At 72.3% G+C, this 114,412-nt stretch carries 100 protein-coding genes (2 of these 100 cut by a window edge); 50 read left to right on the forward strand and 50 right to left on the reverse strand.

Annotation, left to right across the window (positions count from 1 at the left end):
- From OG730_RS29245 to OG730_RS29255, 3 genes are all read right to left on the reverse strand, one after another.
- Nucleotides 1-568: the 5' portion of a hypothetical protein gene (locus OG730_RS29245; protein ID WP_327307030.1), read on the reverse strand. It extends 398 nt beyond the left edge of the window; 568 of the gene's 966 nt are visible here — the first part of the coding sequence; the start codon lies at nt 566-568; its stop codon lies off the left edge, out of view.
- Nucleotides 565-1,089, reverse strand: coding sequence for a SigE family RNA polymerase sigma factor (locus OG730_RS29250; protein ID WP_327307031.1), 525 nt, complete (start codon nt 1,087-1,089; stop codon nt 565-567). The genes OG730_RS29245 and OG730_RS29250 overlap by 4 nt, the downstream gene beginning before the upstream one ends.
- Nucleotides 1,090-1,228: 139 nt before the next feature.
- Nucleotides 1,229-2,047 (reverse strand): siderophore-interacting protein, encoded by an 819-nt coding sequence (locus OG730_RS29255; RefSeq protein WP_327307032.1) that lies wholly within the window; start codon nt 2,045-2,047, stop codon nt 1,229-1,231.
- A gap of 221 nt (nt 2,048-2,268) precedes the next feature.
- On the opposite strand from OG730_RS29255, the gene OG730_RS29260 reads away from it, so the two are divergent.
- Complete coding sequence (locus tag OG730_RS29260; protein WP_327307033.1) at nt 2,269-3,384, forward strand: DUF418 domain-containing protein; 1,116 nt, start codon at nt 2,269-2,271, stop codon at nt 3,382-3,384.
- Here OG730_RS29260 and OG730_RS29265 read toward each other — a convergent pair.
- The 3 genes from OG730_RS29265 to OG730_RS29275 all read right to left on the reverse strand — a co-directional run bounded on the left by OG730_RS29265 (nt 3,371) and on the right by OG730_RS29275 (nt 6,474).
- Nucleotides 3,371-4,015, reverse strand: coding sequence for a response regulator (locus OG730_RS29265; RefSeq protein WP_442815219.1), 645 nt, complete (start codon nt 4,013-4,015; stop codon nt 3,371-3,373). The two genes, OG730_RS29260 and OG730_RS29265, sit on opposite strands and share 14 nt — an antisense overlap.
- A gap of 126 nt (nt 4,016-4,141) precedes the next feature.
- Nucleotides 4,142-5,380, reverse strand: a complete 1,239-nt coding sequence (locus OG730_RS29270) for a sensor histidine kinase (RefSeq protein ID WP_327307035.1) — start codon at nt 5,378-5,380, stop codon at nt 4,142-4,144.
- Between the two features lie 218 nt (nt 5,381-5,598).
- Complete coding sequence (locus OG730_RS29275) at nt 5,599-6,474, reverse strand: SDR family oxidoreductase (protein ID WP_327307036.1); 876 nt, start codon at nt 6,472-6,474, stop codon at nt 5,599-5,601.
- Nucleotides 6,475-6,583: 109 nt separating this feature from the next.
- On the opposite strand from OG730_RS29275, the gene OG730_RS29280 reads away from it, so the two are divergent.
- A complete protein-coding gene (locus OG730_RS29280; protein ID WP_327307037.1) occupies nt 6,584-6,994 on the forward strand; it encodes a winged helix-turn-helix transcriptional regulator in 411 nt (136 codons plus the stop codon).
- A gap of 60 nt (nt 6,995-7,054) precedes the next feature.
- Here OG730_RS29280 and OG730_RS29285 read toward each other — a convergent pair whose 3' ends face one another.
- The 3 genes from OG730_RS29285 to OG730_RS29295 form a co-directional block, all read right to left on the reverse strand.
- Nucleotides 7,055-7,795 carry a PP2C family protein-serine/threonine phosphatase gene (locus tag OG730_RS29285; protein WP_327309470.1) on the reverse strand — a complete coding sequence of 247 codons (741 nt, stop codon included), beginning with the start codon at nt 7,793-7,795 and terminating at the stop codon, nt 7,055-7,057.
- A 95-nt stretch (nt 7,796-7,890) separates the two neighbouring features.
- Nucleotides 7,891-8,556: a hypothetical protein gene (locus OG730_RS29290; RefSeq protein WP_327307038.1), complete on the reverse strand. Its 666-nt coding sequence runs from the start codon at nt 8,554-8,556 to the stop codon at nt 7,891-7,893.
- A 70-nt stretch (nt 8,557-8,626) separates the two neighbouring features.
- A complete protein-coding gene (locus OG730_RS29295; protein WP_327307039.1) occupies nt 8,627-9,331 on the reverse strand; it encodes a TetR/AcrR family transcriptional regulator C-terminal domain-containing protein in 705 nt (234 codons plus the stop codon).
- Nucleotides 9,332-9,452: 121 nt separating this feature from the next.
- On the opposite strand from OG730_RS29295, the gene OG730_RS29300 reads away from it, so the two are divergent.
- From OG730_RS29300 to OG730_RS29310, 3 genes are all read left to right on the forward strand, one after another.
- On the forward strand, nt 9,453-10,955 hold the full coding sequence (locus OG730_RS29300; RefSeq protein WP_327307040.1) for an APC family permease: 1,503 nt from the start codon (nt 9,453-9,455) through the stop codon (nt 10,953-10,955).
- 86 nt (nt 10,956-11,041) lie between these two features.
- Nucleotides 11,042-12,649 carry an amidohydrolase gene (locus tag OG730_RS29305; protein ID WP_327307041.1) on the forward strand — a complete coding sequence of 536 codons (1,608 nt, stop codon included), beginning with the start codon at nt 11,042-11,044 and terminating at the stop codon, nt 12,647-12,649.
- Nucleotides 12,650-12,771: 122 nt separating this feature from the next.
- A complete protein-coding gene (locus OG730_RS29310; RefSeq protein ID WP_327307042.1) occupies nt 12,772-13,971 on the forward strand; it encodes a hypothetical protein in 1,200 nt (399 codons plus the stop codon).
- A 28-nt stretch (nt 13,972-13,999) separates the two neighbouring features.
- Here OG730_RS29310 and OG730_RS29315 read toward each other — a convergent pair whose 3' ends face one another.
- The 3 genes from OG730_RS29315 to OG730_RS29325 all read right to left on the reverse strand — a co-directional run bounded on the left by OG730_RS29315 (nt 14,000) and on the right by OG730_RS29325 (nt 17,727).
- The gene (locus OG730_RS29315) at nt 14,000-14,905 is read right to left on the reverse strand and encodes a phosphatase PAP2 family protein (RefSeq protein ID WP_327307043.1); all 906 of its coding nucleotides are present in this window, start codon (nt 14,903-14,905) and stop codon (nt 14,000-14,002) included.
- 126 nt (nt 14,906-15,031) lie between these two features.
- The gene (locus OG730_RS29320) at nt 15,032-16,072 is read right to left on the reverse strand and encodes a LacI family DNA-binding transcriptional regulator (protein ID WP_327307044.1); all 1,041 of its coding nucleotides are present in this window, start codon (nt 16,070-16,072) and stop codon (nt 15,032-15,034) included.
- Nucleotides 16,073-16,098: 26 nt separating this feature from the next.
- The gene (locus OG730_RS29325; RefSeq protein ID WP_327307045.1) at nt 16,099-17,727 is read right to left on the reverse strand and encodes a glycoside hydrolase family 13 protein; all 1,629 of its coding nucleotides are present in this window, start codon (nt 17,725-17,727) and stop codon (nt 16,099-16,101) included.
- A gap of 219 nt (nt 17,728-17,946) precedes the next feature.
- On the opposite strand from OG730_RS29325, the gene OG730_RS29330 reads away from it, so the two are divergent.
- The 6 genes from OG730_RS29330 (at nt 17,947) to alc (ending at nt 25,118) form a co-directional block, all read left to right on the forward strand.
- Entirely contained in the window at nt 17,947-19,224 is a 1,278-nt protein-coding gene (locus tag OG730_RS29330; protein ID WP_327307046.1) for an extracellular solute-binding protein, read from the forward strand.
- A gap of 8 nt (nt 19,225-19,232) precedes the next feature.
- The gene (locus tag OG730_RS29335) at nt 19,233-20,303 is read left to right on the forward strand and encodes a carbohydrate ABC transporter permease (protein ID WP_327307047.1); all 1,071 of its coding nucleotides are present in this window, start codon (nt 19,233-19,235) and stop codon (nt 20,301-20,303) included.
- A 2-nt stretch (nt 20,304-20,305) separates the two neighbouring features.
- On the forward strand, nt 20,306-21,178 hold the full coding sequence (locus tag OG730_RS29340) for a sugar ABC transporter permease (protein WP_327307048.1): 873 nt from the start codon (nt 20,306-20,308) through the stop codon (nt 21,176-21,178).
- 51 nt (nt 21,179-21,229) lie between these two features.
- The gene (locus OG730_RS29345; protein WP_327307049.1) at nt 21,230-22,846 is read left to right on the forward strand and encodes a glycoside hydrolase family 13 protein; all 1,617 of its coding nucleotides are present in this window, start codon (nt 21,230-21,232) and stop codon (nt 22,844-22,846) included.
- Entirely contained in the window at nt 22,843-23,847 is a 1,005-nt protein-coding gene (locus OG730_RS29350) for a LacI family DNA-binding transcriptional regulator (protein WP_327307050.1), read from the forward strand. Before OG730_RS29345 ends, OG730_RS29350 begins: the two co-directional genes overlap by 4 nt.
- 131 nt (nt 23,848-23,978) lie before the next feature.
- Nucleotides 23,979-25,118, forward strand: coding sequence for an allantoicase (gene alc / locus OG730_RS29355; protein WP_327307051.1), 1,140 nt, complete (start codon nt 23,979-23,981; stop codon nt 25,116-25,118).
- Nucleotides 25,119-25,733: 615 nt separating this feature from the next.
- On the opposite strand, the gene OG730_RS29360 is transcribed toward alc, so the two are convergent.
- The gene (locus tag OG730_RS29360) at nt 25,734-26,204 is read right to left on the reverse strand and encodes a DUF6415 family natural product biosynthesis protein (protein WP_327307052.1); all 471 of its coding nucleotides are present in this window, start codon (nt 26,202-26,204) and stop codon (nt 25,734-25,736) included.
- 148 nt (nt 26,205-26,352) lie between these two features.
- Between OG730_RS29360 and OG730_RS29365 the strand changes: the two genes are divergently transcribed.
- Both OG730_RS29365 and OG730_RS29370 read left to right on the forward strand, forming a co-directional pair.
- The gene (locus OG730_RS29365; protein WP_327307053.1) at nt 26,353-27,597 is read left to right on the forward strand and encodes an NsdA family TPR-like regulatory protein; all 1,245 of its coding nucleotides are present in this window, start codon (nt 26,353-26,355) and stop codon (nt 27,595-27,597) included.
- Nucleotide 27,598: 1 nt separating this feature from the next.
- The gene (locus OG730_RS29370) at nt 27,599-27,913 is read left to right on the forward strand and encodes a 4a-hydroxytetrahydrobiopterin dehydratase (protein WP_327307054.1); all 315 of its coding nucleotides are present in this window, start codon (nt 27,599-27,601) and stop codon (nt 27,911-27,913) included.
- A 28-nt stretch (nt 27,914-27,941) separates the two neighbouring features.
- Here OG730_RS29370 and OG730_RS29375 read toward each other — a convergent pair whose 3' ends face one another.
- Complete coding sequence (locus tag OG730_RS29375) at nt 27,942-28,607, reverse strand: HAD family hydrolase (RefSeq protein WP_327307055.1); 666 nt, start codon at nt 28,605-28,607, stop codon at nt 27,942-27,944.
- A gap of 454 nt (nt 28,608-29,061) precedes the next feature.
- On the opposite strand from OG730_RS29375, the gene OG730_RS29380 reads away from it, so the two are divergent.
- Both OG730_RS29380 and pulA read left to right on the forward strand, forming a co-directional pair.
- Nucleotides 29,062-30,846, forward strand: a complete 1,785-nt coding sequence (locus tag OG730_RS29380; RefSeq protein WP_327307056.1) for a carbohydrate-binding module family 20 domain-containing protein — start codon at nt 29,062-29,064, stop codon at nt 30,844-30,846.
- Nucleotides 30,847-30,887: 41 nt separating this feature from the next.
- Entirely contained in the window at nt 30,888-36,269 is a 5,382-nt protein-coding gene (pulA, locus tag OG730_RS29385) for a pullulanase-type alpha-1,6-glucosidase (RefSeq protein ID WP_442815046.1), read from the forward strand.
- A gap of 15 nt (nt 36,270-36,284) precedes the next feature.
- On the opposite strand, the gene OG730_RS29390 is transcribed toward pulA, so the two are convergent.
- The 6 genes from OG730_RS29390 to OG730_RS29415 all read right to left on the reverse strand — a co-directional run bounded on the left by OG730_RS29390 (nt 36,285) and on the right by OG730_RS29415 (nt 42,615).
- Nucleotides 36,285-36,830: a GNAT family N-acetyltransferase gene (locus tag OG730_RS29390; protein ID WP_327307057.1), complete on the reverse strand. Its 546-nt coding sequence runs from the start codon at nt 36,828-36,830 to the stop codon at nt 36,285-36,287.
- Between the two features lie 37 nt (nt 36,831-36,867).
- A complete protein-coding gene (locus tag OG730_RS29395; RefSeq protein WP_327307058.1) occupies nt 36,868-37,611 on the reverse strand; it encodes a TetR/AcrR family transcriptional regulator in 744 nt (247 codons plus the stop codon).
- A 35-nt stretch (nt 37,612-37,646) separates the two neighbouring features.
- A complete protein-coding gene (locus OG730_RS29400; RefSeq protein ID WP_327307059.1) occupies nt 37,647-38,699 on the reverse strand; it encodes a PDR/VanB family oxidoreductase in 1,053 nt (350 codons plus the stop codon).
- Nucleotides 38,696-39,646 (reverse strand): metal-dependent hydrolase, encoded by a 951-nt coding sequence (locus tag OG730_RS29405; RefSeq protein ID WP_327307060.1) that lies wholly within the window; start codon nt 39,644-39,646, stop codon nt 38,696-38,698. Before OG730_RS29405 ends, OG730_RS29400 begins: the two co-directional genes overlap by 4 nt.
- A 102-nt stretch (nt 39,647-39,748) precedes the next feature.
- Entirely contained in the window at nt 39,749-41,677 is a 1,929-nt protein-coding gene (locus tag OG730_RS29410) for a hypothetical protein (protein WP_442815047.1), read from the reverse strand.
- Nucleotides 41,678-41,799: 122 nt separating this feature from the next.
- Nucleotides 41,800-42,615 (reverse strand): tyrosine-protein phosphatase, encoded by an 816-nt coding sequence (locus OG730_RS29415; protein ID WP_327307061.1) that lies wholly within the window; start codon nt 42,613-42,615, stop codon nt 41,800-41,802.
- Nucleotides 42,616-42,989: 374 nt separating this feature from the next.
- On the opposite strand from OG730_RS29415, the gene OG730_RS29420 reads away from it, so the two are divergent.
- Together OG730_RS29420 and OG730_RS29425 are read left to right on the forward strand one after the other, a co-directional pair.
- The gene (locus OG730_RS29420) at nt 42,990-43,739 is read left to right on the forward strand and encodes a hypothetical protein (RefSeq protein ID WP_327307062.1); all 750 of its coding nucleotides are present in this window, start codon (nt 42,990-42,992) and stop codon (nt 43,737-43,739) included.
- 143 nt (nt 43,740-43,882) lie between these two features.
- Nucleotides 43,883-45,373, forward strand: coding sequence for a PepSY-associated TM helix domain-containing protein (locus OG730_RS29425; protein ID WP_327307063.1), 1,491 nt, complete (start codon nt 43,883-43,885; stop codon nt 45,371-45,373).
- Between the two features lie 55 nt (nt 45,374-45,428).
- On the opposite strand, the gene OG730_RS29430 is transcribed toward OG730_RS29425, so the two are convergent.
- The 4 genes from OG730_RS29430 to glnII form a co-directional block, all read right to left on the reverse strand.
- Nucleotides 45,429-47,222 carry a protein kinase domain-containing protein gene (locus OG730_RS29430; protein WP_327307064.1) on the reverse strand — a complete coding sequence of 598 codons (1,794 nt, stop codon included), beginning with the start codon at nt 47,220-47,222 and terminating at the stop codon, nt 45,429-45,431.
- A gap of 166 nt (nt 47,223-47,388) precedes the next feature.
- Nucleotides 47,389-47,982, reverse strand: a complete 594-nt coding sequence (locus OG730_RS29435) for a winged helix-turn-helix domain-containing protein (RefSeq protein WP_327307065.1) — start codon at nt 47,980-47,982, stop codon at nt 47,389-47,391.
- A 453-nt stretch (nt 47,983-48,435) separates the two neighbouring features.
- Nucleotides 48,436-48,720: a hypothetical protein gene (locus OG730_RS29440; RefSeq protein WP_327307066.1), complete on the reverse strand. Its 285-nt coding sequence runs from the start codon at nt 48,718-48,720 to the stop codon at nt 48,436-48,438.
- 155 nt (nt 48,721-48,875) lie between these two features.
- Complete coding sequence (glnII, locus tag OG730_RS29445) at nt 48,876-49,895, reverse strand: glutamine synthetase (protein ID WP_250743581.1); 1,020 nt, start codon at nt 49,893-49,895, stop codon at nt 48,876-48,878.
- A gap of 279 nt (nt 49,896-50,174) precedes the next feature.
- Here glnII and OG730_RS29450 point away from each other — a divergent pair, with 279 nt between their 5' ends.
- The gene (locus OG730_RS29450) at nt 50,175-51,104 is read left to right on the forward strand and encodes a Gfo/Idh/MocA family protein (protein WP_442815220.1); all 930 of its coding nucleotides are present in this window, start codon (nt 50,175-50,177) and stop codon (nt 51,102-51,104) included.
- A gap of 36 nt (nt 51,105-51,140) precedes the next feature.
- Here the strand turns inward: OG730_RS29450 and OG730_RS29455 are convergent, their stop codons facing one another.
- Nucleotides 51,141-51,722 carry a hypothetical protein gene (locus OG730_RS29455; protein WP_327307067.1) on the reverse strand — a complete coding sequence of 194 codons (582 nt, stop codon included), beginning with the start codon at nt 51,720-51,722 and terminating at the stop codon, nt 51,141-51,143.
- A 208-nt stretch (nt 51,723-51,930) separates the two neighbouring features.
- Between OG730_RS29455 and OG730_RS29460 the strand changes: the two genes are divergently transcribed.
- From OG730_RS29460 to OG730_RS29470, 3 genes are all read left to right on the forward strand, one after another.
- The gene (locus OG730_RS29460) at nt 51,931-52,638 is read left to right on the forward strand and encodes an NADPH-dependent F420 reductase (RefSeq protein ID WP_327307068.1); all 708 of its coding nucleotides are present in this window, start codon (nt 51,931-51,933) and stop codon (nt 52,636-52,638) included.
- A complete protein-coding gene (locus tag OG730_RS29465; protein ID WP_327307069.1) occupies nt 52,635-53,597 on the forward strand; it encodes a 2-dehydropantoate 2-reductase in 963 nt (320 codons plus the stop codon). The genes OG730_RS29460 and OG730_RS29465 overlap by 4 nt, the downstream gene beginning before the upstream one ends.
- Nucleotides 53,598-53,763: 166 nt before the next feature.
- Entirely contained in the window at nt 53,764-54,873 is a 1,110-nt protein-coding gene (locus OG730_RS29470; protein ID WP_327307070.1) for a serine hydrolase domain-containing protein, read from the forward strand.
- On the opposite strand, the gene OG730_RS29475 is transcribed toward OG730_RS29470, so the two are convergent.
- Nucleotides 54,870-55,253, reverse strand: a complete 384-nt coding sequence (locus OG730_RS29475) for an ArsC/Spx/MgsR family protein (RefSeq protein ID WP_327307071.1) — start codon at nt 55,251-55,253, stop codon at nt 54,870-54,872. The genes OG730_RS29470 and OG730_RS29475 overlap by 4 nt on opposite strands.
- 106 nt (nt 55,254-55,359) lie before the next feature.
- On the opposite strand from OG730_RS29475, the gene OG730_RS29480 reads away from it, so the two are divergent.
- Entirely contained in the window at nt 55,360-55,623 is a 264-nt protein-coding gene (locus OG730_RS29480; RefSeq protein ID WP_327307072.1) for a hypothetical protein, read from the forward strand.
- A gap of 3 nt (nt 55,624-55,626) precedes the next feature.
- Here the strand turns inward: OG730_RS29480 and OG730_RS29485 are convergent, their stop codons facing one another.
- Together OG730_RS29485 and OG730_RS29490 are read right to left on the reverse strand one after the other, a co-directional pair.
- A complete protein-coding gene (locus OG730_RS29485; RefSeq protein WP_327307073.1) occupies nt 55,627-56,412 on the reverse strand; it encodes a polysaccharide deacetylase family protein in 786 nt (261 codons plus the stop codon).
- A gap of 157 nt (nt 56,413-56,569) precedes the next feature.
- Nucleotides 56,570-57,685 (reverse strand): PP2C family protein-serine/threonine phosphatase, encoded by a 1,116-nt coding sequence (locus OG730_RS29490; RefSeq protein ID WP_327307074.1) that lies wholly within the window; start codon nt 57,683-57,685, stop codon nt 56,570-56,572.
- A gap of 115 nt (nt 57,686-57,800) precedes the next feature.
- Here OG730_RS29490 and OG730_RS29495 point away from each other — a divergent pair, with 115 nt between their 5' ends.
- The 3 genes from OG730_RS29495 (at nt 57,801) to OG730_RS29505 (ending at nt 60,895) form a co-directional block, all read left to right on the forward strand.
- Complete coding sequence (locus OG730_RS29495; RefSeq protein WP_327309474.1) at nt 57,801-58,469, forward strand: VIT1/CCC1 transporter family protein; 669 nt, start codon at nt 57,801-57,803, stop codon at nt 58,467-58,469.
- Between the two features lie 65 nt (nt 58,470-58,534).
- Nucleotides 58,535-59,428: a TIGR01777 family oxidoreductase gene (locus tag OG730_RS29500; RefSeq protein WP_327307075.1), complete on the forward strand. Its 894-nt coding sequence runs from the start codon at nt 58,535-58,537 to the stop codon at nt 59,426-59,428.
- A gap of 216 nt (nt 59,429-59,644) precedes the next feature.
- Nucleotides 59,645-60,895, forward strand: coding sequence for an FAD-dependent oxidoreductase (locus OG730_RS29505; RefSeq protein ID WP_327307076.1), 1,251 nt, complete (start codon nt 59,645-59,647; stop codon nt 60,893-60,895).
- 225 nt (nt 60,896-61,120) lie between these two features.
- Here the strand turns inward: OG730_RS29505 and OG730_RS29510 are convergent, their stop codons facing one another.
- Nucleotides 61,121-62,635, reverse strand: a complete 1,515-nt coding sequence (locus OG730_RS29510; protein ID WP_327307077.1) for an NsdA family TPR-like regulatory protein — start codon at nt 62,633-62,635, stop codon at nt 61,121-61,123.
- 173 nt (nt 62,636-62,808) lie between these two features.
- Between OG730_RS29510 and OG730_RS29515 the strand changes: the two genes are divergently transcribed.
- The 5 genes from OG730_RS29515 to OG730_RS29535 all read left to right on the forward strand — a co-directional run bounded on the left by OG730_RS29515 (nt 62,809) and on the right by OG730_RS29535 (nt 66,359).
- Complete coding sequence (locus tag OG730_RS29515; RefSeq protein ID WP_327307078.1) at nt 62,809-63,159, forward strand: hypothetical protein; 351 nt, start codon at nt 62,809-62,811, stop codon at nt 63,157-63,159.
- Between the two features lie 88 nt (nt 63,160-63,247).
- Nucleotides 63,248-64,045 carry a lipoyl(octanoyl) transferase LipB gene (gene lipB, locus OG730_RS29520; RefSeq protein WP_327307079.1) on the forward strand — a complete coding sequence of 266 codons (798 nt, stop codon included), beginning with the start codon at nt 63,248-63,250 and terminating at the stop codon, nt 64,043-64,045.
- A 110-nt stretch (nt 64,046-64,155) separates the two neighbouring features.
- Entirely contained in the window at nt 64,156-65,109 is a 954-nt protein-coding gene (gene lipA / locus OG730_RS29525; protein ID WP_327307080.1) for a lipoyl synthase, read from the forward strand.
- A 343-nt stretch (nt 65,110-65,452) separates the two neighbouring features.
- Nucleotides 65,453-65,650, forward strand: coding sequence for an SCO2195 family GlnR-regulated protein (locus OG730_RS29530; RefSeq protein ID WP_266909348.1), 198 nt, complete (start codon nt 65,453-65,455; stop codon nt 65,648-65,650).
- 10 nt (nt 65,651-65,660) lie between these two features.
- Nucleotides 65,661-66,359 (forward strand): DUF4191 domain-containing protein, encoded by a 699-nt coding sequence (locus OG730_RS29535; RefSeq protein WP_327307081.1) that lies wholly within the window; start codon nt 65,661-65,663, stop codon nt 66,357-66,359.
- Between the two features lie 111 nt (nt 66,360-66,470).
- Here OG730_RS29535 and OG730_RS29540 read toward each other — a convergent pair whose 3' ends face one another.
- A complete protein-coding gene (locus tag OG730_RS29540; protein ID WP_327307082.1) occupies nt 66,471-66,938 on the reverse strand; it encodes an RDD family protein in 468 nt (155 codons plus the stop codon).
- Between the two features lie 184 nt (nt 66,939-67,122).
- Between OG730_RS29540 and glnA the strand changes: the two genes are divergently transcribed.
- Together glnA and OG730_RS29550 are read left to right on the forward strand one after the other, a co-directional pair.
- Nucleotides 67,123-68,532, forward strand: a complete 1,410-nt coding sequence (gene glnA, locus OG730_RS29545; RefSeq protein ID WP_327307083.1) for a type I glutamate--ammonia ligase — start codon at nt 67,123-67,125, stop codon at nt 68,530-68,532.
- Between the two features lie 107 nt (nt 68,533-68,639).
- Nucleotides 68,640-68,957: a MazG-like family protein gene (locus OG730_RS29550; protein ID WP_327307084.1), complete on the forward strand. Its 318-nt coding sequence runs from the start codon at nt 68,640-68,642 to the stop codon at nt 68,955-68,957.
- Between the two features lie 26 nt (nt 68,958-68,983).
- Here the strand turns inward: OG730_RS29550 and OG730_RS29555 are convergent, their stop codons facing one another.
- The gene (locus tag OG730_RS29555) at nt 68,984-69,637 is read right to left on the reverse strand and encodes a TetR/AcrR family transcriptional regulator (RefSeq protein ID WP_327307085.1); all 654 of its coding nucleotides are present in this window, start codon (nt 69,635-69,637) and stop codon (nt 68,984-68,986) included.
- Between the two features lie 87 nt (nt 69,638-69,724).
- On the opposite strand from OG730_RS29555, the gene OG730_RS29560 reads away from it, so the two are divergent.
- Nucleotides 69,725-70,495: an SDR family NAD(P)-dependent oxidoreductase gene (locus OG730_RS29560; protein ID WP_327307086.1), complete on the forward strand. Its 771-nt coding sequence runs from the start codon at nt 69,725-69,727 to the stop codon at nt 70,493-70,495.
- A gap of 35 nt (nt 70,496-70,530) precedes the next feature.
- Here the strand turns inward: OG730_RS29560 and OG730_RS29565 are convergent, their stop codons facing one another.
- The 6 genes from OG730_RS29565 to OG730_RS29590 all read right to left on the reverse strand — a co-directional run bounded on the left by OG730_RS29565 (nt 70,531) and on the right by OG730_RS29590 (nt 80,041).
- A complete protein-coding gene (locus OG730_RS29565) occupies nt 70,531-71,049 on the reverse strand; it encodes a DUF4240 domain-containing protein (RefSeq protein WP_243330439.1) in 519 nt (172 codons plus the stop codon).
- 167 nt (nt 71,050-71,216) lie between these two features.
- Nucleotides 71,217-73,901 carry a pyruvate dehydrogenase (acetyl-transferring), homodimeric type gene (gene aceE, locus OG730_RS29570; RefSeq protein ID WP_327307087.1) on the reverse strand — a complete coding sequence of 895 codons (2,685 nt, stop codon included), beginning with the start codon at nt 73,899-73,901 and terminating at the stop codon, nt 71,217-71,219.
- Nucleotides 73,902-74,146: 245 nt separating this feature from the next.
- Nucleotides 74,147-74,770: a GntR family transcriptional regulator gene (locus OG730_RS29575; protein ID WP_243330441.1), complete on the reverse strand. Its 624-nt coding sequence runs from the start codon at nt 74,768-74,770 to the stop codon at nt 74,147-74,149.
- Nucleotides 74,771-74,981: 211 nt separating this feature from the next.
- Nucleotides 74,982-76,769 (reverse strand): 2-oxoglutarate dehydrogenase, E2 component, dihydrolipoamide succinyltransferase, encoded by a 1,788-nt coding sequence (sucB, locus tag OG730_RS29580; protein ID WP_327307088.1) that lies wholly within the window; start codon nt 76,767-76,769, stop codon nt 74,982-74,984.
- A 54-nt stretch (nt 76,770-76,823) separates the two neighbouring features.
- The gene (lpdA, locus tag OG730_RS29585; RefSeq protein ID WP_250742547.1) at nt 76,824-78,212 is read right to left on the reverse strand and encodes a dihydrolipoyl dehydrogenase; all 1,389 of its coding nucleotides are present in this window, start codon (nt 78,210-78,212) and stop codon (nt 76,824-76,826) included.
- Between the two features lie 296 nt (nt 78,213-78,508).
- Complete coding sequence (locus OG730_RS29590; RefSeq protein WP_327307089.1) at nt 78,509-80,041, reverse strand: leucyl aminopeptidase; 1,533 nt, start codon at nt 80,039-80,041, stop codon at nt 78,509-78,511.
- A 345-nt stretch (nt 80,042-80,386) separates the two neighbouring features.
- On the opposite strand from OG730_RS29590, the gene OG730_RS29595 reads away from it, so the two are divergent.
- The 5 genes from OG730_RS29595 (at nt 80,387) to OG730_RS29615 (ending at nt 87,336) form a co-directional block, all read left to right on the forward strand.
- Complete coding sequence (locus tag OG730_RS29595) at nt 80,387-82,411, forward strand: hypothetical protein (protein ID WP_327307090.1); 2,025 nt, start codon at nt 80,387-80,389, stop codon at nt 82,409-82,411.
- A gap of 183 nt (nt 82,412-82,594) precedes the next feature.
- Nucleotides 82,595-84,109, forward strand: coding sequence for a GT4 family glycosyltransferase PelF (gene pelF, locus OG730_RS29600; protein WP_327307091.1), 1,515 nt, complete (start codon nt 82,595-82,597; stop codon nt 84,107-84,109).
- A complete protein-coding gene (locus tag OG730_RS29605) occupies nt 84,106-85,749 on the forward strand; it encodes a hypothetical protein (RefSeq protein WP_327307092.1) in 1,644 nt (547 codons plus the stop codon). Before pelF ends, OG730_RS29605 begins: the two co-directional genes overlap by 4 nt.
- Nucleotides 85,750-85,810: 61 nt before the next feature.
- Nucleotides 85,811-86,470 (forward strand): spherulation-specific family 4 protein, encoded by a 660-nt coding sequence (locus OG730_RS29610; RefSeq protein ID WP_327309475.1) that lies wholly within the window; start codon nt 85,811-85,813, stop codon nt 86,468-86,470.
- Complete coding sequence (locus OG730_RS29615) at nt 86,467-87,336, forward strand: endo alpha-1,4 polygalactosaminidase (RefSeq protein ID WP_327307093.1); 870 nt, start codon at nt 86,467-86,469, stop codon at nt 87,334-87,336. Before OG730_RS29610 ends, OG730_RS29615 begins: the two co-directional genes overlap by 4 nt.
- A gap of 31 nt (nt 87,337-87,367) precedes the next feature.
- Here the strand turns inward: OG730_RS29615 and OG730_RS29620 are convergent, their stop codons facing one another.
- From OG730_RS29620 to OG730_RS29640, 5 genes are all read right to left on the reverse strand, one after another.
- Nucleotides 87,368-88,549 (reverse strand): sensor histidine kinase, encoded by a 1,182-nt coding sequence (locus tag OG730_RS29620; RefSeq protein WP_327309476.1) that lies wholly within the window; start codon nt 88,547-88,549, stop codon nt 87,368-87,370.
- Nucleotides 88,550-88,620: 71 nt separating this feature from the next.
- Nucleotides 88,621-89,376 (reverse strand): hypothetical protein, encoded by a 756-nt coding sequence (locus OG730_RS29625; RefSeq protein ID WP_327307094.1) that lies wholly within the window; start codon nt 89,374-89,376, stop codon nt 88,621-88,623.
- Complete coding sequence (locus OG730_RS29630) at nt 89,373-91,346, reverse strand: phosphatidylglycerol lysyltransferase domain-containing protein (protein WP_327307095.1); 1,974 nt, start codon at nt 91,344-91,346, stop codon at nt 89,373-89,375. Before OG730_RS29630 ends, OG730_RS29625 begins: the two co-directional genes overlap by 4 nt.
- A gap of 83 nt (nt 91,347-91,429) precedes the next feature.
- A complete protein-coding gene (cobT, locus tag OG730_RS29635; RefSeq protein ID WP_327307096.1) occupies nt 91,430-92,491 on the reverse strand; it encodes a nicotinate-nucleotide--dimethylbenzimidazole phosphoribosyltransferase in 1,062 nt (353 codons plus the stop codon).
- Between the two features lie 74 nt (nt 92,492-92,565).
- Nucleotides 92,566-93,771: a bifunctional adenosylcobinamide kinase/adenosylcobinamide-phosphate guanylyltransferase gene (locus tag OG730_RS29640; RefSeq protein ID WP_327307097.1), complete on the reverse strand. Its 1,206-nt coding sequence runs from the start codon at nt 93,769-93,771 to the stop codon at nt 92,566-92,568.
- A gap of 104 nt (nt 93,772-93,875) precedes the next feature.
- Here OG730_RS29640 and OG730_RS29645 point away from each other — a divergent pair, with 104 nt between their 5' ends.
- Nucleotides 93,876-94,088 carry a hypothetical protein gene (locus OG730_RS29645; protein ID WP_243330004.1) on the forward strand — a complete coding sequence of 71 codons (213 nt, stop codon included), beginning with the start codon at nt 93,876-93,878 and terminating at the stop codon, nt 94,086-94,088.
- Between the two features lie 131 nt (nt 94,089-94,219).
- Here the strand turns inward: OG730_RS29645 and OG730_RS29650 are convergent, their stop codons facing one another.
- Nucleotides 94,220-94,942, reverse strand: a complete 723-nt coding sequence (locus OG730_RS29650) for a class I SAM-dependent methyltransferase (protein ID WP_327307098.1) — start codon at nt 94,940-94,942, stop codon at nt 94,220-94,222.
- An 89-nt stretch (nt 94,943-95,031) separates the two neighbouring features.
- A complete protein-coding gene (locus tag OG730_RS29655; RefSeq protein WP_327307099.1) occupies nt 95,032-95,631 on the reverse strand; it encodes a DUF3043 domain-containing protein in 600 nt (199 codons plus the stop codon).
- A gap of 241 nt (nt 95,632-95,872) precedes the next feature.
- On the opposite strand from OG730_RS29655, the gene OG730_RS29660 reads away from it, so the two are divergent.
- Together OG730_RS29660 and pspAA are read left to right on the forward strand one after the other, a co-directional pair.
- Nucleotides 95,873-96,664, forward strand: coding sequence for a PspA/IM30 family protein (locus OG730_RS29660; protein ID WP_327307100.1), 792 nt, complete (start codon nt 95,873-95,875; stop codon nt 96,662-96,664).
- 13 nt (nt 96,665-96,677) lie between these two features.
- On the forward strand, nt 96,678-96,956 hold the full coding sequence (gene pspAA, locus OG730_RS29665) for a PspA-associated protein PspAA (protein ID WP_327307101.1): 279 nt from the start codon (nt 96,678-96,680) through the stop codon (nt 96,954-96,956).
- 58 nt (nt 96,957-97,014) lie between these two features.
- Here the strand turns inward: pspAA and OG730_RS29670 are convergent, their stop codons facing one another.
- Nucleotides 97,015-97,752, reverse strand: coding sequence for a hypothetical protein (locus tag OG730_RS29670; RefSeq protein ID WP_327307102.1), 738 nt, complete (start codon nt 97,750-97,752; stop codon nt 97,015-97,017).
- A gap of 70 nt (nt 97,753-97,822) precedes the next feature.
- Between OG730_RS29670 and OG730_RS29675 the strand changes: the two genes are divergently transcribed.
- Complete coding sequence (locus tag OG730_RS29675; protein WP_327307103.1) at nt 97,823-98,644, forward strand: adenosylcobinamide-GDP ribazoletransferase; 822 nt, start codon at nt 97,823-97,825, stop codon at nt 98,642-98,644.
- Nucleotides 98,645-98,741: 97 nt separating this feature from the next.
- Nucleotides 98,742-99,452 carry a response regulator gene (locus OG730_RS29680; RefSeq protein ID WP_327307104.1) on the forward strand — a complete coding sequence of 237 codons (711 nt, stop codon included), beginning with the start codon at nt 98,742-98,744 and terminating at the stop codon, nt 99,450-99,452.
- A 15-nt stretch (nt 99,453-99,467) separates the two neighbouring features.
- Here the strand turns inward: OG730_RS29680 and OG730_RS29685 are convergent.
- A protein-coding gene (locus tag OG730_RS29685) for an IS5 family transposase (protein ID WP_442815035.1) occupies nt 99,468-100,312 on the reverse strand; the annotation gives its coding sequence in 2 pieces (ribosomal slippage) (nt 99,468-99,956 and nt 99,959-100,312; 843 coding nt in all).
- Between the two features lie 241 nt (nt 100,313-100,553).
- On the opposite strand from OG730_RS29685, the gene OG730_RS29690 reads away from it, so the two are divergent.
- Nucleotides 100,554-103,685 (forward strand): efflux RND transporter permease subunit, encoded by a 3,132-nt coding sequence (locus OG730_RS29690; RefSeq protein WP_327307105.1) that lies wholly within the window; start codon nt 100,554-100,556, stop codon nt 103,683-103,685.
- A gap of 87 nt (nt 103,686-103,772) precedes the next feature.
- On the opposite strand, the gene nadA is transcribed toward OG730_RS29690, so the two are convergent.
- Nucleotides 103,773-104,975 (reverse strand): quinolinate synthase NadA, encoded by a 1,203-nt coding sequence (gene nadA / locus OG730_RS29695; protein ID WP_327307106.1) that lies wholly within the window; start codon nt 104,973-104,975, stop codon nt 103,773-103,775.
- Nucleotides 104,976-105,293: 318 nt separating this feature from the next.
- Between nadA and erpA the strand changes: the two genes are divergently transcribed.
- Nucleotides 105,294-105,650, forward strand: a complete 357-nt coding sequence (gene erpA, locus OG730_RS29700; RefSeq protein WP_243330017.1) for an iron-sulfur cluster insertion protein ErpA — start codon at nt 105,294-105,296, stop codon at nt 105,648-105,650.
- A gap of 123 nt (nt 105,651-105,773) precedes the next feature.
- Here erpA and OG730_RS29705 read toward each other — a convergent pair whose 3' ends face one another.
- Both OG730_RS29705 and OG730_RS29710 read right to left on the reverse strand, forming a co-directional pair.
- Nucleotides 105,774-107,303: a hypothetical protein gene (locus OG730_RS29705; protein WP_327307107.1), complete on the reverse strand. Its 1,530-nt coding sequence runs from the start codon at nt 107,301-107,303 to the stop codon at nt 105,774-105,776.
- A gap of 96 nt (nt 107,304-107,399) precedes the next feature.
- A complete protein-coding gene (locus OG730_RS29710; RefSeq protein WP_327307108.1) occupies nt 107,400-107,618 on the reverse strand; it encodes a hypothetical protein in 219 nt (72 codons plus the stop codon).
- Between the two features lie 132 nt (nt 107,619-107,750).
- On the opposite strand from OG730_RS29710, the gene OG730_RS29715 reads away from it, so the two are divergent.
- Nucleotides 107,751-108,728: a carbohydrate kinase family protein gene (locus OG730_RS29715; RefSeq protein WP_327307109.1), complete on the forward strand. Its 978-nt coding sequence runs from the start codon at nt 107,751-107,753 to the stop codon at nt 108,726-108,728.
- 277 nt (nt 108,729-109,005) lie between these two features.
- Here OG730_RS29715 and OG730_RS29720 read toward each other — a convergent pair whose 3' ends face one another.
- Nucleotides 109,006-110,388, reverse strand: coding sequence for a cysteine desulfurase/sulfurtransferase TusA family protein (locus OG730_RS29720; RefSeq protein WP_327307110.1), 1,383 nt, complete (start codon nt 110,386-110,388; stop codon nt 109,006-109,008).
- A gap of 294 nt (nt 110,389-110,682) precedes the next feature.
- Between OG730_RS29720 and ctaC the strand changes: the two genes are divergently transcribed.
- The 4 genes from ctaC to OG730_RS29740 all read left to right on the forward strand — a co-directional run.
- A complete protein-coding gene (gene ctaC, locus OG730_RS29725; protein WP_327307111.1) occupies nt 110,683-111,657 on the forward strand; it encodes an aa3-type cytochrome oxidase subunit II in 975 nt (324 codons plus the stop codon).
- Nucleotides 111,654-113,384, forward strand: a complete 1,731-nt coding sequence (gene ctaD, locus OG730_RS29730; RefSeq protein ID WP_327307112.1) for an aa3-type cytochrome oxidase subunit I — start codon at nt 111,654-111,656, stop codon at nt 113,382-113,384. Before ctaC ends, ctaD begins: the two co-directional genes overlap by 4 nt.
- Complete coding sequence (locus OG730_RS29735; protein ID WP_327307113.1) at nt 113,381-113,779, forward strand: cytochrome c oxidase subunit 4; 399 nt, start codon at nt 113,381-113,383, stop codon at nt 113,777-113,779. Before ctaD ends, OG730_RS29735 begins: the two co-directional genes overlap by 4 nt.
- A gap of 138 nt (nt 113,780-113,917) precedes the next feature.
- Nucleotides 113,918-114,412 carry the 5' portion of a L,D-transpeptidase gene (locus tag OG730_RS29740; protein ID WP_327307114.1) on the forward strand. The gene runs 753 nt beyond the window's last position, so only the first 495 of its 1,248 coding nucleotides appear in the window; it begins with the start codon at nt 113,918-113,920; the stop codon falls past the right edge of the window.

Below are 114,412 nucleotides of genomic sequence, written 5' to 3' on the forward strand. Positions count from 1 at the left end.
CCTTGACGGCGACGATGTACCGCCCGTCCCCGGGGGAGTTGTCGTTGCCGGTGCTGCGGTGCGCGAGCAGGATCCGGTACTCGGAGGCCTTGCCCAGGTCCGTCCGCCGGAACCCGGACGGATCAGTGTGCTGCCGGTCGTAGGCGAGGCACAGACCGAGCCCGTCGGCCGCCTCCTGGAGGGTGATCCCGTCGGCGAGCTGCCCGGGCGTCGCGGGTGCGGCCGGTCCCGGGGGCGCCTGGGGGGTGGGCGGCGCCGCGCTCGGCTTCGGGCCGCCGTCCGCCACCGGCCCGACCGCCGGACCGCCGCCGGCGCCGTTGCCGGCGAGGACCAGGGCCGTGACCGGGACGACGGCCAGCGCGACCAGGGCCGCTCCCGCCGCCGCGAGCCTGCGGCCCCGCCGCTCCGCGAGGCCCTGCCGGACGATCTCCGGATACGGAACGGCGGCGGGCCGCACCGCCTCGGCGCCGCGGGCCATCCAGTCCCGCAGGTCCCTCTCGAACTCGTCGCCCTGCCCGCCGTCGCCCTGCCCGCCGTCGCTCTGCGCGCCGTTGTCCTGCCCGTTCACAGGACCGCCCCCTCGTTCCTCGTCGCGATCCGGCCCAGTGCGGGCCGGGCGCGCAGTTTCGCCAGCGCCTTGGAGGCCTGGCTCTTGACGGTGCCCTGGGAGCACCCGAGGACATCCGCGGTCTCGGCCTCGGAGAGGTCCTCCCAGTACCGCATCACCACCACCGCCCGCTGACGGACGGGAAGTTCGGCCAGCGCCTCCATCAGCACACCGCGCTCCTCGACCCACGCACCCGCGTGGTCGCGCACCGACGTGTCCGGCACGCTGCCCGTCAGCCGCTCGGCGACCCGCCGCTTGCGGAACCGGTCGCTGTTGCACGTCACGAGCATCCGGCGGACGTACGCCTCCGGGCTGTCCATGCGCGACACGCGCCGCCACGAGCGGTACGCCTTCGCCAGCGCGGCCTGGGTCACGTCCTCCGCGTCGTGCGGATCACCCGTCAACAGGTAGGCGGTTCGGACCAGATGGACCCAGCGCGCGGCAACGAACGACTCGAACTGAGCTTCTTCCTCGGCCTGCATCGGCACCTCCTTCGCCCCCTTGACCACCACCCGCCCCGATTCGGTTGCCCGGCGGGGCGAACGAATTTTCGCGGGTGCGGTGGCGCCGTCGGCGGGGGTGTCCGGGAGGGCCGGCCGGCCTCGGCGGCCCGGTCCCGGCTCAGTCTTCCTCGGGCCGAGCGAGGAGCTGCTCCTCGCTGAGGCCGCGCCGCCAGTAGCCGCAGAACGTGACGGCCCGCCGGTCGAGCCCCCGTTCCCCGACGAGGTGGCGGCGCAGCGCGCGGACGGCGGTGGATTCGCCGTCGATCCACGCGTACGGGCCCTGCGGGTACGGGGGTTCGTACGCGCGGAGCTCCTCGAGGATCCGGTCCGGGTCGCGGACGACCCAGGTGATCTCGGCGTCCGCCGCGGTCGCCAGCGCGATGCGGTCCCCGGCGGTCGGGGCCTCGATCCAGGCCCTGGCCTTCGTACCCTCCGGCAGCCGCTCCAGGATCGCCGCCAGCGCGGGCAGGGCCGTCCCGTCCGCGAAGAGGAGGACTCCGCCCGCATCCGGCGGGAGGCGGAACATGACGCCCGCGTTGTCCGCGGCCGCCGGGCCCTGCACGGTGATCCGGTCCCCGGGCGCGGCGCCGAGCGCCCAGCGGGTGGCCGGGCCGACGGCGCCCTCGTGGAGGGCGAAGTCGATGTCGATCTCGTCCGGGCTCCGGCGCTGCTCACGGACGGTGTAGGAGCGCCGGACCGCGCGCTCGGCCTCGGGCAGGGCCCGCCAGGCGGCGAACCAGTTCTCGCCCTCCTCCACCGGGACCACGGGCACGCTCTGGTGGGGGTGCGGCAGGAAGAGGGAGAGGCTCTGGTCGTAGCCGCCCGACTCGAATCCCCGCAGGCTCTCGCCGCCGAAGGTGATCCGGAGCATGGACGGGCTGATCCGGCGCGTGCGCAGGACCCGCAGGTCGAAGAACGGGAAGGGGTCGCTGGCCATGGCGGCCGCCTCTCGGTCCGGGCGGTCCACGGGTGCGCCGACCTCCCCGCATCCTCCCCGAACCCTTTGCCCGCGCGACTCAGGCGCCCCGCACCCGATCGCGGGGCCGCGCCCGCGGAGCCGTACTTTGGTACGGCCGGGATACGCCGCCGGGGCGACGACCGGGCGCGCGCGGGCTTCGTAGCGTGAGGAAGACCCCGTCCCCCGCTCCAGGAGCACCCTTGCACTCCCCGATCCCCCCGGCCCCCGGCGTACCCGGCGCCCCCGCACCCCTCACCCGGCGACGCATCGACGCGCTCGACGCCCTCCGGGGCTTCGCGCTCTGCGGGATCCTGCTGGTCAACATCCCGCAGATCACCGGCATGATCGGCTACCGGGTGCCGGGGGAGCTGCTGCCCGCCCGCGAGGTGCTGGACCTGAGCGTGCAGCACCGGTTCTTCCCGCTCTTCTCCTTCCTCTTCGGACTGAGCTTCGTCCTCTTCTTCGAGAGCGCCGCCGCGAAGACCGCGAGCCCCCGCCTGGTGCTGCTGCGCCGGCTGCTCGCCCTCGGGGTGCTCGGCGCAGGGCACCAACTGCTGCATCCCGGGGAGGCGCTGACCCCGTACGCGGTCTTCGGGCTGCTCGTGCTGCTGCCCTCCACCTGGCTGCCCCGCCCGGCCGTCCTCGCGGCCGGCCTGCTCGCCACGGTCGCCGGCGTCACCCTGGCGGGCGGCGGGATGGCCGTCATCCCCGGGCTCTTCCTGCTCGGGTCCGCGACCGCCCGCTACGGCGTCGCCGACACCCTGGAGGGCCGGGGCCGGCAGATCGCGGTGCTCTTCGCGGTGTCGGCGCCCGCCGCCGTCGCCGCGACGCTCTGGCAGCACCACACCTGGCTCGATGCCGTGGCCACCCGCTCCGCCGCGATCGCCGGCCTGCTGGCCGCGACCGCCTACGTCTGCGGGTTCCTGCTCCTGCTGCGCGGCCCGCTGGGCCGGGCCCTGGAGTCCGTGTTCGCACCGCTCGGACGGCTCGCGCTGACGAACTACGTCGGCGCCACCCTGATCGTCGTCTCCCTCGCGCCCGTGCTCGGCCTGGACGGGTCCCGGCGCTGGACCGCGGCCCTGCTCCTGGCCGCCGCGATCCTCGTCCTCCAGGTCATCGTCGGCCGGGTGTGGCTGAAGAGCTTCCGCTACGGGCCGCTGGAGTGGGCCTGGCGCTGCGTGACCTGGTGGGAGTTCGTCCCGATCCGCCGCTCCGGCCGGGGCCGGGGCGCGGGCGCGGGCGGCGGTGCGCACCGGGCCACCGCGGGTCGGGTCGGCGGGGGGCGGTTCAGCGGGGGTCGGGTCAGCGGGGTGTGACCAGCCCGTTGGCCCAGGCCCAGGAGGCGGTCTCGACACGGTTGCGCAGGCCGAGCTTGGACTGCACCCCCGTCATATGGGTCTTCACGGTCGACAGGGTGATCCACAGCTCGTCCGCGATCTCCTGATTGGTGTGCCCGCGCGCGACCAGCCGGACCACCTCCAGCTCCCGTTCCGAAAGCCTCTCCCGGCCCGGTCCCGATGCGGGGCCGGGCCGTCCGGCCAGCGGGCTGCCGTCCTGGGCCCCCAGGTGCTCCAGCAGCCGCAGCGTCACCGAGGGCGAGACCAGCGCGTCGCCCCGGGCCGCCGAACGGACGGCTTCGAGGAGCAGCTCGGGCCCGGCGTTCTTCAGCAGGAAGCCCACGGCTCCGGCGCGCAGGGCCCCGTAGAGGTAGTCGTCCTGGTCGAAGGTGGTGACGATGACGACCTTGAGGGGGTCGGCGACGCGGGGTCCGGCGAGGGCGCGGGTCACGTCGAGGCCGTCGAGCCGGGGCATCCGGACGTCGACCAGGCAGACGTCGGGCCGCAGCCGCCGGGCCAGCTCCACGCAGGCGGCGCCGTCCGCAGCCTCACCGACGACCTCCAGGTCGGGCTGGGCGTCGAGCATCAGCCGGAAGCCGAGCCGCACCATGTCCTGGTCGTCCGCGATCAGGACGCGGATGGGCCGGGCGGTGGGGAGGGCGGTGGGGACGGGGGTGCGGAGGGGCGGTTCGGCCGGGGGCGGAGCACTGCTCATGCGGCCATTCTCGCGCAGGGCTCAGCTCCGGCCCCGGACCGGCAGGGTGGCCGTGAGCCGCCAGCCGCCCGTGGGCAGCGGTCCGGCGCGGAAGGTGCCGCCGACGGCTTCGACCCGCTCGCGCAGGCCGATCAGGCCGAAGCCGCCCCGGCGGCCGAGGAGCGGCGGACGGGCGGGGGCGCCGCGGCCGGGACCGTTGGAAACGGTCACGCGCAGCACCCCGGCGGTCGTGTTCTTCGGTTCCTCCACCTCCACCTCCACCTCGACTTCGACTTCGACGGATGCGGCGTCCGGCGCGTGCCGTGCGACGTTGGTCAGTGCCTCCTGCACCACCCGGTGCACCGTCGTCTCCACCTCGGGGTCCAGGACGGCGCCGCGGGCCCCGGCCGAGACGGTCAGCCGGGCCGCCGGGCCGCGGCCGTCCCGGCCGGAACGGGCGACCAGCAGGCCCAGTTCCGCGAGCAGATCGCCCGGTAGGACGGTCGCGGCCCCGTCCTCGCGCAGGACCCGTACCAGGCGGTGCATCGAATCGAGGGTCTCGTTCCCGGCGGTCTCGATGGAGCGCAGCAGCGGGTCGAGCCGCTCCGGGGAGCTGTCCCGGATCATCCGTGCGGCCTGGGCCTGGACGACCATGCCGGTGACGTGGTGGGCGACGAAGTCGTGCAGGTCGCGGGCGAGCCGCAGCCGTTCCCGTTCGCGGACCTCGACCACGGCCCAGGTGCGCCGTTCGTCGAGGGTGCGCAGGTACCAGCCGAGTCCGGCGGCTCCGCCGGCCGCGAGGGTGAGGAGGAAGGCGAGCGAGGTCCGGTCGGAGGCATGGCCCATGCGCAGCGGAGCGGTCGCGACCGCCGCGGCCAGCAGCAGACAGAGCCCGAGGGCCAGCGGTCCGGCCCGGCCGCGGCGGGCCGTCCGGGTCAGCAGGGTCAGGAGGACGAAGACCTCGCCCATCCCGAAGCCCACGGTCCCGCCGCGCAGCGCGAGGAAGAGGGTGGTGGCCCCGGAGAGCGATACGGCCGCGGCGGCCCGCCTTTCGACGGGTACGCGCCCGCCGCGCGGGGCGGGCAGCAGGGCCACGAGGGCCACGGCCGCGCCGGTGGCCAGCAGCAGCGGTACGCCGTAGGGGCGGGCGGTGAGGTAGTCGAGGAGCCAGAGCGGGAGGAACACGGCGGCCGTGAGCAGCGCCGCACCGCGGCGTCCGAGCCGCCCGGCCGGCGGGGGCCCGCCGGGTCCGCTTCCTCCCCGTTCGCGTGGTGCGTCCATGGGCCGAACGTACCGCCAGGGCCCGGTGCCCTTCGCTTTGGCATCGCACCAGGAGGCACCCTCAGCCACGATCACGGGTTCCTCTACGCTGCGCGTGCGTGCGCCGTGCATCGCCCCCGTACGCGCACCTCGTACACCTCACGTGTCTGATGCCCGAGGGGCTCCTGCCTCATGACTTCGCATGCGCGCACGATGCTCGGCGTCGTGCTCACTCCCGTTCAGCCGGCGCTCGGGGCGGTGGCCACCGCCCGGGCCACCGTGTCCGCCATCGGCGTCGTCGGGCGGCCGATCAGGCGGGACAGGTCGCCGGAGGTGCCGGCCAGGCGGCCGCGCTCGATGGCGAGGTCCACGTCGACCAGGATCGCGGCGAACGGCGCCGGGACTCCCGCGCCGGTGAGCACCGCGTGGTGGGCCTCCGGGGTCACGGCGTTGTACGTGATCTCCCGGCCCGCGGCCTGCGCCACCGCCGCCGCGTACTCCGCGAAGGACCAGGCCACGTCGCCGCTCAGCTCGTACGCCCGGTCGAGGTGGCCCTCCCCGGTCAGCACGGCCGCGGCGGCCACCGCGTAGTCGGCCCGCGCCGCCGAGGCCACCCGGCCCTCGCCCGCGTTGGAGAGGACGGCCCCGTGTGCGAGCACCGGAGCCAGGTTGCCGGTGTGGTTCTCGGTGTACCAGCCGTTGCGCAGGAAGGTGTACGGCAGGCCGGAGGCGAGGATCAGCTCCTCGGTCGCCCGGTGCTCTGCGGCCAGGTCGAAGTCCGCTTCGGGGCCGCCCAGGATGCCGGTGTACGCGAACTGCGCCACCCCGGCCGCCTTCGCCGCGTCGATCACGGCGGAGTGCTGGGGCACGCGCCGGCCGACCTCGCTGCCGGAGATCATCAGGACGCGGTCACCGGAACGGAAGGCCCCGGCGAGGGTCTCGGGCGCGCTGTAGTCGGCGATGCGCAGTTCGACGCCCAGCGCGGCGAGCGGGGCGGCCTTCTCCTTGTCGCGGACGACCGCGGCGATCTCCCCGGCGGGGACGTCCCGGGCGAGCAGCTCGTCGATGACGAGACGGCCGAGGGCTCCGGTGGCTCCGGTGACGACGATGCTCATGGCGGTTCACTCCTGGATCTGGATCTTGCTCCCCGTTCCCGGGCTGTGCACTCACCGTACGGTGGGCACTAACCAAACGACAGTACCCACTTTGAAGTAAGGTACTGGCATGGGAGTAAGTGAGATGCGAGAGAAGCTGGTCCGGGCCGAGGCCATGTGCCCGCACCGGCTCGTCCTGGAGCACGTCACCAGCCGCTGGGGCGTCCTCGTCCTGGACGCTCTGCTCGACCGCTCGTACCGGTTCAGCGAACTGCGCCGGGGGATCGGAACGCTCGCCAAGGTCAGCGAGAAGATGCTGACCCAGACCCTCCAGACGCTGGAGCGCGACGGGTTCGTGCACCGCGACGCCAAGCCCGTCATCCCGCCCCGCGTCGACTACTCGCTCACCCCGATGGGCCGCGAGGCCGCCGAGCGGGTCCGCGCCCTCGCTCACTGGACCGGTGTGCGCATGGCGGACGTGCAGCGGGCGCGCGAGGCGTACGACGAGTCGAAGCGCGAGGCCGCGGCCACCCTGAACTAGATCGTCTCTTTCGGATCTTGCCGGGCCCGCAAAATCCGAAAGAGACGACCTAGCCGCCGTTCAGGCGCCGATGCGCACCAGCGCCAGCGTGATGTTGTCGGGGCCGCCGGCCTCGATGGCGGCCCGCCACAGCTCGAACGCGGCCTTGCCGTCTTCGTGCGTCCGCAACACCTCGTCGATGGCCTCGTCGGGCACCGGGTCGGTCAGCCCGTCGGTGCACACCAGGTAGCGGTCGCCCGTGGCCAGCGGGAACGTGGCCACGTGCGGGGTGAGGACATGCTCGGCGCGGCTCCCGCCGAGGGTCTGCGTGACGGCGGACGTCGTGCGGTGCCCGGGCAGCGGCGGTGGGCTGTCGTCCACGCTGACCTGGCGCAATCCGTCCGCGGAGACGTGGAACACCTTGCTGTCGCCCACGTTGAACGACAGCAGCGACTCCGGCATGACCAGGGTCCCGGCGACCGTGGTCCCCATCGAGGTCAGCTCCGGACGGCCCGCGGCGGCGGAGTGCACCGCGCGATTGCAGAGGTTGAGCGCGTCCTCGACCGCCTCGGCGCCGTCCAGCGTGGGGCCGAGCAGGGCGAGTTCCCGGACGACCAGCTCGCTGGCGACCTCGCCGGCCGGCTGCCCGCCGAGCCCGTCGGCGACCGCGACCACCAGCGGTCTGCCGAGGGGGAAGAGGAGCGTCTGCGGACTCCGGGTCGTGGTCCCGCACAGCGTCCACGGTCCGATGACCAGGCTGTCCTCGTTGTGCTCGCGGACCAGCCCGACATGGCTCAGGGCGGTCACGGCTATGTACTCCACCACGGGGTCCCGCCTCTCCGCGAGGGCAGACGCGCTGCTTTCCCGCCCCCATTGTCCCGCCGCCGGGCGAGCGGCGCGTTCCGTGGCTCCGCAGGTCAGTTCTGCGTGCCCCTGGCCGTGAACGGGCCGGTCGCGGGGGCCGCGCACTTGTCCGTGACGGGCTCCTCGCCGCCGCCCACCACACCCTCCACGCAGAGCCGCCCGCCGTTCTCGCGGAGGTCGAGGAAGAAGTGCGTGGTCGCACCGGACCGCTCGAGGTCGTGGATGCGGTCGTCGGGGTAGCCGGCGGCGTTCAGGGCCGCCCTGACCTTGGCCGGGGTGGGCTCCGCGATCTTCTCGACGGCCAGGTAGACCTGCTGCTCGTGGCTGACGCCGGCGCACCAGTCGCGGGTGTCCAGCTCCACCATGGCCGGGGGCGTGATCGGCGTGACGCCCGGGTTCTGCGCCTCCGCGCCGGGCGGCGCAGGCCGCGGGCTCGGCGGCCCCTCCTGGGGGATGCCCGGAGCCGGGCACGACTGCGCGATGTGCGCCTGTATCTCCGCGAGGGCCGGAGAGGTCAGGCTTCCCATGGGCTTCGCGGCGGCGGCAGCGGCAGCGGCTGCGGGCGCTGCCGGGGCGGCGGGCTCGCCGCCACCGGTCGCCTTCGCGGTGCCGCACGCGCCGAGCGCCAGCACGGCGAGGGCCGTCAGGGCGACGGGGAGCAGCGGCCGGCGGCGCGAGGAGCGGGCGAAGGCGCTGGTGGAGCCATGGGTTCGGGTCATGCGGACAGTCTCTGATCATGCCGGGACCGGCGCGTGAGTACGCGTACTCACCCGGGGCGGGGGTACTTGCTCAAGTCCTGTCCGCCTCCGTGACCGACTCCACGACCACCTCCGCCGCCATGGTCACCTCCGCCCCAACCTCCGCCCCCACGGCCGCCCCCACGGCCGCCCCCGCCCCCTCGCGCAGCCCCCGCGCGTAGGCCAGGAAAGCCGCCAGACCCACCTCGAAGGCCGCCTCCGCGCGCCCCGGGCCCTGGGCGGCCAGGGCCCGGGCGAGCAGCGGGGTGCCCGGGGTCGGCTCCCACATGGCGTCCGGGGCCGCGAGGTCCAGGGCCGAGCCCAGGACGAGGTTCTCCAGGCCCGTGAGCAGCGGCATCACCTGTTCCGCGGCGAACCCGGCCCGTAGGAGCAGGGCGACCGCCCGTTCGTACTGCGCGAGCACCGCGGGTGCCCGTACCGGGGTGGTCATCAGCAGCGGGATGGCCCGCGGGTAGGCGGCGAAGGCGGCCCGGTACGAGCGGGCCCAGGCCTCCAGGGACCGGTCCCAGGGCTCCGGCGAGGACAGCGGCCCGCCGTCGATCCCGGCGCACACCCGTTCCCGGATCAGCTCGATCACCCCGGCCCGGCCGTCCACATGGTGATACAGCGACCCGGTCTGCACCCCGAGCGCCCGGGCGATCTGGGGAACGCTGAACTCACCCTGCTCAGAGAGCAGTTGCAGGGCGGTAGCACCGATCCGCTCCCGGTCGAGCAGTGGGGTGCGCGGCCGCGCCATCGTATTTCTCCCGCCGTCAGGTCTTCCCGTACGTCAAAACCGGAGGCTACATTGCCGCAAACCGAAAGCCTTTAGGTTTTCGTCTCCCCGCAGCCTGCCGTTCGCAGAAGGGTGCTCCCGCATGCCCGAAACGCCCGAGCCGCCGAGAACGAGTACCGACCTGCGCCGCGGCGCCCTCGGTACGGCCGACATCTCCTTCTTCGTGGTCTCCGCCGCCGCCCCGCTCACCGTCATGGCCGGCGTCGCCCCCGTCGCGATCCTCCTCGGCGGCATCGGCGCCCCCGCCGGCTACCTCCTCGCCGGGCTCACCCTCGCGGTCTTCGCCGTCGGCTTCACCACCATGAGCCGCCACGTCCGCAGCGGCGGCGCCTTCTACGCCTACATAGCCCGCGGCCTCGGCAAGCGCGTCGGCATCGGCGCCGCGCTGCTCGCCCTCATCGGCTACAACGGCATGGAGATCGGCGTCTACGGGCTCCTCGGCACCACCACCGCCGACACCGGGCACGCCCTGGCCGGCCTCGACATCCCGTGGCTGCCCGTCTCCCTCGCCGGCCTCCTCCTCGTCTGGTACGGCGGCTTCCGCTCCATCGACTTCGGCGCCAAGCTGCTCGGCGTCCTGCTCGTCGCCGAGACCGGGATCCTCGTCCTGCTCGCGGGCGGCGTCCTGCTGAAGGGCGGCGCCCACGGCCTCTCGCTGGGATCCTTCGCCCCCGGCGCGGTGCTCGTCCCCGGCACCGCGGCCGTCCTGGCCTTCGCCTTCGCCGCGTTCACCGGCTTCGAGTCCACCGTCATCTACCGCCGCGAGGCCCGCGACCCGGACCGGACCGTCCCGCGCGCCACCTACATCGCCGTCGCCTTCCTCGGCCTCTTCTACGCCTTCATCGTCTGGACCGTCATCCAGGCCTTCGGCTCCGAGGAAGTGCTCGCCGCGGCCGCCGAGGACCCCGCCGGGCTCTTCTTCACCGCCATCACCACCTACGTGGGCCCCCGGGCGGCCGACCTGATGCACGTCTTCATCGTCACCAGCGTCATCGCCTCCCTCCTCGCCTTCCACAACGCCATCAACCGGTACGCCCTCGCCCTCGCCGAGGAGGGCGTCCTGCCCGCCGCCCTCGGCCGCATCCACCCGCGCCACGGCTCCCCGTACCTCGCCGGCGCGGCGCAGACCGCCCTCGGAGCCGTGATCGTCCTCGGCTTCGCCCTCGCCGGAGCCGACCCGTACCAGCAGCTGCTGCTCTGGGTGAACACACCCGGCATGATCGGCCTCATGGCCCTGATGCTGCTCGCCGCCATCGCCGTACCCGTCTACTTCCGCCGCGTCCGGCACGACGAGGGCCCCTGGCGGACCCTGATCGCGCCCGTCACCGCCGCGGTGCTGCTGGCCGTCGCGATCTGCCTGGTCGTCTCCAAGGTGGCCCTCTTCACCATGGCCTCCACCACCGTCAACACCCTCCTCGTGGCCCTCGTGCCCGCCGTGTTCCTCGCCGGGCTCGCCCTCGCCCAGCGCCTGAAGACCCGCCGGCCCGAGGTCTACGCCCGCTTCGCGGAGGAGCCGGCCGGGGAAGCCGTACCTGCGGCCCCGGCAGCGCACGGGGAGCCGGCGACACCCGTGGCGTCCGCTTAGCCCGCAGCACCCGTACGGCCCCACCAGCACCAGCCCGACCAGCCCGACCAGCCCGACCAGCCCGAACCCCCGCAAGGAGCAGAGCCGTGCCCGCTGCCGACACCGTCCTCACCGGAGCCCGCGTCCGCACCCTCGACCCCGCCCGCCCCGAGGCCCGCGCGGTGGCCGTGCTCGGCGGCGAGATCGTCGCCGTCGGCGACGAGGCCGACGTCCGCGACTGGCGCGGCCCCGGCACCGAGACCGTCGACCTCGGCGGCGCCACCCTCACCCCCGGCCTCACCGACGCCCACAGCCACCCCGTCTGGGGCATCGAGATGGCGACCGGCACCGACCTCTCCGCCGTCACCGACCTGGACCGGCTCCGCGCCGCCCTGCGCACCGCCGAGCGGGGCCCCGGCGGCTGGATCACCGGCTTCGGCCTCGACCACAACGCCTTCGGCGGCCGCCCCGTCGACAAGGCCCTGATCGAGGAGGCCCTCGCCGGGGCCCCCGCCTTCCTGCGCCTCTACGACGGCCACTCCGCGCTCGCCTCCGGCGCGGCCCTGGCCGCCGCCGGGATCACCGGCCCGCGCACCTTCGCCCAGCGCTCCGAGATCGTCTGCGACTCCGACGGGCGGCCCACCGGCCACCTCGTCGAGCACGCCGCGATGGACCTGGTCGGCTCACTCGCGCCGAAGCCCACGTACACCGAGCGCCGGGAACGCCTCACCGCGCTGCTCCGCGACATGGCGGCCACCGGCCTGACCGGCGCCCACGTCATGGACCTCGGCGACGGGGACGTACCCGCCCTGCTCGCGACCGCCGAGTACGAGGGCGACCTGCCGCTGCGGCTGAACCTCTCGCCCTGGTGCATGCCCGGCGCCACCGGCGAGGACCTGGAGGAGCTGATCGAACTCCAGCGGCTCGCGGGCCGGCACTGGAAGGTCGGCGGGGTGAAGTTCTTCATGGACGGCACCGTCGAAGGCGGCACCGCCTGGCTGGAGCACGCCGACTGCCACGGCCGGGGCACCGACGCCTTCTGGCCCGACCCGCGGGCCTACGCCGAGGCGGTACGGGTCCTCGACGCGGCCGGGGTGCGCACCGCGACCCACGCCATCGGGGACGCGGCGGTCCGGCACGTCCTGGACACCGTGGAGTCGCTGGGCGCGCGGGGCCGGATGCGGCACCGGATCGAGCACATCGAGACGGTCCCGGACGGCCAGCTGAAGCGGTTCGCGGAGCTCGGGGTGATCGCCTCCATGCAGCCGCCGCACACCGCGTACACCCGGGCCGACCACAGCGACGAGTGGTCCAAGCGGCTGGGGGAGGAGCGAGCCGGCCGCGCCTGGCGCTGCCGGGACCTGCGCGAGGCCGGTGCGGTCCTCGCGCTCGGCTCGGACTGGCCCATCGCCCACTACGACGCCCGCCAGGTGCTGGCCACCGCCCGCAGCCCGCGCGGCGCGGCCTCGGCCGGTACGGGGGCCTGGACCGGGGCGGCCCTGAGCGGGTCGATGGCCCTGGAGGGCATGACCTCGCACGCCGCGCTGGCGGCGGGGGAGGAAGCGGTGGCGGGCCGGATCGCGGCCGGCTACCGGGCGGACCTGACCGCCTTCGGCCTGGACCCGGTGGACGCACCGGCGGACGAGCTGGCCGGGGCGCCGGTCCGGCTCACCATGTCGGGCGGCCGCATCACGCACCGGGCGGTGTCGGACTGACGGACCCCCCTCCGGCCGCCGCACCGGGCGGGGTCGCGGCGCCGGAACCCCCGGACCGCCCGCGCCCGACCGGTCCGGAAACATCCACCAGGCCCTGAACCTGCCCGTGGCATGATCCGGACGTGAGGACACTGAACTCCGCCGTCCGTGCCGTGGTCCACCACCGACGCCCGGCCCCCTGGTGCTGGGAGGCCGTGGTCACGGCCGTCGGCGCCGGGGGCACGAGTTCGGACTACGACGCGGAGCACGCCCTGCGCCAGGCCGGGCACGCCGTCGCGGGGCACGCCGACCGGATCGCGGCCTGCCTCTCCGCGCAGCTCGACCGTGCGCTTCCCAGCGCCGGAGGATCCGTCGGCGCCCTCGCGCTCGCCCTCGCCGGAATGGGCGACACCCGGGCGGTGCCGGCCCTGCGGCGGCTCGCGCAGCAGGACTGGCTGCCCTACGGGCGCCCCTGGGTCGCCGCCCTGGCCCGGATGCCCGCGGCGGATCTGCTCCCCGTGCTGCTTCCGGGCCTGCGGCGGGAGCGGAAGGACGAGGACCCGAACGCCCCCGTCCTCGAACTGCTCGGGGCCTGGGGCCCGGCCGCGGCCCCCGCCGTGCCCGACGTGCTCCGCTTCCTGGGCACGCCCTTCGCCCACGAGGCCCTGCGCGCCCTGGGCCGGATCGGCCCCCCGGCCGCGGCCGCCGCGGACGCGCTGGCCGCCTTCGCCACCGGCCGCGATCCCAGGGTCCGGAGCCACCACCCGGGACCGGCCGCCTGGGCGCACTGGAAGGTCACCGGCGACGCCACCCTCGCCCTGGCCGTCTGCGGGGCGGCCGTGCGGTCCGGGGGCGCCGCCCGCGGCCTGCCCTTCCTCGCCGACCTCGGCCCGGCCGCCGCCGGGCACGCGGACGCCGTGCGCGGCCTGATGGAATCCCCCGGCACGTGGACCCGTATCGCCGCCGCGCACGCGTACGCGCGGATCACCGGAGATCCGGAACCCGCCGTACCGGTGCTGCTGGCTGCCGTGGACCCGGCCTGGACCGGCCACCCGGCGCTTCCCACGCGCGAGGCCGTCCGCCGGCTCGGGGAGATCGGGGGGCCGGCCGCGGCGGCCCTGCCCGTACTGCGCACCGCCCTGGCTTCGGAGGAACGGCTCAGCCACCCCGGGGCCAGGGGCCGCATCCTGGCCGACGAGGCCTACGTACGGACCCTTACCGGGGCCCTGGAGCGGATCGATCCGGGCGGCCCGACCGTGGGGTCCCGCCTGCCGGTGGTCGTGGAGCCCGGAACCGGACCGGCCTTCGGGAGCGGACTCCTGCGCGGGTGGCGGGCCCGCTGAACGGGGCGGGCCGGACCCGCCGCGCGGCTCAGCGCTGGAAGCGGGCCAGCGCCGGGTGGTTCAGGAGGGCCGCCGCCAGCGGGTGGCGGCCGGTCTCCTCCGGCCGGCGCGGCAGCCGGTGCGGGAGGGATCCGTACCAGGCGCGGGAGACGGCGTAGCCGAAGGCCAGGCAGAGCATGCCGCCGACGGCGTCGAGCCAGAAGTGGTTGGCGGTGGACACGATCACGACCAGGGTCGCCGTCGGGTAGAGCAGGCCCAGGATCCGGGCCCAGGGGGCGGAGGCGACCGCGAAGATCGTCAGCCCGCACCAGAGCGACCACCCTATGTGCATGGACGGCATGGCGGCGTACTGGTTCGACATGTGCTTGAGGTTGCCCGAGGCCATGGAGCCCCAGGTGTGGTGGACCAGCACGGTGTCGACGAAGTCCTGCCCGTTCATCAGCCGGGGCGGCGCGAGCGGGTAGAAGTAGTAGCCGACCAGGGCGACGCCCGTGGTGGCGAAGAGGACAAGCCGCGTGGCCGCGTAACGCCCGGGATGAAAGCGGTAGATCCAGACCAGCACGCCGATGGTCATGACGAAGTGGAGCGTGGCGTAGTAGTAGTTCATGCTCACCACGAGCCAGGTCACCGAATTGACGGCGTGGTTGACCCTCTCCTCGACGGCGATGCCGAGGCTCTGCTCCACCTTCCAGATCCAGTCGGCGTTCGCGAGCGCGGCCGCCTTCTGCTCGGGCACGGCGTTGCGGATCAGCGAGTACGTCCAGTAGCTGACCGCGATCAGCAGGACCTCGAACCAGATCCGGGGTCGCCGGGGGACGCGCAGCCTGGAGAGCACGGCACGCTCGGACGACTCCGGGCGGTCCTGGTTCTCGGTCACGGGGGATGACGAGACGTCCGTCCGGGTATCCAGTGTCTTCACGCTCGCTTCACCCATAGGAAAAGAGTCTGCCAGATACGGACTCGCCTCCGATCATCCCTTGGGACGGTCTTGGCCGCAGCCTCTCCGCCTTCGGGAGGACCGGAGGCCTTACGCCCCTAGGGGGAGCGGCAGGGGCGGCCCTCAGGGGCGCGCGGCCCCGCGGCCCTGCTGGGGGCCCGAGGCGGTCGAGCCGCGGACGACCAGCTCGGGCAGGAACACGAACTCGCTGTGCGGGGCCGGCGTACCGCCGATCTCCTCCAGCAGGGTCCGCACCGCGGCCTGGCCCATGGCCTGTACCGGCTGGCGGATGGTGGTCAGCGGCGGGTCCGTGAACGCTATGAGCGGGGAGTCGTCGAAGCCGACCACCGACACGTCCTGCGGGACCTTCAGGCCCTGCTGCCGGGCCGCCCGGATCGCGCCGAGCGCCATCATGTCGCTCGCGCACACCACCGCCGTGCAGCCGCGCGCGATCAGCGCCGCCGCGGCGGCCTGCCCGCCCTCCAGCGTGTAGAGGGAGTGCTGGATCAGCTCCTCGACCTCTTCCTCGCCGAGTCCGAGCCGCTCCTTCATGCCGAGGCGGAAGCCCTCGATCTTGCGGAGCACCGGCACGAACCGCTTGGGTCCGACGGCCAGCCCGATCCGGGTGTGCCCGAGCGCGGTCAGGTGGGTCACCGCGAGCTGCATCGCGGCCCGGTCGTCGGGGGAGACGAAGGGGGCCTGCACCTTGTCGGAGAAGCCGTTGATGAGGACGTAGGGGACGCCCTGGCCGCGGAGTTGGTCGTAGCGGCCCATGTCGGCCGTGGTGTCCGCGTGCAGTCCGGAGACGAAGATGATCCCGGAGACCCCGCGCTCGACGAGCATCTCCACGAGCTCGTCCTCGGTGGATCCGCCGGGCGTCTGCGTGGCCAGCACCGGGGTGTACCCCTGCCGGGTCAGCGCCTGGCCGATGACCTGGGCGAGCGCCGGGAAGATGGGGTTGTCCAGCTCGGGGGTTATCAGACCGACGAGTCCCGCGCTGCGCTGGCGCAGGCGTACGGGGCGTTCGTACCCGAGCACGTCGAGCGCGGCCAGCACGGATTCACGGGTGCCTGCGGCCACACCGGGCTTGCCGTTGAGCACGCGGCTGACTGTGGCTTCGCTGACCCCCGCCTGGGCTGCGATGTCGGCTAGCCGTGCGGTCACGGGATTGGACTGTACCGGTCGGACGTTCACCATGACCACCACGTGCACGAATCCGGGGGAAGCCGGACGGTACGGCCGTCCGTCTCCACCGGGGCGCTGGACAGGACGGGGCGTCCGGGCGAGGGCATTTCGAGCGGGACCGGGCGGGTGTTGAGCGTGCACGCGAAGCCGGGGCGGGTGAAGAGCAGCACCCCCTCGGGCGCGGGCAGCCACCGCATTCCGGGCTCGTCCCCGGTGACCCCGGCCTCCGCCGCCCCGAGGCCCGGCATCGCGCGGCGCAGTTCCAGGGCGGCCCGGTAGAGCTCCAGGGTGGAGTGGGGGTCGCCGGTCTGCGCGGCGACGCTGAGCCCGCCCCAGCCCGCCGGCTGCGGGAGCCAGCTCCCGGCCGGCCCGAAATCGTACGGGGGCTCCTCGCCGGACCACGGGATCGGCACCCGGCAGCCGTCGCGCAGCCCGTCCTGCCCGGCGCTCCGGGCGAAGGCCGGGTCCCGGCGGGCGGAGTCCGGGAGGTCGCTCACCTCGGGCAGGCCGAGCTCCTCGCCCTGGTAGACGTACGCCGATCCGGGCAGGGCCAGCATCAGCAGCGCGGCCGCCCGCGCCCGGGCCAGGCTGCCGTAGCGAGTGCGGTGGCGCACGACGTCGTGGTTGGACAGCACCCAGGTGGTCGGGGCGCCGACGGCGGCGGTGGCGGCCAGGGACTCGTCGATGACGGTGCGCAGCGCGCCGGTGTCCCACGGGCATTCCAGGAAGCGGAAGTTGAAGGCCTGGTGCAGTTCGTCGGGGCGGACGTACAGCGCGAGCCGCTCGGAGGTGGGCGCCCAGGCCTCGGCGACGCCGATGCGCGGGACCTCGTAGGAATCGAGCAGCCGCCGCCAGGAGCGGTGGATCTCGTGGACGCCGTCCTGGTCGAAGAAGGGGAGCGGCTCGGTGCCGATCAAGGTGGCCTGCGCTCCGCGGCCGATGTCCGGCATGCCCGGGGCCTTGACCATGCCGTGGGCCACGTCCACCCGGAACCCGTCGACGCCGAGGTCGAGCCAGAACCGCAGGACGGCGGAGAACTCCTCGGCGACCTCGGGGTTCTCCCAGTTCAGGTCGGGCTGCTCGGGGGCGAAGAGGTGCAGGTACCAGGCGCCGTCCGGGGTCCGGGTCCAGGCGGGGCCGCCGAAGACCGATTCCCAGTCGTTGGGCGGGAGCTCCCCGGCGGGTCCCCGGCCGGGGCGGAAGTGGTAGCGCTCGCGGGCCCCGGGCTCCCCGGCCAGCGCCGCCCGGAACCAGACGTGCTGTTCGGAGGTGTGGTTCGGGACCACGTCCACGATCACCCGAAGCCCCAGGGCGTGCGCGGCCCGGATGAGGTCGTCGGCGTCGGCGAGGTCCCCGAAGAGGGGGTCGACGGCCCGGTAGTCGGCGACGTCGTAGCCGCCGTCCGCCTGCGGGGAGACGTAGAAGGGGGTCAGCCACACCGCGTCGACCCCGAGCCGGGCCAGGTGGGGCAGGTGCTCGCGGACCCCGCGCAGGTCCCCGACGCCGTCGCCGTCGCTGTCGGCGAAGGAGCGCACGTACACCTGGTAGATGACGGCATCGCGCCACCAGCCGCCGCTCGCGGTGGCGTTGCTGGAAGCGCTTGCAAGCCGGGAGGCGGTCAACTCGTGGGTCATATCGGGTCAACGCGCGTACGAGCCCCCTGGTTGCGGGCCCGGACACTCGAAGAGGGTTCGAACTAACAGCAAGCTGCGGCAACCGTCCGGACACACGGATGTAACGATCACCCCTTCTTGCAGAAACTTCCCGCAAGGTCTTTCGGTCGGCTTTCAGGCTTGTTACGTTCTCGGCAACTCGGGACGCGAGGCGCGGCCGGGATCATCGAAGGAGTTCATATGCGGCGTGGCATAGCGGCCACCGCGCTGGTCGCGGCTCTGGCGCTCGCGGCGACGGCTTGCGGCGGTGACACCAAGGACGGCGGCAACAGCGGCGCCAAGGCCGACGGGGAGCTCTCCGGCACGGTCACGTGGTGGGACACCTCGAACGACGCCGAGAAGGCGTCCTTCCAGAAGCTCGCCGAGGCGTTCACCGCCAAGCACCCCAAGGTGACCGTCAAGTACGTCAACGTCCCCTACGGCGACGCGCAGAACAAGGTCAAGAACGCCTTCAGCAGCGGCTCCGAGGCCCCCGACGTGATCCGCGCCGACGTGGGCTGGGTCGCCGACTTCGCCTCCCTCGGCTACCTCGCCGAGGTCCCGGCCGACACGGCCAAGAAGGTCGACGCCGAGTTCCTGCCCCAGGCCGCCGCCAGCGGCAAGTACGAGGGCAAGACCTACGCCGTCCCGCAGGTCATCGACACCATGGGCCTCTTCTACAACAAGAAGATGCTCGCCGACGCCGGCGTCCAGCCCCCCAAGACGCTGGAAGAGGTGAAGACCGCCGCCGCGGCCATCAAGGCCAAGACCGGCAAGGCCGGCCTCTACCTGCGCGGCGACGACTCCTACTGGTTCCTCCCCCTCATCTACGGAGAGGGCGGCGACCTCGTCGACGCGAAGACCAAGACGGTCACCGTCGACAACGCGGCCGGTGTGAAGGCCTTCAAGGCCGCCCGCGACCTGGTCACCTCGGGTGCGGCGATCACCAACGCCACCGACGGCTGGACCAACATGCAGACCGCCTTCAAGTCGGGCGAGGCCGCGATGATGATCAACGGCCCCTGGGCCGTGGCCGACAGCTACGCGGGCGACCAGTTCAAGGACAAGGCCAACCTCGGCATCGCCGCGGTCCCGGCCGGCTCCGTCAAGGCGGGCGCCCCGCAGGGCGGCCACGACCTGGCCGTGTACGCGGGCTCCAAGAACATCGCCGCCGCGAACGCCTTCGTCGACTACATGACCTCGCAGGAGGTGCAGGTCCAGTCCGCCAAGGAGCTGAGCCTGCTCCCGACCCGGACGGCCGCCTACGAGCAGCCCGAGGTCAAGTCCAGCGAGATGGTGCAGTTCTTCAAGCCGGCCGTGGACAAGGCCGTCGAGCGCGCCTGGATCCCGGAGAACGGATCCCTCTTCGAGCCGCTCAAGGTCGAATACACCAAGGCGATCACCGGGGCGTCGAGCCCCGAGGACGCGGCCAAGGCGGCCGGCGCCGAATTCCGCAAGATCCTCAAGGGTTGGAAGTAGCGATAAAGATGGCTGCTCACACCAGCCAGTCGGTGGCGAAGGCCGCGGACGGCGAGACCGGTCCTGACGCCGGTTCCGCCGTCCGCGGCCGGAGCCGCAGGACTGACGGCAACGCCGGCGCCAAGGCCGGTGGCAAGTCCGGAGGAAGCAACCGCCCCGGGCTGAAGCGGGCCCTGGCCACCCACTGGTACGCCTGGGCCATGATCACCCCCGTGGTGCTCGTGCTCGGCGTGATCATCGGCTGGCCGCTCGTCCGCGGCGTCTACCTCTCGCTGACCGACGCCACCGAGCGCAACGTCGGCCGGACCATCGGCGTCAACCACATCGAGGCCACGTACCAGTTCATCGGCCTCGACAACTACGCCGAGGTCCTCGCCGACCCGGTGTTCCTGCAGCGGCTGGTGTGGACGGTGACGTGGACCGTCGCCTGCGTATCGGTCACCTTCGCGCTGGGCCTCGGCCTCGCCACCCTGCTCAACCGCGAGTTCAAGGGACGCGCCGCCTACCGGATGGCGCTCATCCTGCCCTGGGCCGTCCCCGGATTCGTCTCCGTCTTCGCCTGGCGGTTCCTCTTCAACCGCGACAACGGCATCCTCAACAAGATCCTCGAAGGCGGCGGCATCTCCGCCGTCCCGTGGCTCGACGACCCGACCTGGGCCAAGATCGCGGTCATCGCCGTCAACGTCTGGCTCGGCGTCCCCTTCATGATGGTCGCCCTGCTCGGCGGCATGCAGTCGATCCCCGGCGAGCTCTACGAGGCGGCCGAGATGGACGGGGCCAGCCCCTGGCAGCGGTTCCGCCACATCACCCTGCCGGGACTGCGCACGGTCAGCATGACCGTGATCCTGCTCTCCACCATCTGGACCTTCAACATGTTCCCGGTGATCTTCCTGCTCACCCGGGGCGGCCCCGGCGACTCCACGGAGATCCTGGTGACCCAGGCCTTCCGCGAGGCGTTCGTGACCAGTCCGCGCGACTTCGCGGTCTCGGCGACCTGGGGCGTACTGATCCTCCTGCTGCTCACGATGTTCGCGCTGGTCTACCGGCGCTCGCTGCGCAAGCAGGGAGAGGTGTGGTGACCATGACGACCGATTCCGCGCTGTCCGCGAAGGCGGCCTCCGCCCGCCCCCGCGGCAAGCGCTCCGCGCTCGCCTCCGCCGGCCTGCACGGCACCCTGGCCGTCGCCGCCGTGATCGCCGTCTTCCCGGTGCTGTGGATCCTGCTGACCTCCCTCAAGCCGGCGAAGCACGCCATCTCCACGGACTTCGTCAAGGAACCGACCCTCGACAACTACCGCTACCTGGTGGAGTCGACCTCCTTCCTCACCTGGTTCGGCAACTCCGTCCTGGTCGCCGGCATCACCACCGTCCTCGGGGTGTTCATCGCCGCCACCACCGGATACGCCGTCAGCCGCTTCAAGTTCCCCGGAATGAAGCCGCTGATGTGGACCCTGCTCATCACGCAGATGTTCCCGATGGCCATCCTCATCGTGCCGCTCTACAACCTCATGGGCGACCTGGGGCTGCTGAACCAGCCGCTCGGCCTGGTGATCACCTACCTCACCATCGCCGTGCCGTTCTGCGCCTGGATGATGAAGGGCTTCTTCGACACCATCCCGGTCGAGATCGACGAATCCGGCCGCGTCGACGGACTCAACCCCTTCGGCACCTTCTGGCGCCTGATCCTGCCGCTCGCCAAGCCCGGCCTCGCCGTCACCGGCTTCTACGCCTTCATCACCGCCTGGGGCGAGGTCGCCTACGCCTCCGCCTTCATGGTCGGCGACGAGCACCTCACGCTGGCCGGCGGCCTGCAGACCTTCGTCACCCAGTACACCTCCAACTGGGGTGCGATGAGCGCCGCTTCCATCCTCATCGCGATCCCCGCGGCGTTCTTCTTCCTCTTCGCCCAGCGTCACCTCGTCGCCGGGATGACGGCGGGCGCGACCAAGGGCTGACCACCCCGCGCCCCGCCCTCGTACCCACCGGCCCGACTCTTCAAGGACGACATGACCCAGCACCTCGCCGCCGAACCCTCCCTGGACGGCCTCCCCACCTCCACCGGCACCCAGCCCGGCTGGTGGAGAGAAGCGGTGATCTACCAGGTCTATCCGCGCAGTTTCGCCGACTCCAACGGGGACGGCATGGGGGACCTCGAAGGCATCCGCAGCCGACTGCCCTACCTCAAGGACCTCGGCGTCGACGCCGTGTGGCTCAGCCCCTTCTACGCCTCCCCGCAGGCCGACGCGGGCTACGACGTCGCCGACTACCGGGCCATCGACCCCATGTTCGGCAGCCTCCACGACGCCGACGCCGTGATCCGCGAAGCCCACGCGCTCGACCTGCGGATCATCGTGGACCTGGTCCCCAACCACTGCTCCGACCAGCACGAATGGTTCAAGCAGGCACTGCGCGAAGGGCCCGGTACGCCGCTGCGCGAACGGTTCCACTTCCGCGCGGGGCGGGGCGCCGACGGCACGCAGCCCCCCAACGACTGGGAGTCCATCTTCGGCGGACCCGCCTGGACCCGGGTCGCCGACGGGGAGTGGTACCTGCACCTCTTCGCCCCCGAGCAGCCCGACTTCAACTGGGAACACCCGGCCGTCCAGGACGAGTTCCGCTCGATCCTGCGCTTCTGGCTCGACCTCGGCGCCGACGGCTTCCGCATCGACGTGGCCCACGGCCTGGTCAAGGCCCCCGGCCTGCCCGACCTCGGCCGCGGCGAACAGCTCAAGCTGCTCGGCAACCAGGTGCTGCCCTTCTTCGACCAGGACGGCGTCCACGAGATCTACCGCTCCTGGCGCCGGGTCCTCGACGAGTACGCCGGCGACCGCATCGGCGTCGCCGAGGCCTGGACCCCCAGCGCAGACCGGACCGCCATGTACCTGCGGCCCGACGAACTGCACCAGGCCTTCAACTTCCACTACCTGAACACCGGTTGGGACGCAGCCGCGCTGCGCGCCACCATCGACGAGTCCCTGGACGCGATGCGCCCGGTGGGCGCGCCGACCACGTGGGTCCTGTCGAACCACGACGTGGTGCGCCACGTCACGCGCTACGGCGGCGGGGCCCGGGGCCTGGCCCGGGCGCGGGCGGCCGCGCTGCTCATGCTGGCGCTGCCCGGATCGGCGTACGTCTACCAGGGCGAGGAACTCGGCCTGCCGGAGGTCGTCGACCTCCCCGACGCCGTCCGCCAGGACCCGGCCTTCGCCCGCGGCGCCGGGCAGGACGGGCTGCGCGACGGCTGCCGCGTGCCGATCCCGTGGTCGGGCACCGAGGCCCCGTACGGCTTCGGCGAGGGTGGCAGCTGGCTGCCGCAGCCCGCCGAGTGGGCGGGCCTGAGCGTGGCCGCGCAGACCGGCGACCCGGCCTCCACCCTGGAGCTCTACCGCGCCGCGCTGCGCCTGCGCCGTACGCACCCGGAGCTGGGCGCGGGCGACGGCGTGGAGTGGCTGGAGGCCCCGGCGGGCGTCCTGGCCTTCCGCCGGGGGGACTTCACCTGCACGGTCAACACCACGGACGAGGCGGTACGGATGCCCGCGCCGGGCACCGTACTGCTGGCGAGCGGGCCCCTGCCCGACCCGTCGGAGCTGCCGGCCGACACGGCGGTGTGGTGGCGGGGATGACCTCCCCGCTGCGGCTGACGGACATCGCCGCGCAGGCCGCGGTCAGCGAGGCGACCGTCAGCCGCGTGCTCAACGGCAAGGCGGGCGTGGCGTCCGGCACCCGGCACAAGGTGCTGGCCGCCATGGACCTGCTGGGCTACGAACGCCCGGTCCGGCTGCGCAGGCGCAGCAACGGCCTGGTGGGTCTCCTCACCCCCGAGCTGACCAACCCCATCTTTCCCGCGTTCGCCCAGGTCATCGAGCAGACCCTCGCGGGCCACGGCTACACCCCGGTGCTGTGCACGCAGACCCCGGGCGGGGCCACCGAGGACGAGCTGGTGGAGCAGCTGGAGGAGCGCGGGGTCACCGGCATCGTGTTCCTGTCCGGCCTGCACGCGGACTCCTCGGCCGACCCGTCCCGCTACCAGCGGCTGGCGGCCCGCGGGGTCCCCTTCGTCCTCATCAACGGCTTCAACGAACAGGTCCAGGCCCCCTTCATCTCCCCGGACGACCGCGCGGCGGCGGACATGGCGGTCCGCCACCTGGAAGACCTGGGCCACCGCAGGATCGGCCTGGCCATCGGGCCGACGCGCTACGTCCCGTCGGCCCGCAAGGAGGCGGGTTTCACCGCCGCCCTCCCCTCCGCGGCGGCCGAAGGCCTCATCCAGCGCACCCTCTTCACGGTCGAGGGCGGCCACGCGGCGGGCGGAGCCCTGCTGGACCGGGGCTGCACGGGCATCGTCTGCGGCAGCGACCCGATGGCGCTGGGCGTCATACGGGCCGCCCGCGAACGGGGCCTGCGCGTGCCGGAGGACGTCTCGGTGGTCGGCTTCGACGACTCCCCGCTGATCGCCTTCACCGACCCTCCGCTGACCACGGTCCGCCAGCCGGTGCGCGCCATGGCCACGGCGGCGGTCGGAGCCCTCCTGGAGGCGGTCGCCGGAACTCCGGTCCAGCGCACGGAGTACGTGTTCCAGCCGGAGCTGGTGGTCCGGGGGTCCACGGGGCAAGGGCCCGGCTAGAGCCAAACCATTCGGAATTACTGAAAGGAAAGATCGAAAACCATCGATGGACGTGAGTGATCGCGGGCTGTGAGAGTTGTCGGTGTCACCCCAACTCCCTTGCACACACAGCTGAAAGGCGTCTCCCACCCATGCGACCTTCCCCCGCCCACCAGCCCGCTTCCGCCGAGTCCGCCTACGCCGCTCCGTACGTCTCCGGTGACCCGTACGCCGACTACCGCGGCACCGACGCCGCCTTCACCCGGCTGACCGACCTCGCCGACCGCCGGCTCGGCGCGGGAGTCGTCGCGGCCAACGACGAGTTCTTCGCGGACCGGGAGAAGCTCCTCTCCCGCACCCCCGCCGTCTTCGACGTCCACGACTACGGGAACAAGGGCAAGGTCATGGACGGCTGGGAGACCCGCCGCCGCCGCGGAGCCGACGCCGCCAACCCCTTCCCTACCGACGCCGACCACGACTGGGCCCTGGTCCGCCTCGGCGCCGCCGGCGTCATCCGCGGCGTCGTCGTGGACACCGCCCACTTCCGGGGCAACTTCCCCCAGCAAGTCAGCATCGAGGCAGCCGCGTTCGACGGCACGCCCTCCGTCGCCGAACTCCAGGAGGACGGCCGCGCCTGGCACGTCATCCTGCCCCGTACCCCCGTCCGCGGCCACGCCGCCAACGCGTTCCCCATCGACTCCGACCGCCGCTGGACCCACCTGCGGATCAACCAGCACCCCGACGGCGGCATCGCCCGCCTCCGCGTCCACGGCGAGGTCGTCCCCGACCCGGAGTGGCTGGGCCTCCTCGGAACCTTCGACGTGGCCTGCGTCGCCAACGGCGGCAGCGTGACGGACGCGTCGGACGGCTTCTACTCCTCGCCGGGCAACACGATCATGCCGGGGCTCTCGCAGAAGCAGGACGACGGCTGGGAGACCCGGCGCCGCCGCGACAAGGGCAACGACTGGATCGAGTACCGGCTCGCCGCGCAGAGCGAGATCCGTGCGGTGGAAGTCGACACGGCGTACCTGAAGGGCAACGCCGCCGGCTGGGTGTCCCTGTCGGTCAAGGACGGCGACGCCGCCGACTGGACCGAGGTGCTGCCCCGGACCGCCCTCCAGCCCGACACCCTGCACCGCCTCCCCCTGACGGTCCCCGCCACGGCCACCCACGCCCGCCTGGACGTCTACCCCGACGGCGGCCTGGCCCGCCTGCGCCTCCACGGCAACCTCACCCAGACCGGCGCGGCCGCCCTGACCGCCCGCGCGACCCGGGCGACGCGCGGGGAGTGAGCGGCGCAGCCGGTGGGCTTGTGCTGCGGGTTGGGCGGTCGCGTTGACATGGTGCGGTGGGAGCCCGGCAGTTCAGTGTCCTTTCGGTGCGGGCCGGTCCCTCAAGGGCGCTCCCTTCGGTCGCGTCGCTACGCGATGGCCTTCGGCCACCCTTGACCGACCGACCCGCCCCGAAACGCCACAAGACTTCCGGGATCCCCCCGGGGAACGGCCGGGAGGGAGGAGGGGGAGGAGCGGCCTCGTCTGAGATGCGCAGCCGTTTTCCGGCCGGAGGTCATCTGGACACGGCCCCGGCAGGACCGTGACCTCAGCCGGAACGGAGGCGCGGGGCGATCAGAGCATCCAGGGCCGGGCCCCTGGAAACCCTTCCCGAGACGTCCGAGTGCCACCCCGAGCGAGAGGTGGATGAGAAGGACCCCAGAGTCGGTGGGCGCGACAGATCGCTACGTACTCCCACTCGGCTCAGCGACTGCGGACCAGCCGTGGCTGGGAAGCTGCTGAGCACGACCGTGGGCCCCTCGGGGCCGGCACCTGCGGGTCAGTAGGTGCTGATGACAATGACCGCAAGGACTCCGAGGACGATCAGGACGTAGAGGATCTGTCGCAGGCGCTCGGTCACCGGTCATGCGCCCGGGTCGGCCGGCACTCCGGATCGGCCCGGTCGTGAGCGTGCTGGTCCGGGCGGGCGCCGGACATCGAATGCCCGGGGATCGTCTCGTAGTCCTCGCTCAGGATCGGCCGGTCGCAGAGGCAACAGAGGCGCGTTGATGGGTGCTCGGAGTCGCCGAGAACTGCCGTCAAGATTCGCGCAATTCTGGCCAGGCCGCGGGCGTGGTTCCAATTCGAGTTTGGTTCGGAAGTCCGTGGGCCGACCGCTGAGGTGTACTCCCATTCCGCGACGGCATTGGAGGCTCGCGGGTCCCACCGGTTCCGGGGAAGGTATTTCACCGCATGGTGGAGTTGATGGCCGCAGGTGATGAGGTCGTCGATGAGCCGTTCCACGCGCTCGGCCGACGGGCGGTGCGGATACGGGCCAAGGGCCTCAGTGATCAGATCCTGGATGTTGCCGCCTGCTTGCGTCGTCACCGTGTACCTCGGTTCGTCAGCGCGTCCTGTGTTCGTAGGTGGATGATTTCGTTGCACGCAGATGGGCGGATAGGCCATCGCATGGCCATCCGCGGCCATATCGCGGCCATGGCCGCGGATAGGCGAGATGACACCGCAGACTGGGGCGATGAGCCACCGAAATGACGCGCTCAGGGCGGCCCGGCTTCGGGTCGGATGGCGCAGCATGGATGCCGCTGCTGCGGCGCTCAGCATCCATGGGCAGCGGTTCCTTGATGACCGCTCGTACGCGGTGTCCGCGCGAACATGGCGGCGCTGGGAAGGCGCCAGCCCGGGGTGGCCGTCGGAAGAGACGGCGACTGTGCTGCACGACGCACTCAGCCGGTGGCCCGAGGACCTTGGCTTCCGAGCACCTGCCGGCTGGATCCGACCTGAAGCCCACCCAGAGGAAGCCGTGAACCGCAGGACGTTCGTATCCGTCACGGCGGCCGCGCTCATGCCCGGTCCCGTCGCCACGCAGTACGTAGACCCGGCCCTCATCGACTACTTCCAGCAACAGCTGGAAGGCCATTACCGCGCCGACATGTTCCTCGGTCCTCACGATCTTGTCGGCACGGTCAGCGCTCAGTTCCAGCTCATCGACAAGCTCGTCCGCAGTGCGAGGGGAGAGACTCGCCGCGGGCTTCTTCGTGTGGGCGCCGCATATGCCGCGCTCGTCGGATGGCTCTACCAGGATGCGGGAGACCTCGGCGCAGCCGCGTTCTGGCGGGGCGTAACGCAGGAGATCGCGGCGCGCGCCCGGGATCCGCACCTCGTCGGGTACTCGCTCGTGAACCTCGCGCAGGTGCGTACCGACCTTGGAGACGGGTACGGCGTTATCGACTTGTGCTCGGCCGTGCTCGATGGCGAACGCGTTGTTCCCAAAGTGCGGGTCATGGCGATGCAGCAGCAGGCCCACGGCGCCAGTCTCACGGGTGATCGGGCCGCAGTCGACCGCCTGATCGACACTGCGGGTGGGCTCATCTCCCGTGTGGACGACGACCTGCCGTGGGGTAATGCCTGCCGGCGTACGCCGGGCTACCTTGAGGTGCAGAGGGCCACCTGCTACGGCCGTCTCGGGCTGGGGCGGGAGGCGGCGTCGTTGTGGTCACAAGTGCTCGACGCGGTTCCTGCGACCGCCCGCAGGGACCGCGGTGTGTATCTCGCCCGACACGCCACGGCGGCCGCCGTGGCCCGGGAGCCGGAACAGGCACTGGAGATCGCTCGAGCGGCAGTGGAGATCGCGACGGAGACGCGGTCCGCTCGGATGTTGCGCGAACTACACAGTCTGGAGAGGGAGATGAGGCCGTGGCACGATGCCCCGGTGGGCCGGGACCTGGTGGAGGTCCTGGCGCCGGTGAACGAGGGGATCTGACATGGGCGTACCGAAGCCGTTGTCCGATGAGGAGATTGCCGAGTACCTGGGCGGGTTGCCGGGATGGGAGCGCAGGGGTGATGAGATCACCCGAACCTACGAGATCCGCTACCACGCGGCCGTCGCTGCGATCGTGACCATCGCGGACCGGTCCCGGCGCATTCAGCACCATGCCGACCTGGACCTCCGCATCGACAGCCTGCGCGCGTCGATCACCACTCATGATGCCGGCCACCGTCTGACCCGCGCTGATTTCGACCTCGCACACCGCATCGACGCCATCGTGGCCGCGCACCAGGCGCTCCCGCTGGACTGATGCGGGACGACTGCCGCGCGCGTTGTGGTCAGTTCGCTTGCCTGTTGAACTGAGTGATCAGAGGGGACAGGTCGGCGAGGCTCTCGACGCGGAACGTCGGTAGCTCGTGGGCCTCGGCGGTGTTCCACTGGATCGTGGCCCACGGGCCCCGGCGGACCAGCGCGGTGTGCATTCCTGCGTGCTTGCCCGGGCGGAGGTCGTTGTCGACGCGGTCGCCGACGTAGAGGATCTCGTCCGGCGCGAAGGGGACGGCCTTGGCCACTCGGACGAAGAACTCGGGGTCGGGTTTGCTGGCGCCCCAGTCGTCCGAAGTCCCGATCAGATCGACGTCGTCGGTGAAGAGGCCGCGGAGCAGACCACCGGCTCGGACGGTCTGGTTCCCGGCAATCCCGAGCCAGAGGCCGTCGGCACGGAGCTGCGCGAATGCGGGCCTTACGTCTGAGTACACGTCGGACTCGTCGAAGTGTTCCGGCTGGCCGGCGGCGGCGCGGGCCTCGCGCTGTTCGGTGAGGTCGAAGCCGGGGCGGAACTCCTGGAACACCTCGCGATAGTCCCGATTCTGCGCCACGACCGCGCCGAACATCGCCGCGAAGGTGTGGCGGGGTACGCCCAACCAGTCGGCCCAGGTGCCGTACTCCCGGGTCTCGTCCACAAGGCACTCGCCGACGTCGAAAACCACAGCGCGAATCGTCATGCGGAGCAGCCTAGCCACGGGTCCGGACGCGCGAGAGTGCCCCTTCCACAGACTGGAGGCCAGGGAAGGGTTGTTGAGATGTGCGGTCAGGAGAGGCTGTACCGCGGGCTCACCCAGCTGGTGCTGATCGTGCTCGCCGCTTGGCAGCGGGTGCCCTCGGGCCAGTGAACGATGTCCGGCCACGGACGGTCGGTAGTCGCTGAGCCGAGTGGGAGTGTGTAGCGATCCATCGCGCCCGACGGCCCTGTGGTTCTTCTCGTCCCCCTTGTGCCCAGCCGTCGCCCGGCCTGCAGCTCGCGCCCCCCACCCCCGACTCCGCCCGGAAACAATTCTGCAATCTCTTGCGCAAGGTCTTGCAGCGCCTCCTCCTGGGACCTACGGTCGCTCCAATCCCCAACTCGGCCGTGACCGGTCCCCACCCGGTCCTGCGCCTCTCCGCCAGGAGGAACACCGCATGCCCACCCGTACCCGCGCCGCCAGAGCCGCCGCCGCGCTGCTGTCCGTGTCCGCCGTCACCGCCGTGGCCGCCCTCGCCGTCGTCGGGGGGCCCGCCGCGCGGGCGCTCGCCGCCGCCCCTGGTGAGAAGGACGTCACCGCCGTCATGTTCGAGTGGCGGTTCGACTCCGTCGGGAAGGCCTGCGGGGAGAGCCTCGGGCCGGCCGGGTACGGCTACGTCCAGGTGTCGCCCCCGCAGGAGCACATCCAGGGGGGCCAGTGGTGGACCTCGTACCAGCCCGTCAGCTACAAGATCGCCGGCCGGCTGGGTGACCGTACGGCCTTCAAGGCCATGGTCGACGCCTGTCACGCGGCCGGTGTGAAGGTCGTCGCCGACTCCGTCATCAACCACATGGCGGCCGGGGACGGGACCGGAACGGGCGGGAGTTCGTACACGAAGTACAACTACCCGGGCGTCTACTCCGGCGGCGACATGGACGACTGCCGGTCCTCGATATCGAACTACAACGACCGCGCGAACGTCCAGAACTGCGAACTCGTCCAGCTCGCCGACCTGGACACGGGCGAGGACTACGTGCGTGGCCGCATCGCCGGCTACCTGAACGACCTGCTCTCCCTCGGTGTAGACGGCTTCCGGATCGACGCCGCCAAGCACATGCCGGCCGCCGACCTCGCCAACATCAAGTCGCGGATGACGAACCCGAACGCCTACTGGAAGCAGGAGGCGATCCACGGGGCCGGTGAGGCCGTCTCCCCCTCCGAGTACCTCGGGAGCGGCGACGTACAGGAGTTCCGCTACGCGCGGGACCTCAAGCGGATCTTCCAGAACGAGAACCTCGCCTACCTGAAGAACTTCGGGGAAGCCTGGGGGTACATGCCCTCCGGGCAGTCCGCCGTCTTCGTCGACAACCACGACACCGAGCGCGGCGGCGACACCCTCAGCTACAAGAACGGCTCCGCGTACACCCTGGCCAGCGTCTTCATGCTGGCGTGGCCCTACGGCTCGCCCGACGTGCACTCCGGCTACGACTGGACCGACCGCGACGCCGGCCCGCCCAACGGCGGCACCGTGAACGCCTGTTACACCGACGGGTGGACGTGCCAGCACGCCTGGCGGGAGATTTCCTCCATGGTCGGCTTCCGTAACTCCGCGCGCGGCCAGGCCGTCACCGACTGGTGGGACAACGGCGCCGACCAGATCGCCTTCGGCCGGGGCGCCAAGGCGTACGTGGCGATCAACCACGAGGGCTCGGCCCTGACCCGGACCTTCCAGACCTCCCTCGCGGGCGGCGACTACTGCGACGTGCAGAGCGGCCGCACGGTGAGCGTGGACTCCGCCGGGCGCTTCACCGCCACCCTCGGGGCCGGGACGGCCGTCGCCCTCCACGTGGGCGCCCGCGGCTGCGGAGCCACCTCCACCCCGACTCCCACCCCCACGGCCACCCCCACCGGCACCCCCACCCCCACGGCCACCCCGACCTCCACCCCCGCCAGCGCCGCCTCCTTCGCCGTGAACGCCACCACCGTCGTCGGCCAGAACATCTACGTCACCGGTGACCGCGCCGAGCTCGGCAGCTGGAACACCGGCGCCGCGCTCAAGCTCGACCCGGCCGCCTACCCCGTCTGGAAGCTCGACGTCGCGCTCCCGCCCGGCACGGTCTTCGCGTACAAGTACGTCCGCAAGGACGCCGCCGGGAACGTCACCTGGGAGAGCGGGGCCAACCGCTCCGCCACCGTCCCCGCCAACGGCAAGGTCACGCTGACCGACACCTGGCGCAACTGACCTCCCGTCCCGCCCCCGTCCCGCACCCGAGGAGATCCGCCTTGATACGCCCCGCCCTCGCCGGCGCCGCCGGAGCGCTCGCCGCCACCCTGGCCGTGACGCTCCTGCCCGCCCTGCCCGCCGCCGCGGCGGACGCCGCCAAGGCGCCACCGGCCCCGCCCTCGGACGCCAGGCTGGCGGCCGAGTCCGCGCGGCACGACCTGACCCGGGAGCAGTTCTACTTCGTGCTCCCGGACCGGTTCGCGAACGGCGACCCGCGCAACGACCGGGGCGGCCTGACCGGTTCCCGGCTCGAGACCGGGCTGGACCCGACGGACAAGGGCTTCTACCAGGGCGGCGACCTCAAGGGGATCGCCGACCGGCTGGACTACATCAAGGGGCTCGGCACCACGGCCATCTGGATGGCGCCGATCTTCAAGAACCAGCCGGTGCAGGGGACGGGCAAGGACGTCTCGGCCGGCTACCACGGGTACTGGATCACCGACTTCACCCAGGTAGACCCGCACTTCGGGACCAACGCCGATCTGGAGCGGCTGATCGACAAGGCGCACAAGAAGGGGATGAAGGTCTTCTTCGACGTCATCACCAACCACACCGCCGACGTCGTCGACTACCGGGAGGCGTCCTACGGATACCTGTCCAAGGGCGCCTTCCCGTACCTGACCAAGGACGGGGTGCCCTTCCAGGACGCCGACTACGCCGCGGGGGAGGGAAAGTTCCCGAAGACCGACACGGACTCGTTCCCCCGGACGCCCTTCGTCCCCGCGGCGAAGAAGAACCTGAAGTCCCCGGCCTGGCTCAACGACCCGACGATGTACCACAACCGGGGCGACTCCACCTTCGCCGGCGAATCCTCCGACCAGGGCGACTTCTTCGGCCTCGACGACCTGTGGACCGAGCGTCCCGAGGTCGTGGAGGGGATGGAGAAGATCTACGAGAAGTGGGTCGAGGAGTTCGACGTCGACGGCTTCCGCATCGACACCGTCAAGCACGTCAACACCGGCTTCTGGACGCAGTGGGCCACCGCCCTCGACGCGTACGCCGCCCGCCACGGGCGCGAGGACTTCTTCATGTTCGGCGAGGTCTACTCCGCCGACACCGCGATCACCTCCCCGTACGTGACCCGGGGCCGGCTGGACGCCACGCTCGACTTCCCGCTCCAGGAGGCGATCCGCTCGTACGCCGCCCAGGGCGCGGAGGCGGGGCGGCTGGCAGCCGTCTTCGGCGACGACTACCGCTACACCACGGACAAGGCGAACGCCTACGAGCAGGTCACCTTCCTCGGCAACCACGACATGGGCCGCTTCGGGACCTTCCTGAAGCAGGACCGGCCGGGGGCGGGGGAGCAGGAGCTCCTGGACCGCTACCGGCTGGCCAACGAGCTGATGTTCCTCTCCCGGGGCAACCCGGTGATCTACTCCGGTGACGAGCAGGGCTTCACCGGCGCGGGCGGGGACAAGGACGCCCGCCAGCCCCTCTTCGCCTCCAAGGCGGCCGACTACCTGGACGACGACCAGCTCGGAACGGTGCGCACACATGCGAGCGATGCTTACGATCCGGAGCACCCGCTCTACAAGCAGATCAGTGCTCTCGCGAAGCTGACGAAGGACCACCCGGCTCTCCGGGACGGCGTCCAGAGCGAACGGTTCGTCGGCGGCGCGGACGGTTCGGCCTACGCCTTCGCCCGCACCGACACCCGCACGCGCACCGAGTACCTGGTCGCGGCCAACAACGCCACCGCCCCCCGCACCATCGAGCTCGACGCCCCGGCCGGAGTCCAGTACGCCGCCCTCTACGGCGGCACGGCCACGCTGATCCGCTCCTCCGCGGCCGGCAAGCTCACCGTCACCCTCCCGGCCCTCGGCTCCGTGGTCCTCCGGGCCGCCACCCCCGCCGCCAAGCCCGCCGCCAAGCCCGCCCTCACCCTCAAGGCCCCGGCCCCCGGCGCCACCGGCACCGTGGAGCTCTCGGCCGAGGTCACCGGCGACCCCCTGGGCCGGGTCGTCTTCGCCGCCCAGACCGGCACGGAGAAGTGGCAGATCCTCGGCTCCGCCGACCACGCCCCGTACAAGGTCACCCAGTTCATCGCCCCGGCCACCGCCGCCGGCACCCCGCTGCGCTACAAGGCCGTGGTGGTCGACTCGACCGGCCGCACCGCGAGCGCCCTCGCCGCCTCCACCACCGGACAGACCCCGCCCGCCGAGGTCCCGACCGCCACCCAGCGCGACTACGCGATCGTCCACTACAACCGCCCCGACGGCGACTACACGAACTGGCGCCTCTTCGCCTGGGGCGACCTCGCCGAGGGCGAGGCTGCTCCCTGGCCCGCCGGCCACGACTTCACCGGCCGCGACGCCTACGGCGCCTTCGCCTACGTCAAGCTGAAGCCCGGCGCGAGCAGCGTCGGTTACCTCGTCATCGACAAGGACGGCACCAAGGACGTCGCCGCCGACCGCACCATCGACGTGACGAAGACCGGCGAGATCTGGCTGGAGCAGGGCAAGGAGCCCGCCCGCACCGACCGCCCCGCCTACCCGCCGCAGGACACGGCCAAGGCCGTCCTGCACTACCAGCGCCCCGACGGCGCCTACGAGGGCTGGGGCCTGCACGTCTGGACCGGAGCGGCGACGCCCACCGACTGGTCCAAGCCGGTCCTCCCCGTCCGCACCGACTCCTACGGAGCCGTCTACGAGGTCCCCCTCGCCGCCGGGGCCACCAGCCTCAGCTACATCCTCCACAAGGGCGACGAGAAGGACCTCCCCTCCGACCAGTCCCTCGACCTGAAGAGCAACGGGCACGAGGTGTGGATGCTCGGCGGCAAGGAGAAGTACCTCCTCCCGCAGCCCGCCGGCAGCGCCGCCGCCCTGGACCTCACCAAGGCCCAGGCCGTCTGGATCGACCGCGACACCGTCGCCTGGAACGCCCCGTCCGCCGCCGCCTCCCTACAGCTCCTCGCCTCCCGCGAAGGCGCCGTCAAGGCCGAGAACGGCACCCTGACCGGCCGGGCCCAGTGGCTCCGGCTGGCCAAGACCGAGCTGAGCGCCGCCCAGAAGCAGAAGTACCCGCACCTGGCCGCGTACGCCGCCTACACGATCGACCCGCGCGACCGCGACCGCGTCCGCGAAGCCCTGCGCGGCCAGCTCGTCGCCAGTGCCCGCGCCGCCAACGGCGCCGTCCTCGCCGCCACCGGGGTCCAGCTCGCCGGGGTCCTCGACGACCTCTACGCGACCACTGCCGGCCTCGGCCCGGTGTTCAAGGACGGCCGCCCCACTCTCTCCGTGTGGGCCCCGACCGCCCAGCAGGTCGCCCTCGAACTCGACGGCGGCCGCACCGTCCCCATGCGCCGCGACGACGCCACCGGCGTCTGGTCGGTGCGCGGCGACCGCGACTGGACCGGCAAGCGCTACCGCTACGCCGTCACCGTCTGGGCCCCGAGCACCGGACAGGTGGTCCGCAACCTCGTCACCGACCCGTACTCCACCGCCCTGACCACGGACTCCGCGTACAGCCTGGCCGTGGACCTCGCCGATCCGAAGCTCGCCCCGGCCGGCTGGCGCGAACTGAAGAAGCCCGCGCCCGTCCCCTTCACCTCCGCGCAGATCCAGGAACTGCACGTCCGCGACTTCTCGGTCGCCGACCGCACCACCACCCACCCCGGCCAGTACCTGGCCTTCACGGACACCGCCTCGGCGGGCATGCGCCACCTGCGCGACCTGGCCGCCGCCGGCACCTCGTACGTCCACCTCCTGCCCGCCTTCGACATCGGCACCATCCCCGAGAAGCCCGGGGACCGCACCGAACCCGCCTGCGACCTGAAGGTCTACGCCCCCGACTCCGAGGAGCAGCAGGCCTGCGTGGCCGCCGCGGCCGCGAAGGACGCGTACAACTGGGGCTACGACCCGCTGCACTACACCGTCCCCGAGGGCTCCTACGCGAGCGACCCGAACGGCACGGCCCGCACGGTGGAGTTCCGCCGCATGGTGCAGTCCCTGAACGGCGCGGGCCTGCGCACGGTCATGGACGTGGTCTACAACCACACGGTGGCCGCCGGCCAGTCCGACAAGTCGGTGCTCGACCGCATCGTCCCCGGCTACTACCAGCGGCTGCTGGCCGACGGCTCCGCCGCCACCTCCACCTGCTGCGCCAACACCGCCCCCGAGAACGCCATGATGGGCCGCCTCGTCGTGGACTCGGTGGTCACCTGGGCCAAGCAGTACAAGGTCGACGGCTTCCGCTTCGACCTCATGGGCCACCACCCGAAGGCCAACATCCTGGCCGTGCGCGCGGCCCTCGACGCGCTGACCCCCGCCAAGGACGGGGTCGACGGCAAGAAGGTCGTCCTCTACGGCGAGGGCTGGAACTTCGGCGAGGTCGCGAACGACGCCCGGTTCGTGCAGGCCACGCAGCAGAACATGGCCGGCACCGGCATCGCCACCTTCTCCGACCGGGCCCGCGACGCGGTCCGCGGCGGCGGCCCCTTCGACGAGGACCCGCGCGTCCAGGGCTTCGCCTCCGGCCTGTTCACCGCGCCCAACGCCTCCCCGGCGAACGGCACCGCGGAGCAGCAGCGCGCCCGGCTCCTCCACGACCAGGACCTGATCAAGGTCGGGCTGACCGGCAACCTCGCCGGGTACGCCTTCACGGACTCCGCCGGCCGTACGGTCAAGGGCTCCGAGGTGGACTACAACGGGGCCCCGGCCGGGTACGCGGCGGCCCCCGGCGACGCCCTCGCGTACGTCGACGCCCACGACAACGAGACGCTCTTCGACGCCCTGGCCTTCAAGCTCCCGGAAGGCACCTCCACCGCCGACCGCTCCCGCGCCCAGGTGCTGGCGATGTCCGTCGCCGCCCTCTCGCAGGGCCCGGCCCTCTCCCAGGCGGGCACCGACCTGCTCCGCTCCAAGTCCCTGGACCGCAACTCCTACGACAGCGGGGACTGGTTCAACGCCATCCACTGGGACTGCGCGGACGGCAACGGCTTCGGCCGCGGCCTGCCCCCGGCGGCCGACAACCGTCCGAAGTGGACCTACGCGAAGCCCCTGCTGGCAGCGCCCGCACCCGGCTGCGCGGAGATCGGCGGCGCCTCGTCCGCGTACCGGGACCTGCTGAAGATCCGTACGACGGAACCGGCCTTCGCCCTCACCACCGCCGACGCGGTCCAGGCGAAGCTGGCCTTCCCCCTCTCGGGGCCCGAGGAGACCCCGGGTGTGATCACGATGGCCCTGGGCGACCTGGTGGTGGTGTTCAACGCCGCCCCCACCGCGCTGACCCAGCGGGTCCCGGCGCTCGCGGGCACGGCGTACGCCCTGCACCCGGTCCAGGCCTCCGGCGCGGACCCGGTGGTCCGGCGGGCGGCGTACGACGAGGCGAAGGGGGAGTTCGCCGTCCCGGCCCGCACGGCGGCGGTCTTCAAGCGGGGGTGACGACCCGGGGGCGGGTCAGGCGGGGTTGACCAGAGTGAGCTGGTCCAGCCGCTTCTCCAGCAGGATCACCCCGTACACCCGCCCGTCCTTGCCCTCCTTGTGGGGGAACTCCCCGACCACCCGGTAGCCCGCGGACTGGTAGTACGCGAGCAGCCGGGGGTTGGTGGAGACGCAGTCCAGCCGCGCCCGTTCGCGGCCGGTCCTGGCGATGCGCCGCTCGAAGTGTTCGAGTAGCCGCCGGCCGGCCCCGGCGGGCGCGGCTTCGCGTTGGACCATGAGGCGGTGCACGTAGCCGGCCACGGGCGGCTGGATGCCCCAGGCCTCCTCGTCGGACCACCACAGCTCGTACGCCCCGACGGCGTGCCCGTTGCCGTCCGAGGCGAGCCACACCTCGCCCTCGCGCATGATCGCCCGGAAGTGCGCGGGGTCCTTCTCCCCGGGCTTCCACTGCTCGATCCCGTGCGCGGCCATCCAGCGTGCGGCCTGGTCGTACAGCGCCACCAGCGTGCCGGCGTCCTTCTCCTCGGCCTGCCGGAACACGATCCCGTCGTCAATGATCACGCGGGCATTATTGCGCTATTCGATCAAGAGCCGCTGATCAACGCGGACCGGGCACCGAGGGGACGGATCCCGAGGGGCCGGACCCCGTGGGGACGAGGGCCACCAGCCGCCCCACCAGCTCCCCGAACGGTCCGTCGGCCGGCTCGTCCACGAGGATCCGTACGAGGATCCCCGCCATCTCCTTGTCGTAGGCGGCGCTCACCGCGGCCAGCGCCGCGAAATCGTGCACCAGCTGCAACTCCAGCTCGGCGCGCGGGATCCGCCGGCCGTCCAGCCAGATCAGCGCCGTCGACTCGGCCAGCGACACCCACGAGCGCACCACGAGTTCCAGCCGCGCGGGCGGAGCCTGCCGGTCGACGCCCAGGTGCGAGAGGATCTGCTCGTACGCCGCCTGGCGGACCTCGTCGATCATCGCGTTGGCCCGGCTGCTGCCGACCGCCGGACCGCCCCGCATCAGCGCCGAGAATCCGGGCCCGTGCTCGTCGACGAAGGCGAAGAACCGCCCCATGACCCGGAGCAACCGCGCCCCGAGCGGCCCCTCCTGGGGCTCCACGAACCGCAGCGCGAGCTCGTCGGCCGCCCGCCGCAGCGCGGCCTCGTAGAGGCTCAGCTTGCCGGGAAAGTAGTGGTAGACCAGCGGCCGCGATATCCCCGCGGCCGCCGCGATCTCGTCGATGGACACATCGTCGGGCGACCGGTGGCTGAACAGCTCCAGCGCCACCCCGATCAGCTGCTGTCGCCGCTCCTCGACACCCATCCTGCGCCGCACCCCGGTTGTCATGCGGACACCCTACTGCGCCCCTCCGCGGGGGCCCCCTACAGGTCGAGGACCAGGCGGTCCGAGGCCGCGCGGGACACGCACAGCAGCATGGAGTCCTCGCGTTCGCCGTCCGTGAGGAGGGTGTCACGGTGGTCGATGTCCCCGGCCAGCACCCGGTGTTGGCAGGTGCCGCAGAAGCCCTGCTCGCAGGAGTACGGGGTGTTGGGGAGCTCCCGGCGCACGGCGGTCAGGGCGGATTCCGTCGCCGCCACCTCCACGACCCGGCCCGAGCGGTGCAGTTCCACGGTGAAGGGCTTCGCGTCCCCGCCCGCGGCCGCCGGAGCGAACCGCTCCAGGTGGACCGGGACGCCCGCGGGCGCGGCCGCCTCGACCGCCGCCATCAGCGGGGCCGGGCCGCAGCAGTACACCAGGGTGTCCGGGCCGAGCGAGGCGCCGAGCGCGCCCAGGTCGGGGAGGCCCGCCTCGTCCTCGGGGACGACCGTGACCCGGTCCCCGTACCGGGCGAGTTCGGCCAGGAAGGGCATCGAGGCCCGCGAGCGGCCCCCGTAGAGCAGGGTCCAGTCCGCGCCCGCCGCCGTGGCCGCCCGGAGCATCGGGAGGATGGGGGTGATGCCGATCCCGCCCGCGACGAACGCGTACGACGGGGCCGGGACCAGCGGGAAGCGGTTGCGCGGCGGGCGGACCGGGAGCTCCGCCCCCTCCACCAGCTGGGCGTGCGCCTCGCGCGAGCCGCCGCGGCCGTCCGGTACGAGCCGGACCGCGATCGTGAGGCGGCCCCGGTCGGCGGGGTCGCCGCACAGGGAGTACTGGCGCACCAGTCCGGAGGGGAGCTGCACGTCCAGGTGTGCGCCCGGGGCCCACTCCGGGAGTTCCGCCGATTCCAGCGTCAGGGACAGCACCCCCTGCGCGGGCTCGGTGCGGGAGACGATCAGCGCCGGGATCCACCGGCGCGGCGAGTACCCCGAGACCGGGGTCTCCAGCGCGGGCAGCGGCCAGAGCGGCGAGCCGGAGTCGATGCGCCGGCCGATCGCCCGCTTCGCCAGCCAGGCGGCGCCCGCGAGCGCGGTCACCGTGAGGGCGCGCCTCATCGGCGGCCACCGCCGTTCGCGGTGCCGTTCGCGCTGGCGTTCGCGCCGCCGGGGAGACCGCCGTTGGCGCCGGGGGAGGAGGCCAGGTAGGCGACGGCCTGCGCCGTGGAGCCCTCCTGCGAGGGGTGGTAGGTGCGCGAGAGGTACGTCGGTATCGACCTCAGCATCGCGCCCGTGGACGGCAGGGTCCCCTTGCGGCCCGAGCGGTAGAACTGGCCCACCGAGGCCTTGGACCCGGGCGGGAGGCCGGGATCGTGCTCCATGAAGTAGCGCGATCCGCGCTGCCACAGGAAGACCAGCGCCGTGAAGGCCGTGGCCCAGGTGCGCGCCCGGCGGCGGTAGTTGCCGTCCAGGTGCATGAACAGGTCGAAGGCCACCGACCGGTGCTCGACCTCCTCCGCCCCGTGCCAGCGCAGCAGGTCCAGCATCACCGGGTCCGCGCCGCGCCGGTCCAGCTCCTCGGCGTTGAGCACCCAGTTGCCCAGGAAGGCCGTGTAGTGCTCGATCGCGGCGATCATCGCCACGCGCTCCATCAGCCACCACTTGCGGGGCGCGCCCGGCGGCAGCGTCCGGTCGCCGAGCAGCTTCTCGAAGAGCCAGTCGATCTGCGCCGTGTAGGGCGTCGGGTCCAGGCCCAGCCGCTTGAGGTGGGGGAGGACGTCGTCGTGCGCGCTCGCGTGCATGGCCTCCTGGCCGATGAACCCGACGACGTCCTCGCGCAGCCGCTCGTCCGTGATGTACGGGAGCACCTGCTTGTAGACGTGCACGAACCAGCGCTCGCCCGCCGGGAGCAGCAGGTGCAGCACGTTGATGGTGTGGTTCGCGAAGGGGTCGCCGGGCAGCCAGTGGAGCGGGGTGTCCTCCCAGGAGAAGGACACGTTGCGGGCCTTCAGCTCTATGTGTTCCGACGCCACGGGGGCGGGCGACGCGGGCGGCGTATTAGACATGGCGTCAATGTACTGATGGGTAGAGGGGAGGGAAACCCCTCTACCGCCACTTCCTTCGGGCCCCGGCCGGACCGGGCCCGGCCGGGAGGGGCCGGGCCGGGACTACCTCAACACCCCCGCCTTCGAACCGTCCGTGAGCTTGCCCGTCAGTTCCACCTGCGCGCCCGCCGGAGCCTTCACCGCCAGCCGGTTGCCCACCGCGACCCCGCTCACCTGGCCGCCGCCCACGGTCAGCGAGGAGAACTGCGCACTGCCCGCCGCCAGGACGTACCACTGCCCGGCCTTCGACTTCCACAGCACCCCGGCCAGCACCCGCGGCTCCCGCGGCCCGCACGCCGGCGAGCCCTCCGCCTTCGCCGCCTGGGCCGCCAGCGGGGCGCCCGGGGCCAGGAACTGTGCCTGCACCCGGTCCGCCGTGCCCTGCCAGGTCTCCGCCCGGGTGCACAGCCAGGTCGCCGTGCCGTCGCCCTCCGGCAGCGGCTGCTTCGCGTACGTCCACGCGTTGACCGTGCGCACCCCGTGCGAGCGCACCGAGGGCAGCAGGCACGCGATCCGCGACCAGTCGCCCAGCTCCGCGCCCTCCGTCACGTTCCGCTCGGCGCCCGGCGCCCCCGAGGTCAGCCGGGCCGGCGTCAGTTCGCCCAGGTCGGTGAAGAGCCGGGTCGCGCCGTCACCGGTCACCGCGAGCGCGTTCCAGCTCGTACAGGTGCCCTCCGGGGCGGGGCTCGGCACCGGCGGGGTGACCCCGTCCGCCGTCAGCTCCAGTCCCGTCGGGGCGTCCCCCGGCTTCAGCAGGTCCCGCTGGGTCGCGGCCGTCACCCAGGGGGCCGTCAGGTAGCGGACGTTGCCGTCGACCCGGCTGAGCACCAGGGCCGCCGCCGTGTCCGCCGAGGCGCCGTCGGTCCGGGCGAAGTCGAGGGCGGCGATCTCGGTGCCGGAGCGCGGTTCGGCGTACCGGGCCACGCGCAGGCCGTCGTAGAGCAGGACCACGACGGCCTGGTCGACGGTCCCGGCGAACAGCAGCTGCGGGGGCCCCATCGGCGGTCCGGACGGGGTGCCGGGGGTGGCCGAGACCACGACCGTGCGGCCCGGCCGGGCCCAGACGGCCAGCGCCCGCCGCAGCAGCGCGGCATCGTCCACGCGGTCGCCGCGCGCGGGCCAGCCGGAGTAGCCGGTACGGGAGGACGTGCGCCAGACCGTGGGCGCGACCCGGACCAGCTGCCCGGGGTCCAGGGCCTGCTCCGCCGCGGCGTTCCTCGCGTAGAGCGGGGCGGCGGCCCCCTCGGCCCCCCATCCGCCGCCGGGCAGCGAGAGCAGCACCCCGCCCACGGCCAGCGCGATCCCGGCGGCGATCCCGGCCCGCACCAGCCGTCGGCGGCGCAGCAGGTCGGTGGGCCGGGCCTGGAGCACGCAGGGGTCGAACTCGGGTGAGGCGAACAGCTCGTCGGTCGACGGATCCCCGGACTCCGCGACGGCGGCGGCCGGGTTGACCACCCCCGCCTCGGCCAGCACCCGCAGCACCTCCGGCTCGGGCAGCCGCTCCAGCGCCCGCAGGACGCACGCGGCCCGGCCCGGCCCGTCGAGGGTGGCCAGCCACTGGTCGAGCGCCAGCTCCTCGGCCCCGCCCGAGCGCGGGAACAGCCGCAGCCCCCACACCTGGGGGAGCACCGGCGGCAGTTGGGCCCGCCGGGGCAGCGCGCGGAACGTCAGCGGGATCCCCGCCTCCAGCGCGGCCCGCAGCACGCGCAGCCGTACGTACGCGTACCCGGACTCGGGACCCGCCCCGCCCCGCTGTCCCGGCACCCCGCCCTGCACCGCCGCCTGCGCGGCGGCAGCCCCGTCCCGCCGCCCGCGCGGCAGGGCGCGCTGGGCCAGCGAGTGGGCGGTGAGCACCCGGCGGTTCCGGCCGAGGGCGGGCGGCAGCACCAGATAGGCCAGCCGGACCAGCCGGGGATAGTGCTCGACGATGGCGGCCTCGGCCTGCTCGACATCGGGGGAGAGGGGGCGGGTGGCGGTATCCGGCGCAGTCACGTTCAGCAGAACGAGCGAATGGTCGGATGGTCACCGGGTCCCAGCGCGCGTGTTCGGACCAGATCCGGCCGGGGGACGCGCCGGGGGCTCGCCGGGCGGTCACCGGGGGCCCGCCGGGGGACTCAGACGGTCAGGCGGGCCCGCAGCGCCTCGACCGTCTCGTCGGAGACGCCGAGGCCCTCGCGCACGTACTTCTCCATCGAGCCGTAGCGCGTGTTCACCTCGTCCAGCGCGGCCTCCAGGTAGGAGGGGAAGACGCCGATCAGCGCCAGCGCGATGTCCGGGTCGCCGCCGGCCGCCGTGAAGCCCTCGATCATCGGGGCGAAGGCGATCCGCACCGCCGGATTGACCGACAGGTACTCGCTCATCACCGTCTCGTCGTCCGCGCCGAGCAGCGACAGGATCACGGTCGCGCCCCAGCCCGTGCGGTCCTTGCCCGCCGTGCAGTGGAAGAGCAGCGGCCCCGACTGCGGGTCGGCGAGCTCGGTGAGCAGCAGCCGGTACGCGGACTGCGCGGAGGCGGAGCTGACCAGGGAGCGGTAGAGGCTGGTGAACAGGGCCTGCGCCTTGCCGCCGCCCAGGTGCTCCTCCGCGATCACCGGGTCGGACAGGAGCTCCTTGAGCTGGGCGGCGGGAATCTTCCCGGGGCCGCCGTCGCCCCCGGTGTCGGCCGCCAGCTTGTCCGCCAGGGCGTCGGCTATGAGCAGCCGGGCGCCGGCCGGCACCTGGTCGGGGTGTGCGCCGCGCTCCACGTCGGTACGGAAGTCGATGACGGTGCCGATGCCCAGCGCGGCCACCGCCGGGTCCGCGTCGAGGTCGAGCCGGTCGAGCTGGCCGGAGCGCAGCACGAGACCCGGGCGGACGGTGCGGCCCCCGGCGAGCGGGGTGCCGCCGAGGTCCCGGAGGTTGGCGACGGTCTTGGCGGGAGTGGCGGTCATCGTGGCGGCTCCAACGTGATCAGAGAGACATGAGAAGCGTGATCGGAGAATCGAATGATCGGAGAAACGGGATGGCTCGGGGCGAAGCGCGCTGGGTGACGCGTGTCATCCATATGATTTTCGGAGATTTCGCTCCGGAAAGGTAATCGGCGGCCGGCGCGACGCCGAGCCCGAGCCCGCGCCCGAGCTCCAGGGCCACCAGGTGCCCGGCATCGGTGAAGGTCCGCCCCCGCCGCTGCTCCACCAGCGAGCCGGACCGTGCCCGTGTACACCGCGCTCGGCGGGGCCGTCAAGGGCAGGGGGCTCATCGCACCATGATCGGCCACGGGGGTGCCGTCCGGCGAGGCGGGGAACCGTGCAAATATTCGCTGGTCATGTCACACAGCCCCGCGCCGATGCGCGCCACGCGGGCCGCGCTCTTCGCGGCGGTGGCCGTCGCACTGGGTGCGGCGGGGCATTCGTACATGTCCGGTACGGACCTTCCCGCCCTGGGTCTTCTGTCCGCATTCGGGCTGACCGGTGCTCTCGCCTGGCTCTCCGCCGGGCGCCGGCGCGGACCGCTCCCCATCGCCGCCGCACTGCTCGCCGTACAGGCGGTCCTGCACCTCGTCTTCTCCGCCTCGGCCCCGGCGGGCGGCGGACACCAGGCGGGCATGGACATGGGTACGGGTACGGGTACGGGCAGCGGGGCGGATGCCATGCCCGGCATGCACGGCGCGCCCTCCATGGACGGCATGCACGGCATGGACGCCATGAGCGGGATGGCCGGCATGGGGGACATGGCCGCGGGCCACGCCCACGACGGGCTCGGCATGATCGCCGCGCACGCACTCGCCGGGCTGTTCTGCGCGCTCTGGCTGGCCTGGGGCGAGGCCGCCGTCTTCCGGCTCGCCGCCGCCCTCGCGGCCGGGGCGCTGCTCGCCGCCCGGCCGCTCTCCCGGGTCCTCGCCCTGCTCCGGGCGCGCGTGCTCCCCGTACCGCCGGCGCGGTCGCCGCGGCCCACCGGGTACCCGCGGCCGCGGACCCTGCGCGGGGCCGTGCACGCGCACACCGCCGAGCGGCGCGGGCCGCCCGCGCGCGCCCGGATCCGTATCACGGCCCCCGGCCGTCCTGCCCGCGCCTGACCTGACGGCGCACCCTCCCGGGGCCTGTCGTCAAAGTGCCGTCTGCCTCCGGGCGACGACGGCACTTTGACGACAGGCCCCGGTGAGGAGCGGGCGAGACCTGGGGCCGCTCACCCATGTCTTCGCCAATACCTAGGACACCCATGTCTCTCGACGAGGTCGGGCAACTCCGCGCAGCGGACCCAGACGCACCCGAATCCGCTGCCGCCGAGTCCGCCCCCACCCGCAAGCCCGGTACCTGGGCCGCCCTGCGGCCGCTGCTGCTGCGCCTGCACTTCTACGCCGGGGTGCTCATCGCCCCGCTCCTGCTCGTCGCCGCCACCACCGGGCTGCTCTACGCCGGTTCCTGGCAGGCCGAGAAGATCCTCTACGCCGACCAGCTGACGGTCGACCGGGGCGGCGCGAGCGCGCAGCCGCTCGGTGCCCAGGTCGCCGCGGCCGAGAACGCCGCCCCCCAGGGCACGGTGACGGCCGTCTGGCCCGCGCCGGAGGCCGATGCCACCACCCGGGTGATCATGGAGAGCCCGGGACTCGCCGAGGGCGAGACCCTCACCGTGTTCGTCGATCCGTATACGGCCGAGGTCCGCGGAAAGCTCACCACCGTCGGTGACGCGCTGCCCCTGCGGGCCTGGCTGAGCGAGTTCCACGCCAGCCTCCACCTGGGGGAGTTCGGCCGGAACTACAGCGAGCTCGCCGCGAGCTGGCTGTGGGTGGTCGCGCTCGGCGGGCTCGCGCTGTGGAGCGGCCGCAAGCGGGCCCGTAAGGCCGGCCGTGCCGCGCTCGTCCTGCCCGACCGCACGGCGACCGGCCGCCGCAAGACCCTGTCCTGGCACGGCTCCGTCGGCGTCTGGATCGTGGTCGGCCTCGTCGGCCTCTCCGTCACCGGCCTGACCTGGTCGCGGTACGCCGGGGAGAACATCGAGGTGCTCAAGGACGGACTCGGCGGGACCACCCCGGCCGTGGCCGCCAAACTTCCCGGCGCCCCGGCCGCCGACGCGGGCGGCGAGCACGCCGGGCACGGCGCGGCCGGCGGCGACCAGGCGGCGGCGCCCGCCCCGTCGGCGCCGGTGGATGCCATCGGCATAGACGGAGCGGTGGCGGCGGCCCGGTCCGCCGGGGTCACCGAGTCGCTGCGGATCACCCTGCCCGCCGAGGGCAAGGGGTACGTGGTCAAGGAGCAGGACAAGCAGGTGCCGGTGCACCTGGACGCGGTCGCCGTGGACCCCGCCGACGGCCGGGTCATGGACGAACTCCGCTTCGCCGACCACCCGCTGCTCGCCCAGCTCACCCGCTTCGGCATCGACCTGCACATGGGCCTGACCTTCGGGCTCGCCAACCAGCTGGCCCTGGCCGCGCTGGCGGTCCTGGTGATGTGCATGGTCATCTGGGGCTACCGCATGTGGTGGCTGCGCCGCCCGACCAAGGAGCGCACGCTCTCGGCCGGCCGCCCCCAGCCGCGCGGGGCCTGGCGGAAGCTGCCGGTGACCGTGCTGCTCCCGCTGGCCGCGGCGACGGCCGTGGTCGGCTGGTTCGTCCCGATGCTGGGCATCAGCCTGCTGGTGTTCCTGGCGGGGGACCTGGTGCTGGGCTTCGTCGCGTCGAGGCGCGGGGCCGGGGCCGGGGCCGGCGCCTAGAGCGTGCTCCGGGGGGCGGGGTTCCCCGAGGGGAGCCCCGGCCCGCCCGGCGGCATCAGCCGATCTTCCAGAGCGTGAGCGTGGTGACGTAGTCGGGCATGGGGCCGTAGGTCCCCTTGCTCGGGTCCTGGATCACGTCGGTGATGCGGATCATCGCCAGGTTGTTCTCACTGGTGACGGTGCACAGCACGGTGCCCTTCGTGATCGTCTTGCCCTCCTTCAGCTCGACCCTGCCCACGCTGGAGGTCAGGGTGTTGGTGGCGACGGCCTCGCGGCACTCCTCCGGCGTGGTGCCCGGGCTCTTGCCCGCGGCCGTCAGGAAGCGCAGGTCGGCGTCGCCCCAGTTCTGGTAGGTGAGCTCCATTCCCTGGGTCTTCCCGATGGCTCCCTTCGGGAAGATCTGCGGAGCGTCCAGGTCGACGTGGGTTCCCGTGTTCCCGGAGGGCCCGCGCAGGGTGAAGGGCTTGTCCTGGAACACGGGGGTGTACGCGGCCTTCGGCGGGGCGGAGGCCGAGGGCGAGGTCTTCGGCGCGGAGGGGGCCTTGGCCGGGTCCGAGGGCTCGGGAGCGGCCGGGGCCTCCTGCCCGGCGGCGGGCGTCTTGGCGCCGTCCTCGGAGCCGTCCTCGTCCAGCAGCCAGACCGCGCCGGCGCCGGCGAGGACGGCCAGCACCAGGGAGGCGGCGATGAGCCCGCCCCGGAAGCCCTTCGGCGCCGGAGCGGGGGCCGGAGCCCGATTCGGGCTCGGACCCGGGGCGGGCGTCGGGCGGTTCGGCCGCGGCGGCCCCGCGGGCCGGGGCGGCGCGAACGCCGTGTCCGCGGCGTGCACCCCGCCGAAGGCACCGGCCGTCCCGGTACCCGCACCTGTACGGGCGGGGCCGAAATCACCGGCACCCGCACCCGCACCCGCGTCCGCCACCGTCGGCGTCGGCGGATTCTCCGCCGCCCGCACCCGGCGGGCGATCTCCTGCCCGACCGGCTCCGGGAGCCAGCCGTCGAAGTCGTTCAGCGGTCGCCCGGCGAACAGTTCGCACATCGCGGCCAGCTCGTCCGTACCGATCCGCTCCGCCGGGTCCGCCGTCAGGCAGCGCTCCAGCAGCGGCTTCAGTTCGGTCGGGTAGCCGCTCAGGTCCGGAGGCAGCCGGTCGGTGTTGGCGATCCGCACGCCGAGGGCCGTGGCCCCGCCCTCCCCGTACGGGTGCCGCCCGGTGGCCGCGACCGCGGCGATGAGGCCGACCGCGAACAGGTCGCTCGCGGTGGTGACTTCGGCGCCCAGCGCGTGTTCGGGGGACATGTACTGCGGAGTGCCGATGACCCCGCCGGTGCGGGTGAGCTGCGTGCTGTCGGTGGCCCGGGCGATCCCGAAGTCGATGACGTACGGCCCGGCCGCGCCGAGCAGCAGGTTGGCGGGCTTCAGGTCGCGGTGCACGACGCCCGCGGCGTGGATGGAGCCGAGGGCCCGCGCCGTGCAGCCGATCAGCTGGAAGACGGCGGGGAGCGGGAGCGGACCGTAGGCGCTCAGGGCGTCGTGCAGCGACAGCCCCGGTACGAACACCGAGGCGAGCCAGGGCGAGGCGCCCGTGGTGTCGTGGTCGAGGACCGGTACGAGGTGATAGCCCTGCACCCGGCGCGCGGCCCGCACCTCCTGCTCGAACCGGCTGCGGAAGTCGGGGTCCTGCCCGAACTCCCGGCGGATCAGCTTCAGCGCGACGGGCTGCCCGCCGCGCGTGTGCGAGAGGTAGACGGTGCCCATGCCGCCCTCGCCGATCCGGGCGATCAGCCGGTAGCCGGCGGTCTCGCGGGGGTCCTGGGGCTCAAGTGGGGCAAGTACGCTGCCGGTTCCGATGGTCACGACGGAAAAGCCTACGTCAGGGACCCCGGCTGATCAGCACGGATGTGCGAGGAAATCCCCTTTGTGGAGGCCCGAGTTGGACCGTCCGACCTCCGACCTCCGACCTCTTCTGGTCCGGCCCGGGCCCGTACTCCCCCTCGCCAGTACGGGCCCGCCGCCGTTCCGGTCAGGGGGCGTACTTGTACCCGACGCGGCGCACGGTCTGGATCGCGCCGCGGTGGGCGGCGCCCAGCTTGCGGCGCAGCCGTGCGACGTGGACGTCGACCGTACGGCCGTCGCCGACGTGGCCGTAGCCCCAGACGGTGGTCACGAGCTGGTCGCGGCTGTGGACCCGGTGCGGGTGTGCGACCAGGTGGGCCAGCAGCTCGAACTCCAGGTACGTCAGGTCCAGGACCTCGCCGTCCACCTCGGCGGTGCGCTGCGCCGGGTCGATGCGGACCAGGGCGTCCCCGGTGACGGCCGCCGCGCCCGGGGCCGGGGCGGCGGGAACGGACTGCGGGGAGAAGGCGATCGGCGGCTGCTGGTCGGCCGGTACGAGCACCAGGTAGCCGACCATCGGCGGCTGGCCGGGGAGGCTGGGCAGGGTGTGCGCGGGGGCGGGCAGCCAGGTGGCGCCGGGCGGCAGGAAGTCCACGACGCGCGCCACCTCGTCGCGGTCCACGGCCCGCAGGCGGTGGCGCGGACTGGGCGGGAAGCTCGGGTAGGTCAGGGGAGAGGTCGCAGCGGAGGCGGCAGAAGCGAAGGAACGGGTGTTAGCCATGAGTGGTCAGCTCTTTCACGCGGAGTGGTCGGCAGGAGACGTACGGAGAGCGTCGTCTTGTGTCGTACCGCGCAGACCGAAGGCCTGGGGGAGGTCGGTTTCGAGGTCCCGGAGGCTTTAGAGGGCCGGCGCGTTCTTCGCGCGGCAACACACCCGGTCGAAATCGTGGTCCTGACGGGAAGGCCAGAACGGCTCGAGGTCGCTGCGACCGGTCGAGGTGTGCGAGTAGCTGGCCATGGCCCCATTCAAGCAGATGTGACGGCCCCGGGGCAGACCCCGTCTCACCCTATGGAGCGGAATCCCATATTCCGTGATCACGGCATGAACGGACCATTGCAATCCCGACAAACCGTCACCCGCCCAGCGGTCCCCGCCACTCCATTCCGGTCGACCCGTATCGCATCGTGAGCGGATCCGTCCCACTGCCCACGGCCCACGGCCCCGGCCCCCGGACTAGGCCTGGAAGCCGTCTGACATCCAGTCCGAGGTGTCGCGGTGGCGGCTCAGTCCCACGGCGTCGAACTCGTCCTCGCCCAGGCTCCTTCGCGCTCCCAGCCGCCGCAGGGCCTGGGAGATGGGGCTGACCCTTCGCGCGAACACGGCATCGAAGACCTCATCGGTCATCGGCAGGAGCGACAGGCCCTGGCCGAGCGGTACCACTCGGGACCCGGGGACCTCCCGCGACGCGGCGCGCAGCACCTCGTCGCCCGCGATGACCGCCTGCAATGCGTAACCCACTCGGAGCCCCCCAGATGGTCGGAGCCTCATCCTGCCGGACGGGCCGCGCATGAACCCAGGTGCCTCCCGGCCCCGGGATCCCACCGACACCACGGCGCCCGCCCTCCCCGGGGGGAGGACGGGCGCCGTGGTGGTGTCAGGGGTGGCCGGCCGGGTCAGACCAGGCCGTCCTTCTCCAGGGCGGTGCAGCAGGTGTCCGTGATGAGGCGGGTCACCACGTACGGGTCCACGTTCGCGTTCGGGCGGCGGTCCTCGATGTAGCCCTTGCCGTCCTTCTCGACCTGCCACGGGATGCGGACCGAGGCGCCGCGGTCCGAGACGCCGTAGCTGTACTCGTTCCACGGGGCGGTCTCGTGCAGGCCCGTCAGACGCTCGTCGATGCCCGCGCCGTAGTTCTTGACGTGGTCCAGCGGCTTGCTGCCCTCGCCCAGCGACTCGGCGGCGCAGATGATCGCACGGTAGTCCTCGCGCATCGCCTTCGTGGAGAAGTTGGTGTGCGCGCCCGCGCCGTTCCAGTCGCCCTTGACCGGCTTCGGGTTCAGCGTCGCGGAGACGTTGAAGTCCTCGGCGGTGCGGTAGAGCAGCCAGCGCGCGATCCACAGCTGGTCGGAGACCTCCAGCGGGCCGACCGGGCCGACCTGGAACTCCCACTGGCCGGGCATGACCTCGGCGTTGATGCCGGAGATGGCCAGGCCCGCCGCGAGGCAGTGGTCCAGGTGCTTCTCGACGATGTCGCGGCCGAAGATCTCGTCCGAGCCGACGCCGCAGTAGTAGCCGCCCTGCGCGGCCGGGAAGCCGTTGACCGGGAAGCCGAGCGGGCGGGTGCCGTCGAAGAAGGTGTACTCCTGCTCGATGCCGTAGATCGGCGCCTGAGCGGCGAACTTCTCGGCGATCGGACGCAGCAGCGCGCGGGTGTTCGACTCGTGCGGGGTCATGTCGATGTTCAGGACCTCGCACAGGACGAGGACGTTGTCGCCGCCGCGGATCGGGTCCGGGCAGGTGAACACCGGCTGGAGTACGCGGTCGGAGGCGTGGCCCTCGGCCTGGTTGGTGCTCGAACCGTCGAAGCCCCAGATCGGCAGCGCGTCGCCGTCCGCCATGATCTTGGTCTTGGAGCGCAGCTTCGCCGTCGGCTCGGTTCCGTCGATCCAGATGTACTCAGCCTTGTAGCTCACGGGCCCCATCCTTCGGTGCGTCGCTCCGGCGCAGACTCTGCGGGTGCTGCGCTGCGTCCTGCGGATCGCGTACGGCGGTTCACGTCCCTGTGGCTCGCGTACTGCGAATTCGTTCTGCGGTGTTGACCGCAGAGTGCCCGCTCGCGATTTCTCTTCCGTTGCCCGTGTGTGAACCCCGTGTTACCGAGGTTTACGCCGCAGGTGGGCGTGGTCGAGAGGGTTGGCGTTCGGGCACCCGTCCGGGTGGGGCAGACTGAGCGGGTGAGCATTTCGTACGATGTGACGCCCGCCGGAGATGCCGCCGCAGAGGCCGCTTCCGGGCCCCGCCCCCGGGTCGGGCTGCTGGGCACCGGCCCATGGGCCCACCGCACGCACGCCCCCGCCCTCGCCGCGCATCCCGGCTCAGAGTTCGTCGGAGTCTGGGGCCGGCGCCCCGAAGCCGCGGCCGAGCTGGCGCGCGAGTACGGGGTGAAGGTGTACGAAGACCCCGACGCGCTGTTCGCCGACTGTGACGTCGTGGCCTTCGCCCTCCCGCCCGACGTGCAGGCCCCGCTCGCCGTGCGCGCGGCCGCCGCCGGCTGCCACCTCCTCCTCGACAAGCCCGTCGCCACGACACCGGCCGACGCCCGCGCGGTCGCCGCGGCCGTGGCCGAGCACCGGGTCGCCTCCGTCGTCTTCCTCACCCTGCGCTTCGCCGAGCCGACCGCCGGCTGGGTCGAGGAGCAGGCGGAGCGCACGGGCTGGTTCACCGCCGCCGCGCACTGGCTCGGCGCGGTCTTCCCGCCCGACGGCGAGCCCAGCGCCTACGCGGACTCGCCCTGGCGCAAGGCCAAGGGCGGGCTGTGGGACGTGGGCCCGCACGCCCTGTCCGTACTCATCCCGGTCCTCGGCGACGTCACCGGGGTCAGCGCCACCCGCGGCCCCGCCGACGTGGTGCAGCTGGCCCTGCGCCACGCCTCCGGCGCGGCCAGCACCGCCGTGCTCAGCCTCAGCGCCCCGCGCGCGGCCGCCGGGGTGGGGCTGGAACTGCGCGGGACCGCGGGCGTCTTCGGCCTGCCGGACTGGAGCAACGTCCCGGGGGCGTACGGCCGCGCCCTGGACGCGCTCCTCGCCTCGGCCCGCACCGGGGTGCCGGACGTACGGGGGGCGGAGTTCGGAGCCCGGCTGACGGAGATCCTGGCGGAGGCGGAGGCGCAGCTGCCGGAGTGAGGCCGCCTCGGAGGGGCCCGCCGTCGTCGCGCGCCGCTATTTGATGACCGCGTTGGCCGCGATGATGGCCAGCCCGATCGTGGCGTCGGCGACCCCGATGAGCAGCGCCGAGGCGAGTTTGTAGCCGACCCTGAGGGCCACGAAGGCACCCCAGGCGAACAGCATCGCGGTGTTCACGCCCAGCCCGACGGCCGTGACCGCGTGCGAGTCCCAGTCGGCGAGTCCGGCGACGAGCAGGAGCAGGACCGTGGGCAGGGTGGCCGCGATCATGGGCCACTCGTTCCACAGCGCCCGCCCGAGGATCCGCCACCGGTGACCGGCGGAGCCGGCCTGATGGGTGCTCATGTGGTGCGAGTAGCCGTGCGCGAGCCCGGCCGTGGCGGCGGTGACGAGCACCCAGCTGGCGTCGTAGAAGGGGGTGTACTCCCCGCCCTTCTGGTCGAGCGCCGCCAGCAGTCCGGACGCGAGCACGGTCCCGTACACCCCGCCGAACATCCAGTCGGCGCCGCGCCGGGGCGGGGGGAGCGGGGGGAGCGCGGACACCGGGAGGCCCGGCGCCGCCGGTGGCGCCGGAGGCTCGCCGGGCGTGGTGGGCCGCGGGTGCTGTTGCTCGTTCACTACGGATCCTTTGGTGCGGTACATCCCCTTTGTGCCGGCCTCACCCTACGAGGCGCGGGATGGGGCCGGTGTGAAGGCTGCGACGGGGCGCCGTGAAGGTCCCGACGCGGCGGGACCGCGACCCGCGGGACCGCGACGTGTCGGAGCGAGGCCCATCCCGTCGGCGTAGCGGCGGAATACCGTGGATCGCGGGCGACTTGAACCCCGCATGGCAACTCTTGGACTCATCGGAAGCGGCAACATCGGAAGCACCCTCGCGCGGCTCGCCGTGGACGCGGGGCTGGACGTGGTCCTCAGCAACTCCAGAGGGCCGCAGACGCTGGACGCCCTGGTCGCGGAGCTCGGCCCGCGGGCCCGGGCCGCCACCCCGGCCGAGGCGGCCGCGGCCGGCGACTGGGTCGTGGCCACCATCCCGCTGGGGCACTACCGCGAGCTGCCCGCCGACGCGCTGGCGGGCAAGGTCGTCCTCGACACGCTCAACTACTACCCCCAGCGGGACGGGGTCTTCCCCGCCCTGGAGGCCGAGGAGACCACCACCAGCGCGCTCGTCCAGGAACACCTGGCCGGGGCGCAGGTCGTCAAGGCGTTCAACAACATCTACTTCAAGCACCTGCTGGCCCTCGCCCGCCCGGCCGGCTCCCCGGACCGCTCGGCCCTGCCGATCGCCGGCGAGGACCCGGCCGCCCGCGCGTCCGCCACCCGCCTCCTCGACCTGCTCGGCTACGACGCGGTCGACGCGGGGGAACTCGCGGAGAGCTGGCGCCTCCAGCGCGACACGCCCGTGTACGTGCTCCCGTACGCCGAGGACCTGTCCCGTCCGGGCGGCCTCCCCGAGGACCCGGGGACCGTCGCCGACGCGGCGGCCGTCCGCGCCGCCCTGGCGAAGGCGGTCCGGCCGGCGGGCTCCGCCGGATGAGGATCCTGACGGTCGGAGCCGGCGCCGCGGGCGGCTACTTCGGCGCGCGCCTCGCCCGGGCGGGGGAGGACGTCACCTTCCTGGTCCGCCCCCGGCGGGCCGAGGTCCTGCGGGCGCGCGGACTGCGGGTGAGCGGGCCGGGGGAGGAGATCGCGTTCGCCCCGCGGCTCGTCACCGCCGACGCGCTGGAGGGGGCGGATGCGCCGGAGGGGGCGGGTCCGCGGGAGGGGGCCTACGACCTCGTCCTGCTGTCCGTGAAGTCCACCTCCCTCGAAGCGGCCGTCCGGGACCTCGCGCCGGCGGTCGGTCCCGGGACGGCGATCCTGCCCCTGCTCAACGGTATGGCCCACCTCGACCACCTCGCGGACCGGTTCGGGGACGCGGCGGTGCTCGGCGGAGTGGCCAAGGTGGTTACCACCCTGAACGAGCACGGCGACATCCTCCGGATGGCCCCGCCCACCGTGGTGCTCACCGGCGAACGCGACGGCCGTCCCTCGGAGCGGGTGGACGCCATCCGCGCGGTGCTGGCCGGTGCGGGGATCGACAGTCCCGAAGTACCCGACATCGTCGGCGCCATGTGGCACAAGTGGGTCTTCATCACCACCCTGGTGGCGGTGACCTCCCTGGCGCGCGGAGCCGTCGGCGAGATCAACGCCGTGCCCGGCGGGACCGGGTTCGGCCTCGCGGTCCTCGCCGAGGCGGCCGCGGTGTCGGCCGCCGCCGGGTACCCGGTCCCGGAGCCGGAACTCGCCTTCACCGCGCGGACGCTGGCCGCCCCGGACTCGCCGCTGACCCCGTCGCTGTACCGGGACCTGCTCGCCGGGCACCCGACCGAGGTCGAGCACGTGCTCGGCGACCTGTCCGCCCGGGCCCGCGGTCTCGGCGTCCCCACCCCGTTCCTGGACCTCGCCGCACTCCAACTCCGGGTCCATCAGACGCGGGTGACGGCGGGGGAGTAGGACGGCCGACGTGCGCCGTCCGTGCGGCCGGCCTCAGGGCCGGTCGCACGGACCCCTTCAGGGTGGCCTGGGGGTCTGGTCAGGGTGATCACCGATGGGCAACGCGCGGTGGGTGGCGGACTGTTGGTGTCAGAGCCCGTCGAGTCGCCTCCTCCAGGAGCCACCGATGAACGCACGCCCCCGCACCCTTCGCCGGATCGCCGTCACCGGCATCGCCCTGGCGGCCCTCACCGTCGGCGCGGGCGCTCCCGCCGCACTGGCCTCGCCCGGTGGGCCCGGCAGCTCCGCGTCGGCCACGGTCCACGGCCCGGGGGCGGCCGCCCATGACCCCGCCGCGCTGCGGGCCCTGCTGGCGTCCCTGCCCGACGAGGTCTCCACGGGGGCCCTGGTGCGGCTGTCCGGCGCGGGGCAGCGCACACCGTGGACGGGTACCGCCGGGCCGGTCGCCGCGGACGCGGACATCCCGATCGGCAGTGTCACCAAGCTGTTCACGAACGCCCTGGTGCTGCGCTCCGTCGCGGAGCACCGGATCGAGATCGACGCACCCGTGCGCCGCTACCTGCCCGACCTGATACCGGACGCCTATGCGGCGGTGACCGTACGGCAGCTCATGGACCACACCGCCGACCTGCCGATGCTCACCAGCGAGTCCGCCGATCCGCGCACCATGGTGCTCGACACGTTCGCGGCGGACGCGGCCGCCCGGCCGGACCGCATACCGGCCCCGGGCACGGTCCAGCAGTACAACGGGACGAACTCCTTCGTCGCCGGCCTGCTCGTGGAGCGGATATCCGGCCGGACCTACGAGGAGGAACTGCAGCGCGCCATCGTGCGCCCCCTGGGGCTGCGCCAGACCCGGATGTCGGCGGATCCGCGGATGGCCAGGTTCTGGGCGGAGGGCGGCCTGGACTCCACCGCGGCCGACCTGGACCGCTTCATGGCCGCGCTGCTGGGCGGCCGGCTGCTGCCGCCCGCGCAGCAGCGGCACCTGTACGAGGTCCCGGACGTGCCCTACGGCCAGGGGAAGAACTGCCTCTCGGGGAAGGCCTGCTTCAGCGCGGCCGGCCTGATGCGCTACGAGACGGGCGACACCGTGGTCTGGGGCAAGACGGGCTCGGGCCCCGGCTGGTCGACCGGCGTCTTCGCCACCGAACAGGCCGGCCGCCGGCTCGTCTACGCCTTCAACCCGAAGCCCGGCGCGTCCAGGGACCAGCAGATCGATCGCGTCGTGCAGTTCGTGAACGCGGGCTTCGCGGACCAGCCCGGCACGGCCTAGGCCCGGGAGCCCGACGTGCGGGAGAGGGCTTCGCGGACGGCTTCGTCCGAGCGGGCCACCAGGGCCGTGCCGTCCTCGGCGGTGATGATCGGGCGCTGGATCAGCTTCGGGTGCGCCGCGAGGTGGCTGATCCAGGCGCCGCGGGACTGCTCGGTCTCCTCGCGCGGGAGTTCCCGGACGCCCGTCTCCTTGGCCAGCGGGTCCGAGGTGCGGGTGATGTCCCAGGGCTCCAGGCCCAGCCGGCCCAGGACCTCGCGGATCTCAGCCTCGGAGGGCACGTCCTCCAGGTAGCGGCGGACGGTGTACTCGGCGCCCTCCGCGTCCAGCAGGGTCAGCGCGCTACGGCACTTCGAGCAGGCGGGATTGATCCAGATCTCCATGCCCGAAATCTTAGCCAGGCGTCGTCTGGCCAGGTCCTTTGTCAGTGGTCGCCGGTAAAATTCAAGGAGAAGGACAGGACGCCAACTTGCCTTTGGGAGGCTGTAGATGGCCACTGCCATGACCCTGCACACCATCGAGCCCGTCAAGAAGAAGCCGCTGCCGGCGGGGCTGCCCCGGGAGTGGTACGAGAGCCACAACCGGCGGCTGAAGGCGATGCGGCTCGCGATATCGCTGCTCGACTCCGGCACGTATGACGTACAGCGCGCCACCAACCGCAAGATCCGCACGATGGCCGTCCGGACGGGCATCCGCCGGCCGTCGAACGTCACCTGCAAGATGGTCCGCTCCTTCATCCGCGACGCCGGGTAGGCCTCAGCCCGCCTCGGGGACCTTCGGGAACCTGAAGCCGTAGCCCTGCTCCTTGAGCCACGGCAGCAGCTTTTCGAGGGCCTCGACGGACTGGGAGCGGTCGCCGCCCCCGTCGTGCATGAGGATCGTCGGCCCCTTGGTCTTCAGCTGCTCCTGCACGGCGCTGACGATCTTGTCCGCGCCGGGCCGGTTGAAGTCGCCGGGGTCGACGTTCCAGCCGAGGTTGGCCATCCCGCCGCGGGCGGCGATCTCGCGGCTCTCGGGGGTGAAGGCGCCGCCGGGGGCGCGGTAGTGCCAGACGCGGGCGGAGCCGCTCGCCTCGTCGATCATCCGCTTCGCGTCCATGATCTGCTTCTCCTGATACGCCACGTCCTTCTTGTCCATGGCCGTGTCGTGGCTGACCGCGTGGTCGCACAGCCGGTGGCCGGCCGACACGATCTCCTTCACCAGGTCCGGGTGCCTCTTCGCGTTCGGCCCGGTCAGGCAGAAGGTGGCCTTCGCCTTATGGGCCTTGAGGAGTTCCAGTGCCTTCGGGGTCCACCTCGGGTCCGGGCCGTCGTCGAGGGTGAGGTTGACGACCTTGCCCCCGTCCGCGGCGGCGCGCGTCAGGGCCGAGCCCACCTGGAGCGGGGCGGGGGCCGCGATCTGCTGGTTCTTCGCCGAATCCGGTTCCGCCGCCGCGTCTTCCCCGGCGAGGCCGACCACGATCGAGCCGGTGATCAGGGCGACGGCGCCGGCCGCCGCGATCACCGCCGTGATCCGTTGGTTGTGCTTGTGCGGTGCGCGCATCGAATGGGCCTCGGTTTCCGTGCTCGAAGGGCTGGAAGACCCGAGCAAAACACGGAAATTAACCCAAATGGGTGCTTGCTGGCGCTTGTCACCGTTTGGTCATGTGATCAGTACGGCGCGGTCATCCCACGCGTCATGCCACGCGTCATCCCACGCGTCATCCCACGACCGGAGCAGGCCCGTCGGTGCCCCGCTCCGCGTCCAGGGACAGCACCAGCAGGGCCACGTCATCGCGCGGCCCGCCCCGGGTGAAGGACCGCAAGTCCCGCCACACCGCCGGGGCCAGCCCCGCCGGATCGTTCGCCAGGACGGGCACGCGCGCGGCCAGCGGGTAGAAGTTCCCGGCGACGTCGCGGGCCTCCGTCACCCCGTCCGTGTACATCACGAGCCGGTCCCCGGGGGCGATCCGGAGCTCGGCCGGCGCCGCCGGGGTGGGACCGGCCAGGCCCAGGCCCAGCGGGGGCCCCGGGTCCACATCGACTTCCGAGACCGTGCGACCCCGTAGCAGCAGGGGCGGAGGATGCCCGCACGACACGATCCGTACGAGGTCCAGCCCGGGCGGGAACTCCAGCAGCACCGCCGTCGCGAAGAGCTCCGCGTGATCCACCGACTCGGCCGCCGAGTCCGCGAGCAGCCGCCGGTCCAGCCGGGCCGCCACCGTCGTGAGCTCCGCGTCGTCCAGCACCCCCTCCCGGAAGGCGCCGAGCAGCGAGGCCACGGTGCCGACGGCGGCCAGGCCGTGGCCCTGGACGTCGCCGATCAGCGCGCGCACGCCGTAGGGCCCCACCCGTACGTCGTACAGGTCGCCGCCGACCAGGGTGCCGTGCTGCGCGGCCCGGTAGAGGCCCGCGCAGCCGACCGCGCCGACCCGTTCGGGCACGGGCGGCAGGACCGCGAGCTGCGCCGCCTCCGCGACGGTGCGCACGCTCACCAGCTGGGCGTCGCGGCGTTTTCGGACCCAGGCGACCACCACGCTGAGCAGCCCGATCACCGCGACGGTTCCGAGGTCGGAGCCCTGGGCGTGGGCGATCCCGAGCGAGGGCAGGCCGATGAGGACCAGCACCACCGCGGCGAAGACGGCCGTTCCGGTGGCCCCGTAGGCGAAGGCCGCCACCGGGGGGAGCCCGGCCAGGAAGTAGCCCAGCTCGACGTCGCCGGGGGTGATGCGCTGCACGAACACGAGCACGACGAGGGCCACCGCGGGCGCGAGGCGGGCCCAGCGCGGCGGCGGCGCCCCGCGCAGCCAGCCCGGCTCCTCGCGTCGGCGTCTCACCCCTCCACCCTGATCCCGGCGCCGAACGCGCGCACGCCGGGTGGCTCCTTCCGGCGGCGCCCGCGACAGTGGGGGCGTGACGGATGCGGATGGTGCGGCGGGACAGAGCGCGGCGATGAGCACACGGCTGAACTGGCTGCGCGCGGGGGTGCTGGGCGCGAACGACGGGATCATCTCCACGGCGGGCCTGGTCGTCGGCGTCGCCGGGGCCACGACCTCGCGCACGGCGATCCTGGCGGCGGGCGTCGCCGGGCTGCTGGCGGGCGCGCTGTCGATGGCGGCGGGGGAGTACGTGTCGGTCAGCTCCCAGCGGGACTCGGAGAAGGCGGCGCTGGACCTGGAACGGCGGGAGCTGGCGGAGTCGCCGCAGGAGGAGCTGGAGGAACTGACGGGGCTGCTGGTCGGCAGGGGGCTGAGCGAGTCGGTGGCACGGGAGGCGGCGGAGCAGCTGACGGAGCGGGACGCGCTGCGGGCGCACGCGCGGGTGGAGCTGGGGATCAACCCCGACGAGCTGGCCAACCCCTGGCACGCGGCGCTGGCGAGCCTGGTGGCGTTCACGGTGGGGGCGCTGCTGCCGCTGCTGGCGATCGTCCTGCCGGGGGCCTCGCGGCGGGTCCCGGTGACGGTGATCGCGGTCCTGCTCTCCCTCACCCTGTGCGGGGTGATCAGCGCCCGCCTGGGCGGGGCGCCCGCCGCCCGGGCGATCCTGCGCAACGTCACCGGCGGCGCCCTGGCCATGGCGGTGACCTACGCGGTCGGCACCTGGCTGGGCACGGCCACCTGAGGGATCGACCTCCACGCCGTGGGGCGCACGGCACGCGGTGGCGGGAGCACTGCCAAGATGGGGGCATGCGCATCGCGGTCACCGGGGCCACCGGACTCATCGGCAGCGCCCTCGGGCGGTCACTGAAGGCCGACGGGCACGAGCTCGTCCGGTTCGTGCGGCGGGAGCCGGCCGGGCCCGGCGAGGCGCGGTGGGATCCCGCGCGGGGGTACGTGGACCCGGCCGGGCTCGCCGGGTGCGGGGCCGTCGTGCACCTCGCCGGGGCCGGCGTCGGGGACCACCGCTGGACGGCCGCCTACAAGCGGGAGATCCGCGACAGCCGGGTCAAGGGCACGGCGGCCGTCGCCGCGGCCGTCGCCGCGATGGACGAGCCCCCCGCGACGCTCGTCTGCGGCTCCGCCATCGGGTACTACGGGGACACCGGCGACCGGACGGTCGACGAGGACTCCCCGGCCGGGGAGGGCTTCCTGCCCGAGGTCTGCGTGGAGTGGGAGGCCGCCGCCGCGCCCGCCCGGGAGGCCGGGATCCGGACCGCGTTCGCCCGTACCGGACTGGTCGTCGCCGCCGAGGGCGGGGCCTGGGGGAAGCTGTTCCCGATCTTCAAGGCCGGCATCGGCGGCCGGCTCGGCAACGGCCGCCAGTACTGGTCGCACATCTCGATGCACGACGAGATCGCCGCCCTGCGCCACATCATCGACACCCCGGCCCTGGCCGGGCCGGTGAACCTGACCGCCCCCGAGCCCCTGACCAACCGCGAGGTCACCGCCGCGATGGGCCGGGTGCTGCACCGCCCGGCGGTGTTCGCCGTGCCCGCGCCGGTCATGCGCGTGGTGCTCGGGGAGTTCGCCCAGGACGTGCTGGGCAGCCAGCGGGTCCGCCCGACCCGGCTGCTGGAGTCCGGGTTCGTCTTCCGGTACCCGGGGATCGAGGAGTCGATCAGGGCAGCGCTGGAGGCCTGATGCGCCCCCGCCCCCCGGCCTGAAAGCCCCGGTGCCCCCGGGGCTCCGGGGGAGCGCCCCGGCGCACGCGTGCGACCGCATGTGAGCCGAATGCGACCGTCGTGCGACCGGAGTTGACCGCATTACCCGTAATGGCCCGCCCAACTCGGGTTCCGCTCGAGCCCGTTGGGGGAAGGAGGTTCCCCACACAGCCGGGCCGACCTCGGGGAGGGGCACGTGCTCAACAGCGCACACGCACATCACGCGGACGTGGTCATCGTAGGAGCCGGAGTCTCCGGACTCGCGGCAGCGCACCACCTGATCGCGGCCGGGGTCACGGTCATCGTCCTGGAGGGCGCGGACGACGCGGGCGGCCGGATGGCCACCGAGACCGTGGACGGCTTCCGGCTCGACCGGATCGGCCAGATCCTGAACACCGCCTACACCGAACCGGCCCGCACCCCGGGCCTGGAAGGCCTGGTCCTCAAACCCTTCGCGCCCGGCGCCCTCGTCCACAGCGAGGGCAGGACACTGCGCGCCGGGGCACTCACCCCCGCCCGCGCCCTGACCAGCGGCTCCCTCGACCAGGCCCGGATCGGAGCGGCGCTCGGCCGCCTCGCCGCCCTGCCCGAGGAACGCCTCCTGGCCCGGCCCGAGCGCACCGCGCACGCCGCCCTGAGCTCCAGGAGCCTCGGCACGACGCTGCGCCCGCTCCTCGCCGCGCTCCTGCGCGACCCCGCGCTCACCACCTCCAGCCGCGTCGCCGACCTGGCCCTGCGCACCTTCGCGCGCGGCCGCCTCGCCGTACCCGAGGGCGGCGCCGCCACCCTGCCCGGACTGCTCGCCGCCGCGCTGCCGCCCGGCACCGTACGCACCGGGGTCCGGGTCCGTTCCGTCGCCACCAACCTGGTCACCACCGAGGAACACGGCGACTTCAGCTGCCGCTCCGCCGTCCTGGCCACCGGCGCCCGGGCCGCCGCCGAACTGCTCCCGGGCCTGCGCGTGCCCGCTTTCCACCAGGTGACCGTGATGCACCACGCCACCACCACCCCGCTCGCCTCGGACGGCTCGCTGCTCCTGGACGGCGACCCGGACTGGCCCGTCGCCCACACGGCCGTCATGAGCGCGGTCGACCCGACGCGCGCCCCCGCCGGCCGCAGCCTGGTCACCACCACCGTGTTCGGCCCGCCACCGCCCACCCGGACGGTCGCCTCGCGCCTCGCCCGGCTCTACGAGACCGCGACCCGGGACTGGGAGCTGCTCACCGTCCACCACACCCCCGAGGCCGTCCCCGCGATGCCGCCGCCGCAGGACCACCGGCGCACCGTCCGGGTCCTGGCCGGGCTGTACGTGTGCGGCGACCACCGGGATACCAACACCGTCGAGGGGGCCCTGCGCTCGGCCCGCCGAGCCGCCGCCGCCGTCCTGCGCGACTTCGGCATCCCCGTCCCGTCCGCCCCGCGAGCCGCCCTCCCGGTGGCGGCCTGACCAACCACCCACCGCGCCCGCGGGGCCGACTCGCCCCGCGGGCAACCGCGGCCCAAATCCAGCCCCTCCGGCGTTTGAGGAGCGGGGTCCGGGGCGGAGCCCCGGGAGCGGACCCGCGGGGGCACCACGGCGCAGCCACCCGCCGGGCCCCGGGGGCGCACCCACCCCGCCGGGGCCGAGGGGCGCAGCCGACACCGCAGCCGACACCCCAGCCGACCCGCAGGGTCAGGACAAGGCGGCCACCCGGTCCCGATACCCCCGCACCGCGGACGCGTCCCGGTACGGCTCCAGCCGCCGCTCGAAGTCCCGTACGTACTCCACCGCCCGCACCGACCGCATCTCCATCGCCTGCTGCGCCGCCTCCGCGCCCAGCGCGCACGCCTGGTCCAGCTCGCCCAGCCCCAGCCGCGCGGTCGCCAGCACCACCCGGCAGAACAGCCGCGAGCGCGCGTACGAGGGCGCCCGCAGCTGCAGGGACCGTTCCGCGTGCTGCGCCGACGCCCGGTACTGCTGGAGGTCCTGGTGGCAGTGCCCGAACTCGTCCGCGAGCTGGGCCTCGTCGTAGTCGCGCGCCCAGTGCGGTACGTCGTCCCCCGGCCGGGCCGCCCCCAGCGCGCGCTCGGCCCGCACCAGCGAGGCCGTCGACGCCCTGACCTCCCCGAGCACCGCGTGCCCGCGCGCCTCCGCCGAGTGCAGCAGCGCCTGCACCACCGGCGGCGGCCCGGAGCCCACGCCCTGCTGGGCCACCCGGGCCAGCTGCACCGCCTCGCGGCCGTGGCCGAGGTAGACCGCCTGCCGGCTCATCGTGATCAGCACGTACGCCCCGTACGGCCGGTCCCCGGCGGCCTGGGCCAGCCGCAGCGCCTGGACGAAGTACCGCTGGGCGAGCCCGTGCGCGGCGATGTCGTACGAGGTCCAGCCCGCGAGCCGGGTCAGGTCGGCGGCGGCGGAGAACAGCCGGCGTCCGGTGGTCTCCCCGTACGTGCCGCGCAGCATCGGCTCGGCCTCGTGCTCCAGGTACCGCACCAGGGCCTGGCGGGCGTGGCCGCCCCCGTAGGCGTGGTCCAGGGTGCGGAACAGTTCGCCCACCGATCTGAGCGCCGCGATGTCACCGCCGGTCACCCGCTGCCCGGGCCCGCGGTCGATCTGCCGCTGCCGGGGCACCGAGGACCGTCCGGGCAGCGGACGGCCCAGCTCGGTACGGCCCAGCTCGGGGCGGCCCAGCTCGGTACGGCCCGCTTCGGGGCGGCCCTGTTCCGGAACGCGTGCTGCGGCCTGCTCCGCGCCCCGGCCGACCCGCTCGTCGGCGCGCCCGATCAGCCAGTCCCGGCTGGGCACCACCAGCCCGGCCGGAGTGAAGGCGATCTTGCGCAGCTCGGCGTGCGAACCGGAGTCCTTGCGCCACAGCCCGCTGGCGATGTCCACGGCCTCCTCGGGGGTGGCCGCGAACTCCAGTCCCGCGTACACCGGGGCGCAGGCGTCCAGGCCCAGGTCCTGGGCGGACAGCCGCCGGCCGAGGCGCCGGGTGAACACCTCCGCGATCAGCGCCGGGGTGGTGCCGCGCGGCTGCTGCCCGCGCAGCCAGCGGGTCACGGAGGTCTTGTCGTACCGCAGATCGAGACCGTGTTCCAGACCGAGCTGGTCGACACGGCGGGCGAGCCCGGCGTTGGAGAACCCGGCCTCGGCGATCAGCGCCGAGAGCTGCCGGTTGGGGACGCGCTGGGCAGGTCGTTCCGTCATCGGCTCCACGGTCTCCTGACGTGACGGACCGGAGTCCCGGCCCTGTGAACGGCGTGAATGTAGCGGCGAACCTTGCCCGGACCGCCCTCTCTGTCCCACATTCATCCGATCGTGTGCAGAACCGGTGGGTCTCTTTACGGACCGACCCCCTCCACCCGCGTACGCTGCGCCCCATGACCCGCCGGCCCACCGGGGAGCCTCCCCCCGGCAGCTGCGAGCGCCCCGGAGGCGACGGCAGCCACGCAGAGTCCACGGCCCCGCCGCTCGTGCCCGACCTGGTCGCGCCAGAGCTCACCGAGGCGGAGTGCCGGCGCTGCGGGACGTACATCGCGGGTCTCGACGGGCGCTACGCGTGCGGGGTCTGCGGCTGGGTGAACGACCACACCGAGGGGCACCGCCGACTGCCCCGGGCGGACGAGGACCCGGACCGGCCGCCGAAGGGCCGCAGGCGCCCGAAACAGCTCCCCGGACCGCCCGGGCCCCCGGATCCAGGGCCTTGGGCCCTGTCCGGGACGGGCGGCTGACGGGGCCCGCGGGGGCCGCCGTACCCTTGCTGGGTGCGATAGGTGCACACAGCAAGTTCGTCGGCAGGTTCAACGAGGAGGCGCCGCGGTGGCTGAGCTTGGGTTTGTCCGCATGGGCTTCGGTCCGGAGGCCGTCGAGTACACGGTGGCCTGGGAAGAACAGCGCCGGGTGCACGCGGCCCGCTTCGCGGACGAGATCGAGGACACCTGCCTGCTGCTGGAGCACCAGCCCGTCTACACGGCCGGCCGGCGCACCGCCGACAGCGAGCGCCCGCTCGACGGCACCCCCGTCGTGGACGTGGACCGCGGCGGCAAGATCACCTGGCACGGCCCGGGCCAGCTGGTCGGCTACCCGATCATGAAGCTGCCCCGCCCGGTCGACGTGGTCGCCCACGTCCGCCGCCTGGAGGACGCGCTGATCCGCACGGCCGCCGAGTTCGGCCTGGAGACCACCCGCGTCGAGGGGCGCAGCGGGGTCTGGGTGCTCGGCGACCCGGTGGAGGAGCGTCCGAAGATCGGTGGCCTCTCGCTGGACTTCGACCCGCGGCTGCACGACGAGGAGTTCGACCCCCGGCTGAACGGCCCCGAGTACGCCCCGTCCAACGCCGGCCAGCGCCGCGAGGACCGCAAGCTCGCCGCCATCGGCATCCGGGTCGCCAAGGGCGTCACGATGCACGGCTTCGCGATCAACGTGAACCCCGACAACACCTGGTTCGACCGAATCGTCCCCTGTGGGATCCGCGACGCCGGTGTGACCTCGCTCTCGTACGAACTGGGCCGCGAGATCACCATCGCCGAGGTGCTGCCGGTGATCGAACGGCACCTGAAGGACGTGCTGGAGCAGGCGGAGCCGAAGCCCAGGGAGATAGAGCCCGTCGCGGGCTAGTTCGCGCGGGAATGGGTCGGGCCGCCCGCAGGTTGGCCGAGTGAAGAACGTACGAAATTACGGGCGTACCCTGGTGGGCGCCGAAGAATCGAAGTCACAGGGAGCCGGTCGTGTCCGCAGTCGCACCCGACGGACGCAAGATGCTGCGCCTAGAGGTCCGTAACGCCCAGACGCCCATCGAGCGCAAGCCCGAGTGGATCAAGACGCGGGCCAAGATGGGTCCCGAGTACACCAAGATGCAGGCCCTGGTGAAGGGCGAAGGACTGCACACGGTGTGCCAGGAGGCCGGCTGTCCGAACATCTACGAATGCTGGGAGGACCGCGAGGCCACGTTCCTCATCGGTGGTGACCAGTGCACCCGGCGCTGTGACTTCTGCCAGATCGACACGGGCAAGCCCGAGGCGCTGGACCGCGACGAGCCCCGCCGCGTCGGCGAGTCCGTCGTCACGATGGACCTGAACTACGCCACCATCACGGGCGTCGCGCGCGACGACCTGGCGGACGGCGGCGCCTGGCTCTACGCCGAGACGGTGCGCCAGATCCACCAGCAGACGGCGGGCCGCGAGAGCGGCCAGACCAAGGTCGAGCTGCTTGCCCCGGACTTCAACGCGGTCCCGGAGCTGCTGGAAGAGGTCTTCGCCTCCCGCCCCGAGGTCTTCGCCCACAACATCGAGACGGTGCCGCGCATCTTCAAGCGCATCCGCCCCGGCTTCCGCTATGAGCGTTCGATGGACGTCATCACCCGGGCACGGGCCTACGGCCTCATCACCAAGTCCAACCTGATCCTGGGCATGGGCGAGGAGCGCGAGGAGGTCAGCCAGGCGCTGAAGGACCTCCACGAGGCGGGCTGCGAGCTCATCACCATCACCCAGTACCTGCGGCCCTCGCCGCGGCACCACCCCGTCGAGCGCTGGGTCAAGCCGGCCGAGTTCGTGGAGCTGGCGCAGGAGGCCGAGGAGATCGGCTTCTCCGGAGTCATGTCCGGCCCGCTGGTCCGTTCCTCGTACCGCGCCGGGCGTCTGTACCAGCAGGCGATGGAGAAGCGCAGCGGAGCCGTAGCGTAGGTCGTGGGTCCGTCCGAGGAACGAGGGCGGGCACGCGGCCGGAGCGGTGGCGACGCGGAGCTCGACCTTGAAACCGAGAAGCGCGCGACGGTCTGACGCGCCTCCTGAGGCGCATGGTGCGCGAGGTATGTGAACTCGCGCACAAAGTCTTACTTACGGGTAACCCCGCACCGATGCGGCCCCTAGGCTCTCTTCAGCGAGAGACCTGGTGGGCCGCATCAAGGTTTCATCACTGTTTGACCAGTCGGTCATGCCCTGGTAACACCAGTCAGTGACGATTGTTCGACGCACCGCACACACGCTTGGCAACCCCCGACGTGAGCACCGTGAAAGGGTCGACACCATGCAGGCCGCGCCCGTACGCGCCATCGCCATTCCGTCCTTCACCGACGCCGTCCGCGGCCTGGAGTCGCTGCTCATGAGCGGCGCCCGCCGGAACGCCTGGACGGCCGTCCTCGAAGACCGCCGCAGGGCCCAGGACCGGGTCGAAACCGAGCACGTACTCGAGGCCGCGGCGACCCGGACCGAGAAGGCCACGTAAACTTCGCTGCATGGCGAGGAAGTCAAACGCAGAGACTGCTGCGAACCCCGGGCGACTGAAGCAGATCGCCCTGACGTACAAGATGACGCGCAAGGCCGACCCGAAGGTCGGTCTGATCGTCGCGGGCGTGGGAATCGTCACCTTTGGTGTCTTTCTTGCGATCGGCTTCCTGATCGACCACCCGGTCTACCTGGGCATCCTGGGCTTCCTGGTGGCGTTCCTGGCGATGGCGGTCATCTTCGGGCGGCGAGCCGAGACGGCCGCCTTCGGACAGATGGAGGGACAGCCGGGCGCGGCCGCGGCCGTACTCGACAACGTGGGCAGGGGCTGGACCACCACCCCCGCCGTCGCGATGAGCAAGCAGCAGGACATCGTGCACCGTGCCGTGGGCAAGGCCGGCGTGGTCCTGATCGCCGAGGGCAACCCGAACCGGGTGAAGCCGATGCTCGCGAACGAGAAGAAGAAGCTGGCCCGGATCATGCCCGACATCCCGGTCCACGACTTCATCGTGGGCAAGGGCGAGGGCGAGGTGCCGCTCAAGAAGGTCCGTACGACCCTGATGAAGCTGCCCCGCGTGCTCTCCGGTCCCCAGATCACCCAGGTCAACGACAAGCTGCGGGCCATGGGCGACTTGCTGAGCAACATGCCGATCCCGAAGGGCCCGATGCCCAAGGGGATGCGCATGCCGCGCGGCGGAAAGATGCGCTGATCCGCTTTTCGTATACGACACGTGCGACACAGAGGGGCGCCCCGGGCCATCGGCCCGGGGCGCCCCTCTGTGTTCGTTCTCCGTGTCCGCGTTCGCTCTCGGATCCGCGTCTCAGATCCTGACCTGTACGGCGCGGCTGAGGCGGTCGTGCAGTCCACGTCCGTCGCGGTCCCAGACGAGGGCCGGGATCAGCAGGGCGAGGAGGAGGGTACGGAGCACCACGCGGCCGAATCCGAGCCGGCCTCCGTCCTGCGAGACGACCTGGAGGCCGAGGATCCGCTTCCCGGGGGTAAAGCCCACGGTGCCGACCGTCAGGATCACCAGGGCGACGAAGACGGCCAGTGTCCAGTTCCCCGAGCCGTTCCAGTCACGGCCCGTGATCAGGCCGTACGTGATCAGCTGGCAGCCCAGCCAGTCGATGGCCACGGCGCCGAGCCGGCGGCCGAAACGGGCCACCGAGCCGGGCCCCTGCTGCGGCAGGCCGAGCTGCTTGCCGGGGTAACCGAAGTCGGCACCCATCTCCTCGGCGGCCTCGCGGGGGCCGGAGAGCCACGATCCGATTGCTTGCCTCTTGTCCACGCCAACACGGTACCGGTGCCGTCGAGCGCCCTTCGGGCGGGACCCTGGTTAACTTGTGCGAAACAAATGGGTCATGCTTGAGAAACCCCGTCTGCTTATGGTCGGGTCAGCGTGCGGCACCGCACTGACGCACCACTAGCTATAAAGCCCGCCCTGCCCCGGGGTCGGGAGTAGGAGGAGTTGGATGTTCAAGAACGCCGACGAAGTGACGCAGTACATCCAGGACAACGACGTCAAGTTCGTAGACGTCCGCTTCTGCGACCTGCCTGGTGTGATGCAGCACTTCACCATCCCGGGGCGCGTCTTCGACCCGAACGAGGAGCTGGCGTTCGACGGCTCCTCGATCCGCGGCTTCCAGGCGATCCACGAGTCCGACATGGCGCTGCGTGCCGACATCACCACCGCGCGCCTGGACCCGTTCCGCAAGGACAAGACGCTCAACATCAACTTCTTCATCCACGACCCGATCACGGGCGAGGCCTACAGCCGTGACCCGCGCAACGTCGCGAAGAAGGCCGAGGCGTACCTGGCCTCGACCGGCATCGCCGACACCGCGTTCTTCGGCCCCGAGGCCGAGTTCTACGTGTTCGACAGCGTGCGCTTCGCGACCACCGCGAACGAGAGCTTCTACCACATCGACTCCGAGGCCGGCGCCTGGAACACCGGTTCCGAGGAGAACAACCGTGGTTACAAGGTCCGCTACAAGGGTGGTTACTTCCCCGTAGCCCCGGTCGACCACTTCGCCGACCTGCGCGCCGAGATCTCCCTCGAGCTGGACGCCCAGGGCCTCCAGGTCGAGCGTCAGCACCACGAGGTCGGCACCGGTGGCCAGGCCGAGATCAACTACAAGTTCAACACGCTGCTCGCCGCGGCCGACGACCTGATGCTCTTCAAGTACATCGTGAAGAACGTCGCGTGGAAGAACGGCAAGACCGCGACCTTCATGCCGAAGCCGATCTTCGGCGACAACGGCTCGGGCATGCACGTGCACCAGTCGCTGTGGGCGAACGGCGACCCGCTGTTCTACGACGAGACCGGCTACGCGGGTCTGTCGGACATGGCGCGCTACTACATCGGCGGCATCCTCAAGCACGCCCCGTCGCTGCTGGCCTTCACCAACCCGACGGTGAACTCGTACCACCGCCTGGTCCCGGGCTTCGAGGCGCCGGTCAACATGGTGTACTCGCAGCGCAACCGCTCCGCCGCGATGCGCATCCCGATCACGGGCTCGAACCCGAAGGCCAAGCGCGTCGAGTTCCGCGCCCCGGACCCGTCCTCGAACCCGTACCTGGCGTTCTCGGCCCTCCTGCTGGCCGGCCTCGACGGCATCAAGAACAAGATCGAGCCGATGGAGCCGATCGACAAGGACCTCTACGAGCTCTCCCCGGACGAGCACGCGAGCGTCCCGCAGGTCCCGACCAGCCTCGAGGACGTCCTCAAGGCCCTGGAGGAGGACCACGAGTACCTCCTGGCCGGCGGTGTCTTCACCCCCGACCTGATCGAGACCTGGATCGACTACAAGCGCACCCACGAGATCGCCCCGATCGCGCTGCGCCCGCACCCGCACGAGTTCGAGCTCTACTTCGACCTCTAAGCCGTGCCGTGGTCGTGCTGACGCACTGATCGAACGAAGCCCCGCCCCCTTCTCCGAGAGGGGGGCGGGGCTTCTGCGTTGCGGCGGCGCGGCGCTAGCGTCGGGGGATGGACGACACCTGGAAGACCATCGCAGCCCTCGGGGCGCGGTTCGACGAGCACGACCGGGAGCGCGGGGTGGCGCGGGAGGAGAGCGTGACGCTGCAGGTCCTGAAGATCGGGGAGGAGTTCGGGGAGGCCGCGCAGGCCGTGATCGGGGCCAAGGGGACCAATCCGCGGAAGGGGAACTCGCACACCTGGGGGGACGTGGAGGCGGAGGTCGCCGACGTCATCGTCACGGCGATGGTCGCGCTGGTTCGGATGCGGCCCGACGCCGCCGCCTTCTTTGCCGAGCACCTGAAGGAGAAGTCCGCCCGGTTCCTGTGACGGGTCGGTGGCCGGTCGGTGGCGGGTCAGCGCGTCAGGGGCATCGCGCCCGTGAGGTCGCGCAGGCAGCGGATCGCGAGGTCCGCGGGGGACCCGGGGCCCGTGGGCGGGGTGTCCGTGGTGGACCAGAGTTCCAGGGCGATGCGGATGGCGTCCGTGGCCGCCGCCGCGAGGAGGCGTACGGCGAGGGGTTCGGCGTCCGGGCCGGCGAGCCGGGCGACGACCGGGACCAGGCGCTCCTCGGAGTCCTGGTTGACCCGGTACCAGACGGCCCGCAGGGCCTCGTCGGTCGTGGCGGCGCGCAGCAGGCCGCGGGTGACCTCCAGGCCCTCGTCGAGCGCCTGGGGGCCGGTGAGGGAGCGGGTGACCGCGCGCTCCAGGGCCTCGGTGAGCGGGGTACCGGGGTCCTCCTCCGCGAGCAGCGCGCGCCAGGCGTCGCCGCCGCCCGCGAGCAGGGGGGCGACGGCCTCCTGCTTGTTGCGGAAGTAGCGGTAGAACGTGCGCAGCGCCACGCCCGCGCGGTGGGCGATGTCCTCGGCGGTGGTGCCGTCGGGGCCGTGCTCGGCGAAGAGTTCGCAGGCGGCGCGGGCGATGTCGAGCTGGGTGGCCGCCTTGCGGCGCTCGTTCAGCGACTGGGCTCCGGGGCCGGCCTGGGGAGAGTACGGACGAGGGGATCTCACCGGGGAAGGATACCTCGGCGCCACGAGGCCAAATGCACGTTTTGACAGGCTGGCAAAACGTGTCATGCCGGGAGTACGCTCCTCCCCATGAACCGTTACGAAGGACGTCGCGTCCTCATCACCGGCGGCGGCTCCGGCATCGGCCAGGCCACCGTCCACCGCATCCTTTTCGAGGGCGGCCGGGTCCACACCGTGGACGTCAACGAGGCCGGCCTCAAGGCCACCGCCGACCGGGCCGCCGCCGACGGGCACGCGGACCGCCTCACCACCGCGGTCCTCGACATATCCGACGAGGCCGCGGTCAAGGCGGGCGTGGCCGCCGCGGTGGACGCCCTCACGGGCATCGACGTGCTGGTCAACGCCGCGGGCATCCTGCGCTCCGCGCACACCCACCAGACCACGCTCGAACTCTGGAACAAGATCATCGCGGTGAACCTGACCGGTACGTTCCTGGTCATCCGCGAGTCGCTGCCCGCGCTGCTGGGCGGCGACCAGCCGGTCGTCGTCAACTTCAGCTCCACCTCGGCGTCCTTCGCCCACCCCTACATGTCCGCCTACGCGGCCAGCAAGGGCGGCATCCAGTCGATGACCCACGCGCTCGCCGCCGAGTACAGCAAGCAGGGGCTGCGCTTCGTCGCCGTCGCGCCGGGCTCCATCGAGAGCGGCATGACCACCGGCAACGGCCCCGGCCTGCCCGAGGACACCGACTGGAGCCTGTTCGCCAAGCTCGCCCCGGCCCTCGGCCAGGGCTTCGCCGGCCCGCAGACGGTCGCCGGCGTCGTCGCGATGCTGGGCTCCGAGGACGGCGCCTTCATCACCGGTACGGAGATCCGCATCGACGGCGGCACGCACGCCTGAGGCGGCAAGGTCCGAACGGGACGGCCCAGGGGGCGTCAGCCCCTGAAGCGGTCCCACAGCCGGGGGAAGCGCTCCGCGAGCACGGCTTCGTTCTCGAAGTCCAGCGCAGCGCCCTCCGGCTCCGCCGCCTGCAGCGGGATCCCCAGATCCGGCGCGACCGACCCGGTCAGCTGCTCGTACGCCTCGTCCGCCGCGTACCCCAGCTCCTCGCCGTCCCCGTCGATCTCCTCGTCGAACTCGTCGAGGAGCTCCGCGAGCTGGTCCGGATCGTGCACCCCGCCCTCGAAGACCTCCCGGCCCTGGCCGATCAGCCAGCACCGGAAGTAGTCGAACGCGTCGTCACTGGCCCCGTCGAGCAGCACCCACGCCGCGCCCCACAGGTCCCACGTGTAGGCCCGGTTGTACCGCGACTCGAAGTGCCGCGCGAAGTCCAGGACGGAATCCGGGTCGAGCTGCGCCAGCCGCTCCACCAGCAGCTCGGCGTGTTCCTCGGGGTCGCCCTCGGCGGCCTCGCGGGTACGGTCGACCATCTCCCAGAACTCCGTCTCGTCCATCACCGCTCAAGCATCACGGGTACACCCCCTCGCCGCCACCGCGCGTGCCGCGAAAGGCCGGTCCGGGCCCCCGCACGGCGGCATGCGCACGCGAAAGGCGGCCCGCTCCCGAAGGAGCGGACCGCCTCACGATCTTTCAGAACACCGGCCGTCCGGGCCGCCGGGGCCTACAGGCCGTAGCGCTCCCGGGCCTCCTTGATGGAGGACGCCGGGACCTCGCCGCGGCGGGCGAGCTGGGCCAGCGCGGCCACCACGATCGACTGGGCGTCGACACCGAAGTGGCGGCGGGCGCCCTCACGGGTGTCGGAGAGGCCGAAGCCGTCCGTACCCAGCGAGGTGTAGTCCTGCTCGACCCACTGGCTGATCTGGTCCGGGACCTGACGCATCCAGTCGGAGACGGCGAGCACCGGGCTGGTGACGCCCTCCAGGGCGCGGGTGACGAACGGGGTGCGCATCTCCCCGCGCAGCAGCGCCTCGTCGCACTCCAGCGCGTCGCGGCGCAGCTCGCCCCAGGAGGTGGCGGACCAGACGTCGGCGGCCACGTTCCAGTCGGCGGCGAGCAGCTTCTGCGCGTCCAGGGCCCAGTGGATGGCCGTACCGGAAGCCATCAGCTGGATCTTCGGGGCTTCGGCGGCCGGGGCCGCCTCGGCGAGGTCCGCCGCCGTGTTGAAGCGGTAGAGGCCGCGCAGGATGCCTTCCTCCACGCCCTCCGGCATGGCGGGCTGCACCTTCGGCTCGTTGTAGACCGTCAGGTAGTAGAAGACGTCTTCCGGCTTCTCGCCGTACATCCGGCGCAGACCGTCCTTGACGATCACCGCGATCTCGAACGCGAAGGCCGGGTCGTAGTTGAGCGACGCCGGGTTCGTGGACGCGATCAGGTGCGAGTGGCCGTCCGCGTGCTGCAGGCCCTCACCGGTCAGGGTGGTGCGGCCGGCGGTGGCGCCGACGATGAAGCCCTTGCCGAGCTGGTCGGCGAGCTGCCACATCTGGTCGGCGGTGCGCTGCCAGCCGAACATCGAGTAGAAGATGTAGAACGGGATCATCGGCTCGCCGTGCGTCGCGTAGGACGTACAGGCGGCGATGAAGTCGGCCATGGCGCCGGCCTCGGTGATCCCCTCGTTGAGGATCTGGCCGTCCTTGGCTTCCTTGTAGTACATGAGCTGGTCGCGGTCGACCGGCTCGTAGGTCTGGCCCAGCGGCGAGTAGATGCCGGCCGACGGGAAGAGGGACTCCATACCGAAGGTACGGGCCTCGTCCGGGACGATCGGAACCCAGCGCTTACCGGTCTCCTTGTCCCGCATCAGGTCCTTGACGAGCCGGACGAAGGCCATGGTGGTGGCCATCTCCTGCTTGCCGGAGCCCTTGAGCAGCGGGGCGAAGGAACGGTCCGCCGGAGCAGGCAGGGCCACGTGCTTGACCTTGCGGGCCGGGGCCGGACCGCCGAGCGCCGCGCGGCGCTCGTTCAGGTACTGCACCTCGGGGCTGTTCGCGCCCGGGTGGCCGTACGGGACCTGGCCGTCGGCGAAGGCGCTGTCCGGGATCGGGAGGCCAAGGAGGTCACGCATGTCCTTGAACTCGTCGATCGTCAGCTTCTTCATCTGGTGGTTCGCGTTCTTCGACTCGAACCCGGCGCCCAGCGTGTAGCCCTTGACGGTCTGCGCGAGGATGACCGTCGGAGCACCCTTGTGCTCCAGGGCGGCCTTGTACGCGGCGTACACCTTGCGGGGCTCGTGGCCGCCGCGGGAGCTGTGGAAGCACTCGGCGATCTTCGCGTCGGAGAGCACACCGGCCAGCTGCACGAGCTCGGCGTTGGCGCCGAAGAAGTGCTGGCGGATGTAGGCCACGTCGCGGGTCGCGTACGTCTGGAACTGCGCGTCGGGTACCTCGCGCAGGCGGCGTACCAGGGCGCCCGTGGTGTCGAGCTGGAACAGCTCGTCCCAGGCGGAGCCCCACAGCGACTTGATGACGTTCCAGCCGGCGCCGCGGAACTGGGCTTCCAGCTCCTGCACCACGCGGAAGTTCGCGCGGACCGGACCGTCGAGGCGCTGCAGGTTGCAGTTGATGACGAAGGTCAGGTTGTCGAGCTGCTCGCGGGAGGCCAGGGCCAGGGCGGCGGTCGACTCGGGCTCGTCCATCTCGCCGTCGCCCAGGAAGGCCCAGACGTGCGAGTTGGCGGTGTCCTTGATGCTCCGGTTCTGCAGGTAGCGGTTGAAGCGCGCCTGGTAGATCGCGGAGAGCGGGCCGAGGCCCATGGACACCGTCGGGAACTCCCACAGCCACGGCAGGCGCCGCGGGTGGGGGTAGGACGGGAGACCGTTGCCGCCGGCTTCCTGGCGGAACTTGTCGAGCTGCTGCTCGGAGATCCGGCCGTCGAGGAAGGCGCGGGCGTAGATGCCGGGGGAGGCGTGGCCCTGGATGTAGAGCTGGTCGCCCGATCCGTCGGCCTCCTTCCCGCGGAAGAAGTGCTGGAAGCCGGTCTCGTACAGCCAGGCGGCCGAGGCGAAGGTGGCGATGTGGCCGCCGACGCCGTACTTGGAGCCGCGGGTCACCATGGCGGCCGCGTTCCAGCGGTTCCAGGCGGTGATCTTGGCTTCCATCGCCTCGTCACCGGGGAACTCCGGCTCGGCGGCGGTGGGGATGGTGTTGACGTAGTCCGTCTCGAGCAGCTTCGGCAGCGCGAGGCCGGCGGCCTCGGCGTGCTGAAGGGTGCGACGGAGCAGGTACTCGGCGCGGCGCGTACCGGCGGCCTTGGCGACGGCGTCGAGGGAGGCCGCCCATTCGGCGGTCTCCTCGGTGTCGCGGTCCGGGAGCTGGTCGAGCTCGCTCGGAAGCTTTCCTACGGGGTCGGACATCGGTGTGCGCCGCCTTCCGGACAAAGGAGAGGTGGTGAAGAAATCCCTGACGGGCAGGACAGGGTCGTTGGACCCGGGTGGGGTCCGCGGATGACTGTAAGGCGCTGATCGATGATCGATCAAATGAATGTGACATAGAAACGTCTATATGAAGAAAGTCGGCACCGGGTGCCATGAAAACAGGCACCCGGTGCCGGGCAATTCGGGGCAAGAGGGGCAGTCTCGCGGGGGGTGTGTCGGCTAGTTCACGCCCGGGGCGCGCAGCCCAGAACGTGCCGCTTCACGAGCAGGCCGATGTCGGGGTCCTGGTTGCGGAAGGCGTCCACAAGGGCTTCGTGCTCTTCGGCGTAGGACTTCTGGACGGTTCCCAGCCAACGGATGGACAGGGCCGTGAAGACCTCGATGCCCAGGGACTCCCAGGTGTGCAGCAGCACGCTGTTCCCGGCGGCCCGCACCATCTCCCGGTGGAAGCCCACGGTGTGCCGCACCTGGGCCGTGCCGTCCGCGCTGCGGTCGGCCTCCCACAGGGCCGCCACGTGCGGCTCCAGGGCCGAGCAGTCGGCGGCCAGGCGGGGTGCGGCCAGCTCGGCCGCGATCTGCTCCAGGCCCGCCCGGACCGGATAGATCTCCTCCAGGTCCGCCGCGGACAGGTTCCGTACGCGCACGCCCTTGTTCGGCGCCGACTCGATCAGCCGCAGCGTCTCCAGCTCGCGCAGGGCCTCGCGCACGGGGGTCTGGCTGACCTCCAGCTCCACCGCGATCCGGCGCTCCACGATGCGCTCACCGGGCTTCCAGCGCCCGCTGACGATCCCCTCCACGATGTGCTCGCGGATCTGCTCGCGCAGCGAGTGCACGACGGGTGGGGTGATCATCGGGGCTTCATCTCCTGATGGGTGTGCAGGGGCATGCGGGGCCTTGATGCGTAGACAATACGGCGGCGCCGCTCGTCGCGATGCGTTCCTGGTCAGAGGCGCAGGGTGAGGCTGGTTACAGCCGTCAACCGGAATGCCCCAGGGTACGACGACGGCGCCCCCGCCCGGGACTTGCGGTCCGGGCGGGGGCGCCGTGCGTGACGGGGTCTCAGAGACCGAGCTCGACCTCGAACTCGCCGGCCTCGAGGATCGCCTTGACGGCCGAGAGGTACCGGGCCGCGTCCGCGCCGTCCACCAGGCGGTGGTCGTAGGACAGGGTCAGGTACGTCATGTCGCGGATGCCGATGTTCGTGCCCTCGGCGGTCTCGATGACCACCGGGCGCTTGACCGTCGCGCCGATGCCCAGGATGGCGACCTGGTTCGGGGGCACGATGACCGTGTCGAACAGCGCACCGCGCGAGCCGGTGTTGCTGATGGTGAAGGTCGCGCCCGACAGCTCGTCCGGCGTGATCTTGTTGCCGCGGACCTTGGAGGCCAGATCGGCGGTCGCCTTGGAGATGCCCGCCAGGTTGAGGTCACCGGCACCCTTGATGACCGGGGTCATCAGGCCCTTCTCGGAGTCCACGGCGATGCCGATGTTCTCCGAGTCGAAGTAGGTGATGGTGCCCTCGTCCTCGTTGATCCGGGCGTTGACGACCGCGTGGGCCTTCAGCGCCTGGGCCGCGGCCTTGACGAAGAACGGCATCGGGGACAGCTTGACGCCCTCGCGGGCGAGGAAGCCGGCCTTGGCCTTCTCGCGCAGCTTCATGATCTTGGTGATGTCCACCTCGACCACGGAGCTGAGCTGCGCCTGCGAGTGCAGGGCCTTCATCATGTTGTCGCCGATGACCTTGCGCATGCGGGTCATCTTGACGGTCTGGCCACGCAGCTCGGACACCGCGGCGGCCGGAGCCTTCGAGGCCGGAGCGGCGGCAGCCGGCGCCGGGGCGGCGGCAGCGGCCTTGGCGGCCTCGGCGGCGGCCAGGACGTCCTGCTTGCGGATGCGGCCACCGACACCGGTGCCCGAGACCGCGGACAGGTCGACGCCGGACTCCGTGGCGAGCTTGCGCACCAGCGGGGTCACGTAGGCACCCTCGTCACCGGCGGAAACCGGGGCGGCGGGGGCGGCCGGAGCGACCGGAGCCGGGGCGGCGACCGGAGCCGGGGCGGCCACGGGGGCCGGAGCGGCAACCGGGGCGGCAACGGGAGCCGGAGCGGCAACGGGGGCCGGGGCGGCAACCGGAGCCGGGGCGGCAACCGGAGCCGGGGCGGCCACGGGAGCCGGGGCGGCGACCGGAGCCGGAGCGGCGGCGGCCGGAGCGGCCGCGGGAGCCGCGCCCGCCGCGCCGATGACGGCCAGACGTGCGCCGACCTCGGCGTTCTCGTCCTCGGCGACCAGGATCTCCAGCAGGACGCCGGCGACCGGGGCGGGGATCTCGGTGTCGACCTTGTCGGTCGAGACCTCGAGCAGCGGCTCGTCGGCCTCGACCGACTCGCCGACCTGCTTCAGCCAGCGGGTGACGGTGCCCTCGGTGACGGACTCGCCCAGAGCGGGGAGCACGACATCGGTGCCGGAGGCGGCCGGGGCCGCGGCAGCCGGGGCCTCGGCAGCCGGGGCCGCGGGGGCCTCGGCGACGGGAGCCGGAGCGGCCGGAGCCTCGGCGACCGGGGCCGCGGGGGCCTCGGCGGCCGGAGCGGCGGCAGCGGCCGGAGCGCCCGAGCCGTCGTCGATGACGGCCAGCTCGGCGCCGACCTCGACGGTCTCGTCCTCGGCGACCTTGATGGAGGCGAGGATGCCCGACACGGGGGACGGGATCTCGGTGTCGACCTTGTCGGTCGAGACCTCGAGCAGCGGCTCGTCGGCCTCGACGCGCTCGCCCTCGGCCTTCAGCCAACGGGTGACAGTGCCCTCAGTGACGCTCTCACCGAGCGCCGGAAGGGTTACGGAAACCGACATGGTTTCAGTTGCTCCTAACGAAAGTGCGGAAGTGGTCGTCGCGCCCAGTGACGATTAGTCGTGTGCGTGCAGGGGCTTGCCGGCGAGCGCCAGGTGGGCCTCGCCCATCGCCTCGTTCTGCGTGGGGTGCGCGTGGATGAGCTGCGCGACCTCGGCCGGCAGTGCTTCCCAGTTGTAGATCAGCTGGGCCTCGCCGACCTGCTCGCCCATCCGGTCACCGACCATGTGGACGCCGACCACGGCACCGTCCTTGACCTGGACGAGCTTGATCTCGCCCGCGGTCTTCAGGATCTTGCTCTTGCCGTTGCCCGCCAGGTTGTACTTGAGGGCCACGACCTTGTCCGCGCCGTAGATCTCCTTGGCCTTGGCCTCGGTGATGCCGACGGAGGCGACCTCGGGGTGGCAGTACGTGACGCGCGGCACACCGTCGTAGTCGATCGGGACGGCCTTCAGGCCGGCCAGACGCTCCGCGACCAGGATGCCCTCGGCGAAGCCGACGTGCGCGAGCTGGAGGGTCGGGGCGAGGTCGCCGACGGCCGAGATGGTCGGCACGTTGGTCTGCATGTACTCGTCGACCACGACGTAGCCGCGGTCCATGGCGACGCCCTGCTCCTCGTAGCCCAGACCCTGGGAGACGGGGCCGCGGCCGATCGCGACCAGCAGCACCTCCGCCTCGAAGGTCTTGCCGTCCGCGAGGGTGACGCGCACGCCGTTCTCGGTGTACTCGGCCTTGTCGAAGAAGGTGCCGAGGTTGAACTTGATGCCCCGCTTGCGGAACGCGCGCTCCAGCAGCTTGGAGCTGTTCTCGTCCTCGACCGGCACGAGGTGCTTCAGGCCCTCGACGATGGTGACGTCGGTGCCGAAGGACTTCCAGGCCGAGGCGAACTCGACGCCGATGACGCCGCCGCCCAGGACGATGGCGGACTCGGGCACGCGGTCCAGGACCAGCGCGTGGTCCGAGGAGATGATGCGGTTGCCGTCGATGTTCAGGCCCGGCAGCGAGCGCGGCACGGAGCCGGTCGCCAGGAGCACGTGGCGGCCCTGGATGCGCTGGCCGTTCACGTCGACGGACGTCGGCGAGGAGAGGCGGCCCTCACCCTCGATGTAGGTCAGCTTGCGGGAGGCGACAAGGCCCTGCAGGCCCTTGTACAGGCCCGCGATGATGTCGTCCTTGTACTTGTGCACACCCGCGATGTCGATGCCCTCGAAGGTGGCCTTGACACCGAACTGGGCGGCCTCGCGGGCCTGGTCCGCGATCTCGCCCGCGTGCAGCAGAGCCTTCGTGGGGATGCAGCCGTTGTGCAGGCAGGTGCCGCCGAGCTTGTTCTTCTCGATCAGGGCAACGTCCAGACCCAGCTGGGATGCGCGCAGTGCGGCAGCGTAACCGCCACTGCCGCCGCCGAGGATCACTAGGTCGAAAACGGTGCTGGCGTCGTTCGCCACGTCACGTCCTCCATGCATGTGCGCCGAGCACCGGTCCTCTGTGACCGGGCGGCGGCTGGTATACGGCCGCTTTTTCTTCGGCCCTGTGGTGGGGGCCCTGTCCTGCCGAGAACCCATCTTCGCATTTGTCGGCGGAACGCGGGACGCCGGGCCTGCCCTCGGTCAGGTCGTTCTGCCCGAACCGGGGGTTACCGCGGCGTAGAAACCTACGGATTTCGTTGGCAGCGAACGGGCCCCGGCCGTGATCAGAAAATCTGATCACGGCCGGGGCCCGCGCGGAGCTCGGCTTCCGGGTGTCAGCCCAGGTCGCCCGTGGCCGTGCGCTCGGCCAGTCGGACCAGGGTGCGGACGGCGGAGCCGGTGCCGCCCTTGGGGGTGTAGCCGTACGGGGCGCCCTCGTGGAAGGCGGGGCCCGCGATGTCGAGGTGGGCCCAGGTGATGCCCTCGCCGACGAACTCCTGGAGGAAGAGGCCGGCCACCAGGCCGCCGCCCATCCGGACACCCATGTTGGCGATGTCGGCGGTGGGGGAGTCCATGGACTTGCGCAGGTCCTCGGGGAGCGGCATCGGCCAGGAGGCCTCGCCGACCTCCTCGGCGATCTCGTGGATCGAGGTACGGAAAGCGTCGTCGTTGGCCATGATGCCGAAGGTGCGGTCACCCAGGGCCATGACCATGGCGCCGGTCAGGGTCGCCACGTCGACGATCGCGTCCGGGTTCTCCTCGGAGGCCTTGGTCAGCGCGTCGCCCAGGACCAGACGGCCCTCGGCGTCCGTGTTGAGCACCTCGACCGTCTTGCCGCTGTACATGCGCAGCACGTCGCCGGGCTTGGTGGCCGAGCCGGAGGGCATGTTCTCGGCGAGCGCGAGCCAGCCGGTGACGTTGACCTGGAGGCCGAGCTTGGCGGCCGCGACCACGGAGGCGAAGACGGCGGCGGCGCCGGCCATGTCGCACTTCATCGTCTCGTTGTGGCCGGCCGGCTTCAGGGAGATGCCGCCGGAGTCGTAGGTGATGCCCTTGCCGACGAAGGCGAGGGTCTTCTCCGCCTTGGCGTGGGTGTAGGTGAGCTTCACCAGGCGCGGCGGGTTCTCGGAGCCCTTGCCGACGCCCATGATGCCGCCGTAGCCACCCTTGATCAGGGCCTTCTCGTCCAGGACCTGGACCTTGATCCCGTTCTCCTTGGCGGCCGCGCCGGCGACCGCCGCGAAGGCCTCGGGGGTGAGGTCGTTCGGCGGGGTGTTGACCAGGTCGCGGGCGATGTTGATCTCGGTCGCGAGGATCGTGGCGCGCTCGGCCGCGGCCTTGTGCTCCTTGTCGCGCGGCTTGGCGCCGAGCAGGGCGATCTCGGCGAGCGGCTGCTTCGGTCCGCCGTTCTTGCCGGCGGCCTTCTTCTCGCCGCCCTGGTAGGCGGTGAAGGCGTACGCGCCCAGCAGCGCGCCCTCGGCCACGGCCGTGACGGCGGAGGCGTCGTCGAGGGGGAGCGCGAAGGCGGCCTTCTTGGTGCCGTGCAGGGCGCGGGCGGCTGCGCCGGCGGCGCGCCGCAGCGCCTCCTCGTCGTAGGACTCGTCGGTGTCGGGAAGGGCGCCCAGTCCGACCGCCAGCACGACCGGGACCTTGAGGCCGTCCGGTGCCGGCAGCTTGGTGGTCTCGCCTTCGGCGCCCGAGGCACCGAGCGCGTCGAGCACGGCGGCCAGCTTGCCGTCGTACGCCTTGTCCACGGCCTCGGCGCCCGCGGCGACGACGGGGCCCTTGGGGCCCTTCGCCACGCCGACGACGAGGGCGTCGGCGCGCAGCGTCGCCGGTCCGGCAGTGCTGAGAGTCAGAGCAGTCACGGTGGTGAATTCTCGCTTCCGTTTTGGTGGTGTGGGCCGAGTGGGTGGACGGCCGTCCGTAGCGATCGTATTCGGGCCCGATGGCCGCCGGAAACGAGCCTACGCGCACGTACTCGTCCGCACGCCACTCGAAGGTTTGGCAAGTTGTTCGATCAAGCGGCCGTGCGGTTCACCCATCTGTGGCCTCTGTCCCACGTTTGCCCCGTGGACCTGACGAGGTCCGAAACACTCGGACCACTCTCGCAAGGGGACGCGGGGTTCCTTTGCATCATTTCCACAGAAGCCTCCCCGGTCCGGCCCCACGCCGCGGACCGAAGTCGAGGATCTGCGGGGGGAAAGGCCGAAATGGTCCACAAGAATCGGATGAACAGGCTCGCCGCCGTCTGCCTCGCGGCCGCCATAGCATCCGTGGCGGTACCCGGAGCGTCGGCGCAGGCCGCGGTGACTCCGCGGATCGACCTGCGGGTGCTCGTCGTCGACGACGGCGGGTCCTCGGTCGAGGCGATCACGGCGGAACTCCGCGACACGGGGGTTCCGTACACCCGTGTCGACCTGGGCAGCGGCAGCCGCCCCGTCGTCAACGCGGCGTTCCTCGCCGATACGGTCGACGGCCGGCCGCGCGCCAAGTTCCAGGGCGTGGTGCTGCCCAACGAGAACCCCTTCGGGGAGGGTTCGGCCGAGATGGCCGCGCTCACCGCGTACGAGACGGCGTACGGGATCCGCCAGGTCGACGCGTACACCTGGGCGCACCCGGGCGTCGGCCTGGAGTACACCGACAACGGAGGCTACAGCGGCACCCTGGACGGCACGCAGGCCGCCGTCACCACCGCCGGCAAGGCCGGCCCCTTCGGCTACCTCGGGGGGCAGGTGGCCTTCGAGGACAACTCGCCGCTGATCCCCGAGAGCTACGGGTTCATGGCCAAGCCGCGCACCGGCTACACCAGCTACCTCGACGCCCCGGTCGGCTCCGGACGGGCCTCGCTCGTCGGCGAGTACACCCACGACGGACGCAGCGAACTGGTCGTCACCTTCGGCTACAACCAGTACCAGCAGCAGTTCCGGCTGCTGGCCCGGGGCATCGTCGAATGGGTCACCCAGGGCGTCCACCTCGGGCAGGAGCGGAGCTACTTCGCGGTCCACGTCGACGACGTCTTCGCCCCCGACGCCCGCTGGAACAAGGACCTGAACTGCACCCCGGGCGACTACGCCTGCGCCGGCGGCGAGGGCAAGGAGTCCACGATCCGGATGACGGCCGCCGACGCCGTCTACGCGGCGCAGTGGCAGACGTCCAAGAACTTCAAGCTCGACATGCTCTTCAACGCGGGCGCGGGGGAGGAGTGGAAGGCCGAGAACGGCAACACCGACGCCCTGACGGCCCAGCTGATCGCCGACCGGGCGAAGTACCGGTGGATGAACCACACCTACACCCACCCGTTCCTCGGCTGCGTCCAGGACACCACCACCGTCCCGTGGACCTGCACGAAGAACAGTGCCGGCGCGATCAACTACATGAGCCGCGCCGAGATCTCGGCCCAGATCCGGGACAACAACAACTGGGCCGCCGCCAAGGGCATCACCACCGACCGCACCGAACTGGTCACCGGTGAGCACTCCGGCCTCAAGACCCTCCCGCAGCAGCCCCAGGACAACCCCAACCTGGCCGGCGCTCTCGCCGACAACGGCGTGAAGTGGGCGGGCAGCGACAACTCCCGCGAGCCCGTGCAGCGGCCCGTGGGCGCCGCGCTGACCGTCCCCCGGTACCCGATGAACGTGTACTACAACACGGGCACCAACTCCGAGATGGCCGACGAGTACAACTGGATCTACACCAGCCGCGCCGACGGCGGCAGCGGCATCTGCGAGGACAACCCCGGCACCTCCACCTGCCTGCCGGCCCCGCTCGACGCCGCCGACGGCTACCTGGACTACATCGTCCCGGCCGAGGCCAGGACCGCCATGCGGCACGTCCTGAACAACGACCCGCGCCCGCACTACGTCCACCAGTCCAACCTCGCCGAGGACCGCACCCTCTACCCGGTGCTCAACCAGGTCCTCGACGGCTACCGCGCCCTCTACGCGCCCAGCGCGCCGCTCGTGAACCAGAGCATGAAGGACACCGGCGTCGAGCTCCAGCGCCGCGCGGCCTGGAACGCGGCCGTCGCCGCCAACCAGGTCACCGCCTACCGCATCGGCAAGGACGTCACCGTCAAGGCGCCCTCCGGAGTCGTGGCCCCGCTCACCGCGCCCACCGGCACCAAGAAGCAGCTCCTGCTGGGCACCGCCGACTTCGGCACCGCCTACGCCGGCACCCGCTCCGCCTGGACGGCCCCCGAGCTGCTCCAGAGCGCCGTCACGCTGCACATGCCGTGACGCTCCGGGCGCTCTGAAGTTCCGGGCGTTCTGAAGCTCCGGGCACCCTGACGCTCCGGGCGCCCGGCCCGCCCTGATCGGCGGGGCGGGCACGCACCAAGACAGCCACGCGTACCACCTAGCGCCGGCGCTCCGCCAACCACGGGCGCCGGCCCCTTTTCCGTCCTTGGGGGGACACACCGCATGAGCCATGGGCGCCATGTCACCATGCTCACCGAAGGCACTTACCCGCACGTCCACGGGGGCGTCAGCACGTGGTGCGACCAACTGGTCCGCGGCATGCCGGAGGTCGACTTCAACGTCATAGCCCTGACCGGCTCCGGACGCGAGCCGGTCACCTGGGAGCTGCCGCGCAACGTCTACCGCCACACCAGCGTTCCCCTCTGGGGCGCTCCGCCCGCCCGCAGACTCCGTTCCGGGCTGCGCGGCAAGGCCAAACGCGCGTTCGCCGAGACCTACGAGACCTTCCTGCTCTCCCTGCTCGACCCCACGCGCGGCGGATTCTCCGCATCCCTGCGCGAACTGGCCCTGCTGGCCCGCTCCGGGCGGCTCGCCGCGGCCCTGCGCTCCGAATCGGTGCTGCGCCTGCTGATGACCGTCTGGACCCGCCCCGGCCTGGTCACCGCCACCGCCGAGCCCACCATCCACGACGCGCTCACCGCCACCGACCTGCTGGAACACGCACTGCGCCCGCTGTCCGTGCGGATCCCGCCCGACAGCGTCGCGCACGCCGTCAGCAGCGGACTGGCCACCCTCCCCGCGCTCGCCGCCAAGTACCTCGACGAGGTGCCCTTCCTCCTCACCGAGCACGGCATCTACCTCCGCGAGCGCTACCTCGGCTACCGCAGTGCCGAACAGCGCTGGCCCGTCAAGGCCCTCATGCTCGGCTTCTACCGCGAGCTCAACACCGAGGGCTACCGCCAGGCCGACCTGATCACCCCGTGCAACCAGTACAACCGCCGCTGGGAGGAGCGCGGGGGCGCCGACTCCGAGCGGATCCGCACCGTCTACAACGGCGTCGACCCGCACGCCTTCCCCGAAGCCGGTCCCGAACCCGAGGTCCCCACCCTCAGCTGGTGCGGCCGCATCGACCCCATCAAGGACCTCGAAACCCTCGTCCGCGCCTACGCGTTCATGCGAGAGGAGCTCCCCGCCCTGCGGCTGCGCCTCTTCGGCCCGGTCCCGGCGGGCTGCGAGGACTACAAGCTCAAGCTGGAGAAGCTGGCCGCCGAACTGGGGGTGAGCGACGGGATCACCTACGAGGGCCGCATCGAGGACGTGGCCCGCGCCTACGGGGCCGGCTCGATCGTGATGCTCTCCTCCATCAGCGAGGGCTTCCCCTTCTCCATCATCGAGGCCATGTCCTGCGGCCGCACCACCGTCTCCACGGACGTGGGCGGGGTCCGCGAGGCCGTCGGCGACACCGGACTCGTCGTCCCGCCGCGCGAGCCCGAGACCATGGCCCGCGCCACCCTCGCCCTGCTCCGCGACGACGAACGCCGCGCGGAACTGGGCCGGATGTCCCGCAAGCGGGTGGTGGAGAAGTTCACGCTCCACCAGTCCGTGGACGGCTTCCGCCACATCTACCGCGAGCTCGCCGGCCAGCCCGTCCTGCCCGTCCACGCGGGCGACGAGTGGACCCAGCGCCTCGCCGACCCCTGGTACAAGGAACTCGCCGCCGACGGGAGCCTGTGGTGAGCGGATCCCTCTGGCTCAAGCCGCCCGGCCCGGACGGGACCTGGGTGCCCGTCGCCCATGCCGCGGCCACCGGGCGCGGCACGGCGCCCGCCGCCGACCCGGCCGACGCCCTGCCCGGCATCCCCCGGCCGCGCCGCGAAGGACGCGACGGGCCCGAAGGACGCGAAGCCCGCGACGGACGCGACGGACCGGCCCCCGACCCGATGGACGAACTGGCCGAGCGCCTCGACGTGTTCATCGCCGCCGCCGTCCACCCCGACGAGATCGCCGCCGTCCTGGAATCCGACGGCATGACCGACGAGCACATCCGCCTCGCCTACGGGCGCCAGGACTCCTTCGGCCTCGCCGAGGAGCTCTACGCCCGGGTGCCGCGCTCCTTCCCCGAGCCCGACGAGGTCCCCGACCCCTGGAAGGTGCCCCTCACCGCCTGCCTCCTGCGCGGGGTGATCTTCGCCCTGCCCGGGCTCGCCTACCTGCTGGGCGCGCCCCTGCTGGACGGACCCAAGGACCGGCTGGGGCTGCCCGCCGGGACGCTCACCCTGCTCGCCGGGGCGCTCATCGGCTGGGTCTGGGACCAGACCCTGTCCCACCGGGCGTACTCCTGGCTCGGCCTCGGCGACCGGGCCGCCGCCGGGCGGACCCTGCTCGCCGGAGCCCCCGCGGGGGCCCTCCTGGGCACCGCCGCCGCGCTGGCGGTGCCCGGCGGGCCCCCCTTCTCCTACGCCTTCGCCGCCGGTCAGGCCCTGTACGTCGGGGCCGCCACCGTCCTGCTCGTCCTCGGGCGGGAGCGCCTGCTGCTGGCCGCGCTCGCGCCGATGGCAGCCGGGGCGCTGCTCTCCCTCCTGGTGGAACTGCCCGTCTCCGTCCGGGTGTTCCTGCTGACGGCCTCCCTCCTGGCCGCCTGCGGCCTGGCCGCGCGGGAACTGCCGCTGGCCGACGGCCTACGGGCCCTCGCGCTCCGCGTCCGCGGCTGGACGGAGCACCGGCCGGGCCAGCGGGGCCCGGTGCGCTGGCAGATGCTGCGCGGCGCCGAGGAGGAGTACGCGCCGCGCGGACCCCGGCTCGGGGACTCCGTCCCCTACGGGGTGTTCGGCCTGGGCACCGGTCTGCTCGTGCTGTACGCCGCCCTGGGGGAGGTCCTCGCCGGCGGCCCCGCCGAGGCGGTCGCGGCCCCCTCGGCGGTGGCGCTGACCCTCAGCATGGGCCCCGCCGAATGGCTGCTCCACCGGTTCCGCAGCGGCAGCCTCGCCGGGCTGCGGGCGGCCCGCTCGCCGCGGCAGTTCTGGCTGCGGATGCTCTCCACCCTGGCCCGGTGCCTCGCCACCTACCTGGCGGTGCTGCTGGCCCTCGGCCTCACCGGAACCCTGCTCTGGCCCGGCGCGCCCGGCCTGACCGGGGTCCGGGTCGCCACCCTGCTGCTGCTCGGCGCCGTGATGTGGACCGGGCTGCTCCTGCAGTCCTTCGGGGCGGTCCGGCCCGCCGCGGTGGTCTGCGCCTCGGCCGCCGTCGCGCAGAGCCTGGCCCTGCTCCTGGGCCTCGGCCAGCCGCGCGCCGTGCAACTGGCCGTCGCCGGAGTCGCGGCGCTCGCGCTGGGCACCCTGGTCTGCCTGCTGCTGGGCCGCGCCACGGCCCACCGCTGAGCCCGGCCGCCCCGCCGAGTCACCTCCGACGCACGTGACCCCGTACGAGAAGAAGGACCTCATGCTCCTGGTGCCCCTCTACGAGCACCCCGCCGACCGCCCCGAATACTGGGAGCGGCTCATCCGCGCCGCGGGCCGGCTGCACTCCGTGGTGCTCAACCCCGCCAGCGGGCCGGGCGAGGCCCCCGACGAGCGGTTCGCCGCCGTGGCGGAGCGGCTGCGCGGGGCCGGCGTGCCCGTCCTGGGGTACGCCGACACCGACTACGGGCGCCGCCCGCACGCCGCCGTGGTCCAGGACCTGCTGCGCCACCGCGACTGGTACGCCACCGACGGGACCTTCCTGGACCAGGCCGCCTCGGGCCCGGAGTTCCTGCCGCACTACCGGCGGCTCGCCGTCGCGGCGCGGGCCGCCGGAGCCCGTACCGTCGTCCTCAACCACGGAGTGCACCCGCATCCGGAGTACGCCGAACTCGCCGACCTGCTCGTCACCTTCGAGGGGCCCTGGGACGCCTACCGGGACGCGGCCGTCCCTCCGTGGACCGCCGACCATCCCGCCCAGCGGTTCTGCCACCTCGTCTACGCCGTCCCGCCGGGCGCCCCGGCCGCCGAACTCGCCGAACGGCTCGCCGCCCAGCGCGGGGCGGGGGTGCACTGCGCGGTCCCGGGGACCGGCGCGCACCCGTGGGGGACCCTGCCGCACGCCCTGGAGGCCGCCGGATGAGACGCCCGCCCACCCGCCCGCCCACCCGCCCGCCCACCCGCTCGGCCGTCCGGCGCCGCCTGCTGGTCCTCGTACCCCTCCTGCTGCTCGCGGCCTGTACCTCCGGCCCGGACCGGGACGAGGGGGAGGACCGGCCCGACGACCTCTCGCCCGCCCCCGCGCCGGGGGAGCGCTGGCAGCCGGCTCCCGGGGTCAGCTGGCAGTGGCAGCTCACCGGGAAGCTCGACACCTCGGTGAAGGCGGCGGTCTACGACATCGACGGGTTCACCACCACCAAGGAGCAGGTCGCCGAGCTGAACGCGGCCGGCCGCCGGACCGTCTGCTACCTCTCCACCGGTGCCTGGGAGGACTTCCGCCCGGACGCCGCGGCCTTCCCGCCGTCGATGCGCGGGACGGGCAACGGCTGGGAGGGCGAGCGCTGGCTCGACATCCGGCGGCTCACGGAACTGGAACCGCTGATCGCCAAGCGGTTCGACATGTGCCGGGAGAAGGGCTTCGACGCGGTCGAGCCGGACAACATGGACGCCTACCGCAACAGGTCCGGCTTCCCGCTCACCGCCGGCGACCAGCTGAAGTACAACCGGCTGATCGCGCGGCTCGCGCACGACCGCGGACTGTCGGTCGGCCTCAAGAACGACCTCGACCAGATCCCGGAACTGGTGGCGGACTTCGACTTCGCGGTCAACGAGCAGTGCGCCCAGTACGACGAGTGCGGACGGCTCACCCCCTTCATCACGGCGGGCAAGGCGGTCTTCCACGCGGAGTACGAGCTCCCGGCGAGCCGCTTCTGCGCGACGACGACCGCGCTGAAGCTCAGCTCCCTGGAGAAGAAGTACGATCTGGGCGCCTGGCGGAAGGCCTGCTGACCGGCCGCCGGGGGAGGGCCGGGGCGTCCGCTCAGCCCACCGGGAGGATCGCGTGGACCCGGTAGCCGCCGCCGAAGCGGGGGCCGGCGAAGCAGGAGCCGCCCAGGGCCACGGCCCGTTCGCGCATGCCGAGGAGGCCGTGTCCGCCGCCGGGGTCGCGGGGCTCCGGCGAGGGATCCGCCGCCGAGCCGCCGTCGTCCAGCACGGTCACCTCCACCGAGCCGCCCACGCGCACCACGCTGACCTCGGCGCCGGCCCCCGGGCCCGCGTGCTTGCGGACGTTGGTCAGCGCCTCCTGGATCACCCGGTACGCCGCGAGGTCCACGGCGGCGGGCAGCGGAACCGCGGCGGCCGGGCCCAGCTGGACGATCACCTTCACCGGGAGCCCGGCGTGCCGGAAGGTGCCCACCAGGTCGTCCAGGACGGCCAGACCGGGCGCCGGCTCGGTCGGCGCTTCCGGGTCGCCGGACTGGCGCAGCAGTCCGACGGTCGCCCGCAGCTCGTTCAGGGCCGAGCGGCTGGCGTCCCGTACGTGGGCGAGGGCCTCCTTGGCCTGGTCCGGGCGCTTGTCCATGACGTGCGCGGCCACGCCCGCCTGCACGTTGACCAGGGCGATGTGGTGGGCCACCACGTCGTGCAGGTCCCGGGCGATCCGCAGCCGCTCCTCGGCGACCCGGCGCCGGGCCTCTTCCTCGCGGGTCCGCTCGGCGCGCTCGGCCCGCTCCTGGATGGCGTCGATGAAGGCCCGCCGGCTGCGGACCGCGTCCCCGGCGGCGGCGGCCATGCCGGTCCAGGCGAAGATGCCGAGGTTCTCCTGGGAGTACCAGGGCAGCGGTCCGGCCAGCATGGCCACGCCCGTCAGCCCGGCCATGGTGAGCAGGCCGAGCCGCCAGGTGGTGGGCCGGTCGGTGCGCGAGGCCACCGTGTACAGGGCGATCACCGTGCACATGGCGACGGGCGCCCGCGGTTCCCCGGTGGTCAGTTCCAGCAGCGAGAGCCCGACGGTCACGGCCAGTACGGCGCGCGGCCGTCGGCGCCGCAGCACCAGGGCGGCGGCGCCGAGCACCATGAGGACGAGCGAGAACGGCTCGGGGGTACGGGTCCCGAAGGTCGGCCCGTACTGCCCGTGCGGGTCGGCGAAGGACGCGACGACCATGGCGACGAGCGCCCCGAGCGCCAGTACGGCGTCGGTGGCCAGCGGATGGTCCCGCATCCACTGCCGTGTGGGGGCGAGCGGCCCGAGGTGTGTCGTCACCCCGATACGGTACGGCCCCGCGCGCCGGATCAGACCCGCGGCGGCGGCACGGGCGGAGTCCCGGGCGGAGCCGGGGGCGGGACCGGGGGCGGCGTCCCGGCCGGCGGTCGCCCCAGCGGGGCGCGGGAGCGCTCCGGGCCCCACTTGGCGCGGACCAGGCAGATCAGCATCACCGAGGCGATCGCGGCGAGGTGTTCCTTGCCCGCCAGGTTGTCCTTGAAGAGCAGCTCGCCGATCATGACCAGGATCACGACGGAGCCGGTCACGTAGGCCCGGTAGCGCCAGCAGACGTACACGGCGAGCCCGACCACCGCCGCCGAGGGCCCGGTGTCGTTGACGATCCGGTCCGAGTCGGGCAGGCCGAAGGGGTGGTCGGGGCCCAGCGAGAGCCCGATCCGCGCGTACGTGGTCCCGGCCAGGGTGGCCACGTAGCCGATGAGCAGCGTGCGCCACCAGCCGATGCAGATCTCCGAGATCCCGAAGACGAGCAGGATCTGCGCGAGCGCCCCCCACACCGGCAGGTCCAGCGCCGGGACGAACAGCGACAGCGGGGTCCGCAGCAGGGCCAGCCAGAGCGGGTCTACCGCCTTGACCGACCCGAGGTCCTGCACCGGCTGGAAGCCCCATGAGGTCTGCTGGACGATCTGGAAGACGGCCGTCAGGCAGACCGCGCCGAGGGTCATCGGGATCGCCCGCCATCCGTCGCGGACGAGCGCGTCCCGGATCGTCCGGTACAGGGGCCCCCACTCGCGGCGGGCGAACCGCCGCAGTGAGGCAGTGGTCAACGCTTGCTCTCCAGATGTCTGCGGTGCATCCACTTCGGCAGCCCGGGTGCTTCCAGGAAGCCCTCGGCCCGGCCCGCCGCGATCCCGATCCGCAGCAGGTCCGAACTCTTCTCGAAGAGCATGAACCGCGGTTCCCAGATCGGCCGGTATTTGGCGTTGGCCCGGTAGAGGGACTCGATCTGCCACCAGCGCGAGAAGAAGCTCAGCAGCGAGCGCCACAGACGCAGCACCGGACCGGCGCCGAGCTTCGACCCGCGCTCGAAGACGGAACGGAACATCGCGAAGTTCAGCGAGACCTGTGTGACCCCGATCTCCTTTGACCGTTCCAGGAGTTCGATGACCATGAACTCCATCAGACCGTTCTCGGAATCGCGGTCACGGCGCATCAGGTCCAGCGAGAGACCCTTGGGTCCCCAGGGCACGAAGGACAGCACGGCGCGCAGCTCGCCCTCGCCGTCGAAGCACTCCAGCATCACGCACTGGCCGTCGTCGGGATCGCCCAGCCGGCCCAGTGCCATGGAGAAGCCGCGCTCGGTCGCGCCGTCGCGCCAGTCGTCGGCGCGCAGCAGCAGCACGTCCATCTCCTCGGCCGGGATGTCGGCGTGGCGGCGGATGCGGACGGTGTATCCGGCCCGCTTGACGCGGTTGTACGCCTGGCGGACGGTGCGCATGGCGCGGCCCTCCAGGGTGAACTCGTCGGTCTCGACGATGGCCTCGTCGCCCAGCTCCAGCGCGTCCAGTCCGTGCCGGGCGTAGATCTGCCCGGCCTCCTCGCTGGCGCCCATCACGGCCGGCACCCAGCCGTGCTCGCGGGCCTCGGCCAGCCACGGGTCGATGGCGCCGGGCCAGGCCTCGGGGTCGCCGATCGGGTCGCCGGAGGCCAGTGAGACCCCGCCGACGACGCGGTAGGTGACCGCGGCCTTGCCGGTGGGGGACCAGATGACGGACTTCTCGCGGCGCAGCGCGAAGTAGCCCAGCGAGTCGCGGTCGCCGTGCCGGGCGAGCAGCAGGCGCAGCTTCTCCTCGTCCTCCTCGCCGAGCGGGTCCACGGCGCGGCGCGAGCGGAAGGCCGCGAAGAGGACGGCGAGCAGCAGCAGCGTGGACATGACGTTGATCGCCACGTCCACCCAGCCCGGCGTGGTGATCGTGTTGTACGCCTTGTCGTCCGGGGCCAGGGTGACCAGCCGCATCACGCCGTACCGCCAGCGGGCCAGGAACGTGGCGTCCGCGGCGTCCGGGTCGGTGTTGGTCGCGCCGACGAGCAGGGCGGCGACCAGCGAGGTCACGAGCAGGCCGACGGAGGCGACCAGGCTGGCCAGCAGCGGGTTGGAGCGGTCGCCCTTGGCGTAGAACTCCCGGCGGCCCAGCAGCAGGGCGCCGACGAAGAGCGCGGTCAGCCCGAAGGCCACCCAGTTCTGCGGGTGGACCCGGAACTCCGGGTAGCAGAACTCGTACCCGCCCCCCGAGCACGGGGTGAAGGAGGCGACGGCCGCCATCGTGAAGGCCGCCAGCAGCAGCCCGCTGAGCACCAGGTTCAGGATCCAGGCGGCGCGTTTGCGGCGGCCCATGGTGACGGTGAGCAGCAGCGAGAAGGCCGCGGAGGCGAAGCCCGCCGTGAGCAGGTACGGGGTGTAGAAATCGGCGGTGCTGTGCCGGCGCAGGTCCTGGCCGAGCGAGAACCACACCGCGCTGAGCAGGTTGACGAAGGTGACGGCGCGCAAGTACCACACCGCGAAGGTGGCGCTGCGCCGCGAGCGGACGCTTCCCCGGCCGTTCTCCCGGCCGTTCTCACGGCCGTTTTCCCGACCGGGAGACGCGGCTTCCTGGCCGTTCCCCCGGCCGTTCGCCGGGGTGCCGGCCTGGGTGTTCCCCCGCCCGCCCGCCGGATTGTCTCTGCCGTTCGGATCCCCACCGGTTCCTCGGTCGGTCTTCCGATCGGTCTCTGCGCTGGTCAAACGGACCTCTCCCATAAAAAGCGATGATATGGGGCATCGCGGTCCGTGCTGGGGTCCCTGAGGGCCGCGGCCTGGTCAGGACCGCGGGCCCCGGTGACTCATTCGGTCGGCTCGGCCGCTCGTTCCGGGAGTTCCGCCGCGAGTGCGGCGGCCGCCTGGACGAGGGGGAGAGCCAGCAGCGCCCCGGTTCCTTCTCCCACAGTGACGCCGTGGTCGAGCACGGGGTTGAGCGCCATCCGGTCCAGGGCCTTCGCCTGGCCCGGCTCCCCGCTGGCCTGTCCGGCCAGCCACCAGTCCGGGGCGCGGAAGGCGGCCCGCTGGGCCACCAGCCCGCAGGCCGCCGAGACGACCCCGTCGAGGATGACGGGGGTGCGGCGCACCGCGCACTGGAGCAGGAAGCCGGTGATCGCCGCGACGTCGGCCCCGCCGACGGTGGCGAGCAGCGCGACCTGATCGCCGAGGACGGGCCGGGCGCGTCGCAGCGCGTCGCGGATCGCCGCGCACTTGCGCATCCAGGTCAGGTCGTCGATCGGCATGCCGCCGCGGCCGGTGACCACGGAGGCGTCGGTGCCGCAGAGGGCGGCGACGAGGGTCGCGGCGACGGTGGTCCCCCCGACGCTCAGGTCGCCCAGCACGATCAGATCGGTCCCCGAGTCGGCCTCCTCGTCGGCGATCTGCATCCCGAGGCGCAGCGCGGCCCGTGCCTCCTCGGTCGTCAGCGCGTCCTCGACGTCGATCCGCCCGCTGCCGCGCCGGACGCGGTGCTTGGTGACCTCCTGGGGCAGCAGGTCGAGATGGCAGTCCAGGCCGGCGTCGACGATCCGCACGGAGGCGCCGAGCCGCGCGGCCAGGATCGCCACCGGGCTGCGCCCGTCCAGGACGGCCCGCACCAGCTCGTGGGCGCTGCCCGCGGGACGTACGGAGACCCCCTCGGAGGCCACCCCGTGGTCCGCGGCGAACAGCACGACGCGCGGCCGCTCGATCGGCTTGACCGGTACCCGGCCCTGCGCGGCGGCGAGCCACTCGGCGAGTTCGTCGAGCCGCCCCAGCGCCCCGACCGGCACGGCCAGCCGTTCACGGCGTTCCTCGGCGTCACGCCGGACGCCCCCGTCGGGGCGCTCGATCAGATCGGAGAAGTCGTCGAGATTCAGCGTGGTCATTTGCCAGAGGGTACAGCGGCTCCCCGCGGCGCCCGAACGGTCCGTGCGCCACCTTTCACCGCCGGTCCCCGCGGCTACTGCTTCAGGACCAGCGCCTGCCCCGCCACCACCAGCAGGACGTGCTCGCACTCCCCGGCGACCCCCGCGTTCAGCCGCCCCAGCTCGTCGCGGAACCGGCGCCCCGACGCGGTCGCGGGGACGATGCCGGAGCCGACCTCGTTGCTGACCAGCACCACCGGCCTGCGGGTCGCGCGGACGGCCGCCACCAGCGACGCCGTCCGTTCCCGCAGCTCCGCGGCGCCCTTGTCGGCCCACACCGCGTCGTCCCAGGCGCCGGCCCGGTCCATCGCGTCCGTGAGCCACAGCGCCAGGCAGTCGATGAGCAGCGCCGGCCCCTCCTGCTCCAGCAGCGGCACCAGATCGCAGGTCTCCACCGTCCGCCAGGACGAGGCCCGGCGCTCACGGTGCAGCCCGACCCGCGCGGCCCACTCCGAGTCGCCCTCGCGCGTACCGCCCGTGGCCACGTAGACGACCTCCGGGTAGCCGGTCAGCCGGCGCTCGGCCTCGTACGATTTGCCCGACCGGGCCCCGCCCAGGACCAGGGTCCGCCGCGGCACCTCGGGCGCCGGCCGGTACTCCCCGGCCGCCACCGTGGTGCCGTCCGCCACCGTCCGCGCGCCCGCGGCGGCGCACCGGCGCTCCAGTTCCGCTCCCGGCGGGGTGTCGTGGTCCAGGTGGACCGCGATCACGTCGGTGGCCGGGCCCAGCGCGCCGCTGGCCCGCAGCCGCGCCAGCGCCTCCGGGCGGCCCAGCACGTCCGCGAGGACCACGTCGTACGGCCGCCGCCCGGTGGTGCCGGCGGTCCCGGCCGGGGCCCCGCCCGGCGGGAGGTACAGCATCCGGGCACCGTCCGGCCCGGTCACCTCGTACCCGGTGCCCGGCGCGTCCATCGGCACGGCCCGCACCCGGTGCCCGGAGATCACCGCGAGCTCCCGCCCGTCCGGCACCCGCCCGGCCGCCGGCAGCCCCGGCGGCAGCTCCACGGGCGGACCGTCGTGCGGGTGGGTCAGCAGGACCTGCCGTACGGCGGCCAGCGAATGCCCCGCCCGGGCGCCGGCGAGCACCGCCCCGGGGGTCAGGTCCAGCAGCAGCGCCCCGTCCACGAGCACGGAGGTGGCGGCGCGCGCCCGGGGCCCCACGGAGAGCGCGCACGCGGCGCAGGGACAGCCGGGGCGGGGCAGTCCTTCGGGTGTGCCGGTGCCGAGCAGAGTGAGTTCCACAGGATGATCCTCCCGCGTCGCCGGGACTGCTGCGCGCCCGGTTAGTCTGCGGGCACACTCAAGGCGACAAGCGTGTGAGAAGCGGACGAGCAACGGAGGCGGACATGGCGTGGACGTGGCGGTTCGAGACGGCCGACGGCAGTGAGACGAGCCCGTCGGTGGTGCCGGAGGAGTTCACCACGCAGGGGGACGCCGAGTCGTGGATCGGCGAGTACTGGAAGGACCTGCTGGAGGGCGGTACCGAACAGGTGAAGCTGTCCGACGACAGCGGGGTCCAGCTCTACACGATGAGCCTGCGCGAGGCCGCGGAACTTTAACCGGCGCTGACCGGCGCCTACCGGCGTTGACCGGTTCCGGCCGGTTCCGCTCAGCGCCGGCCGGGTACGCGAGAGCCCGGACCCCCTCGAGGGGGTCCGGGCTCTGCCGTGCGAAGGGCGGGCTCGGGCGCTCAGCCCCGTACGCCGCACAGGTGAAGCAGCGCGGCGACCCCGCGGTAGGGGTCGGTCCGCCCGGCGCGGTCCTCGGCGGCGAGCAGCCGCTCCAGTTCCGCGTCGGCGGGGAGCTCGTTCGCGGCCTCGGTGCCGTCGGTGAAGACGCGTACGCCGTACCAGGTCTGCAGCGGGGCGCCGATCCCGGACAGGGTCGCGGTCAGCGTGGCCAGCCGGTCGGCGCGCACGTCCAGGCCCAGCCGGTTCGTGTAGTCGACGCCGTCGAAGGAGGCCAGCGCGGCCGTCCAGTCGCCGTGCAGACCGGGCCGCATGGCGAGGGCGTCGCCGTTGCGCACCAGCAGGGACAGCAGCCCGCCGGGGGCCAGCATCCGGGCGAGCCCGGCGAGCATGGCGTCCGGCTCGGGGACGTACATGAGCACGCCGTGGCAGAGCACGACGTCGAAGCTGCCCGGCAGGAAGTGCGCGCCGGTCTCCCGGCCGTCGCCCTCCATGAGGCGGACGCGGTCCTGGATCCCGGGGGGCTCGGCGGCCAGCACCTCGCGGGCGACGGCCAGCATCGCCGGATCCTGCTCCAGCCCGGTCACCATGTGCCCGGCGCGGGCCAGGCGCAGTGCCTGCGTGCCCTGGCCCATGCCGACGTCGAGGACGCGCAGCCGCTGTCCCACGGGGAAGCGGTGCGCGATCTGCTCGTCTACCTGACGGCCGACGAGTTCCTGGCGCACCGCGTTGCGGAGCCCGCCCAGGCCTTCCAGCCACAGCCGGGCCCCGTCCGCGAAGCCACCCCCGCCGAACGCTCCGGGCGTTCCTCGGCTCAGGGCCGTTCCCCGCGCTTGACCTGCGGCTTCGGCAGCCGAAGCCGGCGCATCTGGAGGGTGCGCATCAGGCCGTACGCGACGGCGCCGCGCTTGGGCTCGTCCGGGAAGCGCTGGTTCAGGGCCTTGCGCAGGCGGAAGAACATGCCGACGGAGTCGACGAGGATCAGCGCGATCACGCCGAGCCACAGCAGCAGCGCGATGTTCTGGAGGGACGACACCCGCACCATGCTCAGCACCAGGATGATCACGGCCAGCGGCAGGAACATCTCGGCGACGGAGAAGCGGGAGTCCACGAAGTCGCGCACGTACCGGCGCACGGGACCCTTGTCCCGGTTGGGCAGATAACGCTCGTCGCCATTGGCGAGGGCTTCGCGCTGCTTGGTCATCTCGACCCGGCGGCGCTCACGAGCCCGCTTGGCATCCTCCTTGCGGTTGCCGGTCGAAGCCACCACTGCCTTGCGCTGCGACTGGGCCACAGCACGCTTCGGCGTCGGGCGGCCCTTCGGGGCCTGAGGGTCACGGGACTGGGAGAGGTCGGCGCTCACCTTGTCGGTGGCGGCGTCCTTCTCTTCCTTGGAGGATCGGCTACCAAACACAAACCCAAGGGTACGTGGTTGCGGGCACGCGCCCCATCCCGGAGGGGAACGATCCGGCAACGGCGGGCGTCCTTCCTGAGGGGAGCACCTACTCCTTACGCCCTACACGGCGGACGAGCAGTCGTCCTGGAGGAGGAGCGCATCCCCGCTCGAACAGTGCGGTAATAGAGGCAGGGCCCGTACTGTGGGTCTTGTTGGTGACCAGGAGCGAAGTCCGTCTAGAAGGGGGCGCGCGAAGCCCATGAGCGGTGTCATGAAGCGTATGGGGATGATCTTCCGCGCGAAGGCGAACAAGGCCCTGGACCGGGCCGAGGACCCGCGCGAAACCCTCGACTACTCGTACCAGAAGCAGCTCGAGCTGCTTCAGAAGGTACGCCGCGGCGTCGCCGACGTGGCGACCTCCCGCAAGCGGCTGGAGCTGCAGCTGAACCAGCTCCAGGGCCAGTCCAGCAAGCTGGAGGACCAGGGCCGCAAGGCGCTGGCCCTGGGTCGCGAGGACCTGGCCCGCGAGGCCCTGTCCCGCCGCGCCTCGCTGCAGCAGCAGGTCAGCGACCTGGAGGTGCAGCACCAGACCCTCCAGGGCGAGGAGGAGAAGCTGACCCTCGCCGCGCAGCGGCTCCAGGCCAAGGTGGACGCCTTCCGCACGAAGAAGGAGACCATCAAGGCCACGTACACGGCCGCCCAGGCGCAGACGCGGATCGCCGAGTCCTTCTCCGGCATCTCCGAGGAGATGAGCGACGTCGGCCTCGCCATCCAGCGCGCCGAGGACAAGACGGCGCAGCTCCAGGCCCGCGCCGGCGCGATCGACGAACTGCTCGCCTCCGGAGCGCTCAGCGACGCCAGCGGGCTCGCCAAGGACGACCTCCAGGCCGAGCTGGACCGCATCTCGGGCGGTTCGGACGTGGAGTTGGAGCTCCAGCGCATGAAGGCCGAGCTGGCGGGCGGCCCCTCCGCCCAGAATCCGGCCATCGAGGGCGGCGCCCCGGGCGCCGGCCAGCAGCCGCAGACCCAGAACCGGTTCGACAAGCAGTAGGACGGGGCCCGTCATGATTGTCCGCATCATGGGGGAAGGTCAGGTGGAGCTGGCGGACGGCCACCTCACCGAGCTCAACGAGCTGGACGACGAACTGCTCGCGGAGATGGAGAGCGGTGACGAGGAGGGCTTCCGGCGCACGCTGGGCGAGCTGCTCGCCGCCGTACGGCGGCTCGGCGAGCCGCTGCCCGACGAGGCGCTGGAGCCGTCCGAGCTGATCCTGCCCGCCCCCGACGCCACGCTGGACGAGGTGCGGGAGATGCTCCGCGACGACGGGCTGATTCCGGGCTGACCGCGCGCCGACCGGAAGAAGAAGGTCCCGTCCCCCATGGGGGACGGGACCTTCTCCGTTACCCGTCCGGGGTCCCGCCGATGAAGTTCTCGAACTTGCGCCGCGGCGAGGACCACCGGCGGTCGTGGTGGAAGGCGCGCAGCTGGGCCTTGGCGCGGGCCTTCGGGCGGTTCGCGTAGAACTTCTTCGCGTACGGGGAACCGGGCCGGGCGAGCCGGATCGCGCCGATCAGCGCGACGAAGGGGATGACCGTGCCGAAGAACGCGGTGCGCGCCTTGCCCTTCCACAGGGCGATCAGGGCGAGGAAGAAGTTGGTCGCGGTGTTCATGGCGACCAGTCCGCGGTTGTGCCGCTCGTCCTCGGTGAGGTCGTTGACCCCGAAGGGCAGGAAGCCGCCCAGCACCAGCGCCACGATCGCCGCCGTCAGGACCACGATCTCCACGCTCTTGCGGCCCTGCTCGCTCCAGTAGACGTCGTCCAGGTGCAGGATCAGCGCGAACTCGTCCAGCACCAGCCCCGCACCGAGCCCGAAGATCACCGCCGACAGGCCCGCCCCGAAGCTGTGCCGGGCGCTGCCGATCGCACCGAAACCGCCGATGATCACGAGGATCACGCCGGGGACCACGTGGTGGATGTGCATCCCGCCCGGCGTGACGTTCTTGAAGGGCCCGCGGCCCGCCCGGATCATCCGGGTGATCATGCGCGTGACCAGGAAGGACAGGACGAAGGAGACCAGCGCGAGGAGCAGCGGGAGCTTCCCCGGCTCCACGATGTTGCGATACCACCAGTGACCCATGCCACCACCTCCCGATTTGGGGTGTATTGGGTAACTTACCGGTCCTGTCGAGCGGGTAGCGTTCGCGCCGATGACAGATTCGTACGACGGCCCGTCCCCGACCCCGCCCCCGGAGCGCGCCTCGCTGCTCGACGGGGTGCGCTTCGCCTTCGGCACGCTCACCGTGCTGCCCGCGCGCATCACCCGCTGGGACCGCCCCGCCGCCCGCACCGGCATGGCCTGCGCCCCGCTCGCCGGGCTCGTCGTGGGGCTCCTCGCGGCCGCGCCCGGGGCAGTCCTCCTGCTGTGCGGCGGGGGCCCGCTGCTGGCCGCCGCCGTCACCGTCGCCGTACCGGCGGCCCTGACCCGCGCCCTGCACCTCGACGGCCTCGCCGACACGGCCGACGGCCTGGGCAGCGCCAAGCCGGCCGACGCCGCGCTGCGCATCATGAAGCAATCCGACATCGGGCCCTTCGGTGTGGTGGCGCTGGTGTTCCTCCTGCTGGTCCAGGTCGCGGCGCTGGCGAACGTGTACGCCGACAGCTGGAACCGGGGCGCCCTGGCCGCCGTGGTCGCCGCCGTCACCGCCCGGCTCGCCATGACCCTCGCCTCCCGCGACGGGATCCCCCCGGCCAGGCCGGAGGGGCTGGGCGCGGCCGTCGCCGGAGTCGTCCCGCGCGAGGCGGCCGTCGCGGTCGCCGCGCTCGTCGTGCTCCTGTCCGCCGCCGCCGCCCTCCCGCTGGGCCTGCCGGCCGCGGCGCAGCACGCGGCGGCCGTCCTGGCCGCCCTGCTGGTGGCGGAGGCCCTGCTCCGCCGCTGCGTACGCCGCTTCGACGGGGTCACCGGTGACGTGTTCGGAGCCCTGGCCGAGGTCTCGGCGACGGCGGCCCTGGTCGTACTGGCCCTGGGTTAGGGCGTCTCCTTCGGGTCGGGCCCGACCGGCAGGATCCGAAGGGGGACGGCCCGGGCCCGGCGATTCCGGGCCGCACGGGACGACGTAGGGTCGGAGCGTGGAACAGACCCCGAACCAGGCCCCGACGCCCATCCGGGTGCTCCTCGCCGACGACCAGGCCCTGCTGCGCAGCGCGTTCAAGGTGCTCGTCGACTCCGAGGCCGACATGTGCGTCGTCGGGGAGGCCTCCGACGGGGCGCAGGCCTTCGAGCTCGCGCGCACGCTCCGGCCCGACGTCGTACTCATGGACATCCGGATGCCCGGCACCGACGGCCTCGCCGCCACCCGGCTGATCAGCGCCGATGCCGAACTGGCCGGGGTCCGCGTGGTGATGCTGACGACCTTCGAGGTGGACGAGTACGTGGCGGCGGCCCTGCGGGCGGGCGCCTCCGGCTTCCTCGGCAAGGGGGCCGAGCCCGAGGAACTGCTCAACGCCATCCGCGTCGCGGCCGCCGGCGACGCGCTGCTCTCCCCGGCCGCCACCAAGGGGCTCATCGCCACCTTCCTCGCGCAGGGCGGCGGCGAGGGGGCCACCCCCGCCGCGGCCCACGTACAGCGCCTGGCCGCGCTGACCGGACGCGAGCGCGAGGTCCTCGTGCTCGTGGCGGCGGGCCTGTCCAACGACGAGATCGCCCGCCGGCTGGAAGTCAGCCCGCTCACCGTCAAGACCCACGTGAACCGGGCCATGTCCAAGCTCGGCGCCCGCGACAGGGCGCAATTGGTGGTCATCGCGTACGAATCGGGACTGGTCCGGCCCCGGGCCGACTAGGCCGTTTCCTTCGGATCACCTCGCTGACCAGATATGGATGGCGGCGAGGTGGAGTCCGGAGAGGTAGATGGTGGCGGTCTTGTCGTAGCGAGTGGCCAGGCCGCGCCATTGCTTGAGTTTGTTGATGCAGCGTTCGACGGTGTTCCGCTGCTTGTAGGCCTCGCGGTCGAAGGCCGGTGGCCTGCCGCCACGGCTGCCGAGGCGTTTGCGGTTGGCGAGTTGGTCGGCGGGTTGCGGGATCACCGCGCGGATCCCGCGCCGACGCAGGTGGGAACGGATCGCGCGGGACGAGTACGCCTTGTCGGCCAGGACCACGTCCGGTCTCGCTCTCGGTCTGCCGACTGGCCGGGGAACCCGCAAGCGGGCCATGAGCTGCGGGAACGCAGGTGCGTCACCGGATTGGCCAGGCGTGATGACGAAGGCCAGAGGCCGGCAGCGGTTGTCGGCGGCCAGGTGGACTTTCGTGGTCAGTCCGCCGCGGGATCGTCCGAGGGCATGGTCGGCGGGCTCGCCGTCCGGGGCCCCTTTTGGCGGGCCCCGGCAGCGTGCTGGTGGGCACGGACGATCGTGGAGTCGACCGAGACGACCCAGTCGAGGTCGCCTTCGGCGTCGGCCTGGGCCAGCAGGGCGGTGAAGACCCTTTCCCAGGTTCCGTCGGCGGCCCACTTCCGCAGTCGGTTGTGAGCGCCCTTCCACGACCCGAAGGACTCGGGCAGGTCCATCCACGGCGTCCCGGTCCGGTACTTGAACGCGATCGCGTCGATCACCTGCCGGTGATCACGCCACCGACCACCCCTCTTCGGCGTCCGCTCCGGCAACAACGGCTCGATCCGCGCCCACTGCGCATCAGTCAACGACACACATCAACCAACGATCAGATGATCCGAAGGAAACGGCCTAGTCCCGAGGAGTCGCCGGGGATCCCGGAGTACGCCCGTCTACTGCGAACGCGGTATGCCCCGGATAAGGACGGGACCTGGGGGCGACGTCGGCGCGCCCGTGCGCACGAGAGGCTGAGGGGCCCCGCGCGTGCCCGAAGGCACGGCCGTCCGTCATGCCTCGTAGACGTCACCGCGTCCCTGCAGAGAGATCCCCATAGCCATGTTCCGGCTGTCCCGCTTCAGCCTCGCCCAGAGGGCGCTGATCGGCCTCGTGTCGCTCGTCGCGCTCCTCTTCGGCGCCATTGCCATCCCGCAGCTCAAGCAGCAGCTGCTGCCCTCCATCGACCTGCCGATGGTGTCCGTGCTCGCGCCGTACCAGGGCGCCTCGCCCGACGTGGTGGAGAAGCAGGTCGTCGAGCCGATCGAAGCCATGCTCAAGGGCGTCGACGGCATCACCGGCGTCACCTCCACCGCCAGCGAGGGCAACGCCCTGATCATGGCGACCTTCGACTACGGCGACGAGGGCACCAAGCAGCTCGTCGCCGACGTCCAGCAGGCCGTCAACCGGGCCCGCGTCCGGCTGCCCGCCGAGGTCGATCCGCAGGTGATCGCCGGTTCCACCGACGACATCCCGACCGTGGTCCTCGCCGTCACCTCCGACAAGGACCAGCAGGCGCTCGCCGACCAGCTGAACAAGTCCGTGGTCCCCGCGCTCCAGGACATCGCGGGCGTCGGCCAGGTCACCGTGGACGGCGTACGGGACCTGCAGGTGACGGTCACCCCCGACGACGCCAAGCTCGCCGCCGCCGGCCTCGACGGCGCGGCCTTGGCCCAGGGCCTTCAGGCGGGCGGCGCCACCGTCCCCGCCGGCTCCTTCGACGAAGGGGGCAAGAACCGCACCGTGCGCGTCGGTTCGGGCTACACCTCGCTCGCCCAGCTCGAGGACCTGCGCCTCACCGCCGGACCGGGCAAGCCCGCCGTCCGCCTCGGCGACGTGGCGAGCGTGAAGCAGGAGGCGGCCAAGGCCGACTCCCTCACCCGCACCAACGGCAAGCCCAGCCTCGCCCTCATGCTGACCATGGACAAGGACGGCAGCGCCGTCGCCATCTCGGACGCGGTCCGGGACAAGCTGCCCGAGCTCCGCTCCACCCTCGGCTCCGGCGCCGACCTGACCGTGGTCAGCGACCAGGGCCCGGCGGTCGCCAAGTCCATCTCGGGCCTGACCACCGAGGGCCTGCTCGGCCTCGTCTTCGCCGTCGTCGTGATCCTGGTCTTCCTCGGCTCGCTGCGCTCGACGCTGGTCACCGCGGTCTCCATCCCGCTGTCCGTCGTCCTCGCGCTGATCGTGCTGTGGACCCGCGACCTCTCCCTCAACATGCTGACGCTGGGCGCGCTCACCATCGCCATCGGCCGGGTCGTCGACGACTCGATCGTGGTCCTGGAGAACATCAAGCGCCACCTCGGCTACGGCGAGGAGCGGCAGCACGCGATCATCACGGCGGTCAAGGAGGTGGCCGGCGCGGTCACCTCCTCCACGCTCACCACCGTCGCCGTCTTCCTGCCGATCGCCTTCGTCGGCGGCATGGTCGGCCAGTTCTTCGGCCCGTTCTCCATCACCGTCACCGCGGCCCTGCTGGCCTCGCTGCTCGTCTCCCTGACGGTCGTGCCGGTGCTCTCGTACTGGTTCCTGCGCGCGCCGAAGGGCGTCAGCGAAGGGGACGCCGCGAGCATCGAGAAGGCCCGCCGCGAGGCCGAGGAGAAGGAGTCCCGCAGCAAGCTCCAGCGGTTCTACGTACGGGCGCTGGGCCTGGTCACCCGCCGCCGGGTCGCCACCCTGGTCGTCGCCGTCGTGGTGCTCGTCGCGACGCTGGGCATGACCCCGCTGCTCAAGACGAACTTCTTCGACCAGGGCGAGCAGGAAGTCCTCAGCATCAAGCAGCAGTTGCCGCCCGGCACCTCGCTGGTCGTCGCCGACGAGGCGAGCCGCAAGGTCGAGAGGGTCCTGGACGGGACCGACGGGGTCAAGGACTACCAGGTCACCGTCGGCTCCTCCGGCTTCCTGGCCGCCTTCGGCGGCGGTACGGGCTCCAACCAGGCCTCGTACCAGGTCACGCTGGAGGACTCGGGGAAGACCGAGTCCGCCAAGAAGCACATCGAGACCGCCCTCAAGGGGCTCGACGGCATAGGCGAGACGACCATCGCGGCCGGCGACGGCTTCGGCAGCCAGAACCTCAGCGTCGTGGTCAAGGCGGGCGACGGCGCCGTCCTCGCCAAGGCCGCCGAGCAGGTCCGCGCCGAGGTGGCGAAGATCGAGGACGTCACCGACGTCCAGAGCGACCTGTCCCAGTCCGTGCCCCGGATCTCGGTCACCGCCACCCCCAAGGCGGCGGACCTCGGCCTGAACCAGGCGGCGCTCGGCGCCATCGTCGGCCAGGCCGTACGCGGCAACCCGGCGGGCAAGGCCGTACTGGACGACACCGAGCGGGACATCGTCATCAAGTCCGCGCAGCCGGCCACCACCCTGGCCCAGCTGCGGGCGCTGCCCGTCGGCCCCGTGAAGCTCGGTGACATCGCCGAGGTCAAGGAGGTCCCCGGCCCCGTCGCGATGACCCGGATCGACGGCGCCCGCGCCGCGACCATCAGCGCGAAGCCGGTCGGCGACAACACCGGCGCCGTCAGCTCCACCCTGCAGACGAAGATCAAGGCCCTGGACCTGCCCGAGGGCGCCACGGCCACCATCGGCGGCGTCGGACAGGACCAGAGCGAGGCCTTCGGCCAGCTGGGCCTGGCCATGCTCGCGGCCATCGCGATCGTGTTCATGCTGCTGGTCGCCACGTTCCGCTCACTGGTCCAGCCGCTGATCCTGCTGGTCTCGATCCCCTTCGCGGCGACCGGCGCGCTCGGCCTGCTCCTGGTCACCGGCACCCCGCTGGGCGTCCCGGCGATGATCGGCATGCTGATGCTCATCGGCATCGTCGTGACCAACGCGATCGTCCTGATCGACCTGGTCAACCAGTACCGGGCCCAGGGCTACGGCGTGATCGAGGCGGTCGTCGAGGGCGGCCGCCACCGACTGCGCCCGATCCTGATGACGGCACTGGCGACGATCTTCGCGCTGCTCCCGATGGCGCTGGGCGTCACCGGCGAGGGCGGCTTCATCTCGCAGCCGCTCGCCGTGGTCGTCATCGGCGGCCTGATCAGCTCCACCCTGCTGACCCTGCTCCTGGTGCCGACCCTCTACACGATGCTGGAGCTCCGCAAGGAGCGCCGCAGCGCGAAGAAGAGGGCCCGCCTGACCGTGGTCCCGGCCCCGGCCGCCTCCGCGGAGGACGAGAGCCCGGTCAAGGTCTGAGGGCCTGATGGCCTGAGGACCGTACGCACACACGCCGAAGGGCCGCCCCTCGCAGGAGGGGCGGCCCTTCGGTCGTGCGCAGGGGCCCTACGGAAGCGCGAGCATCCGCTCCAGGGCGAGCTTGGCGAAGTCCGCGGTCTCCTTGTCGACCTGGATCTGGTTGACGAGGTTGCCCTCGGCCAGGGACTCCAGGGTCCACACCAGGTGGGGGAGGTCGATGCGGTTCATGGTCGAGCAGAAGCAGACCGTCTTGTCGAGGAAGACGACCTCCTTGTCCTCCGGGGCGAAACGGTTGGCCAGACGCTGGACGAGGTTCAGCTCGGTGCCGATGGCCCACTTGGAGCCGGCCGGGGCCGCCTCCAGCGCCTTGATGATGTACTCGGTGGAGCCGACGTAGTCCGCGGCCGCCACGACCTCGTGCTTGCACTCCGGGTGGACCAGGACGTTCACGCCGGGGATGCGGGCGCGCACGTCGTTGACCGAGTCGACCGAGAAGCGGCCGTGCACCGAGCAGTGGCCGCGCCACAGGATCATCTTGGCGTTCCGCAGCTGCTCGACGGTCAGGCCGCCGTTCGGCTTGTGCGGGTTGTACAGCACGCAGTCGTCGAGGGACATGCCCATGTCGCGGACGGCGGTGTTGCGGCCCAGGTGCTGGTCCGGCAGGAAGAGGACCTTCTCGCCCTGCTCGAACGCCCACTCCAGGGCCTTCTTGGCGTTGGACGACGTACAGATCGTGCCGCCGTGCTTGCCCGTGAAGGCCTTGATGTCGGCCGAGGAGTTCATGTACGAGACGGGGACCGTCTCACCGGCGATGCCGGCCTCGGTCAGCACGTCCCAGCACTCCGCGACCTGCTCGGCGGTGGCCATGTCGGCCATCGAGCAGCCCGCTGCCAGGTCCGGCAGGACGACCTTCTGGTCGTCCGAGGTCAGGATGTCCGCGGACTCGGCCATGAAGTGGACGCCACAGAAGACGATGTACTCGGCCTCCGGCTTGGCGGCCGCGTCCTTGGCCAGCTTGAAGGAGTCACCGGTGACGTCGGCGAACTCGATGACCTCGTCACGCTGGTAGTGGTGGCCGAGGATGAAGACCTTGTCCCCGAGCTTCTCCTTGGCGGCACGGGCGCGCGCCACGAGGTCCGGGTCCGACGGCGAGGGCAGGTCGCCGGGGCACTCCACCCCGCGCTCGCTCTTGGGATCGGCCTCGCGGCCGAGCAGCAGCAGGGCAAGGGGCGTCGGCTGGACGTCCAAAGGCTGGTTGTCCAAAGGCTGGGCGGTGGTCACGACACGCACCCTTTCTGTTCTGCGACAAGGGACTTCTGAAGCCACTCTGAAGCCATCGCTTCGACTTCTCGTCTATTTGACGTTATCTATCATAACTGCTTCACGTCACTTTGACGATGCCGATAGTGTCGATGTGACGAATTCGCCCGCCCGCCGCGGGTGCCTCGCGGGGACCCACCACCGCGCGGTGGTGTGCGAGCATGGAATTTCTGAAACACGCGTCGGGTCCCGGAATGAATCCGCGGTCCCGCTCGTTGCCACCGACGGCAAGAGTCCGACGTTTCCCCGCTCCCGGCGGGGAGCCGCCCACTTCGGGAGTGAATGCAGATGTCCGTACAGGACGAAAAGACCACCGTGAGCGACGGCATCCTCCTGTCCGACGCCGCCGCCGAGAAGGTCAGGACCCTGCTGGAGCAGGAAGGCCGCGATGACCTGGCGCTGCGCGTCGCCGTCCAGCCCGGTGGCTGCTCGGGCCTGCGCTACCAGCTCTTCTTCGACGAGCGCTCCCTCGACGGCGACGTCGTGAAGGACTTCGACGGTGTGAAGGTCGTCACCGACCGGATGAGCTCCCCGTACCTGCACGGTGCGTCCATCGACTTCGTCGACACCATCGAGAAGCAGGGCTTCACGATCGACAACCCGAACGCCACGGGCTCCTGCGCCTGCGGCGATTCCTTCAACTAAGCCCCGCGGGGCCTCAGGGCCCGGCTGAGCTCGTAGGACCAGACGAGAGGGGCCCGCCCGCGGACATCCGCGGGCGGGCCCCTCTCGCACGTCCTGGCGCCTCCTGACGGGGGACGGCTGCGCCTAATGGCGGGGGACGGCCTTGCCGTTCGTCGCGTCGATCACCTTGCGGTCGCCGAGCGGCTGCTGGAGCGTGCCCGTCACCGTCATCTCCTTCGCGATCATGATGCAGGACTGCCCCGGCTTGTTCGGGGTGTCCGTGATCTTCACCATCACCGACTCCGGCTGCTCCCGGACCTCCAGGGCGTACGTGCTGCACACCCCGCCCCAGAAGTTCACGGTCAGCGTCCGGTCGGCCGAGGCGTACGAGAAACCGGGCACGCTCTGCCCCTTCGCGGGCGGATCGACCGGGGTGGGCAGGTCCACCGGGGGAGTCTCCCCGGTCAGGGCCGCCGGCTGGGCCACCGTGTGCCCCGGGCCGCCGTCCTTGCCGGCCACCTCGAACAGCCAGGCCGGCACCAGGCCGCGGGCCCCGTCGACCGTGCCCGGGACCAACCCGAGCTCGGCGCCCCGCACCGACTCCGTCCGGGTCGGCTTCATCGGCCGGGGCTCCGGGTTGCACGGCAGCGTGTCCGTGGCGCCGTCCGGGGAGTCCGGAGTCAGCGGGACGCTCGTGGCGCAGCCGCTGGGGCCCGGGTCCGTGGCGCCGGAGCCCCGGGACTTGTCGTTCAGCCGGGCCAGCGCGTCGACGGCCCCGACCACCGGCTGCTCGGTGGCGGCCCGCACCGGAACCTTCAGCTCGCCACTGCCCGACACCACCTGGGAATCCACCCCGACGCCGATCCGGGTGGACCAGCCCTGCGTGCGCGAGCCCCCGATCACCGGGTCGGCCGTCACCAGGCGTACGGAGCCCTGCGCGATCCGGGCGTCGAGCGCGGCCGAGCCCTGCCCCACGGCCGTCAGCACGGGCGCGGCGGCGCCCTTGGCGGCGGCCTCGGAGACGGGGGTGCCCCCGGTGCCGCCGTGCTCCCGGCCCAGGTCCTGGGGGAGGGTGGCCGGGCCGCAGGTGTCCTTGCCGCGGACGCAGTCGTCCCCGGTGCCGCCGACCTGGAAGCGGGAGTAGTTCCAGGTCCCGGGGGCCTTGAGGTTCACCGTGAGCCGGGGCCCGGAGCCGTCGGCCGCCTCCCCGGCCTGCCAGGTCTCCCCGACGAGCCGGGGCGCGCCGGAGATCCCGAGCGCCGTGGCGAGCCGCGCCACCTCCGCGGAGGTCACCTCGCCGCTCGCCACGAAGGCCGGCGCCGTGGCGGGGCCGTCGGGAAGGGGGACGTCGGCGGTGTAGGTGACCCCGCCGCCGGAGGGGTCGGGCTCGCCGGGGGCGATGCCGGGCCCGGGCGGAGTCGGCGCGGAGGCCGCCGCACGGGGCGCGGAGGCCGCGCTGTCGGCCGTACGCCCCTCGCTCGTACGGCCCTCGCCGTGGGCGACCGACGCCCAGTACGCGGTGCCGCCGCCGGTGAGCAGGACGGCGGCCGCGATCGAACCGACGACCCAGGCCGGCCGCCGTCGTGTGACACGTGACGCACCGGGGGCGCCGAGTCCCTCGGCCGCCCCGGTTCCCTCGGGTGCTTCCAGTCCATCGGAGTGTTCGCTGGTCACCGCATCGCTCCTTTGCCCGTCCCGCATGGGGTGATGCGGGTGTGACGGAACAGACGCGGATCCGGTTCCGCAGGGGCGGCCGGACGGCTGGACGGCCTAATAGCCGTAGACCGCCGTGGAGGCGATCAGGCGGGCCGAGGCCGCCGGGACGCGGATCCCGTTGATCTGGGAGGGAGCAACCCGATCCGGACGGGGATCCGCGGGAACCGGCCAGTGCGGGGCCATCCGGGCGCAGTCGCCCAGCAACTGTTCGAAGTCGGTGCCCGCCGGGTTCTCGGAGGTCCGGACGTGCCCGAAGCCATCGGTGTAGGTCATGGGGCACGGTAGGCACGCCACCGCGGGTGAAGAAAGAGCTACTACGGGGTAGTTTCGGCCGGTCGGCCGTCCGCCCGCCGACCGGGTAGTTTTGACTGTCCCCTTGCCTTCCCCCGCAGGAGCGTCCACGCCGTGCGTATCGCAGTCACCGGCTCCATCGCCACCGACCACCTCATGACCTTCCCCGGCCGCTTCGCCGACCAGTTGGTCGCGGACCAGCTGCACACGGTCTCCCTCTCCTTCCTCGTCGACAACCTCGACGTGCGGCGCGGCGGCGTCGGCCCGAACATCTGCTTCGGCATGGGGCAGCTCGGCGCCCGGCCGATCCTCGTCGGAGCCGCCGGCTCCGACTTCGACGAGTACCGCGCCTGGCTCGACCGCCACGGCGTCGACACCCAGTCCGTGCGGATCTCCGAGGTGCTGCACACCGCGCGCTTCGTCTGCACGACGGACGCCGACCACAACCAGATCGGCTCCTTCTACACGGGTGCGATGAGCGAGGCCCGCCTGATCGAGCTGAAGTCGGTCGCGGACCGGGTCGGCGGCCTGGACCTCGTCCTGATCGGCGCGGACGACCCCGAGGCGATGCTGCGCCACACGGAGGAGTGCCGTACGCGGGAGATCCCCTTCGCGGCGGACTTCTCGCAGCAGATCGCCCGGATGGACGGCGACAACATCCGCACCCTGATGGAGGGCGCGACGTACCTCTTCTCGAACGAGTACGAGAAGGGCCTCATCGAGGCGAAGTCCGGCTGGACCGACGCGGAGATCCTGGCCAAGGTCGGCACCCGGGTCACCACCCTCGGCTCGAACGGCGTCCGCATCGACCGGGTCGGCCACGACCCGATCGTGGTCGGCTGCCCGGAGGAGACCGCGAAGGTGGACCCGACGGGCGTCGGCGACGCGTTCCGCGCGGGCTTCCTGACGGGCCTGGGCTGGGGCGTCGGCCTGGAGCGGGCCGCGCAGGTCGGCTGCATGCTGGCCACGCTCGTCATCGAGACCCTCGGCACCCAGGAGTACACCCTGGGCCGGGCCCACTTCATGGAGCGCTTCACGAAGGCCTACGGCGACGAGGCCGCGGCGGAAGTCCAGTCCCACCTCCCGGCGTAGCCCCTCACGGAGCCTGGTCCCGCTACCGCCCGGGGCGGAGCCCGGTGGGCGGGTGCGGGTGCTCGGCCCTGCGGGGCGGAGTCCCCTACCCGCCCTTCCACCGTTCCCCGGGCTCCGCCCGGACCCGGCCCGTGGTGCGGCACATCCAGCCTCGCCGGCGTTTGAGGCGCGGGGTCCGGGGCGGAGCCCCGGGGAACGGGCGAAGGGCGGGTAGGGGACTCCGCCCCGCAGGGCCACCCCGCCCCCGGCCCGCAGGCCGGCCCGCGGCGCAGCCGGATCAGACCGCCCGGCGGACCGTGTACGCGGTACCGAGGGGACGCGGGGCTTCCCCCACGTACACCTGCCCCCGCATCGCGCACCACGCCGGAATGTCCAGCCGCGCCACCTCGTCGTCCGACAGGACGGTCACCGTCCCCCCCACCGGCACCCGCCCGATCGCCCGGCCCAGCTCGATCACCGGCTGCGGACACCGCAGGCCGAGGGTGTCCAGCTCCAGGGATTCCGCCTCCGGATCGGCGGCCAAAGCCGGTTCCACCACGCCGAGTTGCTCGCGGATTCCCGCCACCAGCCCCGGCAGGACCTCCAGGAGGCCGTTGACCTCCGCCGCCGTCGTACCGGCCGGCAGGGAGACCCGTACGTTCCCCTCCGACAGCACCCCCATGGCCCGCAGGACATGGCTGGGCGTCAGCGTCGAGCTGGTGCACGAGGACCCGGAGGAGACGGAGTAGCCGGCCCGGTCCAGCCCGTGGAGCAGGGTCTCCCCGTCCACGTACAGGCAGGAGAAGGTGACCAGGTGCGGGAGCCGGAGGTCCGGATGGCCCACCACCTCCACGTCCGGCACCAGGCGGGCCACCCGCCGCCGCAGCCGGTCCACCAGGATCCGCAGGCGGGCCGCCTCCGCGTCCGCCTCGGCCCGCACCGCCCGCAGGGAGGCCGCCGCGGCGACGGCCGCGGGCAGGTTGACGAAACCGGGGGAGCGCCCCGACTCCCTTTCGTCTGCGGGGCCTTGGGGGGCGAAGCGCACTCCCTTGCGGACGGCCAGCAGGCCGATCCCGGGCGGGCCGCCCCATTTGTGGGCGCTCGCGCACAGCACCGACCAGTTCCCGGGGACCGGCCCCCAGCCCAGCGACTGCGCGGCGTCCACCAGCAACGGGACCCCGGCGGCGGCGCACACCCCGGCGACCTCGGCCACGGGCTGGACGGTGCCGACCTCGTGGTTGGCCGACTGGAGGCAGGCCAGCGCGGTGGAGGGGCCCACCCGTTCCGCGTAGGAGGAGGCGGACACCCGGCCGAAGCGGTCCACCGGGACCTCCTCGACCCGCCCGCCGGCCGCCGCGTGGACCTCCGCCGCGTGCAGTACGGAGCTGTGTTCCACCGCTGATACGACCAGATGCCCGCCGACGCGCCGGCGCCCCGCCAGGACCCCGGCCATGCCCGAGTGAACCGCGTGCGTCCCCGAAGGAGTGAACGCGAGCTCGTCGGGGCGGCAGCCCACGGCCTCCGCCGCGGCCTCCCGCGCCGCGTCCAGCAGCAGCCGGGCCCGGCGCCCTTCGCGGTACAGCCGGGCCGGGTCGGCCCAGCCTTCGTCAAGGGAGGCCTGGAGCGCCTGCCGGGCCACGGGGTGCAGCGGGGCGGCGGACGCGGTGTCGAAGTACGGCATCCGGTCACGCTAACCGGCCGCCGCGCCGGCGTGGCGATCGGACGAGGTCAGGGGTCGTCAGAAGGGGGCAGGATGCTGCCATTCGGGGTCGATTGGGCCGTCCCCCGTACGGCGGATCCATCCCTTCGGGGGCAGTAACGGCGCGTTGGGCACCCTCCCCGCGCGACCCCAAATAGCGTCCAGTAGGGTTTGGTCCGCATAAACATCCAAACCCCTGCCTGCGTCAGGGCCGGCGACCGACCCGAATGCGGCCGCGGCCGGCCGCGCGGGCCGAGACTCTCGGGAAGGCGCTACGTGAGTCCCTACGGCTCCGACCGCTCGCCGCGGCGCCCGATGCGGCGGAAGCTGCTGCAGGCGCTGACTGCGGGCGTGGTCCTGGCGACCGCCACTGGTTGCTCGTATACATGGAAAGACTTCCCCCGCCTCGGATTGCCCACCCCGGTCACTGAAGAGGCGCCTCGCATCCTCTCGCTGTGGCAGGGGTCCTGGGCGGCCGCTCTGATCACCGGCATCCTCGTGTGGGGCCTGATCATGTGGAGCGTCATCTTCCACCGGCGCAGCCGGACCAAGGTCGAGGTTCCCCCGCAGACCCGGTACAACATGCCCATCGAGGCGCTGTACACCGTGGTCCCGCTCATCATCGTCTCGGTGCTGTTCTACTTCACCGCGCGCGACGAGTCGAAGCTGCTCTCCCTCTCCGCCAAGCCGGCGCACACGATCAACGTGATCGGCTACCAGTGGAGCTGGGGCTTCAACTACGTCGAGGACGTCGACGGCGATGCGGCGACCCCGAAGGCGGGCGAGGTTCCCAAGGAACTCGCCACCCTGCCGGACCGCTACACCAAGGACTTCCCGAAGGGCGCCGAAGGCGTCTACACCAAGGGCGTCCCGAGCGACCGGAACGCGGAGACCGGCAACCCGGGCCCGACGCTCTGGCTGCCGAAGGGTGAGAAGGTCCGCTTCATCCTGTCGTCCAACGACGTCATCCACTCCTTCTGGGTGGTCCCCTTCCTGTTCAAGCAGGACGTCATTCCGGGCCACACCAACGTCTTCGAGGTCACCCCGACCCAAGAGGGCGTCTTCATGGGCAAGTGCGCCGAGCTCTGCGGTGTCGACCACTCCCGAATGCTCTTCAACGTCAAGGTCGTCTCCCCGGAGGCGTACAAGGCGCACCTGAAGGAGCTCGCGGAGAAGGGTCAGACCGGCTTCCTCCCGGCCGGCATCAAGCAGACCGACCCGGCCCGCAATGCTGAGGTGAACAAACTGTGAGCATCCTCAACCAGCCTCAGGGTGCCGAGGCGGACTCGTACGAGAACGAGCTGCCGGTGCGGAGCAAGCAGCCGGGCAACGTGGTCGTGAAGTGGTTGACCACCACCGACCACAAGACCATCGGCACGATGTACCTGCTCACGTCGTTCGTGTTCTTCCTCATCGGCGGTCTGCTGGCGCTCTTCATGCGCGCCGAGCTGGCCCGTCCGGGTACGCAGATCATGTCGAACGAGCAGTTCAACCAGGCGTTCACCATGCATGGCACGATCATGCTGCTGATGTTCGCCACCCCGCTGTTCGCGGGCTTCGCGAACTGGATCATGCCGCTGCAGATCGGCGCGCCCGACGTGGCGTTCCCGCGGCTGAACATGTTCGCGTACTGGCTGTACCTCTTCGGTTCGACCATCGCGGTGGCCGGCTTCATCACCCCCTCGGGTGCCGCCGACTTCGGCTGGTTCGCCTACTCCCCGCTGTCGGACGCCGTCCGCTCGCCGGGCATCGGCGCCGACATGTGGATCATGGGTCTGGCCTTCTCCGGCTTCGGCACGATCCTCGGTTCGGTCAACTTCATCACCACGATCATCTGCATGCGCGCCCCCGGCATGACGATGTTCCGCATGCCGATCTTCACCTGGAACGTGCTGCTGACCGGTGTTCTGGTCCTGCTCGCCTTCCCGGTGCTGGCCGCCGCGCTCTTCGCGCTGGAGGCCGACCGGAAGTTCGGTGCGCACGTCTTCGACGCGGCCAATGGCGGCGCCCTACTGTGGCAACACCTCTTCTGGTTCTTCGGACATCCAGAGGTGTACATCATCGCGTTGCCATTCTTCGGAATCGTTTCCGAAATCATTCCGGTCTTCTCGCGCAAGCCGATGTTCGGTTACATCGGTCTGATCGCCGCGACGATCTCGATCGCCGGCCTTTCGGTGACCGTGTGGGCGCACCACATGTACGTCACCGGCGGTGTGCTGCTGCCGTTCTTCTCCTTCATGACGTTCCTCATCGCGGTTCCGACCGGTGTGAAGTTCTTCAACTGGATCGGCACCATGTGGAAGGGCTCGCTGTCCTTCGAGACCCCGATGCTCTGGACGATCGGCTTCCTGGTCACCTTCACCTTCGGTGGCCTGACCGGCGTCATCCTGGCCTCGCCCCCGATGGACTTCCACGTCTCCGACTCGTACTTCGTCGTCGCGCACTTCCACTACGTCGTCTTCGGCACCGTGGTCTTCGCGATGTTCGCCGGCTTCCACTTCTGGTGGCCGAAGTTCACGGGCAAGATGCTGGACGAGCGCCTCGGCAAGATCACCTTCTGGACGCTGTTCATCGGCTTCCACGGCACCTTCCTGGTGCAGCACTGGCTGGGCGCCGAGGGCATGCCGCGTCGTTACGCGGACTACCTCGCGGCGGACGGCTTCACCCTGCTGAACACCATCTCGACGATCAGCTCGTTCGTGCTGGGCCTGTCGATGCTGCCGTTCATGTACAACGTCTGGAAGACGGCGAAGTACGGCAAGAAGGTCGAGGTCGACGACCCGTGGGGCTACGGCCGTTCGCTCGAATGGGCGACGTCTTGCCCGCCGCCGCGGCACAACTTCCTCACCCTGCCGAGGATCCGGTCCGAATCCCCGGCATTCGATCTGCACCACCCCGAGATCGCGGCCCTCGACCACCTTGAGGACCACTCCGTGGCCGCCAAGGCCGTCGCTGGTGGCAAGGAGGCCGGCAAGTGAAGATCCAGGGCAGGATGTTCCTGTGGCTCGCCGCCTTCATCCTGATCATGACTGTCGTGTACGGCGTGTGGTCCAAGGAGCCGGTCGGCACCACGGCACTCGCGCTGGCCTTCGGCCTGAGCGCCATGATCGGCTACTACCTGGCCTTCACGGCCGCGCGTGTGGACCAGATGGCCCAGGACAACCTGGAGGCCGACGTCGCCGACGAGGCGGGCGAGCTGGGGTTCTTCTCCCCGCACAGCTGGCAGCCGCTCTCGCTGGCCGTCGGTGGCGCCTTCGCCTTCATGGGCGTCATCTTCGGCTGGTGGCTGATGTACTTCTCGGCGCCGCTGATCCTCGTGGGTCTGTGGGGCTGGGTGTACGAGTACTACCGCGGCGAGAACCAGAACCAGTAGCCGCACCCCCGCAGCCGCTCCCCGGAGCGGTCGCAGCGTGAGACCAGGGGCCCGGACACCTCCAATGGAGGAGTCCGGGCCCCTCGTTTGCAGTCACCCCGCGCGCCGTAATTGTCATATCTTCATAGCGTTGGCTCCATGAACCAGTCACCGCGTCTTTGGACCGTTATCGGCTGCTCCCTGCTGGTCGCGTCCCTCGGGGCCGGCGCCACCGCATGCGGGTCGGGCGACGACAACCCGCTGTCCGCCCGCCCCTACGACGCGGGCGACCAAGTCGCCCTCAACCAGCCCTCCGGCAGTCGCCCGGTCGATCCGGACCGGCCCCTGGAAGTCACCGCCAAGAGCGGCGACGGCCGGATCACCGACGTGAGCGCCGTGGACACCCACGGACGCCGTCTGGCGGGCGAGTTGTCCGCCTCCGGCGACCGCTGGCACAGCACCGTCCCGATGGCCGCCGGCGTCCGCTACACCGTCCTCGTGAGCACCGAGGACGAGCGGGGCGCCCCCGGGCAGCGCACGCTCACCTTCGACACCACCCCGGCCCAGAAGGTCCTCAAGGTCGAATTCGGCCCGGACGAGGGCAAGTACGGCGTCGGACAGCCCCTCACGGCCGAACTCAACGAACCCGTGAAG

The organism is Streptomyces sp. NBC_01298, assembly GCF_035978755.1.
In the GTDB taxonomy this organism is placed as follows: Bacteria; Actinomycetota; Actinomycetes; order Streptomycetales; family Streptomycetaceae; genus Streptomyces.

What these genes read in the sequence shown, in the direction of transcription:
- OG730_RS29250 (WP_327307031.1), bottom strand. Translation starts at nt 1,089, where the DNA reads ATGCAGGCCGAGGAAGAAGCTCAGTTCGAGTCGTTCGTTGCCGCGCGC.
- OG730_RS29255 (WP_327307032.1), bottom strand. Translation starts at nt 2,047, where the DNA reads ATGGCCAGCGACCCCTTCCCGTTCTTCGACCTGCGGGTCCTGCGCACG.
- OG730_RS29265 (WP_442815219.1), bottom strand. Translation starts at nt 4,015, where the DNA reads ATGGTGCGGCTCGGCTTCCGGCTGATGCTCGACGCCCAGCCCGACCTG.
- OG730_RS29270 (WP_327307035.1), bottom strand. Translation starts at nt 5,380, where the DNA reads ATGGACGCACCACGCGAACGGGGAGGAAGCGGACCCGGCGGGCCCCCG.
- OG730_RS29275 (WP_327307036.1), bottom strand. Translation starts at nt 6,474, where the DNA reads ATGAGCATCGTCGTCACCGGAGCCACCGGAGCCCTCGGCCGTCTCGTC.
- OG730_RS29280 (WP_327307037.1), top strand. Translation starts at nt 6,584, where the DNA reads ATGGGAGTAAGTGAGATGCGAGAGAAGCTGGTCCGGGCCGAGGCCATG.
- OG730_RS29290 (WP_327307038.1), bottom strand. Translation starts at nt 8,556, where the DNA reads ATGACCCGAACCCATGGCTCCACCAGCGCCTTCGCCCGCTCCTCGCGC.
- OG730_RS29295 (WP_327307039.1), bottom strand. Translation starts at nt 9,331, where the DNA reads ATGGCGCGGCCGCGCACCCCACTGCTCGACCGGGAGCGGATCGGTGCT.
- OG730_RS29300 (WP_327307040.1), top strand. Translation starts at nt 9,453, where the DNA reads ATGCCCGAAACGCCCGAGCCGCCGAGAACGAGTACCGACCTGCGCCGC.
- OG730_RS29315 (WP_327307043.1), bottom strand. Translation starts at nt 14,905, where the DNA reads ATGGGTGAAGCGAGCGTGAAGACACTGGATACCCGGACGGACGTCTCG.
- OG730_RS29325 (WP_327307045.1), bottom strand. Translation starts at nt 17,727, where the DNA reads ATGACCCACGAGTTGACCGCCTCCCGGCTTGCAAGCGCTTCCAGCAAC.
- OG730_RS29330 (WP_327307046.1), top strand. Translation starts at nt 17,947, where the DNA reads ATGCGGCGTGGCATAGCGGCCACCGCGCTGGTCGCGGCTCTGGCGCTC.
- OG730_RS29335 (WP_327307047.1), top strand. Translation starts at nt 19,233, where the DNA reads ATGGCTGCTCACACCAGCCAGTCGGTGGCGAAGGCCGCGGACGGCGAG.
- OG730_RS29340 (WP_327307048.1), top strand. Translation starts at nt 20,306, where the DNA reads ATGACGACCGATTCCGCGCTGTCCGCGAAGGCGGCCTCCGCCCGCCCC.
- OG730_RS29345 (WP_327307049.1), top strand. Translation starts at nt 21,230, where the DNA reads ATGACCCAGCACCTCGCCGCCGAACCCTCCCTGGACGGCCTCCCCACC.
- OG730_RS29350 (WP_327307050.1), top strand. Translation starts at nt 22,843, where the DNA reads ATGACCTCCCCGCTGCGGCTGACGGACATCGCCGCGCAGGCCGCGGTC.
- alc (WP_327307051.1), top strand. Translation starts at nt 23,979, where the DNA reads ATGCGACCTTCCCCCGCCCACCAGCCCGCTTCCGCCGAGTCCGCCTAC.
- OG730_RS29365 (WP_327307053.1), top strand. Translation starts at nt 26,353, where the DNA reads ATGAGCCACCGAAATGACGCGCTCAGGGCGGCCCGGCTTCGGGTCGGA.
- OG730_RS29370 (WP_327307054.1), top strand. Translation starts at nt 27,599, where the DNA reads ATGGGCGTACCGAAGCCGTTGTCCGATGAGGAGATTGCCGAGTACCTG.
- OG730_RS29375 (WP_327307055.1), bottom strand. Translation starts at nt 28,607, where the DNA reads ATGACGATTCGCGCTGTGGTTTTCGACGTCGGCGAGTGCCTTGTGGAC.
- OG730_RS29380 (WP_327307056.1), top strand. Translation starts at nt 29,062, where the DNA reads ATGCCCACCCGTACCCGCGCCGCCAGAGCCGCCGCCGCGCTGCTGTCC.
- OG730_RS29395 (WP_327307058.1), bottom strand. Translation starts at nt 37,611, where the DNA reads ATGACAACCGGGGTGCGGCGCAGGATGGGTGTCGAGGAGCGGCGACAG.
- OG730_RS29400 (WP_327307059.1), bottom strand. Translation starts at nt 38,699, where the DNA reads ATGAGGCGCGCCCTCACGGTGACCGCGCTCGCGGGCGCCGCCTGGCTG.
- OG730_RS29405 (WP_327307060.1), bottom strand. Translation starts at nt 39,646, where the DNA reads ATGTCTAATACGCCGCCCGCGTCGCCCGCCCCCGTGGCGTCGGAACAC.
- OG730_RS29415 (WP_327307061.1), bottom strand. Translation starts at nt 42,615, where the DNA reads ATGACCGCCACTCCCGCCAAGACCGTCGCCAACCTCCGGGACCTCGGC.
- OG730_RS29420 (WP_327307062.1), top strand. Translation starts at nt 42,990, where the DNA reads ATGTCACACAGCCCCGCGCCGATGCGCGCCACGCGGGCCGCGCTCTTC.
- OG730_RS29425 (WP_327307063.1), top strand. Translation starts at nt 43,883, where the DNA reads ATGTCTCTCGACGAGGTCGGGCAACTCCGCGCAGCGGACCCAGACGCA.
- OG730_RS29435 (WP_327307065.1), bottom strand. Translation starts at nt 47,982, where the DNA reads ATGGCTAACACCCGTTCCTTCGCTTCTGCCGCCTCCGCTGCGACCTCT.
- OG730_RS29460 (WP_327307068.1), top strand. Translation starts at nt 51,931, where the DNA reads ATGGCAACTCTTGGACTCATCGGAAGCGGCAACATCGGAAGCACCCTC.
- OG730_RS29465 (WP_327307069.1), top strand. Translation starts at nt 52,635, where the DNA reads ATGAGGATCCTGACGGTCGGAGCCGGCGCCGCGGGCGGCTACTTCGGC.
- OG730_RS29470 (WP_327307070.1), top strand. Translation starts at nt 53,764, where the DNA reads ATGAACGCACGCCCCCGCACCCTTCGCCGGATCGCCGTCACCGGCATC.
- OG730_RS29475 (WP_327307071.1), bottom strand. Translation starts at nt 55,253, where the DNA reads ATGGAGATCTGGATCAATCCCGCCTGCTCGAAGTGCCGTAGCGCGCTG.
- OG730_RS29480 (WP_327307072.1), top strand. Translation starts at nt 55,360, where the DNA reads ATGGCCACTGCCATGACCCTGCACACCATCGAGCCCGTCAAGAAGAAG.
- OG730_RS29485 (WP_327307073.1), bottom strand. Translation starts at nt 56,412, where the DNA reads ATGCGCGCACCGCACAAGCACAACCAACGGATCACGGCGGTGATCGCG.
- OG730_RS29495 (WP_327309474.1), top strand. Translation starts at nt 57,801, where the DNA reads ATGAGCACACGGCTGAACTGGCTGCGCGCGGGGGTGCTGGGCGCGAAC.
- OG730_RS29500 (WP_327307075.1), top strand. Translation starts at nt 58,535, where the DNA reads ATGCGCATCGCGGTCACCGGGGCCACCGGACTCATCGGCAGCGCCCTC.
- OG730_RS29510 (WP_327307077.1), bottom strand. Translation starts at nt 62,635, where the DNA reads ATGACGGAACGACCTGCCCAGCGCGTCCCCAACCGGCAGCTCTCGGCG.
- OG730_RS29515 (WP_327307078.1), top strand. Translation starts at nt 62,809, where the DNA reads ATGACCCGCCGGCCCACCGGGGAGCCTCCCCCCGGCAGCTGCGAGCGC.
- OG730_RS29530 (WP_266909348.1), top strand. Translation starts at nt 65,453, where the DNA reads ATGCAGGCCGCGCCCGTACGCGCCATCGCCATTCCGTCCTTCACCGAC.
- OG730_RS29535 (WP_327307081.1), top strand. Translation starts at nt 65,661, where the DNA reads ATGGCGAGGAAGTCAAACGCAGAGACTGCTGCGAACCCCGGGCGACTG.
- glnA (WP_327307083.1), top strand. Translation starts at nt 67,123, where the DNA reads ATGTTCAAGAACGCCGACGAAGTGACGCAGTACATCCAGGACAACGAC.
- OG730_RS29550 (WP_327307084.1), top strand. Translation starts at nt 68,640, where the DNA reads ATGGACGACACCTGGAAGACCATCGCAGCCCTCGGGGCGCGGTTCGAC.
- OG730_RS29560 (WP_327307086.1), top strand. Translation starts at nt 69,725, where the DNA reads ATGAACCGTTACGAAGGACGTCGCGTCCTCATCACCGGCGGCGGCTCC.
- OG730_RS29565 (WP_243330439.1), bottom strand. Translation starts at nt 71,049, where the DNA reads ATGGACGAGACGGAGTTCTGGGAGATGGTCGACCGTACCCGCGAGGCC.
- aceE (WP_327307087.1), bottom strand. Translation starts at nt 73,901, where the DNA reads ATGTCCGACCCCGTAGGAAAGCTTCCGAGCGAGCTCGACCAGCTCCCG.
- sucB (WP_327307088.1), bottom strand. Translation starts at nt 76,769, where the DNA reads ATGTCGGTTTCCGTAACCCTTCCGGCGCTCGGTGAGAGCGTCACTGAG.
- OG730_RS29595 (WP_327307090.1), top strand. Translation starts at nt 80,387, where the DNA reads ATGGTCCACAAGAATCGGATGAACAGGCTCGCCGCCGTCTGCCTCGCG.
- pelF (WP_327307091.1), top strand. Translation starts at nt 82,595, where the DNA reads ATGAGCCATGGGCGCCATGTCACCATGCTCACCGAAGGCACTTACCCG.
- OG730_RS29610 (WP_327309475.1), top strand. Translation starts at nt 85,811, where the DNA reads ATGCTCCTGGTGCCCCTCTACGAGCACCCCGCCGACCGCCCCGAATAC.
- OG730_RS29615 (WP_327307093.1), top strand. Translation starts at nt 86,467, where the DNA reads ATGAGACGCCCGCCCACCCGCCCGCCCACCCGCCCGCCCACCCGCTCG.
- OG730_RS29620 (WP_327309476.1), bottom strand. Translation starts at nt 88,549, where the DNA reads ATGCGGGACCATCCGCTGGCCACCGACGCCGTACTGGCGCTCGGGGCG.
- OG730_RS29630 (WP_327307095.1), bottom strand. Translation starts at nt 91,346, where the DNA reads ATGGGAGAGGTCCGTTTGACCAGCGCAGAGACCGATCGGAAGACCGAC.
- cobT (WP_327307096.1), bottom strand. Translation starts at nt 92,491, where the DNA reads ATGACCACGCTGAATCTCGACGACTTCTCCGATCTGATCGAGCGCCCC.
- OG730_RS29645 (WP_243330004.1), top strand. Translation starts at nt 93,876, where the DNA reads ATGGCGTGGACGTGGCGGTTCGAGACGGCCGACGGCAGTGAGACGAGC.
- OG730_RS29660 (WP_327307100.1), top strand. Translation starts at nt 95,873, where the DNA reads ATGAGCGGTGTCATGAAGCGTATGGGGATGATCTTCCGCGCGAAGGCG.
- pspAA (WP_327307101.1), top strand. Translation starts at nt 96,678, where the DNA reads ATGATTGTCCGCATCATGGGGGAAGGTCAGGTGGAGCTGGCGGACGGC.
- OG730_RS29670 (WP_327307102.1), bottom strand. Translation starts at nt 97,752, where the DNA reads ATGGGTCACTGGTGGTATCGCAACATCGTGGAGCCGGGGAAGCTCCCG.
- OG730_RS29675 (WP_327307103.1), top strand. Translation starts at nt 97,823, where the DNA reads ATGACAGATTCGTACGACGGCCCGTCCCCGACCCCGCCCCCGGAGCGC.
- OG730_RS29690 (WP_327307105.1), top strand. Translation starts at nt 100,554, where the DNA reads ATGTTCCGGCTGTCCCGCTTCAGCCTCGCCCAGAGGGCGCTGATCGGC.
- erpA (WP_243330017.1), top strand. Translation starts at nt 105,294, where the DNA reads ATGTCCGTACAGGACGAAAAGACCACCGTGAGCGACGGCATCCTCCTG.
- OG730_RS29710 (WP_327307108.1), bottom strand. Translation starts at nt 107,618, where the DNA reads ATGACCTACACCGATGGCTTCGGGCACGTCCGGACCTCCGAGAACCCG.
- OG730_RS29720 (WP_327307110.1), bottom strand. Translation starts at nt 110,388, where the DNA reads ATGCCGTACTTCGACACCGCGTCCGCCGCCCCGCTGCACCCCGTGGCC.